Here is a 115,343-nt window from a genome sequence, read left to right as displayed (position 1 = left end):
CAGGCCACGGCGCCCGGGACGTCGTCGGCCTCCAGCGCGTCGCGGGCGGCCTCCCAGCGCTCCCGCACCAGGGTGAAGAGCAGTTCCATGACCTGGGTGGCGATGAGGAAGGCGGACTCGGCCGGCTCGTCGGTACGGGTCCGCTGCAGGCTGAGCAGCGTGTCGATACCGGCGTAGTCGACGTAGGGCGTGTTGCCGCCGAAGGACAGCGTGGGACCACCCTGTTCCGCGCCCGACCCCTGCTCGGGGGCGGCGTCACCGCCCTCACCCCCCGGCATGAACGGGCACTGCTGGGCGGACGTCGTGGTGAGCATGGAGACCTCTCGTGATACTGCGCGGAACCGGTGGGCGCACCCGGCGCGGAGCCCGGAGGACCCGGTGCACGACGCCGTGGACGCGAGTTCACATGATCGGACAAATCATCCGAACAAGGAAGGGACAACGCACACGCAAGTCGGACATCGGGTTAGCATTCGTAACACGTAATGCTCCCCGACTTTGGGACCACAAAGTATGACCTCAGGACTGACCACCCCCTTGGACGGCGTTGACCTGCGGATCCTCTCCGAGCTCCAGCAGGACGGCCGCCTGTCCTTCAACGAGCTGTCCCGGCGCGTCAACCTCTCGGCGCCCGCCGTGGCCGACCGCGTCCGCCGACTGACCGACCGCGGGGTGATCACCGGCTACCACGCGCACGTCGACCCGGCCGCCGCCGGACTGCCCGTCACGGCGCTGGTGCGCATGGAGTGCTTCGGAGCGCACTGCCTGCTGCGGGAACGGGCGTCGCTGGAGCTCCCGGAGATCCTCCAGGTGCACCGGGTCACCGGCGACGCGTGCTGCGTCCTGCTCATCGCCGTGCGCTCCATGGAGCACTTCGAGGAGGTCATCGACCAGCTCGCCGAGCACGGCCGCCCCTCCAGCACCATGGTCCTGTCCAGCCCGGTGCCCTGGCGCGCCGTCACCGCGGCGCGCACCTCATGAGCGTCCTGATCGACACGCCCGTCTGGCCCGGACCGCACGGCTGGCTGTTCTGCCACATGGTCAGCGACCACTCCCACGACGAACTGCACGCGTTCGCGCGCGGCCTCGGCGTGAGCGAGCGCGCCTTCGACCGCGACCACTACGACATCCCCGCCCACCTGCACGAGCGCGCCCTGGCCCTCGGGGCCGAGCACGTGAGCGGGCGCGAGCTGGTCACCCGGCTGCGGGCCGCAGGTCTGCGCCGTCCCAAGAGGGCCCTGCCCCGGCCGGGCACCTGACCCGGGCCGCGGCGCAGCCGACACCTCAGAGCGGTGGGCACTCCTCGCCGGACTCCCACCGGTGGACCTCGGCGAGGAGGTTGGAGCGGGCCCTGGCCTCCCAGTGCGTGCGGCCGTACCGGGTGCGGTACAGGTGCGGCGCCGCCAGGAGGCCGCGCAGGACGCCCAGCCGCCCCTTCCGGAAGGCCTCTTCGGGGACGTGCCCGTACTCCGCGCGGACCGCGGCGGCGTAAGTGAGGTAGGCGTCGGGCGTACCCGCCAGCACCGCCAGATCGGCGTCGCACACCACCGCGCCGTCGGCGTCGCCCTCCCCGGGGCGATGGGTCCTGGTCAACAGCACCAGCCGGGACACCTCCGCCGCCAGCGCCGCCGGCGCCCCCATCAGGGTGAGCAGGCGCCGGGCCAGCGCGGCGCTCTCCTCCTCGTCCTGGCGCGGGCGGCCCTCGTAGACGGCGTCGTGGAACCACAGGGCGTAGCGCACGGCGGCGGGATCGCGGGCCTCCCCCCGCAGGCGCTCGGCGGCGGCGAGCGTGTCCCTCAGGTGCGCGACCGTGTGGTAGCGGCGGTGGGGCTCGCTCCAGCGTTCCAGGAGCTCCGCACCGACCGCCGCGGCCTCGGGTGCCGTGCCGGCCAGTGCGCGCCAGGCATCGACCAGGGCCGGCTCGCGCGGACCGCCGCCGGGGCCCGGATCACCGTTCACTCCGCTGCTCCCCTCACGTGTGCGTGGCCAGTCCGGCCTCATAGGCCAGGATGGCCGCCTGCACCCGGTTGCGCATCCCCAGCCGGCTGAGGATCGTACTCACGTAGCTCTTCACCGTTCCCTCGACGAGGAACAGGCGCGCGGCGATGTCGGCGTTGGACAGCCCGGCGCCGATGAGGGCGAGCACGTCCCGCTCGCGTTCGGTGAGTTCGGCGACCCTGGCCGCGGCGGCCGACCGCCGCGCCGCGCGCCCTCCGCCGAACTGGTCGATCACCTGCCGCGCGACCTTCGGCGACAGGAAGGCGCCTCCGTCGGCGACCGCGTGCACACCGGTGATCAGCTCGCGCGGGTCGCCCGCCTTGAGGAGGAAGCCGCTCGCGCCGTCGCCCAGCGCCTGTGAGACGTACTCGTCCTCACCGAACGTGGTCAGCATGACCACGGCGGTGCCGGACGCCGCACGGTGGATCTCGGCGGCGGCGGCGAGCCCGTCCATCCTCGGCATCCGGATGTCCATCAGCGCGACGTCGGGGCGGTGGGACAGCACCAGGTCCACCGCCTCGCGGCCGTCCGCGGCCTCGGCGACCACCTCGATGCCGGCGTCGCTGTCCAGGATCGCCCGCACACCGGCTCTGATCATCGCCTCGTCGTCGGCGATCAGCACTCTGATCAATGCCGTGTCCTTCCTGGATCCCGGTCCCGGGCGCCGCCGGGCCACCCGTGCGCCGTCACCGTACCGACGCCTCTCCCTTGCTCGACAGCCGCCCCTCCGTGAAGCACAGTTCGTAGATCACGTGGTCGAGATCGAACAGGTCGGCGCCGCCGCGGTAGTGCCGGCACGTCGCGCCCTCGGCCCCGGTGCTCTCCGCGGGCGCGAAGGCATCCGGTTCCACGGTGTCGGGCGGGAGCACCTCCTCCACGTCGGACCGCGCGTCCCCGACGGTGAGGGAGTCGAACACCTCCGGTTCCAGGGTCGAATCGCGCACGATCTCCACGAAGCCCAGTGCCGCGAGGACGAGCAGCACGACCGAGGCCGCCACCGGCAGGGCGACGAGAGCGAGTGTCCAGCCGCGCGCCCGGCGACTGGCGACCCTGTGCAACTGGTCGAGTTCGGTGGCCTCGTCCTCGGCCCCGCCCGGACCGGGTGCCGCCGCACCGGCGAGCGGCAGGGTCGCGCGCACCTCCCAGCCGCCCTCCTTGGCACCCGACGCGAAGGCTCCGCCCGCCAGCCGCACGCGCTCGCGCAACCCGATCAGGCCCCGCCGCCCGCCCTGCGTGCCCGCCGGCAGCGCGCCGCGGGACTCGGCGTTGGTCACGCCCACCTCCAGCCGACCGTCCCCGGCGGAGGTGAGCCACACGGTCACCTCCGCGTCCGGGGCGTACTTGGCGGCGTTGGTGAGCGACTCCTGGACCACCCGGTGCACCGCCCGGTCCACCATCGGCGGCAGGTCCCCGACCGGGCCGTCGCGCACCAGCATGACGCGCATGCCCGAGTCGCGGGCGCGCTCGACCAGGTGGGGGACGCCCTCGTCGGCGGGCACGAGGGGGACGGGCTCGGCGTCGTCGCGCAGCACACCGATGATCTCGCGCAGGCGCTCCGTGGCGCTGACGGCGGTCGCGCGCAGTTCGGCGGCCGCTCGCCGGTGCCGGTCGTCCAGGTCCGCGGCCACCTCCAGACCGCCGGCGCGCAGGGCGATGAGGCTGAGCTCGTGGCCGAGCGAGTCGTGCATGTCCTGGGCGATGCGCGAGCGCTCGCGCAGTCTGGCCTGGTCGGCCACCAGCCTCTGCTCCTGCTGGAGGTGACGGGCGTGCGCCCAGCCCGACTCGGCGAGCTCCTGGTGCTGGCGCCGGTACACCCCGATCAGCCAGGGCAGGGAGAGGTTGACGACCAGGGTGACGACGGTGGCCACCCACACGAAGAGGTCGTCCGCCCACAGGACCAGGATGAGCGCCAGCCACAGGACCAGGCCGAGGCCGAAGGCGACGAGCGCGGGTAGCACCCGGGGCGCCCGGCGCCCCAGCTGGTAGGAGGCGTAGACCAGCAGCAGGGACAGGGTGATCGACTCCGCCGACCCCGGCAGGGCGACGACGACCGCGAGCAGCGGGTGCGTGCGCGTGAGCACGACGGCGAGGAGGCAGGCGGCGAACAGGGACACGGTGACCCAGGCCGGGTCGGGGGCGGTCGGCACCCTCCAGACCAGGGCGGCGTAGGTCTCGCCGACGAGGCCGAGGACCCCGGCCAGGACCAGGAGGGCGTCCCGCGCGAGCGCGCTCCGGGTCGGCCGGCCGCCCAGGGGGCGCAGCGCCCGTCGGACGGCGCGGAACGGCTCGGAGAAGTCCATGGGGCGAATCTACAGACCGGTACGCGGCCCCTGCACTGTCGAAAGTCAGGAGGTCGGACCCCGGATGGTCGTGTGGACGGACCGGCGGCGACCGGAGCCGAGGGCACGAAGTGCCCATATCATGGGATGAATTTTGGTCCCTCTGACGATGCCCCGCGCCCGACCGCCGTGCTGGAATCCAGAGGGCGCGGTACCCGATCGGGACGAGGGCGGATGTCACCACTGCAGACCCTGCGACGCATGCACGAGGTCGCCGGCTGGCCGCTGCTCCTGGCCTCCTTCCTGGCCCGGCTGCCGATCTCCATGGCACTGATCGGGCTGCTGACCCTGGTCACCTCCTCCACCGGCAGCGTCGGCAGCGCCGGGATCGTGGCGGGCGCCTTCGCGCTCGGCGGCGCCGCGGGCGGGCCGGTCATCGCGCGCTTCGCCGACCGCCACGGTCAGCGCCGGCCCGTCCTGGTGATGTCGGTCGTGGACGCGGCCCTGATCGGCGCGCTGGTCGCGGCCGTGGCGGCCGGGACACCCCTGCCGGGCCTGGCCGTCCTGGCCGCCGTCGGCGGTGCGTGCATGCCACAGATCGGCCCGATGGCCCGCACGCGCTGGGTGATGCTGATCAAGCGCGGCCCCTGGCGCGGTGCGGAGCGGGAGCGCTCGGTCGGCGCCGCGATGGCCGTCGAGGGCGTCCTGGACGAGGCCGCGTTCGTGCTGGGCCCCGCTCTGGTCGGCCTGCTCACGGTGGCCGTCTCACCTGCGGCGAGCGTGCTGGGCGCCGGGGCCCTCATCGGGGTGTTCGGCGCGCACTTCGCCCTGCACCCCACCGCACCGCCCGGTGCGGCCCCGGTCCGGGGCGGAGGCGGCCGGATCACCACGCCCGCGCTGCTCCTGCTCACCGTGCCGATGTTCTGCCAGGGACTGTTCTTCGGCGGAATGTCCACGGGCGTGACCGCGTTCGCCGCCGCCTCCGGGCACGCGGACCTGTCGGGGCTGATGTACGCGGTCATGGGAGTCAGCAGCGCGACCGCCGGGCTGATGATGGCCTCCCTCCCGGCGGGGTTCACGCTCACGGCGCGCACGAGGATCGCGGCGGGCGCGCTGTTCCTGTTCACCCTCCCGCTGTACCTGCCGCTGGGCGCGGTGGGACTGGCGGTGGCGATCTTCGTCCTGGGGGCGGCGATCGGACCGCACATCGTGAGCCTGTTCGGACTCATCGAGCGCGCCGCGCCGCCGAGCCGCCTGTCGCAGTCGATGGCGGTCGTCCTGAGCAGCCTCATCCTCGGGCAGTCGCTGGGATCGATGGTGGCGGGAGCGCTCGCCGACGGATTCGGGCACCAGGGGGCGTTCGCGCTGGCCACGGTCGGCGGACTCGTCTCGCTGACGGTGACGGTGCTCGCGCTCAGGGCCCGCTGGTACGAGCGCGCGGAGCCCGCGCGGACCGGTTCCGGTGTCCGGACCGGCACTCCCGAACCGGACATTTCCGGGCGCTGACACGGCCTCGGGGTGAGACCGGGAACATCGGGCGTTAAGCACGCGTTAAAGAGCAGCCCAGGACTCGTCCACGGGCCCTAGGCTCAAGGATCGTGCTCGACCTACTGACCACCATGAACCCGAAGAACTCCCGCCGCCGAAGAGAGGTATCCGTGCCCCAGCTCACCGGGCTCGCGCGCGTCACCCTGTCGGTCCGCGACCGCGACGAAAGCGTCCGCTTCTACAAGACGGTCCTCGGATTCAAGGTACAGAACAAGCGTGACGAGGGCGGCACGCTCCGCACCGAGTGCCAGCACCCCTCCTCGGGGCTGCTGATCGCCCTCATCCAGCACCGCGACCACTTCAAGAACAGGTTCGACCGGCGCCACTGCGGCCTGGACCGACTCACGCTGGGCGTACGGAACCTGGGCGAGTTGGAGGCGTGGGAGGAGCGCTTCGGCGACCTGGACGTGGAGCACTCCCCCGTGATGCACGGCGACCGCGGCTCCAAGATCCTGTTCTACGACCCCGACGGCACCGAGCTGGCCCTCTACGCGCCCGCCGAGGTCGACGGCCGCGAGGACTGACCGCCGCGCGTCGACGCGCCCCTACTCCGCGGCGACGGTCTTCAGACGGATGTCGCGCTCGGCCAGTTCCTCCACAGCGGTACGCGGAAGCCGGTCGTCGGTGATGATGAGGTCGAACTCCTCCAGGCTGGCGACCCGGAACGTACCGAACTTGCCGTACTTGGTGCTGTCGACGGTCAGGACGCTCTTGGAGGCGATCCGCAGCAGCGCCTGCTTGGCGACGACCTTGGCCTCGGACGGGGTGGTCGAACCGCGCTCGGAGTCCCACGAACTGCTCGCGATGAAGGCCAGGTCCACGTTGACCTGCCGCAGGAAGTCGGCGGTGAAGCGTCCCACCGACGAGTGGTCGGAGTGCGACACCACGCCCCCGGTGTGGATCAGCTCGATCCCCGGGTACTCCATCAGGTGGCCCACCACGTTGAAGTCGCTGGTGATGACGGTCAGCCCGACCTTGTCGGTGAGCAGCGGGACCATCTGCAGCGTGGTCGTACCGGCGTCCAGGTAGATGGTGAAGTTCTCGCGCACCAGCTCCGCCGCCGCCCTGGCGATCGCCCGCTTGGCGGGGACCTCCAGCTGGGCCTTGGCGAGGTAGGACGGCTCGCTCTTGAGCCGCGCCGCCAGCCGCACCCCACCCGTGACCGACAGGACCTTGCCATCGTTCTCCAGCGCCTGGATGTCGCGCCGGACCGTCATGTGGGACACGGACAGCATCGACGTGAGCTCGTTGATGCTCAGCACGTGGCGCTCCTGGAGGAGCTTGAGGATGTGCTCTCGTCGCTGGTCCGGGATCATCGTTCGCCTCACGTTCGGGGGCCGGGCTCGGGACACCGTGCTGTCACGACGTCATGTAACAAAGTTTCCCAGCACGGCGCACCTGAGAGGTCGATCTCGCGACGTGAGTCCTCTCGCACTCGCGACATGGCCCCCTCACGCCACACGCACCACGGAGACCACTACCGCCCCACAGGCGCCTCTCGTCTTCACCTTGAGGGCTGTTTTTCCAGTTTGCACCACGTGGGGCGCCCGTTTTTGTCACCCTGGCACCATGACGTTGTCCATCGCGTTGCGCGGCGACACCGCACATCATCCGGGAAACACGCTTCCGGCCCTGCGCTCAGCCTTGCGCGCCGGGGCCGACCTGGTCAAGGTGGACGTCCACCTGACCACCGACGGCTACCCCGTCCTGGCGGACGAGCGGGTGGTGGCCCCGCCGGGTTCGCAGCCGCGCCGCGTGGCGGACCTGACTCTGGCCGAACTCGCCGCCGCCAGGGACGACGTCGATCGGCGCGTGCCGACCCTGATGGAGGTCCTGGCCGAGCACCGGGGCGGGGACGCCCCGCCCCTGCTGCTCGACGCCGGCTCCTCGGAGGCCGCGCTCGCCGCGGACGCACTGCTGCGGGAGCGCGGGCTGGCCGACCGGGTGTTGTTCACCGGGTCGACCGAGACGCTCGCCGCGCTGCGCGAGCGCTCTTCGGTGGCCCCACTACTGCTCGCCTGGGACCAGCCCGGCATGCCGCCCGAGGAGCTGACCCGCACCCTGCGCCCCGCCTTCCTCGGAACTCACTTCACTTTGCTCACGCGGGAGCTCATTACCGAAATGCACCGTCTCGGATATCGCGTCACGGCCTGGACCGTGAACGAGTTCCCCGAGATGGCCCGCCTGATCGGAATGGGTGTCGACGCTCTGGCCACCGAGCGCGTGGACGACCTCGTGTCGCTGACATCGGGACGTGAACTGGGCGACGCGGCGACCGCGGGAGTGCCATGATAGGACCGAGAAACCGCACGTAGTCGGGCACGCGGGACACTCCGGCATCATGCATCACACAACCGCCACATTCTTCAACGAGTTCTGTTGTTCTACGCGTTTCGTCGGCCGCTCAGGGTTAAGCTCGAAAACGATTCTCCGTGAATCGACCTTGCGCCGCCCTCCCCTTCATGGCGGTACCACGAGCGACGAGACACCTTCATATGACGGCCGATATCTCCCCTCACGTGCTGCGCACGACGGCTCCCGTCCTGGACTGCGCAGCGCGCCTGTTCGCCGAGCACGGCTCGCGCGGCATGCCCATGTCCGCCCTGACCCATCGGATCGCCGCCGACACCGGCATCGACACCGCCTCCCTCCGGCGTGCCTTCCCCACGCGGTTCGACCTGGCGTTCGCCGTCGTGCTGCGTTCCACACGGGAACGCGTCAACGGCCAACTGGCCGAGGACGACGTCCGAGCCTGCCCCACCGATCGCATGTCGTTCCTGGTCAGACGGCATGTCCAGACGGGCTGGGAGCACCGGTCGGCCACCGCGCTGCGTGAGGAGATCCTGCCGGTCCTGCGGGCCATCGACCCGCCCCGGCACCGGGACATCACGGCGCTGACGCGCACCTACCGCGAGCACGTCCGGGAGATCATCGTCGGCGGCGTGGCCTCCGGTGCCTTCCAGGTCCGCGACGCCGGCCGAACGGCCGACGACGTCCTGGAGACGCTCGACTCGGTCCTGCACTGGTACGAGCCCGACGGCGGTCTGAGCCTGCCCGACCTGGCGACCGTCTACGTCGACCTGGTGATACACCACCACCTGAAGAGCCCGCGCTGAACCGTCGGCCCGCGCGGACCCTTCCACCGGTACCGCCGGGGCGGGTACCCGGCCGCGGTGCCCGCCCCGGCACCGGTCTCACACGCCGACGAGCTGGTGCAGGTCCACCGACTCCGCCAGGGCCCGCAGGCCCGCGTCACCGGGGTGCAGGTGGTCGCCGGAGTCGTAGTCCGGCCGCAACCGCGAGGGCTCCTGCGGATCGCGGAGTACGGCGTCGAAGTCCCAGACTCCGGTGAAGACACTGGTGGGATCGTCGGCCTGCCCGCGCAGGTAGCCGTTCACCCGCTGGCGGGCCTGCTCTACCTCGGCCGTACAGCGCGCCTCACCACCGCACGGGCCGAGCGTGGCCACGAACACGCGGACGCCGTGCTCGGCGGCCATGCCCGCGATGCCCTCCAGTCCGGCGATCACGTCACGGGGGTCGGTGCCCCAGCGCAGGTCGTTGATTCCGGCGAAGACGACCAGCGTGCCCACGCCCTCACGGGTGAACACGTCCCGCTGGGCACGGTGGGTCATCGACACGCCGTTGGCGTAGGTGGACACCCCCGCACCCGGGTACCCGTCCGTGACCACGTGGTTCCCAGCGACCCCCATGTTGAGCACGCCCAGGTTGGGCAGTCCCGGCTGCGCGGCCAGACGGCGGCTGAGCACGTCGGGCCACCGTGCGTGGGCGTCGCGGGTGGACCGGGTCCCATCGGTGATGGAGTCCCCGAACGCGACCACGGCGCCGGGCCCGTCCAGGACCTCGACCCCGGCCAGGAACGGCCACTGGTCGACACGCCCGGTGAACGGCTCCCCACCGGCGTCGAGGGTGAGGTCCCCGCTGCCGGGAGCGGTGGTGAAGTTGGTGTCCACGGAGGCGTAGTGGACCGGCGCCGCGGTCACGCGGTCGGGCAGGTGGAGACTGATCAGGACGTCGGTGTGCGGAGGGAGGAGGATCTCCACGGGGTCGCTGAAGACCTGTCCGCCGGCGGGGATGACGGTCTCGGACGAGCCGCCGAAGGCGAGCGGGAGCGCCGCCCCCAGGGTGGCCGCGCCCTCGCCGCGCAGGGCCAGCGAGGCGGCGCCCACGCGGACGGGGCGGTCGGCGAAGGTGTTGTCCAGCCGGATACGGACGCGGTGGCCGCCGGTGGTGGAGCGCACCGCCAGCCGCAGGGTCTGGTCCTGCCACGGGCCGACCTCCGTGTAGCCGGAGGTGGCACGCGCCCAGGTGCCGGTCCAGTCCTCGCCCGCGGACCGGCCGCCGACCGAGAACACGTGCATGCGCGCCGACTCCTCCGCCACCTCGGGCAGGACCACGTGGTCGACCTCCCTGACGGGGTCGACCGGCACCGTGCGTGCGTACAGGCGTACCGGCCCGGCGGAGCCGTTCTCGATGGCGCCGGAGGAGTTGGCGTAGGGGAGGGTGAGCACGGCGTCCCCGGCGGATCCGTCGGTCCAGTGGGGGACGCTGAGGGTGTAGTCCTGCTCGGTGCCGTCGGCGTAGACCACCGTGCCGGTGCCCAGGACGTCCTCGCCGCCGCCACCGAGCCGGGAGCCGGTCACCAGGAAGCCCACGGAGCGCACACGCGTGTCCTCCAGCAGCACCGGCTGGCCGTCGGAGAGCAGGTGGTCGGGGCGGCCCCGGGAGTAGGCGGGAAGGCGGAAGGGCGTGCCCAGGAGGACGACGTCGCCGCCGGGGAGCCAGCCCGCGTCCGCGAGCGTGCGCGCGGAGAGGCTGTGGCCGGAGCCGTCGAGGTCGGCGGAGGCCGAGGCGCCGTCGGAGGAGATCCCCGCCCGGTCGACGAACGTGGAGAAGGCCTTGGGGACCGCGCCGGGCGGCCGCTCGATCTGCGAGCGGGCGTCGACGTCGCGCGAGACGGTGCTGTTCACGACGACCAGCAGCACCGCCAGCATCACGACCGCCGCGGCGCCCCGCAACAGGTGTGCCCGCAGCGCGGGACGGCCCCGAGCCCGGCCGGACCTGTGCTTCCCACTCTTGAACACCACACGCCCTTCCCGGGATACATCTGTCCACCGACTGATCGGACGACGCCGGGTGCGCGGTGGTTGTCGAGACGTGTACCACCACGTCCCTCGACCGCCGATCAGTCTAGGGGAACAGGGCCGGCGGCCCGGGTGCGTCGAGGAAAGTCCGGGGTGTCCGTCGGCCCTCCCCTGCCGTTATCGGGGCGCGCCGCCGACCGGGTTCACGGCGCGCTCCACTCCAGTGCCGCCAGCGCACGCGCGCGGTCCGACACGACCGCGGCGCGTGCGGCCCGCTCCCGGACGTCGGTGTGCGCGGCGGCCGCGGTGGCCTGGCCGGGCCACTTGCGGTAGAGCAGGCCCGGCTCCGCCGTGAACCAGCCCGGACTCACCGCGTCCAGCGCCAGGAGCAGCCCGGTGTCCTCGGCGGCGGGCAGGGCCGCCCAACCGCCCAGGGCCAGCAGGAGGTCGCGCCGGACGCACAGCGTGGCGGGGTGGACCGGAGGGAGGAAGCCACGCTCACGCCAGGCGGCCAGGACGGTACCGCGGGCGATCGGCCCCTCGGGCGGACCGTCGTCCACGGCGACCGTCGATCCGTCGGGCAGCAGGTCGAGGGCGCGCGAGACGGTCCAACCCGTGCCGGGTGAGCCCGTGAGCGCGGCGACGTCGCGGGCGAGCGCGCCGGGGGTGAGCCGGTCATCGGCGTCGAGGACGCGCACGAACTCCCCCACGGCACGCGAGAGCCCCAGTGTGCGCGCCATCGCGGCGCGTCCGGGGCGGCCCTGCCCGAAGGAGACGCGGGGGTCGTCCGGCACGTACGGGGCCACATCAGCGGTCTCCCCGTCCTCCTGGACGACCCACTGCCAGTCCCAGCCGTCGGGCAGGCGCTGGTCGGCCAGGGAGGCATGGGCCTCGGGCAGGTACCGGGCCGCGGGGGCGTGCACGGCGGTGACGACGGTGACGGTCCTGGTCATGCCCGCCATCCTGCCGTGGCCGCGCGTCGGCCCGGCCGCCGGGCCCCGGTAGGCCGTTCACCTCCCCGCGCCCACAGCTCGGGCAGGGCCCCGTGGAGCACACGACCGGCGCCCGCCCCAGCCCAGAGGAAGGGCGCCGGACCGCGCTGGGCGACCGCGACGGCGCCTGCTCGCCGACCGATCGACACCGAGGAGGGCTCCTTGGCCATCGTCTCCGGACCGGGCGGTGTGGCGCTGTCGGTGATCGCCCATCGGAACGGACGCACCGGCGAGAACCGCGAGCAGCGCGAGACCGCCACACTGGTCACCGAGCGCTTCACCACCTCCAGCGAGCAGAAGGGGTCCCATGACCTGGCACCTGCGCCCCATGGCCGCGTTCGACATCGAGTCCACCGGCCTGGACCTGGGGCACGACCGCATCGTCACCGCCGCCCTGTGGCGCATCGACCCCGCCAACCGGACGAAGAGCGTCGCGACCTGGCTCATCGACCCGGGCATCGACATCCCCCAGGCCGCCACCGACATCCACGGCATCACCACCGATCACGCCCGCGCACACGGCCGACCCGCATCCGAAGCCGTACCGGAGATCGGTGAGGCCCTGGAGAAGGCGGCCGTCGACGGGTTCCCCGTGGTCATCTACAACGCCCCCTACGACCTCGGCCTGCTCGCCGCCGAGCTCCAGCGCCACCAGACGGGGATGTCCATCTCCGAGCTGCTGCGCGTCATCGACCCCCTCGTCCTGGACAAGCAGGCCGACACCTACCGACGCGGCTCCCGCAAGCTCGCGGACGTGTGCGCCCACCACGGGGTCCGCCTCGACGCCGACCAGGCCCACGGGGCCGCCGCCGACGCTCTGGCCGCCGCACGGCTGGCCTGGAAGCTCGGAGCGGTCCACAGCGAGCTGGCGGAGATGAGCATCGACGACCTGCACACGGCACAGATCGGCTGGAAGGCCGAACAGGCCGCCGGATTCCAGGACTACCTGCGGCGCAAGGACCCCGAAGCGGTCGTGGACGGCTCCTGGCCCCTGGCCGCCCGTACCTGACCCGGGCGGCGCGGTGGGCGCCTCGCAGCGTCGGTGTCCTGCTTCGGGTCCACGCGCGCTGCTCGGACGGCGGCGGGCGGGAATCGCGGTGGAGGGCCGGGGCCGGGGCCGGGTTCGAGGGGTTCCGAGCCCGCAGAATTTCAACGTGCATTCGACACAGGCGACCGGACGCGACCGGCGTCAGCCGTACGCGGCCGGAGAGGACATGAAGAAGCCGCTGGCCTGGATCCGCAGGTCAGCGGCTTTTTGTGCTCAGAGGGGGTAGGCCGGGCAGGACTCGAACCCGCGACCCAGGGATTATGAGTCCCCTGCTCTGACCAACTGAGCTACCGGCCCGCCGTCGTCGGCACACGTCATCCTAACAGGGTGTGTCCGACGTTACCGCGCCGTGAAACCGCCGTCCGGCAAGGGTTGACGTCCTCCTCGGCGGTTCGGTGGCGTGTAGGCCACACCTGGGTCACGGGGCGTGTGCGCCCTCGGTCTAGGGTGGTGAGGTGCGGCGCGCGCCCGGTGGACCCCAGCGCCCGGCACGGACGCCGCTTCTACCCGTTGGTAACATCGCGGGTCGCACATCGTCGTCAGGAGAGTTCACGTCATGGCCCAAGTACCCGTCAACGTCACCGTCACCGGCGCCGCCGGCCAGATCGGCTACGCCCTGCTGTTCCGGATCGCCTCCGGACAGCTGCTCGGCGCCGACACCCCGGTGAAGCTGCGCCTGCTGGAGATCCCGCAGGCCGTCAAGGCCGCCGAGGGCACGGCGATGGAGCTGGACGACTGCGCCTTCCCCCTGCTGCAGGGCATCGACATCTTCGACGACGCCCGCCAGGCGTTCGAGGGCGCCAACGTGGGCCTCCTGGTCGGCGCGCGTCCCCGCGGCAAGGGCATGGAGCGCGGCGACCTCCTCCAGGCCAACGGCGGCATCTTCAAGCCCCAGGGCGAGGCCATCAACGCCGGCGCGGCCGACGACATCCGCGTCCTGGTGGTCGGCAACCCCGCCAACACCAACGCCCTCATCGCGCAGAGCCACGCCCCCGACGTGCCCGCCGAGCGCTTCACCGCGATGACGCGCCTGGACCACAACCGCGCGCTCACCCAGCTCGCCAAGAAGCTCGACGTGTCGATCAACGACATCAAGAAGCTCACGATCTGGGGCAACCACTCGGCCACCCAGTACCCCGACCTGTTCAACGCCGAGGTCAACGGCGCCAACGCCGCCAAGGCCGTCGGCGACCAGGCGTGGCTGGAGAACGACTTCATCCCGACCGTCGCCAAGCGCGGCGCCGCGATCATCGAGGCCCGGGGCGCCTCCTCGGCCGCCTCGGCCGCCAACGCCGCCATCGACCACGTGTACGACTGGGTCAACGGCACCCCCGAGGGCGACTGGACCTCCGCCGCCATCCCCTCCGACGGTTCCTACGGCGTGCCCGAGGGCCTCATCTCGTCCTTCCCCGTCGTGTCCAAGAACGGCACGTGGGAGATCGTCCAGGGCCTGGAGATCGACGACTTCTCGCGCGGCCGCATCGACGCCTCCGTCAAGGAGCTCGTCGAGGAGCGCGACACCGTCAAGGAGCTCGGCCTGGTCTGAGCCCGACGGGCCCGTCCGCCGCACGGCGGACGGGCCGCGGTGCCGAGGGGGTGTTCCCGCGGGGAGCGCCCCCTTCCCCTGTGCGGTGGGCGCACGTCCCGACGGGGGTCGGGGAGCGGGCAGTATAGAACCGTGAGTCTCATCGATGTTCTTCCCGCCGAACCCGAACCCGATTCCCTCTTCGAGGCGTTCGCCTCGTGGTGCGAGGAGCGGGGCCTCACCCTGTACCCGCATCAGGAGGAGGCGCTCATCGAGGTCGTCTCCGGGTCCAACGTCATCCTCAACACCCCCACCGGGTCGGGCAAGAGCATGGTCGCCACCGGCGCCCTCTTCGCCGCGCTGGCCCGTGACGAGTGCGCGTTCTACACCGCGCCCATCAAGGCCCTGGTGTCGGAGAAGTTCTTCGACCTCTGCAAGATCTTCGGCACCGAGAACGTCGGCATGATGACCGGCGACGCCAGCGTCAACTCCGACGCCCCCATCGTGTGCTGCACCGCCGAGGTCCTGGCCCAGATCGCTCTGGTCGAGGGCGAGCACGCGGACATCAACACCGTGGTCATGGACGAGTTCCACTTCTACGCCGAGCCCGACCGCGGCTGGGCCTGGCAGGTCCCCCTGCTGGAGATGCCCCAGGCCCAGTTCCTGCTGATGTCGGCGACCCTGGGCGACGTCAGCCGCTTCGAGGAGGACCTGGAGAAGCGCACCGGGCGCTCCACCGCCGTGGTCGCCTCCGCCGAGCGCCCCGTCCCCCTCTACTACGACTACCGCGTCACCCCCCTCCACGAGACGCTGGAGGAGCTGCTCGGCGACGGCCAGGCGCCGGTGTACATCGTGCACTTCACCCAGGCACAGGCCATCGAGCGCGCACAGTCGCTGACCAGCATCAACATGTGCACCAAGGAGGAGAAGGCGGCGATCGCCGACGAGATCGGCAACTTCCGCTTCACCACCAAGTTCGGCCGCAACCTGTCCCGCTACGTGCGCCACGGCATCGGTGTGCACCACGCCGGGATGCTCCCCAAGTACCGGCGCCTCGTCGAGCGGCTGGCGCAGGCGGGGCTCCTCAAGGTCATCTGCGGTACCGACACGCTCGGCGTGGGCGTCAACGTGCCCATCCGCACGGTCCTGTTCACCGCCCTGAGCAAGTACGACGGCGTGCGCGTGCGCCGCCTGCGCGCCCGCGAGTTCCACCAGATCGCCGGGCGGGCCGGCCGCGCCGGCTTCGACACGGTCGGCCACGTGGTCGCCCAGGCGCCGGAACACGTCATCGAGAACGAGAAGGCCCTGGCCAAGGCCGGCGACGACACCAAGAAGCGGCGCAAGGTCGTACGCAAGAAGGCCCCGGAGGGCTTCGTCGCCTGGGACGAGGCGACGTTCCAGAAGCTCATCGCCGCCGACCCCGAACCGCTCAACTCCCGCTTCCGGGTGAGCAACGCGATGCTGCTGAGCGTGATCTCGCGGCCCGGCAACTGCTTCACCGCCATGAAGCACCTGCTCACGGAGAACCACGACGACCGCCGGACCCAGCGCCGCCACATCCACGAGGCGATCGCCATCTACCGTTCGCTCCTGGACGGCGGCATCGTCGAGACGCTGCCGGAGCCCGACGCCCAGGGCCGCACCGCCCGCCTGACCGTCGACCTGCAGGCCGACTTCGCGCTCAACCAGCCGCTGTCCACGTTCGCGCTGGCCGCGCTGGAGCTCCTCGACAAGGAGTCGCCGACCTATCACCTGGACGCGCTCACCGTCGTGGAGTCCACCCTGGACGACCCGCGGCAGATCCTCGGCGCCCAGCTCAACAAGGCGCGCGGCGAGGCCGTCCAGCAGATGAAGATGGACGGCATCGAGTACGACGAGCGCATGGAGCGGCTGGAGGAGATCGACTACCCCAAGCCGTTGGAGGAGCTGCTCGACCACGCCTACGAGGTCTACCGGACCGGCCACCCGTGGGTGGGCGACCATCCGCTGCAGCCCAAGACGGTGGCGCGTGACATGTACGAGCGCGCGATGACCTTCGTCGAGTACGTGGGCTACTACGAGCTGGCGCGTTCCGAGGGGCTCGTCCTGCGCTACCTCGCCAGCGCCTACAAGGCCCTGAACCAGACGGTGCCCGACGACGCCAAGACCGAGGAGCTGCGCGACCTCACCGAGTGGCTGGGCGAACTGGTCCGCCAGGTGGACTCCAGCCTGCTCGACGAGTGGGAGCAGCTCACCAACCCCGAGGAGGAGGGCCCCGAGGGCGAGGAGCCGGCCGAGGAGAGGGTGCGGCCGGTCACCGCCAACGCCCGCGCCTTCAAGGTGCTGGTGCGCAACGAGATGTTCCGCCGCGTGGAGCTGGCCTCCCGCCGCCGCTACGGCGACCTCGGCAAGCTCTCCCAGGACGGGGAGTGGACCGGCGAGGAGTGGGCGGAGGCGGTCGAGGCGTACTACGCCGAGCACGACCAGATCGGCACCGGTCCGGACGCCCGCGGCCCCCAGATGCTGCTCATCGAGGAGGAGTCCGGCCTGTGGCGGGTCCGGCAGATCCTCGCCGACCCCGCGGGCGACCACGACTGGGGGATCAGCGCGGAGGTGGACCTGGCCGCCTCCGACGCCGAGGGGCGCGCGGTCGTGCACGTGGTGGACGTCGACCGGCTCTGACCCGCGGTCGCGCAGGATCGACCGGTTCCACCGGCGCTGGACCGCGGCGCCGGATCGGTCCGGGCCGTCGCGGAATCGTGCCGGACCGGTGCCCCGGCCCTCCGCCGCGCGGACCTGGGCGGACCGCCGATCAGCCGATCAGGTGGGCGTTGGCCGCCCGGGCCCCGGACGCGAGGTCGGGGCGCTCCACCACGGTCCGGCCCGCCGCGGCCAGCCGTTCGGCTCCGTCGCAGTCCACGAACAGCGCGGGCTCGCGCCAGGCGAACACCACCCGCGGCACGGCGGTGGCCAGGATCAGCCCGCTACAGGCCAGGGGCCGTGAGGCGCGGGAACTGCACGGCTCCAGGGACGAGTACAGGGTGGCACCCGCCAGACGGGGGTCGGCGGGATCCACCTCGCGCAGGGCCACCTCCTCCGCGTGGTCGTGGGGGTCGTCCCGGCGGGAGTAGCCCTCGCCGAGGACGGTCCCGTCGGCGGCCACCACCACGGCGCCCACGGAGAACGCGGTGTGCGAGGCCGGGCACAGGCCGGACAGCTCCACCGCGTGACGCAGCCAGTACGCGTCGCCGTCCCCGTCGGCGGGCGGCGGGCCGGCGGGGCTCACGCGGACTCCCGGTCCGGGGCGGCGACGTAGCGCAGGACGGCGACGTCGCCGAGCGCCCGCGCCTCCGCCAGGCGCAGCGGCGAGGACGGGGTGAAGGGGAAGGGGCCGGGCAGGACGAAGCGCGGCGCGTCCTCCTGTCCCACGAAGAAGGGGGCCACGGCCACGCGGAGTTCGTCGACCAGGCCCTCGGTCAGGAACATCGTGTGGATGTGCCCGCCGCCCTCCACCAGGAGGCGGGCCACACCCCGGGCGGCGAGGTCGTCGAGGACGCCCCTGGCCGTGGGCGGGTCCCCTGCGTCGGCGACCTCGACCGGCGGCGCTCCCTCCGGGTGCCCCTCGAGCGCGCGGCGTGCGGTGTCCAGGCCCGCTCCCCCGGTGTGCACGACCGACCCGGCGTCACCGGTGGTGAAGAACCGGGCGGCGGGGTCGATGTCGCCGGATCGGGTGACCACGCACTTGAGCAGGTTCTCCGGCCGCCCCTCGGCCCGGCGGCGGCCGCGCAGTTCCGGAGAGCGCACGAGCAGTCGGGGGTTGTCGGCGCGCAGCGTGCCCGCGCCGACCAGGATCGCGTCGCAGTCGGCGCGCAGCGCGTCGATCTCGGCGAAGTCCGCGTCGTTGGACAGGCGCAGCCGGTCGGGACCGGTGTCGTCGATGCGGCCGTCGAGCGACATCGCGCAGCTCAGGATGGTGTACGGACGGTCCATGCCTCCAAGGTTAGCCCCGGCCCACCAACCGGAAGGACTTATTGACCACTGGCCTGCGGTCGATGCCTTCTCTCGCTTTACCTCCACGACATCGGCTTGTCGCAGCCCATGAGTGCCGCCGCGTAATTGCACGCGGGAATGGGTGCGGACCTAATTCAGGGGCTCGGTGTCCACTACTCGCGCACCCGCGGATGGCTCTCCGGAGGACCGCGGACCGATCTCACCGATCACTCGTGCACCCTGGGGAAATCCCTCTCCCGCCCAACCAGGGGCTTGTGCCCTCGTGCACCCCTCCAGATTCCTCGCAAAGTGGACATCCGGTATAAATGTGCTAGTCGACCCAAGTCCGACCTAACACGTATCGCCGTTCCCGACAAGAGCACAGTGGCCGATGTTTTTGCGACCTGTGTCGGTGACTCGGTTAACAAGCGCGTCAACAACGAATACAATCCAGAGGTCGGCTCACTTCCCCACCTCACATAGAGGACGGCGATGTCTCGATTCACCTCCCCCGATTTCCTGAGGCAGGCGGGGGGCAAACACGTCCGGGCCAAACCACCGCCCGTCGTCGACCTGGCACGACCCAGTCTGGCGCGGTTCCACTCCTTCCACCTCAAGGGGAAGGACCACTTCGAGGTCGACCGCGATCTGGCCACCCGCGCCGAACAGGCCGCTCCGGGTTTCCAGGACGTCGTCCTCGGTGAACGCGCCTTTCTCCAACGGGCGGTCCGCTTCCTGGCCGCGGACGCGGGCATCCGGCAGTTCATCCAGATCGGCGCCGGCCTGCCCTCACCCGGCGACCCCCACGAGATCGCCCACGAGACCGACCCGGGCGCCCGGGTGGCCTACGCCTCGGACGACCCCATGGTGCTCACACACCACCGCGCCCTGCTCCGGGACGGCCGGACCACCACCGCTGTGCAGGCCGGGCTCACCAGCCCCGACCGCGTGCTGGGCGACGCCGAGACGGCCAGGATCATCGACCTGGACCAGCCGGTGGGCCTCCTGCTCACCGGTGTGGTGGCACACGTGCCGGACGCCGACGATCCGGCCGGGCACATCGCCACCCTGCGTGACTCCCTCGCCCCCGGAAGTCATCTCGTCCTGAGCCACTACTGCCGCCCCGACGCGACCGCCTACCCCAAGGACGCCCAGCGCGCGCAGGTCCTCGAACAGCTCTTCACCGAGCACCTCGGCTCCGGGCGCTGGCGTACGGAGCAGGAGATCGAGGCGTTCTTCGCGGGCTGGCAGTCCGTGCCCCCCGGCATGCTCCAGGCCCAGCGGTGGCGGACCCTGCCGGTGGCGCCGCCCGTCCCCGGCTGCTACCAGATGCCGCAGCGCAACCGGCGGCTCATCGTCGGCGGCGTGGGCCGACTCTGACGGCATCCCCCGCACCCGCGTCTGAGCCCTCGGCCCGGCAGCGGGCGGGGGCAGCCCCATGTCCGTCGCACAGCGCCCCCGCACGGCGACGGGCCGCCCGTGCCCCCGGGGAACGGGCCCGACGCCGCCAGGCGTTCTCTACCGCACCGCCACCGGTCGACGCAGTCCCGGAGGCATGGGGCCACCCCGGCTCGACCACCACAGCGATCCTCGCCGAGATGGCCCACGCCGCCCGGACCGCCCGCATCCGGCCACCCGGATCGCCGCATGCCCGCCGCGCGCGGGAAGCCCCCTACCGGCGCCCCGACCACGGTCAGGCGCGAGTACGGCCTCGGACGCGTTCTGGCGGCCCCTGGCCGGGGCGCGCCCGTCCGGACGCGCGAGTCAGCACCCCGGACACGCGAAAGGGCCCCTTCCCGAAAGGGAAAGGGCCCTCATCTGCTCCCGCGACTGGACTCGAACCAGTAACCTGCCGGTTAACAGCCGGCTGCTCTGCCGATTGAGCTACGCGGGATCGCGTTCCTCCGCGGCTCCGTGAACCGCGACGGCACCCATAGACTAGCGCCCCTCACGGGGTGCTCGCGACGCCATGTACGGCACCGTCGGCTCCCGCGACTGGACTCGAACCAGTAACCTGCCGGTTAACAGCCGGCTGCTCTGCCGATTGAGCTACGCGGGATGGTGCTCGTCCGCGGCTCCGTGAGCCGCGGCGACACCAATAGACTAGCGCCCTTGACGAGTCCTCGTGACAAGTGTCGGCCCGTGTGGCCGGCGCCACGACGAGGTAACGTCGAGACATCGTCTCCAAGGCCTGAAGAGGGACCATGCGCTATCGGATCACGTTCGTCGCCGGACTCGCCATCGGATACGTCCTGGGTGCCAAGGCGGGCCGGGCACGCTATGAGCAGATGTCCCGCACCGCCCGCAAGGTGGCCGACAGCCCCGTCGTCCAAGAGGTCGCCGGGCTCGTGGGTGCCCAGGTCGGCAACGCCGGCCGGACGGTCTACGACAAGGCCGTCGACAAGATGCCCATCACGTCGGTCCGCGACTTCCTGGCGCGGCCCACGGACGAGGAGCTGCGCACCATGGACCGGGAAACCGCGCACGACGGGGCCGGCGGCCGCTAGTGTTCGGCTCCGGAGTGCCGGAGAGCGTTCGCTCCCGCCTGGAGCGGGGCGAACGCGTCCTGGCCCACGCGCCCGTCGTCGGCGACGGCGAGCTCGTCGCCAGCACGGAGGCGCTCTATCTTCCCGGTGGACGCCGGGTGATGTGGCAGGACATCGACCAGGCCCGGTGGAGCACCGACACCTTCACGTTCATGGAGGAGGGCGCGGGCGAGCACAGCGTCGCCCTGCGCCCCCTCGACTACCGGCGCCTGGCCGAGACGGTCGCCGAGCGCGTCACCGCGACGATCCTGGTCAACCGCTTCGTGCCCTTCCCCCGCCCGGACTCCAGCACGGGCTTCCGCCTGGTGGCGCGCCGGACGCCGGGAGGCACCGAGGCGGACTGGAGGGTCCACCTGGGCGAGGGCGTCGACCCGAACGATCCCGCCCTCCCGGACGCCGTCACCGACGCCCTGGCGGTCCTCCACGACCAGATGGGGGTCTGAGCGGCCCAGCCGCTCCGCTCGGCCGCTCAGACGCCTCACGGTCATTCCTTCGCGCTCAGCGCTCCGGCGAGGACCTCGGCCAGGTGCAGTGCCCGGCGGTCCGTGCCCTGTTCGATCTGCGTGCGGCAGCTGTAGCCGTCGGCCAGGACCAGCGTGTCCGGCGCGGCCGCACGCACCCGGGGCAGCAGTTCCTGCTCCCCGATCGCGGTGGACACCTCGTAGTGCCCCTCCGTGAACCCGAAGTCCCCCGCCAGCCCGCAGCAGCCCGAGTCCAGCACCTCGCCGTCGATCCCGGCGCGCGCGATGAGCTTGCGGTCCTCCTCGAAGCCGATCACGGCGTGCTGGTGGCAGTGCACCTGGGCCAGGGCCGAGGCCGCGACACGGGGCGGCTCCCAGTCCGGTGCGTACTCGTTCAGGAAGCCGGACAGCGTGTGCACGGCGCCGGCCACCCGCTCGCTCTCCGGACCGGGCAGCAGCTCCATCAGGTCGTGGCGCAGCGCCGCGGTACAGCTCGGTTCCAGGCCCACCACCTGCAGGCCCTCCTCCACCAGCGGCGACAGCGCGCGCACCGCCCGGCGCATCACCCGGCGCGCCACGTCCAGCTGGCCGGTCGAGACCCACGTGAGCCCGCAGCAGACCTGCCCGCGCGGCAGCACCACCGTGAACCCCGCGTCCTCCAGGACCCGTACGGCCGCCGCCGGTACCCGGGGGTGCAGGAAGTTGCCGAAGGTGTCCGGCCACAGGACCACGCGGCGCCCGCCCGGACGGGGGCCGCGCCGGCGGTAGGCCCGGGTGAAGGTCGTGCGCGCGAACGAGGGCAGGTCACGCTCGACGGCCACACCCGCCATCCGCTTGGCGATCCGGGACACCCCGGGCAGCGCGGCGGCCCGGTTGGCCTCGGCCGGCGCGACACTCGCCAGACGGGCCCACAAGGGCAGCCAGCCCATCGAGTAGTGCGCCGCGGGGCGCACGCGCCCGCGGTAGTGCTGGTGCAGGAACTCGGCCTTGTAGGTGGCCATGTCCACGTCCGCGGGGCAGTCGCTCAGACAACCCTTGCACGACAGGCACAGGTCCAGGCTCTCGCGGACCTCCTCCGACCGCCAGCCGTCGGTGATGACCTCGCCGTTGGCCATCTCGAACAGCAGGTGGGCGCGCCCCCGGGTGGAGTGCTTCTCCTCCCGGGTGACCTGGTAGCTGGGACACATCACCCCCGGGCCGCTCTGGCGCCGGCACTTGCCGATCCCCGAGCACCGCCGCAGCGCCTTGCCGAAGTCCCCGCCGTCCGCGCCGTAGGCCAGGGTCGCCCCCGCCACCAGCGGCAGGCCGACCCGGACGTCGGCGTCCAGCGGCAGCGGATCGACGATGACGCCGGGGTTCATCAGGCCGGCCGGGTCCCAGAGGCGTTTGAACTCTCCGAAGGCCCGGATGAGGCGTTCGGGGTACATGCGCGAGAGCAGCTCCGAGCGGGCCTGCCCGTCGCCGTGTTCGCCCGAGAGCGAGCCGCCGTGCCGGACCACCAGGTCGGCGGCCTCCTCCATGAACGCCCGGTACTCCCGCCGCCCCCGCTCCTCCGTGAGCTCGAAGTCGATGCGCACGTGCAGGCAGCCGTCGCCGAAGTGCCCGTAGACGACCCCGAAGCGGCCGTGGCGCTCCATGAGGGCCTCGAAGTCGCGCAGGTAGTCGCCGAGGTGGTCCGGGGGCACGGCGGCGTCCTCCCAGCCGGACCAGGCCTCCCGGCCGGAGGGGGTGCGCTGGGTGAGCCCGGCCCCCTCCTCCCGGATCCGCCACAGCGCCTTCTGGTGGGCGGCCTCGACGACCACCGCGGCGCCGCTCGGGCGGTCGGACAGGCCCGCCAGCATCGCCTCGGCGGCCCTGGCCGCGTCCTCGGCGTCCTCGCCCGCGATCTCCACGAGCAGCCAGGCGCCGCCCTCCGGCAGCGGCACGCGTGGTCCCCCGTGCTCGTCCAGGGCGGCGACCATGCGGTGGTTGATGCCCTCGACCGTCAGCGGCCGGTGGGTGAGCAGGGAGGGCACGGCGTCGGCGGCCGCGGGTGCGTCCGGGTAGCCGAGCACGGCCAGGACACGTGCGGGCGGGGACTCCACCAGCCGTACCGTGGCCCCGAGGACGAACACGCACGTGCCCTCGCTGCCCACCAGTGCCGCGGCGACGTGGCGGCCCTTCTCCGGCAGCAGCCGGTCCAGGCCGTAGCCCGAGACCCGGCGGCGGAACTCGGGCATCGCGGTGCGCAGTTCCTCGCGGTAGGTGTCGACCAGCCGGTCCAGGGCGGCGTGGATCTCGCCCGCGCGCCCCCCGGCCCGGTCTTCCACCCGACCCGCGCCCACGGTCATCCGGGTGCCGTCGCTGAGCAGGACGTCCAACGAGACGATGTTGTCGGCGGTGGTGCCCCAGGCGACCGAGTGGGAGCCGCAGGCGTTGTTGCCGACCATCCCGCCGATCGTGCAGCGGCTGTGCGTCGAGGGGTCCGGTGCGAAGGTGAGACCGTACTCGGCCGTGGCCTCACGAAGGTCGTCGAGGACGACACCCGGCTGCACGGTCGCGGTCCGGGCCTCGGGGTCGATGTGCTCGATCGTCCGCAGGTGGCGCGAGGTGTCGATGACGACGCCGGTGCCGATGGCGTTCCCGGCGATGGAGGTCCCGCCGCCCCGGGGCACCACGGACACGCCGTGGTCGGCGCACACGCGCACGGCCGCCACGCAGTCCTCGACGGTTCTGGGCACGACCACCGCGAGCGGGACGCGCCGGTAGTTGGAGGCGTCGGAGGTGTAGAGCGCGAGCGTGCCGGCGTCGAAGGCGACCGTGCCCTGGACGGCGCTCTCCAGGTCGTGTCGCAGGCGGGCGGATGCGGTGTCGCTGTGCGGGTCGGCCATGCACCACAGCGTGGCGCGCGGGGTCCCGGCGTGGCAACCGTCACGCGCCCGAATTCGGCCCGGACCTTCGACGGGCACCCGGATGAGGACGCCCGGGGCCCGGGCCCGGACGCGGGTGACGGCCGGGGTCAGCCGCCCAGGGACTCGTCCATGGCGCGGACGAACGCCCCGTCCGGATCCATGTCCAGGTTCCAGACCATGAGCCCGCCCAGACCGTGCTCGGTCACGTAGGCGCCCTTGAGGTCGACCACGTCGGGGTTGTCGTAGGTCCACCACTCGTCGCCGTCGTAGACCCAGAACGCTCCGGCGTCCTCGTCCAGATGGCGCTCGCCCTCCAGTTCCTCCGCGTCCGAGAACGCCTTCGTCGGCCCGTCGTAGTCGTCGTCGGCGGGCCCCTCGGCGGGTTGCCCGCGACCGGCGTCCGCCGGCTCCACGCCCTGCCAGCCGCGCGCGAAGGCGGGCAGGCCCATCACGAGCTTCTCCGCCGGGGCGCCCTGGTCCAGGTAGCGCCGGAGTGCGGCGTCCACGCTGTTGGCCTCGGGGGCGGACTCGGGCGCGTACAGGTTGGAGTGGTGCGCGGTCCGGTCCATCCACGGCCCCGAGAAGTCGTAGCCCTGCACGGTGGCGAAGTCGACGTGGTCGAACACCGCGCCGTCGTAGGACTTGGCGGCCCCGTCCGCGCCCGGCAGCGACACCGACAGGGTGTACTCCCGGCCGGTCTCCTCCTCCAGGGCGTCGAGCTGTCGGCGGAACTCCGCGACCAGCAGAGTGAAGTTGGCCGGATCGTCGGCGTGCTCGGTGTTGTCGGGGTGTCCGCCGCCCGCGGGCCACTCCCAGTCCAGGTCGATGCCGTCGAACACCCCGGCCGCCACGCCTTGGCCGCCCTGGGGCTCGTCCCCCAGCACCGGCAGGTCGCCGCGCAGCCACAGGTCGACGCAGGAGGACACGAAGGCCCGGCGGGATTCCTCGGTCCGGGCCGCCTCGGAGAAGTGCGTGGACCAGTTCCAGCCGCCCAGGGACAGGCTCGCCCCCAGGCCGGGGTTGAGTTCGCGGAGCTGGCGCAGCTGGTTGAGTCCGCCGGCCAGCGGCTGGGTGTAGGGGTCGGCCTCCCCGCTCACGCTCTCGTCGGCGGTGTAGCGCCGCTGGTAGAGCTCCCAGGGCTGGTCGTGGTTGTCCTCGGGGATGTGGCAGAGCCCGTCGGGCGCGATGGCGCCGAAGGCCCACATCAGCCGGGTGAGGCGCTCGGCGGCCCCGTTGTCCTGGAGTTCCGCGATCGTGAAGCCGCGGTTGGCCGCGTTCCAGTCGGCGTAGTACCCGATGCGTTCCAGCCTCTGTCCACCCACGGCCACCAGTACTCCCAGGGTCAGGACGCCGACGGCCGCGGCCGCGCCGATGATGATCAGCGGACGCCGCCCTGCGCGGCCGAGCGGTGAGGTCGAAGAGGTCGGAGGGGAGGCGTTCACCCCTATGACGGTAGGGGGCGTACGGGACGAACGGCGGCGGTTCGGCCCAGGTCGGCCACATCAGGCCGTTCCCGGGGCACGGGGAACCGGCCCGGCCTCCCACACGTTGGTAGCCGAACGTGGGGTGCCCTCAGCTCTCGAGGTAGTCGCGCAGGGTCCCCGCCCTCGACGGATGGCGCAGCTTGGCCAGGGTCTTGGCCTCGATCTGCCGGATCCGCTCCCGGGTGACACCGAACTCCCGGCCGACCTCCTCCAGTGTGCGGGGGTGGCCGTCGGCCATCCCGAAACGCAGCCGGATGATGCGCTGCTCGCGGTCGGAGAGGTCGCCGAGCAGGTCTCTCAGGTGCTCCTGCAGGAGGTTGAAGGCGGCCGCCTCGACCGGCACCACGGCGTCGGAGTCCTCGATGAAGTCGCCGAAGTCGGACTCCTCCTCGCCGATGGGCGCCTGGAGCGACACGGGCTCGCGGGCGATGCGCTGGATCTCCAGGACCCGGCGGCCGCCGAAGCCCGCCGCCGACGAGATCTCCTCCGTCGACGGCTCCCGGCCGAGCTGCTGGTGGAGCTGGTGCCGGACGCGCACGAGCTTGTTGATGGTCTCGACCATGTGCACCGGGATACGGATCGTCCGCGCCTGGTCGGCGATGGCCCGGGTGATGGCCTGCCGGATCCACCACGTGGCGTAGGTGGAGAACTTGAAGCCGCGCGTGTAGTCGAACTTCTCCACCGCCCGGATCAGCCCGAGGTTCCCCTCCTGGATCAGGTCCAGGAAGAGCAGCCCCCGCCCCATGTACCGCTTGGCGATGGACACGACCAGGCGCAGGTTGGATTCGATGAGGCGCCTCTTGGCGAGGGTGCCCTCCTCGACGAGGGCGGCGAGCTCCTCGGCGCGGCACTCCGCCGTGGCGTCGCGGCGCTGCGCGTACAGGCCCGCCTCGATCGCCTTGGCGAGCTCCACCTCCTGCTCGGCGGTGAGCAGGGGAACCCGGCCGATCTCCCGCAGGTAGAGACGGACCAGGTCCGACCCCGAACGGCCGTTCCCGGCTCCCCCCGGCCCGTCACCGCCCCCGGCGGTGTCGACCGGCGGCACGGCCCCGTCGGTCTCGGCGCCGGGATCGTCCACCTCCACCCCGATCCGGGCGAGCTGGTCGACCGTCCGGTCGAGGTCGTCGGCGGGCGCGTCCAACCGTTCCAGCGCCGAGGCCACCTCGACACGGCTGACCGTTCCCCGCCCCGGGTCGGGGAGAAGTCGGGCCACCTGACGAACGAGCGGAATTCCTTTGGTCACAACCATGGGAGCCACCCCACCATTGTGCCCGCAAGGGTACCGAAAGGGGGAGATCCATTATTGTCACCCCAGCGGCACACTCAACCCGCAGTCTCCTCCTGGAGAGCACGTTTTTGCTGGCCAAGCGCCATCAGTTCAGCGAACACCCGGTTGTAATCCTCTGGCTGCGAGCTCTGATCGATCCTGTGCAGCTCAGATTTTAGGTTTAGCTCTCTCCGATTGATGGAATGAGCCATGATTGTGCTCATCAATTCTCTGACGTAATGCTCGTCGAGTTCTCCATAGAACTCGATCTCCTCAACAGCCAATCGCGTGAGGAAATCGCGCTGGGCGTCGTTCGGTGCGGCCTCGCGCAGGTCGATGGCCCAGCTCCCGGGATCGTGCACGGCTCCCACTCCGCCCATGCTGCTGATGAGGCGGAGGACCGCTTTGTGCTGAGGGACAGTGAAGTCCTCTTCTGCGAACTTGTCGAACCCGGTGGCCAGCCCAGGCTGTTGAACAGCGATCTTCAAGGCCTGCCGCTCGCGACGCACGGAGGGGTCGCGCAAGTCGTAGGGCGCTTCCCGAGCGTCCGGCGTAGGTTCAGGCTTGGGGGTTCCAACTGCACGACCAGGGTTGTGGCGATCCCCACCACCACGCTTCATGTGCTGACGCACCCGGCGTAGCACGAAGGCCTCGTCCATCAACCCGAGCCAGCCATCAAGGTTCTTGCCATAGGACCGACGCACTCCTTCGTTCCGGATTGAGGCGACGATGGGTGCGGCGGCGTCCAGGGCGGCGATCCGGCCCTCGGCGGTGGTGAGGTCGTACTCCTCCATGACCTTGCGGATCATGAACTCGTACAGCGGCGCGGCCTGGTGGACCAGGTCGGCGACGGCCTGCGGCCCCTGCTGGATGCGCAGGTCGCAGGGGTCGAGCCCGTCGGGCTGGACGGAGACGAAGGTCTCGGAGGCGAACCCGTGCTCCTCGGCGAAGGCCCGGACGGCGGCCTTCTGTCCGGCGGCGTCGCCGTCGAAGGTGAACACCACCCGGCCGCCGTGGTTGGAGCGGCCCTGGAGCATCCGGCGCAGGATCTTGACGTGGTCCTCCCCGAAGGAGGTCCCGCACGTGGCCACGGCCGTGGGCACGCCGGACAGGTGGCAGGCCATCACGTCGGTGTAGCCCTCGACGATGACCGCCTCGTTGTGGCGTGAGATCTCCCGCTTGGCGAGGTCGAGCCCGTAGAGCAGCCGCCCCTTGTGGAAGATGGGGCTCTCGGGGGAGTTGAGGTACTTCGGCCCGTCCTCCTCGGACGCGAGCTTGCGGGCACCGAAGCCGACCACCTCGCCCGTGACCTCGCGCACCGGCCACAGCAGCCGGTTGCGGAAGCGGTCGTAGGCACCGCGCCGCCCCTGGCTGGCCAGCCCGCCGGTGATGAGCTCCTGGTCGGTGAAGCCCTTGTTGCGCAGGTGTGTGGTGAGGTTCTCCCAGCCGGCGGGTGCGAAGCCCAGTCCGAACTGCTCGGCGTTCTCCCGGTTGAAGCCGCGGTCGGTGAGGAAGCGCCGCGCGGTGACCGCTTCGGGCGACAGCAGCCGTTCGGCGTAGAACTCCGCCGCGGCGCGGTGCGCTTCCAGCAGCCGCTGGCGCTGGCCCTCGTCGCCGCGCCGGGTGCTGCGGCCGCCCTCCTCGTAGCGCAGGGTGATGCCGCTCTGTTTGGCGAGCGACTCCACGGCCTCGGCGAAGCTGAGGTTGTCGATGCGCTGGAGGAAGGAGATCGCGTCCCCGCCCTCGCCGCAGCCGAAGCAGTTGCCTGTGAGGATGTTGTCCTCAAGGACGAAGGCGTGTCCGTCCTCGACGACCGCGCAGAAGACCTCTTCGACGCGGTCGGTCTCCTCGACGGAGCGCACCGTCCACCCCCGACGCGAGTACTTCTTCTCGGCACCGGAGAACCTGGTGCGGTGCTCGTCATGGAGGAAGAAGTCCTCAGTGAGATCGTCGTTGACGAAGTGCACACGGAACAGGGAGGAGTGTTCGCGCCCAGGGAAGCCCTCGCGCACCTGTTCGGTGATGCCATACGTGCCGATGCCCAGCCGCGTGCAGACCATGCGGACGTGTTCCAACACGGAGCGGTCAGCGCAGTTGAGCGAGACTGTTCCGTCCTTGGCGACATGCCCGTCCGCCGCCACATAGCCCGCGAGCCAGCCGTAGAGGTAGGAGTGCGACTCATCCAGGGAGGGCAGGTCCTTGAAGAACCCGGGGAGGTGGTGCACGAGGATCTGCCGCCCGTGCTGAGAGGTCTCGCTGTTGGGGAACCACTTGAGAAGCGCCGAATCCTTCTCCGCGTCGAGTTGGGCCATGCTTCCACGATGGATCCGGGTGCCGTCGCCGAAGGTGATCCCGCGCGCAATGCCGAAGGGAGACGGAGTGGTCTGGGTGACCTTCTTCGCCGGAAAGACGTAGGCGAGTCGGTGATCCGGCTTCAGCTCCTGTGAGGTCACCTCGCGGAGCTTCGAGCTGTCCTTTCCGGCCTGGACGAACCAGCGGTGTTCCGGTGTGGCGTGAATCTCCTTGCGCTGGCCGTTCCTGCTCAGGGTCACGCGCATGAGTCGCTGCACGCCGAAGGAGTAGAACGGCGCCTCCACCCATGTGGCGCCACGGGTGAGGATCGTGTGCTCACCGCCCGCCAGCTCGCGGATCGGCCGCACACCGTCGCGGGTCAGCACCCGCGTCTCCCCCGCCAGGCAGTAGAACAGGTTCTTGGACGGGGTGACGTTGAAGGACGGCGACTTCTCGTCGTGGAAGGGGCACAAGCCCTTCAGCGAGCCGCCGCCGGCGTTGCGCAGCTGCAGGTACTCGCCGATCACGTCCGCGATGGGGGTGCGCTCGCGCACCAGTGCGATGTCTTCGTCCTTGATCCGTCCAGCCACGCGTTCCAGCGTAGTTCGCCGCGGGGACACTCGAACCAGCGTTCGCTCCGGTGCGCACCGGTTCCGTCACACACCGCCAGGCCAGGGTGTGCCGATGCTGAGCCCTCCACCGAGCGCTTCAAGGGGCCCGCACAGGCGGCCTGCAACCGCGCCTGCGGCGCATCCCCTCGCGGGTGGTGGTCTACCTCCTGCTCGCAGGCGCACTGTTCACCGGGCTGGGCTGGAAAGCCGTCTGGTCCCGACTGACCGCCTCCCTGCCCCACCGCTCCCTGCGCCCACGGGTTCATCGATCACGGCCGCGATGCGACGGGTCGGCCCCCAACCACTCAAAGAACTCTTCGACCTCGTCAAAGGCCCCGCAGCGGTGACCGCGACACAGGCCACCACCTTCGCGGTCCGACTGGTGGCCGCGATCGACGGCACCCAGATCGCGCTGGCGGACACACCCGCAACTTCTCAGCCACCGCTTTCGTGGACGCGGTCGCCTCCACGGGCGCGGACTTCCTCATCCGCGCCAAGACCCACCGCACAGCGCTCAAGCTACCGGTCCTGCACTCCTTGCCCGACGGCACGTTCTGGTCCCGCATCGGCGCGACGCCCGTCCGTGTCATCGAGGCCACGATCACTACCGCCTCCGCCGAGGGCACCAACGAGCCCACCACGTACCGGCTCGTGACCAGCTTGCTCGATCCACAGGAGGCACCCGTTGCCGCCCTGGTCAGGCTTCACCACGAACCCTGGGCAATCGAGATCAGCTACTGCGAGCTGAAATCGACCGTCCTGGGCGGCAGGGTTCTGCGCGGCCGCTACCCGGCGGCCGTCATCCAGCAAACCTGGGCGCTTGTGATCACCTATCAGGCACTGCGCACCGCGATGAGCGATGCTGTGCTGCACCGGCCCGACACCGATCCCGATCGTGGCGGGTTCGCCATCGCGCTGAACGCCGCACGTGATCAGGTCATCCGTGCTCAGGGCATTACCGTCCCGGGCCGGGTCGACCTGGTCGGTCGGATCGGGGCCGCTGTCCTGAGCGGCCTCCTGCCCGCCCGCCGAGACCGGTCCCGACCCCGGGTGAGGAAACGAGCGATCAGCTCCAAGTACCGCGCGGTGGGCCGCGGTATCGACCACCGGACCCACAGGAGTGTCGTCCGCATCGAGATCAACGCCTTGCCAAAACCGCCAGATGACCAACCGAACGGCATTGGGACTAGACCTCGTCCTTCGGGCGCGTGCCGGGCCCGGCACGGCCCCGGCGGGAGTCCTCCCCCGCCGGGGCGTCGTCACCGGGACGGTGCCCGTTCCTGTTCGGCCGGTTCCTTCGCCGCCTCCGGCGCGGGTGTCTCGGCCGCCGCGGGGCGGGCCGCCGTGACGCGGCGCTTGTTGTAGATGTCGAAGGCCACCGCCAGCAGCAGCACCAGGCCCTTGATGAGCTGCTGCCAGTCCACGCCGAGGCCGATCAGCGACATGCCGTTGTTGAGCACGCCCATCACCAGAGCGCCGATGACGGCGCCGATGACGGTCCCCACGCCGCCGGAGGCGGAGGCGCCGCCGATGAAGGCGGCCGCGATCGCGTCGAGCTCGAACATGGTTCCGGCGCCCGGGGTCGCCGCGTTCAGGCGCGCGGTGAACACGAGTCCGGCCAGTGCCGAGAGCACGCCCATGTTGACGAACACCCAGAACGTGGTGCGCCGCGTGCCGATGCCGGACAGCGCCGCGGCCTGCTCGCTCCCGCCGACGGCGTACACGCGCCGCCCCATGGTCGTGGAGCGCATGACGAACGAGTACGCGGCGATGAGCACCACCAGCAGCACACCCACGATGGGCAGCCCCTGGTACTGGGCCAGGACGTGGGTGAAGGCCATGATCACCACGACGGTGGCGACCGAGGAGGCCACCGTCACCCCGGCCGGGGGCATCGGCAGGCCGTATCTGATCGCACTGGCGCGGGCGTTCCACTGGATCCACACGATCGCCCCGGCACCGAGCGCGCCCAGCAGCAGGGTCAGGACGTGGAGTCCGAGCGATTCCGGCCCCGGCAGGTACCCGGTGGCGATCTGGCGCAGGGCGGCCGGCAGCGGGGAGATGGACTCCCCGCCGAGCACGGCCAGGGTCGCGCCGCGGAAGATGAGCATGCCCGCGAGCGTGACGATGAACGCGGGCACCCGCACGTAGGCGATCCAGAACCCCTGCCAGGCGCCGATCAGCCCGCCGAGCAGCAGCGCCAGGGGCACCACCACGACCGTGGGCAGCCCCCACGAGGTCAGCATGACCGCCGACACCGCGCCGGTGAAGGCCACCACCGAACCCACCGACAGGTCGATGTGCCCGGTGACGATCACCAGCATCATCCCGATCGCCAGGATCAGGATGTAGGAGTTCTGCATGATCAGGTTGGTGACGTTGAGCGGGGTGAGTAGCAGGCCTCCGGTGAGGACCTGGAAGAGCACGATGATCGCCACCAGGGCGATCGCCATGCCGTACTGGCGGGCGTTGCCGCGCAACAGGTCACCGCCGAGGCGGATCAGGCGGGGCGTCCTTGTCGGTCTGTTCACGGGTGGCCCCCGGTTCGGGTCATCAGTCTCATCAGGGATTCCTGGTCGGCCCCCTCGCCGGGGACCTCACCGGTGATGCGCCCCTCGCACATCGTGTAGATCCGATCGCTCATGCCGAGGATCTCGGGAAGCTCGGAGGAGATCAGCAGCACGCACGCGCCCTCGGCGGCGAGCCTGCGCACGATCAGGTAGATCTCGTACTTGGCGCCCACGTCGATGCCCCGGGTGGGCTCGTCCAGGATGAGCAGGTCGGGTTCGGTGAACATCCACTTGCCGAGGACGACCTTCTGCTGGTTGCCGCCGCTGAGCGTGCGGACCCGCTGGGTCGTACCGTGGCTGCGGACGCGCATCCGGTCGCTCATCGCCAGGGCCTCGACCGCCTCGCGGCCCGGGTCGATGACCCCGCCCGAGGACACCCTGCCGAGCGCGGCCAGGGTGGTGTTGTGGCGGATGTCGTCGTCCAGCACCAGGCCGAGGTTCTTGCGGTCCTCGGGGACGTAGGCGATGCCGCCCCGGATGGCCGCGGCCGTGCTGGAGGTGTCCAGCTCGGCGCCGTCCTTGTACAGGCGCCCCCGCACGTGGCGGCCGTAGGAACGGCCGAAGAGGTTCATCGCGAACTCGGTGCGGCCGGCGCCCATGAGGCCCGCCATGCCCACGACCTCGCCCGCGCGCACCTCCAGGTCGATCCCGTCGACCACGCGCCGTCCCGGCTGGGTGGGATGGTCGACGGTCCAGTCCCGCACCTCGAAGCGCACGGGCCCGATGTCGCCGATCCGCTCGGGGTGCCGGTGGTCCAGGTCGCGGCCCACCATGCCCCGGATGATGCGGTCCTCGTCCACCGAGGGGGTCCCGTCGGCGTCGCGCTCCACGGACATGGTCTCGATGGCGCGCCCGTCGCGCAGCACGGTGATCTCGTCGGAGACGCTGACGACCTCGCCGAGCTTGTGCGAGATGAGGATGCACGTCACCCCCTCGGCCCGCAGGTCCAGCAGCAGGTCGAGCAGCCGGGCGCTCTCCACCTCGTTGAGCGCCGAGGTGGGCTCGTCGAGGATGAGCAGCCGTACCCGCTTGGCCAGGGCCTTGGCGATCTCGACGAGCTGGCGGGCGCCCACGCTCAGCGCCGAGACGGGCGTGGCCGGGTTCGCGTCCAGCCCGACCCGGCTCAGCAGCTCCCGGGCCCGGGCGTGGGTGGCGCCCCAGTCCACGACGCCGAAGCGGGACCGCTCGTGCCCGAGGAACACGTTCTCGCTGATCGACAGCTGTGGGATGAGCGCCAGCTCCTGGTGGATGATGGCGATCCCGGCCCGCTCGCTGTCGGAGACGCCGGAGAACGCGCAGGGCTCGCCGTCGACGAACACCTCGCCGGTGTAGGAGCCGGCCGGGTGCACGCCGCTGAGGACCTTCATCAGGGTCGACTTGCCGGCGCCGTTCTCGCCCATCAGGGCGTGGACGCGGCCGTGGCCCACGCTCAGCGACACCCCGTCCAGGGCACGTACGCCGGGGAACTCCTTGCGGATGTCACGCATCCGCAGGAGTGGCCCGCCGTGGTCGGCGGACCACTCGTGCGCGGTACTCATTCGAGGTCGGACTCCTCGTAGTAGCCGCTCTCGACCAGGACCTCGTGGTAGTTGTCGATGTCCACGTTGACGGGCTCGAGCAGGAAGGCGGGGACGACCTTGACGTCGTTGTCGTAGGTCTCGGTGTCGTTGACGGGGACCTCCTCATCCGCCAGCACGGCCTCGGCCATGTCGACGGTCTGGGCGGCCAGCGCGCGGGTGTCCTTGAAGATCGTCTGGGTCTGTTCGCCCGCGATGATCGACTTGACCGAGGAGACGTCGGCGTCCTGGCCCGTGATCACGGGCAGGGGCCGCTCCTCACTGCCGTAGCCGACCGCGCGCAGGGACTCGATGACGCCCAGGCTGATGCCGTCGAAGGGCGAGAGCACGGCGTGCACGTCCTCGTCGGAGTAGTTCGCGCTGAGCAGGTTGTCCATGCGGGACTGGGCGAGGGCGCCGTCCCAGCGCTGGGTGGAGATCTGCTCCATCGAGGTCTGGCCGCTGCGCACCTCCAGGGTTCCGTCGTCGATGTAGGGCTGGAGCACCGACATCGCCCCGTCGTTGAAGAAGTAGGCGTTGTTGTCGTCGGGCGACCCGCCGAACAGCTCGATGTTGAACGGGCCCTCCTCGTTCTCCAGGTCGAGGGAGTCGACGATGTACTGGCCCTGGAGAACGCCGACCTCGAAGTTGTCGAAGGTCGCGTAGTAGTCGACGTGCTCGGTGCCCATGATCAGCCGGTCGTAGGCGATCACCGGGATGTCGGAGGCGTCGGCCATGTCGAGCACGTCGCCGAGCGCCTGGCCGTCGACGGCGGCGATGACGAGGATGTCGGCGCCCCGGGTGATCATGTTCTCGATCTGGGCGACCTGGTCCTCCACCACGTCCTCGGCGTACTGCAGGTCGGTGCCGAAGCCGCGTTCCTCGAACTCGGCCACCATGTTGGCGCCGTCGTTGATCCACCGCTCCGAGGACTGGGTGGGCATGGAGATGCCGACGGTGCCCGCCTCTCCCTCGGGTTGGGCGGCGTCGCCGACACCGCCGCAGGCGGTGAGCAGCAGGGCCGCGCCGGCGAGGCCGGCGGTGAAGGCTCCTGCTCTGGCGTGTGTGCGCATGTGGGACCTCACTTGTTCTTGTGTTGGGGGATGTGCGGGTGTCACCGGGTCCGGGAGGACAGGGTGACGACGGTCCACGAGACGGGCGGCAGGGTCACGGTCAGGTGCCCGCCGTCCAGCCGGGCCGACTTGTTGGGCTGGGGGGCGACCCGGTCGGGGTCGTCCATGGTGTTGGCGGCGTAGGCGTCGTCGTCGGCGAGGGTGAGCGCCTCGGTCACCTCGGCCGGGGTGAGGCCGCGCAGGTCGACGGTGAGGGCGACCGGCTGGTCGACGGAGCGGTTGACGACGAACACGGCGGTGCGGCCGGTCTCCTCGTCGTGGGTGACGGCGCTGTCCACGACCTCGACCTCGCCGTACTTGGCGGTGTCCTGGACGGGGGCGTCCAGGTCGGCGCGCAGGACGTGGCCGGCGGCGGAGGCCGCGGTGAGGGCGAAGGGGTGGAAGATGGTCTGCCGCCAGGCCGGGCCGCCGGGCTCGGTCACGATCGGCGCGATGACGTTGGCGAGCTGGGCCTGGCTGGCGGCGGTGACGCGGTCGCTGTGGCGGAGCAGGCTGATGAGCATGTTGCCGACCACGACGGCGTCGGCGACGTTGTACTGGTCCTCGATGACGCGGGGCGCCACCTGCCAGTCGTCGGTGGGCTGGACCTCGGCGAGCGCCTGGTGGCGGCTGAGGTACCACACGTTCCACTCGTCGAAGGAGAGCTGGATGCGCTTGCGGTCGCGCAGCTTGGCGCCGACGGCGTCGGCGGTGGAGACCACCGACTCGATGAAGTGGTCCATGTCGGTGACCGCGCCGAGGAAGCTGGCGAGGTCGCCGTCGTGCTCCTCGTAGTAGGCGTGCAGCGAGATGTACTCGACGGCGTCGTAGGTCTCCTCCAGGACGGTGGCCTCCCACGCGCCGAAGGTGGGCATCGACGATCCGGAGCTGCCGCACACGACCAGTTCCAGGTCCCGGTCGGCCATCTTCATGGCCCGGGCGACCTGGGCGGCCTTGCGCCCGTAGGAGCGCGCGTCCAGGTGGCCGATCTGCCAGGGGCCGTCCATCTCGTTGCCCAGGCACCACATGCGGATGTCGTGCGGGTCGGGATGGCCGTTGGCCGCGCGCAGGTCGGACAGCCGGGTGCCGCCGGGGTGGTTGGCGTACTCCAGCAGGTCGAGGGCCTCCTGGAGGCCGCGGGTGCCCAGGTTGACCGCCATCATGGGCTCGATGCCCTGGCGGCGGCACCAGGTCATGAACTCGTCGAGGCCGAACTGGTTGGTCTCCAGGCTGTGCCAGGCCAGGTCCCGGCGGACCGGACGCCGGTCCTTGGGACCGATGCCGTCCTCCCAGCGGTAGCCGGAGACGAAGTTGCCGCCGGGATAGCGGACGGTCGTCACACCGAGTTCGCGGACCAGTGCGGCGACGTCCTGGCGCAGGCCGTCGGCGTCGGCGGTCGGGTGGCCGGGCTCGTAGATGCCGGTGTAGACGCAGCGTCCCATGTGCTCGACGAAGGAGCCGAACGTGCGGCGGTGGACCGGGGCCACGGGGGTCGCGGCGTCGACGCTCAGGGAGGCGTTGATCATGTGGGCTCCTGTCTGAAGGGGTACTGCGGCCGAAGGCCGTCCGTAAGTGGGAGGTACGGCGGCCGAAGGCCGTCCGTTGAGGGTGGTGGTGGGCGGTGGTGGTGGGCGACGGGTGGGCGGTCGGGGCGGTCAGTTGGCGGCGGCTCGGCTGCGTCCGGGCGTTCCGGGCTCCACGTAGGGCCAGCCGTCGGCGGACCAGTGCAGGCGGCGGATCGCCATCCGGAAGTCGAAGTCCGGGCCGAGGCCGGTGTCGTAGTAGGTGTAGGCGAGCAGGCCGCCGGAGACGGACTGGCCGCCCGAACCGGTGATGGTCCCCTCGTCGGCGACGATCACGGTGCCGCCGCCCTCGAGCATCGGGACGCCGTCGGCGTCGAGGTAGGGGCCGGTGGGCTCGGTGGCCCGTCCGACGGCGATCTTGTAGTCGCTGCCGACCCGGCAGCAGTGGTCGAAGGAGACGAAGAGGTAGTAGTAGCCGTCGCGTTCGACGATGTAGGGGGCCTCGACCGCGTTGGGCGGCTCCTGCCGGTCGGCCAGGTGCACGGTGTCGGCGCCCGGGAGGGCCCTGCCGGTGGCCGGGTCGAGTTCGACCATGTGGATACCGGACCAGAAGGACCCGAAGGTCATCCAGCGGCGGCCCTCGGCGTCGTCGACGATGCCGGGGTCGATCGCGTTGTAGGGGTCTCCGGCGAAGGACTCGAACACCTTGCCCTGGTCGGTCCAGGCGTGGTCGGGGTCCTCGGGGTCGAGCGTGGGAGTGGTGGCCAGGCCGATCAGCGAGCGGTTCGAGCCGAACGTCGAGGCGGAGTAGTACAAGTAGTACGTGCCGTCGGCGTGGAAGATCTCCGGGGCCCAGAGGGTCTCCACACCGGGGATCTCCTCGGCGATCCAGGCGGGCTTGGTGTCCCAGACCGTGTCGGTGTAGGTCCAGTGGCGGCCGTTGGGCGAGCTGCGGATCTGGATGTTGCCGTCGCCGATCTCGGGGTTGCCGGTGCCGAAGACGTACCAGTCCTCACCGGCGCCGCCCTTGAGCAGGCCCGGGTCGTGCACCCGCAGTCCCCCGGCGAACGGGTGGATGTCGTCGGGCTGGTAGCCCTGGACCGGCAGTCCGGGGTTGTTGGGGGGCACGTCCCAGTCGTCCCGGGCTGCGGCGGCCGGGACGGCCAGGGTCGCGGTCAGGGCCGTGGCGGCCAGGACCGCCGCGGCCGTGGTGAGAGTGCGTCTCATGGGAGGTCTCCTGAGGGGTCGGGAGGCGCGGGTCAGCCCTTGATGCCCGCTCCGGCGACACCGGTGACGATGTGCCTCTGGAAGAGCAGGAAGACGACGAGCAGGGGGATGGCGCCGAGCACGGCCGAGGCCATGACCTGGGCGTACTGGATGCCGTACTGGCCGACCGCCGTGCCCAGCCCCACCGGCAGTGTCATCATCTCCGGGTCGTTGACCACGATGAACGGCCACAGGAAGTTGTTCCAGGCACCGATGAAGGTGAAGATGCCGACGGCGGTGAGGATGGGCCGCGACAGCGGCAGGATGACGCTCCAGAGCACGCGCAGGGGTCCGGCGCCGTCGAGGCGGGCGGCGTCCTCGTAGTCGCGCGGGATAGCGTCGAAGAAGCGCTTGAGGATGAACACGAACACCGGTGCGACCACCTGGGGCAGCGCGACGCCCCAGTAGGTGTCCACCAGGCCCAGCTGCGTCATCAGCACGAACTGCGGGACGATCAGGGTCTGCGGCGGGATGAGGATGCCGCCGATCACGAGGGCGAACAGCCCCGGCCTGCCGCGGAAGTCGAACCGGGAGAACCCGTAGGCGGCCAGGACGCAGATCACCAGGGTGAGCACGGTGACGATCACCGTGGTGATGAGCGAGTTCATGGTCCAGCGCACGATGTCCCCGCGCCCCAGGACCAGGGCGTAGGCCTCGAAGGTGGCGTTGGCCGACAGCCACGAGGGCGGCATGACGGTGGTCTCGCCCTCGGGCTTGACGGAGGTGGCGAAGGCCCACAGCAGCGGGACGAACCAGATGAGGGCGGCCAGGGTCGCGACGGTGTACAGGGCGACGGAGCCGGCCGACCACCGGCGGCGGCGCGGGGCCGCGGGCCGGGGGGTCGTCGCCGGGCCCTGGGCGGTACGCGGGGCGGGGGGTGTGGAGGTGGCCATCGTCAGCCCTCCTTCCGGGAGAAGAGTCGGAACTGGGCGATGGAGGCGGCGATGATGAGGACCATGAAGACGTAGGCCATCGACGACGCCAGGCCGATGCGCAGCCCGACGAAGCCGGAGTCGTAGATGTACTGGATGACCGTGCGGGTGGCGAAGTTGGGGCCACCGCTGGTCATCAGGTAGATCTGCTCGAACACGCGCAGCGAGCCGATCAGCTGCAGGACGGCGATGAGCGCCGTGGTGCGGGTCAGCATCGGCAGGGTGATCCGCCCGATGCGCTGCCAGGCGCCGGCCCCGTCGATCGCGGCGGCCTCGTAGACGTCCTTGGGGATGGACTGCATGGCGGCCAGGTAGAGCAGGTAGTTGAACCCGACCTGCCACCACGCCGTGGCCACGACCACGGAGAACATCGCGGTGTCCTCGGAGAAGAGCCACTCGGGCCCCTCGATCCCGAAGCGTCCGAGGGTGCCGTTGAACAGGCCCAGGCTCGGGTTGTACATCCAGCCCCAGATGAGCGTCATCACCGTGACCGGCAGGACGAAGGGGGCGAAGAACGACAGCCGCAGGAACCAGCCGAGGCGGCGCGCGTGGTCGGTGAGCAGGGCCAGGCCGAGCGCCAGCAGCACCATGACGGGCACGCTCAGGACCGTGAACCACAGCGTGTTCCACAGCGAGTCGTACATGGCCGAGTCGGTCAGGCTCTCGGTCCAGTTGTCCAGTCCCACGAAGGAGACGTCGCCGCCGGCCAGGCTGCGGTCGGTGAAGGTGTAGCCGAACCCGACGACGGCGGGCCACAGCAGGAAGAGCGCGTAGAAGGCCAGGAAGGGCAGGACGAACCACAGGCCGGTCCAGGAGGACGGGCGGCGGCGCACGTCGACGAGGCCGCGCGGCGCGGCGGCGGGGCCGGGCGCGGTACGGGGCGCGGGAGCGTGGGTGTTCTGGGTCATGGTGGGGCTCCCTACACCGGCGACGGGACGGTCAGCAGTTCACGGATGGTGCCCTTGAGCTGGTCGAGTGACTGCTCCGGGGTCTGGGTGCCCTGGTGGAGGGTGGTCAGGGCACCGGCCGCCTCCTCCTGGAGCCGCCCGGCCGATCCGCTGAACCAGGCCTCGGGCTCGAACTGGACGTTCTCCGCGGCCTCGCGGTACTCGGACTGGGGGTGCAGCGCGTCGTACTCGGCGCTCTCCACGACCGGCTGGTAGGCGGGGATGTGTCCGCCACCGGCCCAGGTCAGGCTGTGGTGCAGCATCCACGCGGCGTACTCCGTGGCGGCCCGGGTGCGTTCGGGGTCGCGGTCGCGCTGGTGCGGGAAGACGTAGCAGTGGGAGTCGCCGCGCGTGCGGTGGTTGCCGAACACGGCGGGGAACTGGGTGGCGGAGAACTCGATCCCGGTGGCCTCCAGGGTGGGGATCTCCCAGTTGCCGTGGATCATCAGCCCGGCGTGGCCGTTCGACAGGTTCGCGGCGGTGTCGGCGTCCCTGGAGTGGCGCGGGGCCAGCCCCTCCTCGGAGAGGCGGAACATGACGTCCATGGCGGCCAGGGCCTTGTCGTCGTCCATCTCGAAGTCGTCCTCACCGAAGACGAGGTCGCCGTCCTGCTGGCGGTAGAGCGCCCAGAAGTTGGACCACGGGTTCCAGGTGTCCATGGAGAGGCCGTACTCGCCGGTCACGCCCTGGATCTCGCGGAGCAGGTCGAAGTAGTCGTCCACTCCGGAGACCTCGACGAGGCGGTCGTCGGCGTCGAGCACGCCCGCCTGCCGGCACACGTCGAGGTTGAGGTACTGGATCAGCACGTGGGTGTCGATGGGGATGGCGTAGAGCTGACCGTCGAAGAAGCACTTCTCCCAGATGTTGGGCAGCACGACGGTGTCGTCGATGCCGAACTCGGCGAGCAGCGCGGGGTCGATCGGGTCCAGCAGGCGGCCGGGGGCCAGGCTCTCCAGACGCGAGATGTGCACGGTGGCGATGTCGGCGCCCCGGCCGCCCGCGGCGCCCATGGCGACCTTGGTGTAGAAGGGCGCGCCCCAGGTGAAGGTGGTGGCGCGGAAGTCGATCTGGGGGTGCTCGGCCTGGTAGGCGTCGTGCATCTCGACCATGCGGTTGCCGTCGCCGCCCGCGAACAGGTTCCACTGCCGCAACCGGGTGTCGCCGCTGATCAGGGTGTCGGGCGGGGCGCAGCCCGCAGCGGCCAGGCCCGCGGTGGCCAGGGCGCCGGCGACGAAGGACCGGCGGCCCGGCCCGGCCGGGGGCGGCGTGTGTGTTGCTCGTGATGCTCTGCGCATGGTGTCTCCTTGCGCCGGGGGGTCGGAGGGCCCGGATGGCCGGGCCCTCCGCGGTGGGGGTCTCGGGTGCGCCCCGCGCGGGGCGCCTCACGACGGGATCAGACCTGGACGTACTCAATGTCGGCGAGTTCGCACAGGACGCGCCAGTCCTGCGCCCGAGCCCCGGTGTTCATGACCATGTGGTGGGTACCGCCGGCCCGGAGCCAGGCATCCATGCAGGCCCGGACGCCTGTTGCGGGTTGGAACTGACCGTAGGGCATCTCCAGGTCGGGCAGTTCGGGGGTGTCGACCACCTCGCCCTCGGCCACGACCAGGCGGAAGCGCTCGCCGCCGAGCGCCACGAGCGAGGCCAGCGTGGCCGGGCCCGGCCGGTACCGGAAGACGATGGTGGGCGGGTCGTCGAGGCCGCCGATGCCCAGGGGGCGCTTGATGAGGCGGATCGGTTCGTCGTCGCGGGCCACCTTCCAGTTGCCCTCCCCCATGTGGCTCATGAGGATGGAGTCGGTGGGGAAGTCCATCGCGTACATCTCGGTGAAGTGGCCGTCCCCGGCGAGCTGGTGCCCGGCGTAGACCACGGAGGCGGCCAGCACGTCTCCCTCGCCGGCGAACCCGTAGCCCTTGGCCATGAGCGTGGAGGCGGCGGCCATGGGCAGGCGGGCGAAGCGGCCGTCCTCGCCGATGGCGTCGAAGTGCGTGGAGTAGGCGCCGCAGCCGGTGGCCTCCAGCAGCCGCTCGATGCCCAGCTGCATCCGGGCGTGGTCCTCGCGCTCCTCCTTGGACAGGCGCTCGTCCACCTCGAAGGCGCCGTCCTCCCACTCCATGAGATCGGTGACCGCCTCGGCGGGCAGTTCGGCCATGGTGCGGTGCAGGGTGCCCGGCGCGATGATCTCGATCTCGGGTCCGAGCTTGCGCAGGAACGCGGTCTCGTCCACGCGGGCGTCGCCCATGCCGTTCATGGGGTAGCCGAACACGCCGACCTTGAGGGAGCGCAGGGCGGTGACGGCGCGGGCGGCGCGCGCCCAGCGGTCCACGCGGGCGGTGAACTCGGCGCTCTGCCACTCCCCCGTGATGACCTCGAAGGGCAGGCCCGCGCGCACCATGGCGTTGGCGGTGTCCTGGGCGCCGTGGATGCCCTGGTTGTAGGTCATGTCGGCCATGTCCCAGGAGGGGCTGACGGCCGGGTCGGGCTGGATGTTGGCCAGCGCGACCGGCAGCCGCATCTGGCTGAACAGCCGGGTGACGCGCAGCGAGGGCCCGTAGGTGAGCATGACGACCATGACACCGTCCAGGCCGGCGGCCTCGAACTCGCGCATGGCCCGCTCGGCGTCGGCGCGGCCGCGCACGGGCGAGCTGACCGTCCACTCGGCGGTCTCCGACAGCGAGGCGGCGACCTGGGCGGCGTAGTCGGCCTGGCGCTCGGTGATGCCGGGGATCATGTCGTCGTAGAGGGGCTGCATGATGCCGAGCAGGCCGATGCGGGGCGGCCGGTTCTGGATGGGTTCGTGGGCCGAGGGTGTCGGTTGGGGGTGGGGCACGGAGGTTGTCCTTACTGGCCGTAGACGTTCTGGTAGCGGTCGTAGAGGGCGTCGATGTGTTCCTGGGGCAGGCGCTCGACGGGCCCGTTCTCGCGGGCGAGGTGGACGGTGCGGGCCACGTCCTCGCACATGACGGCCGCCTTGACGGCCGCACGGGCGGTGTCTCCGACGGTGAATACGCCGTGGCCGCGCATGAGCACGGCCGGGGAGCGCTGTCCCTCGAGGGTGGCGACCAGGCCCTTGCCGATGTCGTCGCCGCCGATGAGGGCGAACGGGCCGACCGGGATGTCGCCGCCGAACTCGTCGGCCATCGCGGTGATGGCGCACGGGACGGGTTCGCCGCGGGCGGCCCAGGCCGTGGCGTAGGGGCTGTGGGTGTGCACCACACCGCCGACGTCCGGGCGGGCCCGGTAGACGTAGGCGTGCGCGGCGGTGTCGCTGGAGGGCTTGTGCCGGCCCTCGACGACGGTGCCGTCGAGGTCGCACACCACCATGTCCTCGGGTGTGAGGTCCTCGTAGGACACTCCGCTGGGCTTGATCACCATCAGGTCGGCGTCGGGGACGCGGGCGGAGATGTTGCCGCTGGTCCAGGTCACCAGGTTCCAGCGCAGGAGTTCGGCGTGCAGGGCGCACACCTGCTCGCGCAGGGCGTCGGTGGTCATCGTGTTCCCTTCCGGGCGGCGTTGCGGAGGGCGCGCAACCGGTGCAGGCTGTCGCTTCCGCCGCGGCCGAAGTGGTCGTGCAGTTCGGTGTAGAGGGCGAAGAGGTCGTCGTAGGCGGCGGCTCGGGAGGGGTCGGGGTCGACGGTGTCCGGGCGGACGCCGCCCATGGCCGCGGAGGCGGCGTGGATGTCGGCGTGGGCCCCGGCCGCGACCGCCGCGTGGATGGCGGCGCCCACGGCACAGCTCTGTTCGGAGGCCACGAGCCGGATCGGGCGGTTGAGCACGTCGGCGTAGACCTGGAGGACGAAGGGGTTGCGGACCATGCCGCCGCCGACGGTGAAGTCGTGGACGGGGACACCGGCGGTCTCGAAGGCCTCGACGATGGTGCGGGTACCGAAGGCGGTGGCCTCGACCAGGGCCCGGTAGACCTCCTCGGGCCGGGTGGCCAGGGTGAGGCCGACCAGGACTCCGGACAGGTCGTGGTCGACCAGGACCGACCGGTTGCCGCTGTGCCAGTCCAGGGCGACGAGGCCGTGGGATCCGACGGGCGCCTCGGCGGCCATGGCCGACAGCAGGTCGTGGACGGACAGGCCGCGTTCGCGGGCCCGCTCGTGGTACTCCGGTGGGACGTAGGAGTCGGCGAACCAGGCGAAGATGTCGCCGACGCCGCTCTGCCCGGCCTCGTAGCCCCACATGCCGGGCGCGATGCCGCCGAGGGCGAGCCCGCACATGCCGGGCACGTCGGCCAGGACGTCGGAGTTCATGACGTGGCAGGTGCTGGTGCCCATGATGGCGAGCATCCGGCCGGTTCCGGTGGTCTGGGCGGTGGCGGCGGTGACGTGGGCGTCGACGTTGCCGACGGCCACCGGCACACCCTCGGGGATCCCCGTCCAGGCGGCGGCGCGGGCGGTGACGCGGCCGGCGCGCTCACCGAGCTGGGAGAGGGGGTGGGCGAGCTTGTCCTCGGCGAAGGAGGCGAAGGCGGGGTCGAGGGCGCCCAGGAAGTCCGTGCTCGGCCAGGCGCCGTCCTGGTGGATGCCCTTGTATCCGGCGGTGCAGACGTTGCGGGTCTCCTGACCGCACAGCTCCCACACGATCCAGTCCGCGGCCTCGATCCACCGGTCGGCGCGGTGGTAGGTCCCGGGGTCCTCGCGCAGGACCTGCAGGCCCTTGGCGAACTGCCACTCGGAGGAGATGCGGCCGCCGTAGCGGGGCAGCCACTTCTCGCCGCGGGAGGCGGCCAGGGCGTTGATGTCGTCGGCCTCGCGCTGGGCGGCGTGGTGCTTCCAGAGCTTGGGCCAGGCGTGCGGCCGGTCGGCCAGGCCGGGCAGCTCGCTGAGCGGGGTGCCCTCGCGGGTGACCGGCATGACCGTGCAGGCGGTGAAGTCGGTGCCGACGCCGATGATGTCGGCCGGGTCGACGCCGGCGGCGGCGATGGCGTCCGGGACGGCGTTGCGCAGGACCTGCCGGTAGTCCTCGGGGGACTGCAGGGCGGTCTCGGGCGCGAGGGGGTCGGTGCCGCCGGGCAGGGTGTCGGAGATGACGCCGTGCTCGTACTCGTGGACGGCGGTGCCCAGCTCGGCCCCGTCGGCCACGCGGACGACGACGGCACGGCCGGAGAGGGTGCCGAAGTCCACCCCGATGACCACGGCGTCGGGACCGCCGGTGTTGTGAGCGTTAACATTCTGGGCCACGCGTGTGCCCTCCTCGGGGTCGGTACGGGTGTCGTGCGGGCGGTGTGGACAGAGGGACGGGGGGACGGGCCGGTTGGTCGGCGACGGGCGGGTCAGCCGTGCGGACCCGGGGAGGGTGCGGGGCCGCTGCTCTGGCGTACCCGCAGCCGCGCGGGCACGATGAGCCTGGGGGCCGGATCGGCCGCGGGACCGGACGCGCCCCCGGCGGCGCGCCGCTCCCCCGCGCCGAGCTCGTCGAGCAGCACCCGCAGGCTCACCCGGCCCACCTGGGCGAAGTCCTGGGCGACGGTCGTCAGGGGCGGAGCGAGGAACTCGGCCTCGGGGACGTCGTCGAACCCGACGACGCTGATGTCGTCCGGCACCCGGAGCCCGGCCTCGGCCAGGGCGCGCAGGAGGCCGATCGCCATCTGGTCGTTGGCCACGAACACCGCGGTGACCGGCTCGCCCGTGGCCAGCCGCTGGACCAGGTGCCGGCCCTTCTCGTAACCGGAGCGCGGACTCCAGTCGCCGACCAGCGGCTCCGGGGCGGTGGCGCCGGCCTCGGCCAGGGCCCGGCGCCAGCCGGCCACGCGGGACTCGGCCTCCAGCCACTCCGGGTCGCCCGAGATGTGGTGCACGGTGCGGTGCCCGAGGTCGATGAGGTGGCGGACGGCGTCGTACGCGCCCTGGGCCTGGTCGACGCACACGACCGGCAGCCCCGACCCCTCGCCGCCCTCGACCGTCACCAGGGGGCGCGGACCGGGCACGGCGACCAGGGCCTCCACCAGCGCCCGCTGCGGGGCGATGGCGATGCAGCCCTCGACGGACTGCTGGATGAGGTAGTCCACGGCCTCGGCGACACCGGCGGGGCTGACGTCGTCCAGGCTGACGATGCTCAGGAAGTACCCGGCCTCGCGGGCGGCCCTCTCGATGCCGGCCAGGGTCTGGGCCGGGCCGAACAGGGTGGTGTCGAAGGCGATGACCCCCAGCACGTTGGTCCGGCGGGTGACCAGGGCGCGCGCGGTCGAGTTGCGGTGGTAGCCGAGCTCGTCGATGGCCCGCTGCACGCGTGCCGTCGTCTCGGCGCGCACGTTGGGGTGGCCGTTGACGACCCGCGACACGGTCTGGTGCGAGACACCGGCCAGACGGGCGACGTCGGCCATGACCGGACTGCGACCACTCTGCAGGGTCACCTGGACGGCACCTCCTCGAAACGCTCAGGAAAGTTCTGTGACGCAGCCAACATTGTTAGCGTTAACAGGAACGGCGTCAAGACTTCTCCGGGAGAAATCTCCCGAACAGTGTCAGCCCAGGAGGCGGGAGTGCAGCACCGTGGCGGAGGTGTCGGAGAGGGAGGCGACCTGGTCGACGACCACCCGCAGGGCCGCGGCGTCGTCCTCGGCGGCGGCGAAGGCCTCGGCGAACTGGGGGTCCAGGTCGCCCGGAGCGCGCTTCCAGAGCGCCTCCACGAGCTCGGTGACGGTACGGCGCTCCTCGACCTGGTAGGCCAGGGCCTCCTCGCGCGACATCACGAAGTGGGCGGCGACCGCCTTGAGCAGAGCGCACTCCAGCAGGGCCCGGCGCGGAACGATGAGGTCGGCGCCGTAGCGGGTCAGACGGCCGGGCCCGTAGGCGGCGCGCGTGGCGCCCTCGGCCGCCCGGCAGAAGCGGCCGATGAACTCACTGGTGAGGTTCTTCAGCGCGGCGAGCGAGGCGAGGTCGCCGGTGAATTCGGCGGGCCACACGGGCGCGGCCAGCAGGTCGGCGAACACCTCGTCCAGCTCCGCGGGCTCGGCGGAGCAGTAGGAGTCGGCGGCCACCCGCACGACCTCGGCGCGCTCGACGGGGCTGCGCAGCGCGGCCATGCGCACGAGCCCGGCGTGCAGGGCGTCCTCGACGTCGTGGACGGAGTAGGCGACGTCGTCGGACCAGTCCATGACCTGGGCCTCGAAGCAGGTGCGGCCCGGGGGCGCGCCCTCGCGCAGCCAGTCGAAGACCTCGGTGTCGTCGGGGTAGCAGTTGAACTTGTGGGTGTCGCCGCCCCCGCCCCGGCACCAGGGGTACTTGACGGTGGCGTCGAGCGTGGCGCGCGTGAGGTTGAGCCCGGCACTGCGCCCGTCGGCGTCGATGACCTTGCCCTCCAGGCGCACGAGCAGGCGCAGGCTCTGGGCGTTGCCCTCGAACCCACCGCAGGCGGCCGCCGCCTCGTCCAGGGCCCGTTCGCCGTTGTGGCCGAACGGGGGGTGGCCGAGGTCGTGCGACAGGCACGCGGCCTCGACCAGGTCGGGGTCGCAGCCCAGCACCTGGCCCAGTTCCCGCCCGATCTGCGCGCACTCCAGGGAGTGCGTGAGCCGGGTGCGCGGGAAGTCGCTCACACCGGGCTGGACGACCTGGGTCTTGGCGGCCAGGCGGCGCAGCGCCGAACTGTGCAGGACCCGGGCGCGGTCGCGCTCGAAGGGGCCCCGGGCACGGTTCTTGCGCCGTTCGCCGGCCATGCGCTCGGTGTCCCGGGCCTGGTAGCCGAGGACGCGCCCTTCGTCTCCGGGACCGCTCGTCATCACTGCGAGCCTACTTCCCGACGGTGACGAAACCGTACGCAGGTCAGGCGGCGTTCACGCGGATATCGCTGCTGTCGTTGAAGATCCAGTAGTACCAGAGGGACGCGGTCTCCCGGGTGATGTACCAGAGCTGCGTGCGGCGCTCGATGACGGCCGGCCCCGAGCGCGCGGGCGAGGCGCCGGCCTCGATACCGAAGTCGTCCGCCATCTGCTGGGACCGCAGGCTGTGCCATGGGTCGGAGACCAGGATGGCGGTCTCCCAGCCGTTGGTGTCGAAGACCTCCGAGACGGCGGACATGCTCTGCAGGGTGTCGCTGCCCTCCTCGACAGCGACGACGGAGTCGGCGGGCACGCCCACCTCCACCAGCCAGTTGCGCCCGGACGCGGCCTCGGTGAAGTTGTCGTCCGGCAGCTTGCCGCCCACCGTGACGATGACCGGTGCCACACCTTCGAGGTAGAGCTCCTGGGCCTGGCGCAGCCGTGCCTCGAAGACCGGAGAGGGCACGCCGTTGTACTGGCTGGCGCCCAGCACCACGATGGCGTCGGAGGGCGTGCGGTCGTCCTGGCGGGCGGTGTACCAGACCCAGCCCCACGTCGCCGGGGGGACCGCCAGGGCCGCCAGCAGCAGCAGGGTGACGATCCAGCGCTTGCGGACGCGGCGGCGCGGGCGTCGGCGCCGGGGCCGCGCGGGTGGGCGGGGGGCGCGCTCCGGCTCGGGATCCGCGCCGGGCCCGGGACCGGGTCCGGGCCCGGCGTCGGGGGCGGTGTCGGGATCGGACAGGGGGTCGGGCCCGGTGCGGGGCGCGCGTCCGCGGGGCGCGGGACGGTCGCGGACGAAGCGTCGGGTGAAGGAGGCCTCCTCGGCGGCCCCCTGTGCTCCGGTGACCGTGTCGTCGGCGCCCGGCCCGCCCGGCCGCGGCGGGAACTCGTCGCGGGAGAACGCGCGGGTGGCACCGGCGGCGGGGTCACGGGGGAAGGCCATGGTGGCCTCTCCACCGGACTCCGGGGCGGGGTGGGGGCCGGCCCCATCGGCTCCGGACGCCCCTGGCTCGTGCGGGAAGGACCGGGTGGCGTCGTCCCCTTCCCCGGCCGCGGCCGGGGCGTACTCGCTCCGGGTGAAGACCCGGGTGGCCTCGTTGTCGGTGGAGGCACCGGCCGGGCCCTCCCACGGCTCGTCGCCGTGACCGTCGCCTGCCACTCGCACCTGCTCACCTCCGCACAATTCGCTGACTGGAGTACTTACCCCCACTGGGACGACTTCCGACCGCCGCTGGTTCTCGGCAGGCCGACCCGTTCGGGGACGAACCTGAGGTGAGGAGGGGATCGGGGAAGACGGCCAGGCCAGCACACGAAAATATATCACGAAAAGGTCACGATGACCCCTGGTGGGCTGTTCCCAGCCGGGCCCGAGTCTAGGGCGTGTGCGGACGGGCGGCATCCGGTCGGCGGCCCACGCACACGACCGCCCCCGCAGGTGTCCGCGGGGGCGGTCCGGGCGCCCGGAAGGCGGAGCCCGCGGTCCGGGCGCAGGGGCGCCCGGACCGATCCGGTCAGCCGCTGGCGCGACCCGCGGCCCGGCCGGCCTCCAGGCGCGCCACCGGTACTCGGAACGGCGAGCAGGACACGTAGTCCAGCCCCGCCTCGTGGAAGAAGTGCACCGAGGCCGGGTCACCGCCGTGCTCGCCGCACACGCCGAGCTTGATGCCGGGACGCGCGGCCCGTCCCTCCTCGACGGCGATGCGGATGAGGCGGCCGACGCCGTCGACGTCCAGCGACTCGAACGGCGAGACGCCGAAGACGCCCTTCTCCAGGTAGGCGGAGAAGAACGAGGCCTCCACGTCGTCGCGGGAGAAGCCCCACACGGTCTGGGTGAGGTCGTTGGTGCCGAAGGAGAAGAAGGCGGCGTGCTCGGCGATCTGCCCGGCGGTGAGCGCCGCGCGGGGCAGCTCGATCATGGTGCCGACCGGGAAGTCCAGTTCGAGGCCGTTCTCCTCCCCCACCTCGCGCAGGACGCGCAGGGCGTCGTCGCGGATGATCTCCAGCTCCTGCACCGTGCCCACCAGCGGGATCATGATCTCCGGGCGGGGCCGGCCGCCCTCCCTGATCCGGTCCACCGCGGCCTGGGCGATGGCGCGTACCTGCATCGTGAACAGGCCGGGGACCACCAGGCCGAGGCGCACACCGCGCAGGCCCAGCATCGGGTTCTGCTCGTGCAGCTTGTGCACGGCCTGGAGCACCCGCAGATCGTTCTCGTGGCTCTCCCCGCGCGCCTCGGCCACGGCCACGCGCACCGACAGCTCGGTGATGTCGGGCAGGAACTCGTGCAGCGGCGGGTCCAGCAGGCGCACGGTGACCGGGAGGCCGTCCATGGCGCCGAGGATGCCGTTGAAGTCCTCGCGCTGCAGGGGCAGCAGCGCGCCGAGCGCCTCGCCCTGCTCCTGCTCGGTGTCGGCGAGGATGAGCCGCTCGACCAGCTGGCGGCGGTCACCGAGGAACATGTGCTCGGTCCGGCACAGCCCGATGCCCTGGGCGCCCATGCGGCGGGCGCGGGCGGCGTCCTCGGGGGTGTCGGCGTTGGCGCGCACGTACATGCGGCGGGCGGCGTCCACGTAGTGCATGAGCCGGTCCACGGCGCGTACGAGGTCGTCGGCCTGGTCCGAGGCGGGGTCGATCTCCCCTTCGAAGTAGCGCACGACCGGGGAGTCGACGACGGGGACCTCTCCGAGGTAGACCTGACCGCTGGTGCCGTCGATGGAGATGACGTCGCCCTCCTCGACCACCTCGCCGCCGGGCGCGGTCATCCGCCGGTTCTTGGTGTCGATGTCGAGTTCCTCGGCACCGCACACGCAGGTCTTGCCCATGCCGCGGGCCACCACGGCGGCGTGCGAGGTCTTGCCGCCGCGGCTGGTGAGGATGCCCTCGGCCGCGATCATGCCCTCCAGGTCGTCGGGGTTGGTCTCCCGACGGCACAGGATGACCTTCTCCCCGCTGCGGGACCACTTGACGGCGGTGTAGGAGTCGAAGACCGCCTTGCCGACCGCGGCTCCGGGCGAGGCGTTCATGCCGCGTCCGAGCCGGCGGAGGTCGGGGTCGGTGGCGGCGCGGTCGTCGAAGCGGGGGAACATCAGCTGGGCGAGCTGGTCGCCGGTGACGCGCTGGACCGCCTCGTCGAGGGTGATCATGCCCTGGTCGACGAGCTGGTCGGCGATGCGGAAGGCAGCGCCCGCGGTCCGCTTGCCCACGCGGGTCTGGAGCATCCACAGCTTGCCGCGCTCGATCGTGAACTCGATGTCGCACAGGTCGCGGTAGTGGTTCTCCAGGGTGTCCATGATGCCCATGAGCTCCTGGTAGCTGCGGGCGTCGATCTTCTCCAGGTCGGCGAGGGGGACGGTGTTGCGGATACCGGCCACCACGTCCTCGCCCTGGGCGTTCTGGAGGTAGTCGCCGTAGACGCCGGGCTGGCCCGAGGCGGGGTCGCGGGTGAAGGCGACGCCGGTGCCCGAGTCCATGCCGAGGTTGCCGAAGACCATCGAGCAGATGTTGACCGCGGTGCCCAGGTCGGAGGGGATGCGCTCCTGGCGGCGGTAGAGCACCGCGCGGGGGGCGTTCCAGGAGTCGAAGACCGCCTTGACGGCGAGGGTCATCTGGTCGCGGGGGTCCGACGGGAAGGGGCGGCCGGTCTGCTCCTGGACGATGTCCTTGAAGCGGGCGACGAGGTCGCGGAAGTCCGCGGCGTCGAGGTCGAGGTCGTCGGTCGTGCCCTTGGCGGCCTTGGCCTCGTCGATGGCGGCCTCGAAGAGTTCTCCGTCGATGTCCAGGACGGTCTTGCCGAACATCTGGATGAGGCGGCGGTAGGAGTCCCAGGCGAAGCGCTCGTCGCCGCCCTGGGCGGCCAGGCCGACGACCGACTCGTCGTTGAGGCCGATGTTGAGGACGGTCTCCATCATGCCGGGCATGGAGAACCTGGCGCCCGACCGCACGCTCACCAGGAGCGGATCGTCGGGCTGGCCGAGCCGGCGGCCCATGGCCTTCTCCAGCTCCTTGAGGTTGGCCTCGATCTCGGCGTCCAGCCCGGCGGGGACGCTGCCGTTCTCCAGGTAGTGCCGGCACGCCTTGGTGGTGATCGTGAAACCGGGGGGCACCGGCAGGCCGAGGTTGGTCATCTCGGCGAGGTTGGCCCCCTTTCCGCCGAGGAGATCCTTCTGGTCCTTGCTGCCCTCGGTGAAGTTGTAGACGTACTTGGCCACGGGGGTGCTCCCTCGTTCTTCTCGACGGCTCCGCGGTGGGACGGCCCCTCGCCCGGATGGGTCCGGACTCTATCCGCACCGCGCGCGACTCCCCTGTCATGAACTCCCCGATTACGATATTTTCGCAGTTCAAGGATGTTGAACAGGTCTATACCAATGGTTCAGCTCGGGTACACCGGTCCCTTGTGTCCAGAATACGACCAGGGAGGCCCCGCGCCACCCGCGACACCGCTGCCGACCTGGGAACTCTGACCGCATGCCGAAGGACGACCGGAGGCGGAACCGCCCCCTGGAGGCACACGACCACCGAGAACCACAGCCGCCACCGGGAGGCGCCGACGAGAGCCCCCGCACCGGCGCGGATTCGGCGATGTGCGGCTCGACACAGCATTACCTGGCAGTAACCTACGGATGCGTAAGTTAGGCTGCCCGTGAGCCCCGTACCGACGCGGGACGAGTGGACGCGAGGAGTGCGACGGTGTCGGAGGAGCAGCAACACCAGGGCGAGACGATGAGGACCAAAGCGCGCGGAGCCGCCGAGGACCTCCTGGAGGCGGTCAAGCCACGACTGCGCGGGTGGCTGCACCTGGGTACGGCGCCGCTCGCCCTGGCGGCGGGCATCGTCCTGGTGTGCCTGTCACCCACGCTGCCGGCGATGGCCGCCAGCGCGGTGTACGCCCTCAGCTCGGTGCTGCTCTTCAGCACCTCGGCCGTCTACCACGTGGGCCGCTGGTCCCCGCCCGCGCAGAGGATCCTGCGCCGCATGGACCACTCCAACATCTACCTCATCATCGCCGGCACCTACACGCCCTTCGTCATCCTGGTCCTGGACGGCGCGCTGCGCACGGCGATGCTCGCGCTGATCTGGGGCGGCGCCACGGCGGGCGTGGCCTTCAAGCTGCTGTGGCTCAACGCCCCCCGGTGGCTGTCGACGGCGCTGTACCTGGCCATCGGCTGGGTCGCGGTGCTGTTCATCCCCGACCTGATCGGCGGGACGCACCCGGCGACGTGGATCCTCATCCTGGTCGGCGGGGTGCTCTACAGCGTGGGTGCGGTGGTCTACGGCCTCAAGCGGCCCAATCCCGCACCACGGTGGTTCGGCTTCCACGAGATCTTCCACTCGCTGACCATCGCGGCGTTCGTCTGCCACTACGTCGCGGTCTCGTTCGTGGTCTACACAGCGAGCTGACCGACACCCGCACCGGGTGACGTCGCCCCGTAGCCCGGGCCGACCGAGAACGCGAGGACCACCCCGAGATCGCGCCAGCGCCCGATGCCGCCGGCACCGTCGTCGGCCTCGGGAACGAGGACCCACGGCTTCCGGAGCCGGTGGGCGTGCTCGCGGACGAACTCCCGTGACACCTCGTCCAGGTGGCCCATGCGCTTGACCGCGACGAGGAGGGCTTCCTCTTCGTCGGGGCCGTTCGACCCCAGGTCCACGATCTGTTCGCGCAGGTGGTCCTCCATATCCTCGACGCCCTGCGGGGAGATGGCCCGGCGGCGCCGCACGAAGCCGCGCCACTGTTCGACCTGGACCTCCAGGACGCCTGGACGTAGCCGTTGCGCTCCAGGCGGTGCAGCAGCCACAGGAGCCGAAGGGGTTGAGTGGATTTCTACACTTCCTTGCGTCACAATGTAGGAAACTGCCGTAGTGCACAACTCAGCATGGAGAGGTGCCAGATGAAGCGCTTGTCCCGAGGGCTGGCCGTTGTCCTCTTCGCCCTGTTGATGGCTTTCTCTGCGAGTGGGACAGCCAGCGCGGCCTCCCTACACACCGCCGGTCCCTACTACTCCGAGCGCGACTGCAAGATCGCGAGGGGCGAGTACGACCGCTACTACGAGATCGAGAGCTACTGCTTTCAGTCGCCGGCCTTCTTCGGCAACTGGTACTTCTACTACTCCAAGTAGAAAACCAAAAGCAGCCGTGGGAGCGTGAGGACCGCTCAACCGTACGGATCAGCGAGTGAACCCGGCGCGGTGTTCCGGCATCTCTCCACGTCCACGAACTGATGCGGAGTAGCGCTGGCCAGGGGTGTCGCATCGAGATAGGCTCTGCTCATCTCGCGGCCCAGGCGGTGGAGCCACGCCCTGGACGGATTCCGGGTGGCTCGCCGTTCAGTCCCCTGACGCGCCCACGTCACGCAGACGGAGCCCCGGTGGCGGAGCAGTAGTTGTCCACCAATTGGAAGAACCTCGTGTAGGAATGATCGGCGCCGTTGAGCATGGCCCGCCCGAAGGCGGCGAGGGCGGGATCACCGCTGGAGGCGAGCGTGACCAGCGTGGACGACCAGCTCTCGTGGGACATGTCCCCGCGCGCGGCCGAGTCGTGGACACCGAGCACCGCCTGGCACGCCTCGTCGCCGTCCGTGCTGCCGGGCACCACCGCCGCCCGCAGTGCCCTGCGTTCCTCCGGTCCGAAGGCGTCGATCGGCTCGCCGACAGGCCCGGCGTGGAAGACCGCGACGAAGGCCGCTGCCGTCGCGACCGCCGCCACCGCGATCGCCTGATGACCGAGTCCCGGCCGCCCGGGCCATGCCCCGGGTCCCCTCCCACGACGCCGGTCGACGCGTGCGCGCACCGCCGATCCCGCCGCAGCTGCAGGCACGCAGACGAGCAGCAGCGCGGACACGGAGAGCGCGGCGAGGCCGCCATTCGAGCCGTAAGCGGTCAGCACGGAGTTCCCCAGGGCGGCCGAGCACGACAGCACCCCTCCCCACCCCAGGCAGGCGGCCCACACTCCTGACTCGAAGGCGGCGGGTTCGAGGAACCCCGCCGTGCACGCCATCGCGCCCGCCGCGCACGCGACGACCCCGGCCCGTCCCCGGCCGCCCCGGCGGACGCCGAGCACTGCGGAGGCGGCAGCGGCCAGCAGCAGCGTCAGTGCCACGATCAACGCGAGCAGAGTGGGCGCGTCACTCGTCGCAGTGGCGGCAAGGGCCACCAGGAGCGTGAAGACGATGGTGACGCCACCGCAGGCCCGGAGCACCCATGCGGCCGCGAGCCGGGCCTCCTGGGCGGGAACGGCGAGGACGCCCACCGCCATGAAACCCGCGGCCAGCGGCAGGGGCCACACGGACCCCACGCTGAACAGGCTCATCGCCACGGAGCTCGGTCCCGGGACCACGAACGTGCCCAGGATCCCGTCGAAGGTCACCCACAGCGCGAACAGGCACCCGAACACCGCACCCGCGCAGCCCAACCCGAGGACGCACGCCAGGCGTGGCGGTGCGGAGGAGGACAGCCAGCGGCGGGCGCACATCGCGCTCCACACCAGGAAGAGCAGGCAGGTCAGCCACAGCGCGAGGACCGAGACGGCGGTGGTGACGACGGGCGCGGCGCTGGTGGAGGACCAGCCCCAGGGAACGTACGGATGCGGCACCGATACGCCCACGGCGATCCCGCCGGCGAGGAGCGCCGCGCACCGCCCCAGGCGCAGTGGGTCACCGGTCGACGCGCAGACCGCGTTCCAGACGATGGCGGCGACCACGACACCGACCACGGCGCCGAGGAGGACCGCGACGGCTAGCATGCCGAGACTCGCCTCGCCCTCGGTCACCAGCCTCCCGGCCGTACCGAGATACGGCTGTCCGGCGCCGAGGATCAGACCGGCGGTCAGCAGGTCGGCCGGGCGGACCCGCGCCAGGCGCCGCGGGTCGCGGAGCGTTTCGGCCCTGTCCCGCGGTCGGGGGTGGTAGGAACGTGCCCGCTGCCAGGCGCTTTCCCGTGGCCGCCCCTCGGCCATGGCGACGAACGCGGACCGGAGCGCGGAGGCGGTGCCCGGGGAGCCGGCGGCGCGGACGTCGGCGTAGTGCTCGCGGGTGCGCAGGACGAGGGCGCGCGCCGGCTGGAGCAGCAGGAGGGGGACGGCCGCCACGGCGAGCGGAAGCAGGGTCACCACGATGAGGGAGAGCGCATCACCCGCGCTCCGCGCCGTCGCGACCACGGCGGCGTGGGCGGCCATGGTGAGGGCCAGCAGCACGAGGAAGCTCCACCAGGCCCCGATGGTCAGGTAGGTGATGTCGATGTCGCGGTTGCGCAGGTGGGCGGCCTCGTGCCGGAGCACCGCCGAGCACTGCCGGTCCAGGTCGGAATCACCACGCGCGGCGAGCAGAGTGCTGTCGACGGCGACCGAGTAACGGCCGAAGGCGCCGAAGGCGCGGGCTCCGTTCGCCGTCCCGAGCGTGACCAGCACCTGGACACGGTCGCGGCCACGGTCACCGAGCACCGCCCGGAGGTCGCCTTCGGCCCTCTGAAGCCGGGGATCGTCGTCGCCGACGGGAATCGGGCGCAGCCGGAGCCGCAGGAGCAGAGGATAGGCAGCGTACACGGCAACGGTGAGGGCGGCCCACACGGGAGCGCCCCCGAGCATGATCGCCACGAGACGCTTCTCCTGCCCTGCCGCACAGGACAAGTAGTCGTCCAGCAGCACCCCGTCCGGAACGGCTCCCGCGTCGGCGCGGGCCCGGGCTGAGCAGGCGGCAGGGTCAAGAATCGATGGGACCCCGGCGAGTTCGAGCAGGGCGACCTGCCAGAGCGTGATGTACATGGCTCCGACCGCCGCGCCGATGATCAGCAGGCCGAAACGCAGGCTGGTGGCGGACGGCAGGACGAACGGGTCGAAGCGCGCGTCAGGCCGCATCCTCCTCCCCGTCGTCCGGCTTCGAGTCCCACCCGCCCTCGGCGAGTTCGGCCACCAGTTCGCGCGTGAGCCGCGCCGCGTCCTCAGGCGAGAGCCCGGAGCGCACGGCGTGCTTGGTAATGGCCGCGGCCACGTCGGGGACGCTCGCCGCCGGGAGAACGGGTAGTTCCGTCTCCGGGGTGAGGCGCTGGGCGGCTCCCCGCCTCAGACGGCGCAGCGCGGCCCGCCACGCCCGGTCCCACCAGGGGCGCAACACGTCGGTCAACGACCCGACGATCAGCTCGTTGAGGACGGTCAGGACGATTCCGGCAACCACACCAACGGCGACCGCGCCGAACCCCAGAGGGTCGTCGCCCGGACGGCGCGGCGCTGCGCCGCGGGCGAAGAACTCGTCTCTGACCACGGGATAGTAGTCGGACTCCGCAGGAGCGCATCGGGAGACGACTCGCGCGGCCATACTGTCGACGGTTCGCGGCCGGGGGTCGTCCGGTGGGACGGCGTTCATCGGTACTCCGTGCTCGGGGGGAGGAGGAGGCGGCCCACATTGTTCGCGTGGCTCCGTAAGGAGCGTAACCGTTTACCGATGCCCTGTGTGGTGATTCGTGCGTATTGGGTGAAATTCTGGCACAGCGCCAGCACACCCAGTGCCCAACGGCCCGCCAGCCTGCCTTCTGGCTCCCCGGAAGAAGCACGAGGCCAGCGCCAAGCGGGCGGGCCGTACTCCGCTTCCGGCACACTCTGACGCCTCCGGAGGGAATCTGGTCGACGCCTGGCGGGCGGTGCACGACGACCCCGGTATCACCGCGGCGGTGATCGTCGCAGATCCTTCCGTGATCACCTCAGCACGCGGCCGCCCGCCCCCTGGCCCGGGGGCGGGCGGCCGTCGCTCGCTCAGGTGCCCTAGCAGCCGGGGAGGCGCTCGACCAGGTACATCTCCACCTGGTCGAGGGAGACGCGCTCCTGGGACATGGTGTCGCGCTCGCGCACGGTCACCGCGTTGTCCTCCAGGGTGTCGAAGTCCACCGTGACGCAGAACGGGGTGCCGATCTCGTCCTGGCGGCGGTAGCGGCGGCCGATGGCGCCGGCGTCGTCGAACTCCACGTTCCAGCGCTTGCGCAGCGCGGCCGCCAGGTCGCGCGCCTTCGGCGACAGGTCGGTGTTGCGCGACAGCGGCAGCACGGCGACCTTGACCGGTGACAGGCGCGGGTCCAGGCGCATCACGGCGCGCTTCTCCAGCTTGCCCTTGGCGTTGGGCGCCTCGTCGACGTTGTAGGCGTCGAGCATGAAGGTGAGGACCGTGCGGTCGACACCGGCCGCGGGCTCGATGACGTACGGGAAGTAGCGCTCGTTCTTCTCCTGGTCGAAGAAGGACAGGTCGGTGCCCGAGGCCTCCGAGTGGGTCCGCAGGTCGTAGTCGGTGCGGTTGGCGATGCCCTCCAGCTCACCCCACTCGCCACCCTGGAAGTTGAACCGGTACTCGATGTCCACGGTTCGGGTGGAGTAGTGGGACAGCTTCTCCTTCGGGTGCTCGTACAGGCGCAGGTTGTCCTTGGCGATACCCAGGTCCAGGTACCACTGGTGACGGGTGTCGATCCAGTACTGGTGCCACTCCTCGTCACTGCCCGGACGGACGAAGAACTCCATCTCCATCTGCTCGAACTCGCGGGTCCGGAAGATGAAGTTGCCGGGCGTGATCTCGTTGCGGAACGACTTGCCGATCTGGCCGATGCCGAACGGGATCTTGCGGCGGGCGCTCTGCTCGACGTTCTTGTAGTTGACGAAGATGCCCTGGGCGGTCTCCGGGCGCAGGTAGGCCAGGCCCTTCTCGTCCTGGACCGGGCCCAGGTGGGTGCGCAGCAGGCCGTTGAACATGCGCGGCTCGGTGAAGGAGTCCTTGGCGCCGCAGTTGGGGCAGGCCAGGGCCTTCAGGCCCTCCTCGGGCTCGCGGCCGTGCTTTTCCTCGTAGGCCTCGATGAGGTGGTCGGCCCGGAAGCGCTTGTGGCAGGACTGGCACTCGGTCAGCGGGTCGACGAACGCCTTGACGTGGCCGGAGGCCTCCCAGACCTCGCGGGCCAGGATGACGCTGGAGTCGAGGCCGACGATGTCGTCGCGCTCCTGCACCATGGAGCGCCACCACTGGCGCTTGACGTTGGCCTTGAGCTCCACGCCCAGGGGGCCGTAGTCCCAGGCGGCGCGCAGGCCACCGTAGATCTCGCTCGAGGGGTAGACCAGGCCTCGGCGCTTGGCGAGGTTGACCAGTGCGTCCATTGCCTCTGACTTGGCGGCCATGGGTGACTCTCCATCCGGCTGGCGGTCGGTGGATCGCGGTGCGCGATACATCGTTGTGGTCGGGGCGCGAAACGCGTGACGAATCAGGGAGTGGCACGTCAGGCGGCCGCGTCCACCCAGGCTAGAGCACGCGGAGACCCTGGTGCGCACGATTTCCACAGTGGCGCGGGGCCTGGTCCGCGCCCGGCCCGCTCAGCGACGGGAACCGGCGCTGGTGAGGAGCTCGAAGGCGGTCGGTTCGTCGATGGCGCGGGAGAGCAGGGGCACGGCGTGGACCTTGACGTCGAAGTCGGAGAGCGCCCGGCGGTAGAACCCGGCACCCTCCCACTCGGTGACCACGGTCCACAGGGAGGGATCATCGGCGGCCCTGCCCAGCCGGTGTCCCAGGAAGCCGGGACGGCGGGAGAGCACCTCGACGGCGACCGCGGCGTCGGACTGGAAGGCCTCGGTGTCGGCCTCGGGCACGGAGTAGCGGGTGATGACGATCACGCCACCATTCTGGCCCATCCTGCGGACCCGCCGCGCCCGAACGGGTCGGTGTGGAGGCCCCGGCCCCGCCGACCTGACCGCGCGCACGGGCACCGACCCGGAAGGGCCCTTCCGGGTCGGTGCCCGTGCGGCGTCGCGCGTGCGGGGCCCGAGGAGCGGTCAGTCCTTGCCGAAGACCCGGTCCACGACGCGCTCCGCGGCGTGGCCGTCGTCCAGCGGGCAGAACTGGTCGACGAACGACCGGTAGCTGCCCTGGTGCTCCTCGGCGACGCGGCCGATGTCCTGGAGGGCCGCGATGACGTCGTCCGACCTGGTCAGCAGCGGGCCCGGCGCGGTCTCCTCGAAGTCGAAGTAGAACCCGCGCAGGTTGTCCCGGTAGCTCTCCAGGTCGTAGGTGAAGAACAGCATGGGCCTGCCGGTGTTGGCGAAGTCGAACATCATCGACGAGTAGTCGGTGATGAGGACGTCGGTGACCAGGAACAGCTCCATGATCTCCGGGTAGAGGGAGACGTCGTAGACGAAGTCCTTCCCCACGATCGGGACGCTGTCCACGACCCTCGGGTGGCGGCGGACCAGGAGGACGTGGTCGTCGCCCAGCTTCTCGTACATCCGCCGCAGGTCCAGGTGCAGGTCCAGCTTGTGCTTGCCGCGCGTGTAGTACTTGTCGTCCCGCCAGGTGGGCGCGTAGAGCACGACCTTCTTGCCCTCGGGCAGGCCGAGGCGGCGCCGCGTGCGCTCGGCGACTTCCTCCCTGTCGGGCGAGAAGAAGATGTCGTTGCGCGGGTAGCCGGTCTCCAGGATCTCGCCCTCGAAACGGAAGGCGCTGCGCAGGATGGGCGTGGCCCAGGGGCTGGGCGAGACGAGGTAGTCCCACTGCCGGGTCTCCCACGCGAGCATCTCGAAGTAGTCGCGGGACTTGCCCCGGATGTTCTCGACGTCGAAGCCGATCCGCTTGAGCATCGACCCGTGCCAGGTCTGCACGACGACCTGGTCGGGCCGTCGGTGGAACCACACCGGCTGGCGGGAGTTGGTCACGAGGTAGCGGCTGCGGGCGAGGGCCTCGTAGTACTCGCGGCCGCGGTGGCGCACCGGGGCCAGGTCCGCCGGCGGGCGCACCTGTCCGTCGGCGATCAGCCAGGACATCGGGTAGTCGGCCCAGCGCTCGCGCCCGCGCAGTTCGGCGTAGATGCTCTGGGGGCTGTCGGAGTACTGGCGGCCGGTGTAGGTGTCGAACAGGACGCCGTCCACGACCGGCTCCAGCCTCTGGGCCGGATAGAAGGTCTCGCGCAGCTCGCGCTGGGCGAAGGAACCGCGCTCGGCGGGGCGCAGGTCGGTGCCGACCCGCAGGATCGGCAGGCCGTGGCCCTTGTAGGAGAGCGTGTAGGTGCGCTCGGAGGTCTGCAGTGCCAGCGGCAGGTGCGAGATGAGGTCCTCGGCGAACTCCACGCCGACGTCGGTGGAGCCCGCCCCGCCGGTGTCGAGCACCTGCCCCCAGAGCTGGTAGCCGCCCGCGGCCAGGGACAGCTCACCGGAGAGGGTGGGGACGTCGGCGGGGGCGAATTCGGCGGTGAAGCGGCTTCCGGAACGCTCCACCTCCAACTGGTGCTCCTCGTCGCGGCCCTGGGCCCTGGCCACGAGCCGCAGGTCGGCGTCGGCGGTGAAGTCGCCGCTGAGGACGAGCCGGCGCCCCTCCCAGGCGGCCCGCTCGACCACGGGGCGCGCGTGCCCGGCGCGCAGGGCCAGATGGCCGGTCGCGGTGCGCTGCACGACCAGCTCCTGGTGGGAGCCCTCGGTGGCGTAGGTGCTCCCGTTGACGGTGTCGGGCAGGACCGGCGCGACGCTCTCCTGGTCGGGGGTGACCAGGTGGACGTCCCACACCTCCTGGCGGATGACGCCGCCGCACTCGGTGACGCTGCGGTCGATCAGGTCGGCCGCGCGCACGCGGGCGCCGATCCGCCCGCCGTGCGCCGTCAGCGGATAGCTGAGCACCGCGGTGCCGGGCCGGCGGGTCAGGCGCAGCTCGGTGGCCCGGGCGGCGGGCGCCGACACCAGTTCGCCCTCCAGTTCGAGCTCTCCGGTGCGGGTGTCGTAGCGGTGGTCGGTGATCCGTGCGCGAGACGGCTCGACGGCGACGACCAGCTGGCGGTCCCTGTTCCAGCGGGGCCGGATCCACAGGTCCTCGTCGATCTGCTGGTAGCCGGGCCGTTCGGGCGGACCGGCGACCGGGTTGCCGATGAGCCTGCGGCGGGCCAGGCCGCGGTTGACCACGACCAGCTCGACCTTCCAGTCGCCGGGCTCCCAGCGCCCGCCCGAGCGCAGACGGCGGGGGTCGAGGACGACCGTGAACCCGCCGTAGTCGTGGCGGGCGGCGTCGACCAGGTCCGGGAGGCGGTACTCGGCGGCCAGGCGCGTGTGCACGGGGAGCCGGACCCGGCGCCGGGTGGAGGTGTTGACGGCGAACGCGACCACGTGCTGCTGCCAGCGCTTGCGGGCGCGCAGGTGCCGGATGCCGACACGGCCGCTGATGTGCAGGCGGCCGTCCTTCCAGTGGACGTCCTCGGTCTTCTGGCGGACCTTGAGCTCGTCGTCGAGCCGGTAGACCTCGCGCGGCACGGCCTTGGCGGGGTCGGTGGCGTCGAAGAAGGGGTAGCGGATGTAGTAGCCGAGCCCGCGACGGACCACGGTCGCCTTCTTGATCTCCACGCTCTTGGCGAAGGTCGCGACCTCCACGACGTCGGCCGCGCGCCGCTTGCGCACCAGGTGGTACAGGAGGCGGTCCAGGACGCCCAGACCGCGCAGCAGGCGCGGGGACACGTGGTCCAGGTAGGTGTTGAGCAGGTCGAGGACGAGCTCGCGGACCTCCTCGTCGGCGTCTTCGAGACGCAGCAGGAGCTGGCGGAGCTCGCCCTGCAGGAGCGGGCGGTCCCAGAGCTGCCGGTCGGCGGTGCTCAGGCTCGCGGCCAGGACGCCCATGGCCTGGAGGCGGCGTGTGAGGGCCTGTGCTTCCAGTGGGACGGGAGTGGCCTCGCGTTGGCGCTTGAGCAGCACCGGCGCGGGCAGGACGTCGACGGCCGCGGCCGCCAGGGTGGCGCGGCGCAGCCCGAGGCCCGCGTCCTCGGGGGCGAGGCCGTGGTCGGTCAGCGAGTTCCAGAACTCCCGGAGCCAGAGCTTGTTGCCCAGAGCGGAGTCCGACACCAGTGCGGGGACGGCGCGGGGGTCCTCCGCTACGTGGTGCTTGCCGCAGAGCTTCCGGTGGAAGCCGGAGGGGGAGGCACCGAGCTCATTGAACCGGTAGACATTGCCCACGACCAGGTCGGAGCGGGTGTCGGCGGCGCTGGCGGCGAGGTAGGACACCGCGTACCCGGTGAGCGCGTCACCGCCGTCGAGGAAGAGCAGGTGGGTGCCCGAAGCCGCGGCGGCACCGCGCACCCGCGCAGCGGGGCGGTCCGGAGCGGGGTCGGTGTCCGGGAGCACCACGGCCAGCCCGGGCGGCGGAGCCGCGGCGAAGGCCCTGGCGACGGCCAGGGCGTCCACGCGGGTGTCCTCGACCGTCTCGTCGCCGTGGTCGGCGTGCTCGCCCCGTTCGGCGGTTTCGCTCTCCTCCGAGCCGTCGTCGTCACCGGACGGGTCGGCGCCCGCCTCCTCGTCGGAGGAGTCGGCGGGGCGGGAGCCGTCCCCGCCGGCGGCGCGGACCGGGACGAGGACGACCTCGAAGCCCGGGGCCGGATCGGGCGCGGTGGCGCCGCCCTCCTCGCGCTGGCGGGCCAGGGAGTCGAGGCAGTACTGCAGGTGGGGCTCGGTGACGTCGAACGTCACGATGACTGTGGGTTCGGGCACGGAAGTTGACACCCTCCGAAGGGTCCGTCGCTACGGGCAACGTGCGGACGCGGCGCGGTCCGCGCTGTCAGTCGAGTACCCACCGAATGTAGAGGATCCCTGACCCCACGTGCGCCGCGAGGGGCTCGTAGCTGGTGGGAGGACCGCGCCCACGCGGTGAACCGGGCCTGATTCCATGCCCGGAGAGGTCCCCTGGAGGGGCGCGGACTCCTAAAATGTCACAGGAACGCGTAGCGGCTCACCCCCCGGCCGCGCCCGGGGGGACGGACCGCTGGACAACCGATCACGAGCCCGGAGGCGGGTCGCGCACCACGGTGCGGGCGACGCCTCGACGGTGGCGGACTGCGGAACGGACGGCATGGCCTCTCCCGAGCACGGCGACGAACAGCGGCCCGTTCCCGGCCGCCCCCTCCCCGACGGCGAAGCGTTCTACACCCCCGGAGCCGGACGGCTGCGCGCGACGGTGGAACGGCGCAGCGCCGTCCCCCTCGTGTGGCTGCACCGCCAGCCGCGCTGGCTGCCGCCGCTGGCACTGGGCGCCCTGTTCATCGCCGGCCTGATGGCACCGGGCCTGGTGGGCGCACTGTGCCTGCTCGCGGTGTCGGTGTTCTTCTCCTGGCTGGCGTTCCTCACCTGGCCCACGCTGGACCGGCAGCAGCGGGTGCCGCGCGTGATCATGGTGGTGGTCGTGCTGGTGCTGACGGTGGCGCGGTTCCTGGGGTTCTGAGGCCCGGCCGGGCGGCGACCCCTACGTCGCGTTTTGACAATCATTTTCGTTTTCGGCATACTGATCAGGTGTCTGACCAGTTCATGGGGGCCGCGGGCCACGATCCCGACGTACCACCCGCCTTCCGGATCACCGACGCCGTCGTGGGCTACGACGGCACGCCGGTGCTCCACGGCGTGGACCTCGACGTCCCCGTGGGGCAGACGATCGCCGTCATGGGCCCCAACGGGTCGGGGAAGTCCACGCTCATGCGCGCGATGCTCGGCATCGCACCGCTCTCCTCCGGCCGGATCCTGGTCCACGGAACACCGCTGCGGCGCTTCCGCGACTGGCACCGGATCGGCTACGTGCCCCAGCGGCTCACCGCCGGCGGCGCGGTCCCCGCCACGGTCCGCGAGATCGTGGCCTCGGGCCAGGTCGCCGCACGCCGACTGCTGTCCCTGCCCACCCGCGCCGACCGCGCGGCCATCGACGAGGCCCTGGAGACCGTCGGCCTGGCCGACCGGGCGCGCGACTCCGTCCGGGAGCTGTCGGGCGGCCAGCAGCAGCGCGTGCTCATCGCCCGCGCGCTGGCCGGGCGACCGGACACCTTCGTCATGGACGAGCCCATGGCCGGCGTCGACGCGGAGAACCAGCGCGAGCTGGCACGCACCATCGAGCACCTGCGCGGGACCGGGGCCACCGTCGTGCTGGTCCTGCACGAGCTGGGCCCTCTGGAGGACGTGATCGAGCGCGCCGTCGTCCTGGACGACGGCCGGATCGCGCACGACGGCCACCGGGCGCCCGCCGCCACCGGGGCGTGCGCGCGCCCGGGGCACGAGCACCAGCACCCCCACCCCGACCCCAACGACCCCGACCCGCGGGCGGCCGGCGCGGAGCCCGCACCCGCGGACCTGATCCGACTCGAGGTACCCGGCAGTGACTGAACTTCTCCAGTACGAGTTCATGCGCCGCGCGCTGCTCGCCGCCGTACTGGTGGGACTCGTCACCCCGGTCATCGGTACCTTCCTCGTCCAGCGCCGCCTCGCGCTGCTGGGCGACGGCATCGGCCACGTCGCACTGACCGGCGTGGCGCTGGGCCTGCTGACCAGCACCTCCCCCGTCCTGACCGCGGCCGCGGTGGCCACCCTGGGCGCCATCCTCATGGAGGCGGTGCGGGTGCGCACGCGGGCCAGCGGGGAGGTCGCCCTGGCTCTGCTGTTCTACGGCGGTATCGCGGGCGGCGTCCTGCTCATCGGTCTGACCCCCGGTGCCAGCAACGCGACACTGACCGCCTACCTGTTCGGCTCGGTGAGCACCGTGGAGGAACAGGACATCTGGGTGGTGGCCGTGCTGGCCGCCGCCGTCGTGGCGGTGGTGGCGGTGTTCGGGCGCCAGCTCTTCGTGCTGTGCCAGGACGAGGACGTCGCCCGCGCGCACGGACTGCCGGTGCGCTTCCTGAGCATCCTGCTGGCGGTCACCGCCGCGCTGACCGTCGTGATCGCGATGCGTGTGGTGGGCCTGCTGATGGTCAGCGCGCTGATGATCGTGCCCGTGGCCGCCGCACAGCAGTTGACCAGGAGTTTCCGGGTGACGATGGGGCTGGCCGTGGCCATCGGCCTGGTGTCCTCGGTCGGCGGGTTGTCCACGGCCTTCTACTCCGACCTGGCGCCCGGCGCCACCATCGTGTTGATCGCGCTGTCGGTGTTCTGCGTCGCCGTCGCCTCCGCCGGGCTCGCCCGTCGGCGGGGCCGGCGCCGCGCGGGAAGCCCCCGGCGACCGGAGGGGCCGTTCGAGGCCGATACGATGCCCCAGACCGCGCGGGGAGGATGACACCATGAGTACACGACGCGAGGCCGTTCGCCAGACACTGTCCGAGTCCTCCGGTTTCCGCAGCGCGCAGGACCTCTACGCGGACCTGCGGGCCGATGGCTCCAAGATCGGCCTGACCACGGTCTACCGCGCCCTGCAGGCGCTGAGCGACTCCGGCGAGATCGACGTACTGCGCAACGACGACGGCGAGGCCGTCTACCGGGCCTGTGGAACGGAGACCCATCACCACCACCTGGTGTGCCGCGTATGCGGCACCGCGGTGGAGATCGAGGGCCCGACGGTCGAGTCCTGGGCGGCAGAGACCGGCGCCAAGCACGGGTTCACCGACGTCACGCACACGGTCGAGGTGTTCGGTACCTGCCCGCGCTGCTCGTCCTGACTCGGCGGCCCCGCCACCGGGCGGGCTCCGTCGGGCCGGGCAGGCCGCCCCGGCCCTCGTGGGCGTAGGCCGCCCGGCGCCGACCGGGCGGGTCGTGGACGGAGCGGTCGGGCCGCACACCCGCCTGGCCGACGTGTTTCCGCGCCGCGTCCCCGCCCTCCGCTTCCGGCCGCACCGCGGCCGCCCGACCCCGGCACCCACGACTCGTCAGCGCGCGGACGCGGCCCTCGGCCGCGCCCGTGGACCGTCAGGCCGCCGTCGGCGAACGGGCCAGGGCGTGCTCTGCCGGTCGAAGGCGCCCGCGTAGGAGGGCTCGGCGCCCACCGCGGCGCGGTCGGCTCACTCGCAGGGCGAGCAGGGCTCCAGGTTGGGGCGCTTGGCGCTCAGACCGTCGCCGGAGGAACGGCCGGTGAGGCGGCGGCCGATCCACGGCACCAGGTACTCGCGGGCCCAGTGCAGGTCCTCCTGGCGGGCCGACCGCCAGTCGCGCGGCTCGGCCGGCGGCCAGGGCGCGCCCCAGTCCTCGTCCACGGGCACACCCAGGACCTCGCACACGCGCAGCGCGATGCGGCGGTGCCCCTCGGTCGAGAAGTGCAGCCGGTCCCAGCTCCACGCACGCGGGTCGGAGAGCACGCGCATGCTCCACATGTCGACGACGTCGCAGTCGTACTTGTCCGCGATGGCGCGCAGGTGCATGTTGTACGTGGACACCTTGCCGCGCAGGTGGCGCATGACCGACAGGGAACCGGTGTCGAAACCGGTGAAGAGCACCAGGCGGGCACCGGTCCCGCTGAGCCGGGCCACCCCGGCCTCGACGAGCTGGGCGGTGGCGTCCGGGTCGCCGCCGGGGCGGATGATGTCGTTGCCGCCCGCGCACAGGGTGATGAGGTCCGGGGAGAGCTCGACCGCCCGGGGTACCTGCTCGGTCATGATGCGGCCGGCGAGCCTGCCGCGCACGGCGAGGTTGGCGTAGCGGACCTCGCCGACGTGGCGCGCCAGGTGCTCGGCGACCCGGTCCGCCCAGCCCCGGTAGCGGCCGTTGGGCACACTGTCGCTGTCGGGGTAGGGGTCGCTCATGCCCTCGGTGAAACTGTCACCGAGGGCGACGTAGGAGATGATGTCCTTCTGCGTCAGATCACTGTTCCCAAAGCCGCTCATAACGCACGATGATGCAACTCCACCATGGGGTTACGCGACAGTAGGTTGATGCTTTCCACCCTTTTGGGCGAGACATCACAGTATGACCGGCGCGTCGCTTTCAGCCGCGCGCACGCCGACGCGGCCGGACCGGTGGCCGCACGCGCGGTTCAGCTCCGGTCCTTGGTGAGCGGGGTGAGCTCCGGGCGCTTGGGGGTCACCGAGTCACCCGAGGAGCGCCCGGTCAGGCGGCGGCCGATCCACGGCCCCAAGGACTCGCGGACCCACGTCAGGTCCTCCTTGCGCGCCTGGGCCCAGCTCACCGGTGTCGTCTCGGGCCAGGGCGCGTCCCAGCGCTCGGCCGTGGGCACGCCCAGCACCTCGGCGACGCGCAGCGCCAGGCGGCGGTGTCCCTCCGGCGACATGTGCAGCCGGTCGTCGTCCCAGGCGCGGGAGTCGGTGAGGACGCCCATCGACCACTGGTCGACGAGGAAGCAGTCGTACTTGTCGGCGATGGCGCGCACGTTCATGTAGTAGCGCGCGAACAGGCCGATGGTTCCGCGCATGTAGCCGGTGGAGACGTTGACCCCGGTGAAGAGCACGACCTGGCTGCCCTGGGCGCGCAGGCGGGCCACCGTGGCGTCCAGCACCTTGGCCATCCGCTCGGGGTCGCCGGCCGGGCGCAGCAGGTCGTTGCCGCCCGCGCACAGGGTGACCAGGTCGGGGGCCATCTCCAGGGCGACCGGGACCTGGTCGGTGACGATCTGGCGCATGAGCTTGCCGCGTACGGCCAGGTTGGCGTAGCGGATCTCGCCGAGGTGGTCGGCGAGGTGCTCGGCGAGACGGTCGGCCCAGCCGCGGAAGACCACGTCCTCGGCCGCTCCCGTGCCGTCCGCGTGCGCGTTCGCGGGGTAGGGGTCGCCCACGCCCTCGGTGAAGCTGTCCCCCACCGACACCACTGACATGCCCGGGCGCAGCAGCCCGGCGTTCTCGGATCCCACGGTCACTTCTCCTCTTCCGGAACGGACTCGCCCACCGGGTCGCCCACCGGGTTGGGCACGGCGCCGCCGTAGCGGCGATCCCGGCTCGCGTAGATCTCACAGGCCCGCCACAGGTGGCGGCGGTCGAAGTCGGGCCAGAGGGTGTCGAGGAACACGAACTCGGCGTAGGCGGACTGCCAGAGCAGGAAGTTGGACGTGCGCTGCTCGCCGGAGGAGCGCACGAACAGGTCCACGTCCGGCATGTCCGGCACGTACATGTGGCGGGCGATGGCGTCCTCGGTGATCTTCTCCGGGGAGATCCGGCCCGCCGCGGCCTGGCGTGCCAGTTCACGGGCGGCGTCGGCGATCTCCGCGCGCCCGCCGTAGTTGACGCAGAACTGCAGGGTCATCCGGGTGTTGTCCTTGGACAGCTCCTCGGCTTCCTTGAGTTCCTTGATGACGCTCTTCCACAGCATTCCGGCGCGCCCGGCCCACCGGATCCGCACGCCGCGGGCGTGCAGTTCGTCGCGCCGGTTGCGGATGGTGTCGCGGTTGAAACCCATCAGGAAGCGCACCTCGTCGGGCGAGCGCTTCCAGTTCTCCGTGGAGAAGGCGTACGCCGACAGGTTGGGGATGCCCATCTCCAGAGCGCCCTCGATCACGTCGAAGAGGGAGGACTCCCCCGCCTTGTGGCCCTCGGTGCGCGGCAGCCCGCGCTCCTTGGCCCAGCGGCCGTTGCCGTCCATGACCACGGCCACGTGCCGGGGCACGAGGTCGGCGGGCAGCTCCGGCGGTCGCGCCCCGCTGGGGTGCGGGACGGGCGCGGCGTACTGCCGCCGCTTGTCGGCGTCGAAGTTGAACAGGCTCAAGAACGCTCCACGTGGCGCAGTGATCGGATTCCGTTCTCCAGGTGCCACTGTAGATAGGCCGCGACCAACCCACTGCACTCGGAGCGGTGCCGGTCCTGACTGGCGTCCGCGCTCTCCCAGTCCCCTCCGAGCAGCGCCGACATCAGTCTCGGCGTCTCGGGCGACGGGTGCACGGAGCCGTGCGGACGGCACACCGAGCAGACCATACCGCCGGCGTGCACCGCGAACGCGCGGTGCTCCCCCCTGCTGCCGCAGCGCGCGCACTCCCCCAGCGCGGGGGTGTACCCCGCCACGGCCAGCGAGCGGAGCAGATAGGCGTCGAGCACCAGGCGGGAGTCGTGGGACCCCTCCCCCAGGGTGCGCAGGGCACCGATGAGCAGGAGGAACTGGCGCAGGGCCGGGTCCTTCTCCACGGCGACGATCTTCTCCGCGGTCTCCAGCATGGCGGTGGCGGCCGTGTAGCGGGAGTAGTCGGAGACCACCGACTCGCCGTAGGGGCGCAGCGTCTCGGCCTGGGTGATGACGTCCAGGGTCCTGCCGGTGTGGAGTTGGACGTCCACGTGGGTGCACGGTTCCAGACGGGCGCCGAAGCGCGACTTGGTACGGCGCACGCCCTTGCCGACGGCCCGGACCAGTCCGGTGCGCCGGGTCAGCAGGGTGACGATGCGGTCGGCCTCGCCCAGTTTCTGGGTACGTAGAACGACGCCCTCGTCGCGGTAGAGACTCACTCCTCCATTGTCGCGGATGGCACCGACCACCCGGGCGTCGTCCCCAGCCCCGCGGCGCTCCGGAGCACCCCTGTCGTGACCTGCTTTGTTACGATTTGGATTTCCTTTTCATCATAATTGCTCTACTCTCACGCGCTAGGGCGCTCCGATCGGTCCCGAGCAGGGGACGAAACCCCACATTGGGAGAGCCCGAAATCCATCCATCCCCACGGAGGTAGAGCGACATGGCGCGTGGCCGCAGAGGCAAGCGCAGGAAGAGCGCTCACGAACGCCGCTCGGGCCGGGACGGACGACACCGTCTCCTGCCCCTGGCGGCGGGCATCGCCGCGGTCCCGGTGGGGGCCGTCCTGGCCGGGGCGCTCCTCGTGACCGACCCGGCCGACCGGCTGAACCCGTTCACGAACACGTCCGACGGATCCGCGGCCTCCGCCGGGTCCGAGGGCACCGGCGACTCCGGCGGCGCGACGGGCGACGCGGTGCGCGCCCCGGACGCCGACGACGGCTCGGACTTCTTCGAGGACCCCACCGGCACGCCCCGCGAGTCCGCTCCCGGGACGGACGGCTCCGTCGCGGCGGAGGTCACGGCCTCGGCCTCGGCCGTCCCCGAGGAGGAGCAGGAGGAGAGCCCCGAGGACACCGGCGGGGAGCGCGCTGAGAGCGGCGGCGGGAGCAGTGGGGGCAGCGGCAGCGGTGGGAGCGCCGACAGCGGTAGCGGCGGCGACTCGGTCACCGCGGCGAGCTCACAGGTCACCCGGGTCGTGGAGCTGGTGAACTCCGAGCGCGCGGACGCGGGCTGCGGCTCGCTGCGGGTGGACGACAGGCTCACCGCCGCCGCCCAGGAGCACAGCGAGGACATGGACGCCCGGGGCTACATGGCCCACGAGAGCCCCGAGGGCGAGGGTCCCGGGGACCGGGCGGCCCGGCACGGCTACGACGCCTGGGGCGCCGAGAACGTCGCCAAGGGACAGCAGAACGCCCAGCAGGTGATGGACGCCTGGATGAACAGCCCGGGCCACCGCGCCAACATCCTCAACTGCGACCTCGTCGCGATCGGTGTCGGCGAGTCGGGCAACGCGTGGACCCAGTTGTTCGGCTGGGAGTAGTAACGGGACGCCGGAGGACCACGAAGGGCGGGCCGCACCCGTGAGGGCGCGGCCCGCCCCCCCATGTGTGAGGAGGCCACCGCCACCGCTCGGGGAGCCGCGACGGCCGTGGGGCCCGCGACCTGTGTCGGTCGCGGGCCCCACGGGTGGGTCGGTGTCGGCTCAGGCGCGGCCGATGGCGCTGCACAGCGCCTTCAGCGAGGCCGTCGTGATGCTGCTGTGGATACCCACGCCCCACACGACGCGGCCGTCGATCTCGGCCTCGACGTAGGCTGCGGCGCGGGCCTCGCCGTCACCGCCCATGGAGTGCTCCACGTAGTCCATGACGCGGACCTTGACGTCGACGTCGGTCAGGGCGTCGCAGAAGGCGGAGATCGGGCCGTTGCCGGTGCCGGTCAGCTCGCGGATCTCGCCGTTGACGCGGGCGTCGGCCTCGATCCGGTAGGTGCCGTCCTCGGCGGTGGTGGAGCGGTGGGCCAGCACCGCGACCGGGCCCTGCTCGGACAGGTAGGTGTCGGAGAAGATCTCCCAGATGCGCCCGGCCGGGAACTCGCCGCCCTCGGCGTCGGTGAAGCCCTGGATGACCTGGGAGAACTCGATCTGCAGGCGACGCGGCAGGTCCAGCGAGTGGTCGCGCTGCATGATGTAGGAGACGCCGCCCTTGCCGGACTGGCTGTTGACGCGGATGACCGCCTCGTAGTTGCGCCCGACGTCCTTGGGGTCGATCGGCAGGTAGGGCACGTCCCAGGTGTACTCGTCGACCGGGGTCCCGGCGGCCTCCGCCGTCTCCTCCAGCGCCGTGAAGCCCTTCTTGATGGCGTCCTGGTGGGAGCCGGAGAAGGCCGTGTAGACCAGGTCGCCGCCGTAGGGGTGGCGCGGGGCGACCGGCAGCTGGGTGCAGTGCTCGACCGTGCGGCGGATCTCGTCGATGTCGGAGAAGTCGATCTCGGGGTCCACGCCCTGGCTGAACAGGTTCATCCCCAGGGTGACCAGGCAGACGTTGCCGGTGCGTTCACCGTGCCCGAACAGGCAGCCCTCGACGCGGTCGGCCCCGCCCATGACCGCCAGTTCGGCGGAGGCCACACCGGTGCCCCGGTCGTTGTGCGGGTGGACGGACAGGACCACGTGCTCGCGACGGGTCAGGTTGCGGCTCATCCACTCGATCTGGTCGGCGTAGACGTTGGGGGTGGCGCGCTCGACCGTGGCGGGCAGGTTCAGGATGATCTCGCGGCCCGGGCCGGGCTGCCAGACGTCCATGACCGCCTCGCAGACCTCCAGGGCGAAGTCCAGTTCGGTGTCGACGAAGATCTCGGGCGAGTACTCGTAGCCGAAGTACTCGGTCTCGCCCAGGTACTGCTCGGCGAACCGCATGACGTGGCGGGTGCCCTCGACGGCGATGTTCTTGCAGGCCTCCCGGTCGACCCGGAAGACGACGCGGCGGAAGGTCGGCGCGGTCGCGTTGTACAGGTGGACGGTGGCGCGCTTGGCGCCGACCAGGCTCTGCACGGTGCGCTCGATCAGGTCCTCGCGGGCCTGGGTCAGTACGGAGATCTGGACGTCGTCGGGGATCAGGTCGTCCTCGATCAGGGACCGTACGAAGTCGAAGTCGGTCTGGCTGGCGGAGGGGAAGCCGACCTCGATCTCCTTGTATCCCATGCGCACCAGCAGCTGGAACATCTCGTGCTTGCGCGCGGAGTCCATCGGCTCGATCAGCGCCTGGTTGCCGTCGCGCAGGTCCGTGGACAGCCAGCGGGGCGCCTCGGTGATGGTCTTCGTCGGCCAGGTGCGGTCCGGCAGGTCCACCGGAGCGAAGGGCTCATAACGGTGGAAGGGCATAGGGCTGGTCTTCTGCTGCGGCACCATGTCGGTGGCTCCTCGGTGAAAGTTCGCGTGGTCAAAGGTCGACCAGGACAAGCCGAAGCCCCGCGGCGAGGGAGCCGACCTTTTAACGACCCCCGCCGCGGCCGCTAAGGAGGAGCAGCTCGCGCAGCATAACGGGATTCACGCTAGCAGACGGATCCGAAACCCTGGTACCCGACGCCCACATTCTGGGACGTCACCCTGTTCGACGGTGGCGGGGGCCCCGCTATTCCCGCGCACGGCGCAAGGGGCGCCGCGGTGGCCCGGCCAAGTGGTCACCGTGACGCCCCTCAACCCCCATGGGGGCCTGGTCGCCGCGGCCCGGGGTGCAGGTCCGGGCCGCGGCGGGCTGTGGCGGCGGTCGCGTGGCTGTCCGACCGCCCGCGGGCGGGTTACGCGCCGGGGACCGGCTCGAACTCCTTGACCGCGTTGATCGCCGGTCCGTGCGGGGTGTTGGCCTCGCGCTCGATCATGATCTCGACCAGGACGGGACGCGAGGTCGCACGCGCCTCCTTGCGGGCCCACTCCAGCGACTCACGGATCTCGGCGGGCTCGAAGACGCGGCGGCCGGAGCAGCCGTAGGCCTCCATGAGCTTGACGTTGTCCGTGCCGTACTCGTCGTAGTGGATGTCCACCTGGTAGTTCATGTCGAACGGGATGGACGCCTGGCGGATCAGGCCCAGGTACTCGTTGTTGAGCATGATGATGACGTAGGGCACGTCGTACTGGGCGGCGACCGCCAGCTCCTCCACCATGTACTGGAAGCCGTAGTCGCCGACGATGCCGACGACCTCCGCGTCCGGTGCGGTGTTCTTGAGGGCCTTCTTCACACCGATGGCCGCGGGGATCTCCCAGCCCAGGGGCCCGGCCTGGCCGCAGATCTGGTAGCGGCGCGGCTTGTAGGCCTTCTGGTGCTGCCCGCCCCAGATCTGGTAGAGGCCGATCGCGGTGACGAAGTAGGTGTCCTCGTCGAAGACCTCGTTGATCTCCTTGTACACGCGCGGCGCCTTGACGGGGACGGTGTCGAAGTCCTCGCGCCGGGTCAGGCCGGCCTTGAGCTCACCGATCCGGTCGATCCACGGCTGCACCGCGGCCTTGGCGTCACGGCGCTTGGCGGCGGCGAGCAGTTCGCGCAGGAACAGCCTGGCGTCGGAGACCACGCCCAGGTCGGGCTCGAAGACCCGCCCGATCTGCGTGGCCTCGATGTCCACGTGGATGAACGTGCGGTCGCCGCGGTAGACGTCGATCTGCCCGGTGTGGCGGTCGGCGAACCGCGCGCCGACGGCCAGGACCAGGTCCGACTCCAGGAACGAGGCGTTGCCGTAGCGCTGGGAGGTCTGCACGCCGGTCATGCCGGAGTAGAGCGGGGAGTCCTCGTCGAAGGACCCCTTGCCCATGAGGGTGACCTGCACCGGCACGTTCAGGTAGGCGGCCAGCTCGCGCAGCTCGTCGGAGGCCTCGGCCAGGATCACGCCGCCGCCCGCGAGGATGAGCGGGCGCTCGGCCTCCAGCAGCAGGTCCAGGGCGCGCTCGACCCGCGGCAGGTGCGGTTCGACGGTGTTGATCTTGAGCGGGGCGTCGATGGAGGGGTCGTAGTCGATCAGCTGCTGGGCGATGTCGACCGGGATGTCCACCAGGACGGGGCCGGGGCGGCCCTCCTGGGCGATCCGGAACGCCTCGCGGAAGATCCACGGGGCGGTCGCCGCCTCCTTGATCTGCACGGCCCACTTGGTGACGGGCTTGGCGATCTCGACGATGTCGACGGCCTGGAAGCCCTCCTTGTCCAGCAGGTCGGTGCGCTGCTGGCCGGTGATGCACACGATCGGCACGGAGTCGGCGATGGCCGTGTACAGGCCGGTGATCATGTTGGTGCCGGCGGGGCCGGAGGTGCCGATGGCCACACCCACCCTGCCGGTGGTGCGCGACCACCCGTCCGCCATGTGGGTGGCGCCCTCCTCGTGGCGGACCGTCAGGTGTTCGATCCCACCGACGTCCTCCATGGCCTTGTAGAGCGGCAGGATCGCCGCACCCGGGCAGCCGAAGGCGGTGTCCACGCCCTCGTCTTTGAGAACCTCGACGACGGCGTTCATCGCGGGCATCTGTACCATTTGAAGCGAACCCTTCAGTGCTAGGGGGGTTGAACGGATTTCCGTCGGCGGGACCCAGGGTGCGGCCAACACCCGAGGCCGCCGCCGGCCACGCGGTTCACACGTCAGCCGTGGTGGCGGACGGCCGGTACCGCCGACGGGAATTCCACTCGTGGCGGTGGTTACGCGCCACGACCCGACAGTTGCAGGACGGTCTTCAGCAGCGCGGAGTGGTCGAGCCCGCCGTCGCCCTGGAGCTTGAGCGCGCCCACGAGCTGCGCCACAGTGGCGCCCACGGGGAGCGCGACCCCGGCCTCGCGGGCCGAGTCGGTGACGATCCGCATGTCCTTGTCGTGCAGCGCGATCCGGAAGCCCGGCTTGAAGTCGCGCTCGCGCATGACCTTGCCCTTGCGCTGGAGGACGGTGCTGCCGGCGAGGCCGCCGCCCAGGACCTCCAGGCCCGCCTCGGTGTCCACGCCGTGCGCCTCGAGGAAGACGAGGGCCTCGGCCAGGAGCTGGATGTTGCCCGCGACGATGAGCTGGTTCGCGGCCTTGACCGTCTGGCCGGAGCCGTGCGGGCCGACCAGCACGGGCGTGGTGCCCAGGACGTCGAAGACGGGGCGCGCGGCGTCGAAGTCGGCCTGCTCGCCGCCGACCATGATGGACAGCTTGGCCTCGATCGCGCCGGCCTCGCCACCGCTGACGGGCGCGTCCAGGACGCGGAAGCCCCGTTCGGTGCCGGCCTGGGCGATCTCGCGGGAGACGTCCGGGCGGATGGTGCTCATGTCGATGATGAGGGTGCCGGGCTTGGCGCTCTCGAAGACCCCGCCCTCACCGAGCATGGCCTCCTTCACGTCCGGGGAGTCCGGGACCATCGTGATGACGATGTCGGCGTCGGCGACCGCTCCGGCGATACTGCCCCCGCGGCGGCCGCCCCGCTCGACGAGCGAGTCGACGCGGTCGGGGGTGAGGTTGTGGCCGGTGACGGTGTAGCCGGCGCGGACGAGGTTGGCGGCCATGGGCAGGCCCATGATCCCCAGTCCGATGAAGGCGACGTTCGTGGCGGGCATGGTGGCCCCTTTCGTGGCTGTACTGGTGTGCGGTGGTGGGTGACGGGCGATGGTCCGCGGCCGGAGGCCGCCCGTCGGGGGCGGCAGTTCTCCCTAGCGGAGCCAGCCGAAGCTCTCGTGGCTCGGGACGGTGGGCTTGTACTCCAGACCGACCAGCCCGCGGTAGCCGTGCGCCTCGGCCGAGGCGAGCAGCTCGTGGACGGGCAGTGCACCGGTGCCCGGCTCGCCCCGCCCGGGGGCGTCGGCGATCTGGATGTGGCCGAACTCGGCGGCGTGGGCGCGGACCACCGCGGCCACGTCGTCCCCGTTGACCGCCAGGTGGAAGAAGTCGGCCAGGAGGGCGACGTTGTCGGCCCCGGCCTCCTTCACCTTCGTCACGAAGGCCAGGCCGTCCGCGGCGGTCTTGAGCGGGTAGTCGTCGGCGCCGCTGAGCGGCTCGATGAGAACGGTGCCGCCGACCTTGGCGACCGCCTCGGCGGCGGCGACGGTGTTCTCCAGGGCGAGGCGGTCCTGTTCCGCGGGGTCGACGCCCGGCTGGCGGCGGCCGTAGAGCGCGTTGAAGCCGGTCGTTCCGGTGCGCTCGGCGATGCGGGCGACCACGTCGAGATTGGCCAGGAACTCGGCGCTGCGCGAGGGCTGGGAGAGCACGCCGCGGTCGGGGCCGGGCAGGGCACCGGCGAAGAAGTTGAGCCCGCTCAGCCGGACCCCGGCGGCGTCGATGGCCGCGATGAACGCGTCGACCTCGTCCTGGGGCGGGGTGGCCTCGTCGAACGGCCACCAGAACTCCACGGCGTGGAACCCGGCGTCCCGTGCGGCCTGCGGGCGCTCGTTCAGGGGGAGCTCGGTGAACAGCAGCGAGCAGTTCACCGTGTAGCCCAGAGCGTGGCTCATGCCTTGCCTCCGTCACCTTGGATTCCGCTTTGTGGAATCTGTTTTTCACTTGAAGGAATAACCAGAGTGTGCGGGGCGCCACCCCGGCTTGTCAACCTCCCCGAACGAGGCGAGGGCGGGCACTCACCCCCCAACAGGCCCCACGCCGCCTCCACCCCCCTTGCACCGGAACTCCCCCCGGACCCCCTCACCCCCGCACTCCGCACGGGACCCCCCACTCCAGATCAGGCAACTTCGTCGGTAGTTCACTACGCGGAATGAAGGTCGGAGTTTTTGGACGCAGCCCCCTAGCCAGTGTTGACAAGGTCACACCCACACGGGTTAGAGTCCGTCTACTCCGTCATACGGAAACATCCATCTGCACTACGAAAACGGCTGGCCGGGCGGGACGAGATCACCCGCATCCTCCACACGAGCGCGGGTACAGGACCTCCGCAGCACAACGACCGGCCGTACAACGGGAGCCCACATGCCCGAGACCACCGCGAGCCCGCCGGGCCGCGCCTCCGATCCCGGACTGGAGCGCCTCAACGCGCTCTCCCCCGCGGAGCTGCGCACCGAGCTCGCGCAGTGCCTCGACATCGAACGCTGGGTCGAGGCCGTCGCGTCGGCCGCCCCCTTCGCCGACCGGCGGGACCTGCTGGCACACGCCGACAAGCACGCCCGCGCGGTGAGCGCCGACGAGGTCGCCGCCGCGCTCGCGCGGCACCCGCGCATCGGCGACAAGGCCGAGGGGAAGAGCACCGAGGCGGCCTGGTCCCGCGGGGAGCAGTCCGCGTTCGCCGCCGACACCGACGACGCCTCACTGCGCGTCCAGCGGATCTTCGAGTTCGCCCAGGGCGAGTACGAGGGCCGGTTCGGGCAGATCTACCTCGTGTGCGCCAGCGGCCGCTCCAGCCGCGCACTCCTCGCGGACCTGATCGGCCGGCTGGAGAACGACCAGGACACCGAACTGGCCGTGGTCGGGAACGAACTCCGCAAGATCGCCGGACTCCGGCTCGAGAAACTCCTGGACGCCGCATGAGCCACGTGACCACGCACATCCTCGACGCCGCGCTGGGCCGCCCCGCGCGCGAGGTCCCCGTCCGGCTGGAGGCGGCGGCCGACTCCGCGCGCACCTCCTGGAAGCCCGTGGCCGAGGGCCGCACCAACGCCGACGGGCGCGTCCCCGACTTCGGCCCCGACCAACTGCCGTCCGGGTTCTACCGGGTCGTCTTCGACACCCAGGCCTACTTCGACGCGACCGGGCAGAGCGGCTTCTACCCCGAGGTCACCATCGTCTTCCACCTGACCGACGAGGACGCGCACTACCACGTGCCTCTGCTGTTGAGCCCGTTCGCCTACTCGACCTACCGCGGCTCCTAGGGCGTGGCCCTCCGGCCGCCCGCCGCACGACCCCCGGAAAGGAGCCGCCGGACGGTTCCCACCGCGAACACACCCACCCTCTTCGAGTGCGCGACAGGTCCTTCCGCATGACCACAGCGGTCCTCCCTCGTACGCACGGCGCGACAGCGCGAACGATGACGACTTCGGTTCATGAACGAAAGCGAACGGAGTTCACCCTGATGGGCATCCGACTCGGAGACAACCAGTACGGCAAGGCCGAGGTACGCCTCGTCCACATCGACCGCGACACCGACGTCCACCAGATCAAGGACGTCAACGTCACCTCACAGCTCCGCGGGGACCTGGAGACCGTGCACACCGTCGGCGACAACAGCACGTGTCTGCCGACCGACACCCAGAAGAACACCGTCTACGCCAAGGCCCGCGAGTGGGGCGGCGTCGGCGCCATCGAGACCTTCGCCCTCCGCCTCGCCCGACACTTCGTGGACGAGCACGACTACGTGCACGGCGCGCGGCAGGAGATCCAGGAGTACTCCTGGGACCGCATCACCACCTCCGGCGGCCCGCACGACCACGCCTTCTCCAGGCGCGGCGCCGAGACCCGCACCACGGTGGTCCAGAAGGACGGCGACCGGGAGTGGGTCGTGTCCGGCTTCGAGGGCCTGACGGTCCTGAAGTCCACCGGGTCGGAGTTCCACGGCTACCCGAAGACCAAGTACACGACGCTCGCCGAGACCACCGACCGGATCCTGGCGACCGACGTGACCGCGCGCTGGCGCTACACGGGCACCGACCACGACTTCGACAAGGCCTACGCCTCCATCCGGGCGCTGTGCCTGGAGGCCTTCGCCGAGACGCACAGCCTGGCCCTCCAGCAGACGCTGTACGAGATGGGCCGGGCCGTGCTGGAGGCCCACCCCGAGGTGGCGGAGATCCGCTTCTCCATGCCCAACAACCACCACTTCCTGGTGGACCTGTCGCCGTTCGACCTGGAGAACCCCGGCGAGGTGTTCTTCGCCGCCGACCGCCCCTACGGCAAGATCGAGGCCACCGTCGAACGTGACGACGCGCCCGACGCCGGTGACGCCTGGAAGCACGTGCCCGGCTTCGTCTAGACCGGACCAGGCCGCCTCCACCGGGGCCCGGCGCCGCGCCGCGCGCGGCGTGGCCGGGTCCCGGCTCCCCTCCACCCCTTGACGGGGTTCCACCGCGCGAGGTCGCACCTCACCGGCTCGCGTTCCGGCGCAGCCGCCGACCCGCCGCCCGCCACCCGCCATCGCCCTCGGGCGCTGCGCGGGAGTAGGGCTACCACCCTCAACCGACGGCCTTCGGCCGCAGCCCCACCCGCGGCGTGCCCGAGAACAGCCGTCGAACAGGGTCGACGCCACCGGGTCCCACACCCGAGAGACCGGTCACCCCCCACCGGATGACCGCCGACAGCGAAGGCTGGACACTGGCCATGAACGACAGTCCGTCCCCGAAGGACTCGGCCACAACGACGCCCCACCCGTCACCCACCACCCCCCGTCCCGAGGACGAGCGACCGCCGTTCCGGCTCCAGCTCGTCTACGGACTCCAGCACATCCTCACCATGTACGCCGGCGCCGTGGCCCCCGCACTGGTCATCGGCGCCGCCGCCGGACTCGCGGACGACCCCGCCGCCATCGGCATCCTCGTCAGCGGAGCGCTCCTGGTCGCCGGTATCGCCACCCTCCTGCAGACCGTCGGGCCCCGGCGCGTGGGTTCGCAGATGCCCATCGTGGTGGCGTGCTCGTTCGTCCCCGTCAGCGCGATCACGGCCCTGGCCGCCGGTGAGAACGGGGAGAACCTGCCCGTGGCCTTCGGCGCGTCGATCGCGGCGGGACTCTTCGCCCTGCTCCTCACGCCGTTCTTCGGGCAGCTCATCCGCTTCTTCCCCCCGATCGTCACCGGCACGATCATCACGGTGATCGGGCTGAGCCTGATGCCGGTGGCCGCCCGATGGATCATGGACGGCGCGACCGTGGTCCGGGAGGACGGCTCGGCCGCCCCCGCCGCTCCCCTGGCCAACCTGGCGCTGGCCGGGGTCACCCTCGCGCTGATCCTGCTCTGCTCCCGCGTGCTGCCGGGCATCTGGGGCCGCCTGTCGGTCCTCATCGGACTCGTCGCCGGGGTCCTGGTCTCGCTCCCCTTCGGGATGGCCGACTTCAGCCGGGTCGGCGAGGCCGACCTCGTGTTCGACCCGACATCGGTGTTCTACTTCGGGCTCCCCCGATTCGAGCTCACCGCCATCATCACGATGTGCATCATCATGCTGGTGGTGCTCACCGAGGGCGCGTCGCACATCATCGCGGTCGGCGAGATCACGGGGACCGCGGTGGACGCCAAGCGCATCTCCGCCGGCCTGCGCGCCGACGTCAGCGGATCGATCATCGGCCCGATCTTCAGCGCGACCCCGACCAGTTCGTTCGCCCAGAACATCGGACTGCTGGCCCTGACCGGGATCCGCAGCCGGTTCGTCGTCGCCACCGGCGCGGGCATCCTGCTGGTGCTGGGACTGTTCCCCGTCCTGGGCGGTGTCATGGCCGCCATCCCCACCCCGGTGCTCGGCGGCGCGGGACTGGTGCTCTTCGGCAGCGTGGCCGCGAGCGGCATCAAGACCCTGGCCAAGGTCGACTTCACCCACAACCTCAACCTGGTCCTGGTGGCCGCGGCCTTCGGCATCGCGATCATCCCGCTGGCCTACCCGACCTTCTACGCGTTCCTGCCGGAGCCGGTCGAGATGGTCGTGCACTCGGGCATCATCGGCGCCGCCGTCGTCGCCATCGTGCTCAACATCTGCTTCAACGTCATCGGCCGGGCGCGCGGAGGCGGTGCCCCGGACGAGATCGACTCCGAGGAGATCGGTACCGCCGGTCCCGGCGAGGCCAAGTACACCAGCCACGCCGACGCGGCCTACCAGGACCGCCCGGAGGAGCCGCAGGGCTGACGGCGGTGGAGATCGCGTCTCCGTCCGGCCCGGGAGCCGGACGGAGACGTAGAATCCGGCGGGCACCGTCCCCTCCAGACAGAGGTCCACGTGTCCCGCTCCCCCTCGCGCTCCCTGTCCGTTCTCCTGGCCTCCCTGACCCTGCTCGCCCCGCTGTCGGCCGTGCCCGCCGCGGCCGCGCCGACCACCGCGGCCCCGACCGGCCCCGTCGGGTCCGCCTCACCCGCCGCCGACGCCGCCTCGGGGACCTTCTCCGTGCTGACGTACAACGTCGCGGGCCTGCCGGAGCTCATCACCGACCCCGACGAACAGCGCCCGAGTGTCAACACCCCGGTCATCGGGCGGCGGATCGCCCCCTACGACGTGGTCCACGTCCAGGAGGACTTCAACTACCACGCCGACCTGTACGCGAACGACGACCACCCGTACCGGACTCCCACCAGCGGTGGCGTGCCCTTCGGTGACGGGCTCAACACCCTGTCCCACCTGGCCTACAGCGACTTCCACCGGGTCGGGTGGGACGAGTGCAACGGCACCGACTGCCTCACGCCCAAGGGCTTCACGGCCTCGCGTGTCCGTCTCGCCCGGGGCGTGTACGTCGACATGTACAACGTGCACACCAACGCCGGGGTCGCCGACGCCGACCTCGCGGCCCGCCGCGCCAACATCGGACAGCTGACCCGGTTCATCGAGCGGCACTCGGCCGGGAACGCCGTCGTCGTGGCGGGCGACACCAACACCCGCTACACGCGTACCGGCGACAACATCCGCGAACTCGCCGACACGCTCGGCCTCGCCGACGCCTGGGTCGAGCACGCGCGCGGCGGCGACCGCCCCGCCGCGGGCGCACCCGCCCTGGTCTGCGAGACCAACGCCCCCACCGACGGCTGCGAGGTCGTCGACAAGATCCTGTTCCGCTCCAGCGCCTTCGTCGACCTGCGCTTGGCCGACTACCGCAACGACCACACGGACTTCCTGGACGACGACGGTCGGATGCTCTCCGACCACTACCCGCACACCGCCGAGTTCTCCTGGTCGCTCCCGCCCGGCGTCCGGATGAGCGACCTCGCGGGCGGTCCGCACGGCACCCCGTTCACCGATGTGGAGCGGGTCGCCCGCGGGACCGAACCCCTGACCCTGTCCCTTCGCTCGGGGGCGCGCCTGGACCGGGTGGCGCTGGACTACGCCGACGGAGGGCGTGTCTCCCACGGAGGGACGGGCGGCACCGAGCGGTCGCTCACGCTCGACCCCGGCGAGCACCTGGTCTCGGTCGCCCTGTCGACCGGGCGGCGCGACGGGCGCACGCGGGTGTTCCGCGCCGCGTTCACGACCGACCGGGGGCGGACGCTCTCGGGCGGCACGCCCACGTCCGACACGGTGACCTTCACCGCGCCCTCCGGGTGGCGCGTCGCCGGCTTCCACGGTCGGGCCGGGGACGAGGTCGACAAGCTCGGGGTCATCTACACCCCGATCCCCTGACCAGGGGCGCCGGAGGCTGCCGGAGGAGCCGAGCCGGAGCAGGAAGGACTGCGCCGTAGGCGTCCGCCGAGGTAGAGGCGGGCGACGGCGTCGGCACGAGCGCAGGCGACGAAGACCCCGGATTCCAGGGCCCCGAGCCCGGCCCCACGCGAGGGCCGGGCTCGGGTGCGCGGATCAGGACCGGTCGAGGACGGGGTAGTCGGTGTAGCCGCGGTGGTCGCCACCGTAGAAAGTGGCGGAGTCGGGATCGTTGAAGGGCCCGTCGGCCCGGACGCGGTCCAGCAGGTCGGGGTTGGCGAGCCAGGCGCTGCCGAGGGCGACCGCGTCGACCAGGTCGTCCTCCAGCGCGGAGACGGCGGGGGTGAGGTCCAGTCCGGCGGCGGGGTTGTGGACCAGGGCGCCCTGCCACTCCTTGCGGAAGAGCTCGGCGGTCTCGCGGGAGGCCATTGCCAGGTGCAGGAAGGCCAGGTCCGAACGGTCCTTCAGTCCGTCGATCAGGGCGAGGTACTGGGCGCGGGTGTCGCTCTCGGTGATGCCGTTGAAGGGGTTGCCCGGGGACAGGCGCAGGGCCGTGCGCTCGGCACCGATGGTGTCGGCGACCGCGTCGACGACCTGGACGGCGAAGCGGGCCCGGTTCTGGGGGCTGCCGCCGTACTCGTCGGTGCGCTGGTTGGCTCCGTCGGCGAGGAACTGGTGGATGAGGTAGCCGTTGGCTCCGTGCAGCTCGACGCCGTCGAAGCCGGCGGTGATCGCGTTGCGAGCGGCCGAGGCGAAGTCGTCGAGGGCCTCGGCGATGTCGGCGTGGGTCAGCTCGCGCGGGACCGGGTGCTCGACCATGCCGGAGCCGTCGAACAGGGACTGGCCCGAGGCGATCGGCGAGGGGGCGACGGGCAGGCCGCCGTCGGGGTACAGGCTCGGGTGGCCGATCCGGCCGGTGTGCATGATCTGGGCGAAGATGCGGCCGCCGCGCTCGTGGACGGCGCCGGTGACGCGCTTCCACGCTTCCACCTGCTCGGCGGTGTGCAGGCCGGGCGTGTTGATGTAGCCCTGTCCCCGCACGCTGGGCTGGGTGCCCTCGGTGATGATGAGCCCGGCGGAGGCGCGCTGGGCGTAGTACTGGGCGACGAGGCCGTCGACCTGGCCGTCGACGTAGGCGCGCGAGCGGGTCATCGGCGCCATGAAGAGGCGGTTGGGCAGCTCCAGGCCGCCGAGGGTGATGGGGTCGAACAGGGTGCTCATCGTGGTGTCTCCACACTCTCGCGGGGCGGTGCCCCTGGCTGATGTCCTCAACCTAGGCAGGGGCGCTCACCGTCTCCTTGCCATCCGCTGTCCGCCCTTCGCCGACCGCTGTCCGCCCGCTGTCCGTCCGTTGTCGGCCCGACCGGAGTCCGCCGCGAACCGGCGGCATACCCTGGTCCCCATGCGATTCGGCGTTCTGGGACAGCTCGCGGTGTGGACCGGCGGGGACGAGCCGGTCCGTGTACCCGGCGCCAAGGTCAGGGCGCTCCTGGCCCACCTGCTCGTGCACCGCGGGACGTCGGTGTCGGCGGACCGGCTCGCGGCCGAACTGTGGGACCAGCCCGAGCACGACACCTCGGCGGCACTGCAGACCGCGGTCTCACGCCTGCGCGGCGCGCTCGAGCGGGCCGAGGCCGGCGCGCGCGGCCGGGTGGAGTCCGGCCCCTCGGGCTACCGGCTGCGGGTGGACCCCGGCCAGGTCGACGCCGACCGCTTCGAGGACCTGGTCGCACGGGCCCGCGGCGCCGACCCGGCCGAGGCCGCCGCCCTGCTCGGGCAGGCCCTGGACCTGTGGCGCGGACCGGCCCTGGCCGACCACGCCGACGCGCCCTTCGCCGCGCCCGCCATCGGCCGGTGGGAGGAGATGCGCCTGACCGCGCTCGAGGACCGGGCCCGGGCCCGTCTCGACCTGGGGGAGGACGCCGCGCTCGTCGCCGAGCTCGACGAGCTCCTGGGCGCCGAACCGCTGCGGGAGCGCCTGCGCGCCGCGCACATGCTCGCCCTGTACCGCTCCGGCCGCCAGACCGAGGCCCTGGAGAGCTATCGGCGGGGCCGCGAGCTGCTGGCGGGGGAGATCGGAGTGGAGCCCGGCCCGGAGCTGGTCCGCCTGCACGAACGGATCCTGGCGCAGTCCCCCGACCTCGACCGCACGGCCGCACTTGTTCCCGCATCCGCACCCGCCACGGCACCCACCACCGCGCCCGGAGGCTCCGCCGCGCCGGCGTCCGCGGCCTCGGGCGCGGTCGGCCTGCCGGTCCCGCTGACCGACGTGGTCGGCCGCCAGGAGTCGGCCCGACGGCTTCTGGAGGACCTCAGGCGCTTCCGCCTGGTCACCCTGGTGGGCCCCGGCGGCGTCGGCAAGACCACGCTCGCCCTGAGCGCGCTCTCCGCGGGCTCGGCGGAGTCCCCCGTCTGGTTCGTCGAACTGGTCGGCCGCGCACCGGAGGCCACCACCCCCGACGACGTGGCCGACGCGGTCGCCGAGGCCATGGGACTGCACGACGAGGGCGACGGGAGCGGCGCCGGCGGCCAGGCCCCGGGGCGCTCCTCGGCCGAGCGCCTGGCGGCCTCGCTGGGCACGCAGCCCGCCCTGCTGGTCCTGGACAACTGCGAGCACGTGACCGCACCGGTCGCTGCCCTGGCCGTACGCCTGCTGCGCGCCGCGCCGGGCCTGCGGATGCTGGCGACCAGCCGCGAACCGCTGGGTGTGCCCGGCGAGCGCCTGCACCAGGTCCGTCCGCTCCGGGCGCCCTGTGACCACTCCCCCGCCGAGATGGCCGGGTCCGACGCCGTCGAGCTCTTCACGCGGCGGGTGGCGGCGTCCCTGCCGTCGTTCACGCTGGACGAGGACAACGCCGAGGCCGTGGCCACGATCTGCCGGCGCCTGGACGGGCTGCCGCTGGCCCTGGAGCTGGCCGCCGCCCGGGTGCGCTCGCTCGGCGTCCGCGAACTCGCCACCCGGCTGGGCGACCGCTTCCAACTCCTGGGTGGCGGGGGCGCGGGTCTGCACGAGCGCCAGCAGACCCTGCGCGCGATGGTCGACTGGAGCTGGCGGCTGCTGACCGAGGCCGAGCGCGCCGTGCTGGGCCGGCTGTCGGTCCAGGTCGGATCGTTCTCGCTGGAGGCGGCCGAGGCCGTGGCGGTCGGGCCCCTGCCCGGCGGGGGGCGGGTGGAGACCGCCGACGCGGCCGGTGTGCTGGCCGCACTCGTCGACCGGTCCCTGGTCGTGGCCCAGCAGAACCGCGAGGGCACCTGCTTCCGGCTGCTGGAGACGATCCGCGTCTTCGCGCGCCAGAAGCTGGCCGAGTCCGGGGCCGAGCCCGAGGCCCGGCGCCGCCACGCCCACCACACCGCCGATCGGCTGACACGATGCGACCCGCTCGCCCTCACCGCGGACATCGGCCGGTCCCTGGACCACATGGAGCGGGACGCGGCCAACGTCCGGGCCGCCGCGGAGTGGGCGGCCGACAGCGGGGACGCGGGCCTGGCGCTGCGCATCACCGGTTCCCTGGGCTGGTCCTGGTTCCTGCGCGGCCGCTACCGCGAGGGCGGCCGGCTGCTGGCACGGGCCCTGGCGGCGCCCGGCCCGGCCACCGACGCCGAACGCGCCGTCGCCCTGCTCTGGCGGTTCTCGCTCGCCTTCACCGAAAGCCCCCACACCGCTCTCCAGGACCTCGCGCACCAGGCGGTCGCCCTCGCGGAGCGCTCCGGCGACCCGCTCCTGCCGTCCAGGGTCCGCACCGTCCTCGTGTGCATGACGTCGGCCGTGGACGGCCCCTCGGCACCCGTGCGCTCACCGAGGAAGGTCGTGGAGGAGGCCTCCCGCGTCTTCGAGTCGTCCGGTGAGCTGTGGTGGCAGGCCTTCGCGCAGAACCTGTGCGGTTGGTGGGCGATGCGGCACAGCGAACTGGCCGAGGCGCGCCGGTACGGCCGGGAGAGCCTGGAGCACTTCGTCGCGCTGGCGGAGCCGTGGGGCCAGGTCCGCTCGTGCGGACTGCTCGGAATCCTGGCCGAGATCGAGGGCTCCTACGAGGAGGCCGCCGACCTGCACCGCGCGGCGCTGGACCACGCCGAACGGATCGGACTGTGGACCGTGGTCGTGGAGGAGCTGACCCGCCTGGCGCGTGTGCACATGCTCACCGGCGACTTCGCGCTGGCCGACGAGTACAACCACCGCGCGCTGCGCGTATCCGGAGAGCAGGCCTTCAACAGCAAGGTGCTGTTCGTGCGCGGTGGTCTGGCGATGACAGCGCGGCGGCGCGGCCGACCGGAGGAGGCCGAGCGGTACCTGCGCGAGATCCTGGCCGCCCACCGCCGGGAAGGCTACCGGCCGGGGCAGGCCTTCGCCCTCGCCGAGCTGGGCATGTGCGCCGAGGCGCGCGGCGACGCGACCGGAGCCCGGAAGCTGCACGAGCAGGGCCTGGAGTGCGCCCGGCTCGCCCGCGACCCGCGCGCGGTCGCCATGGCGTTGGAGGGTCTGGCGGGGGCGGACGCCCTGGTCGGCGAGGGGGTGCGCGCGGCCCGGCTGCTGGGCGCCGCCGCCCGGGCCCGGGAGGAGACGGGTGCCCCCCTGCCCGCGGCCGAGCGCTTCGACGTCGATCGGATCACCACCGCCGTGCGCGGACTGCTGGGGGACGCGGCCCTGGAGCACGAGTGGTCCCACGGGCACGAGTGGATGCTCTCGGAGGCGGTCCACCGGGCGCTCGGCGAGCCGTCGGTCCCCGAGCGCGCCTGAGCGGTGCGCGGCCGGGACCGGGCCGACGACCGACCGTGATCACGCTGTGGCCACATCCGGCCACAGCGTGTTCACGTTGACCCGCGAGTCAAGCGGGCTTCACCTGCGCGGCTCCGCAAACAAGGCATTCCGCCACGTGAGTCACGCATAGTCATACACATTGACAATGTGTAGGGCGCTCTCTTCCAATGACCGTCAGGTATTCGACGCCTCGACCCCGCTCCCCCGGAGGCCTCGTGAGAGCCACGCTCGTCCGACGAACCCTTCTTCCCCTCACCCTCGCCGCGCTGACGCTGGGGCTCCTCGGCCCCACGGGCGCCGGCGCCGCCACAGACCCCGGACTGTTCGAGGTCCACGGGCCGAACACGCCCGAGGAACGCACGGCGGTCGCCGCGACCGGCGCCGCCATCGACGAGGTCCGCGACGACTCCGTCGTCGTCACCGCCACACGCTCCGAAGCGGAGGCCCTCGCCGACCTCGGCCACGAACTGACGGAGATCACCCCCTCGCCGGTGCGCCCGCTCGCACCGGACGAGGGCTACACCACCTTCGACGAACTGCGCGAGACCATCGACGGGGTGGCCGCCGCCCACCCCGGTATCGTGGAGCAGTCCGTCGTCGGGCAGTCGTACGAGGGCCGGGACCTGGTCGCGGTCAAGATCAGCGACAACGCCGGCGTGGACGAGGACGAGCCCGAGGTCCTGTTCACACACTCCCAGCACGCCCGCGAGCACCTGACCGTGGAGATGGCCGTCTACCTGATGCGGCTGCTGACCGACGAGTACGGCAGCGACGCGCGGATCACGGACCTGGTGGACTCCCGGGAGATCTGGATCCTGCCCAACGTCAACCCCGACGGCTCCGAGTACGACATGGCGGGCTCCAACTGGCGCAACTGGCGCAAGAACCGCCAGCCCAACCAGGGGTCCTCCGCCGTGGGCACCGACATGAACCGCAACTGGGACTACCTGTGGGGCTGCTGCAACGGCTCCTCCGGCAGCCCGTCCAGCAGCACCTACCGCGGCCCTGCCCCGGAGTCGGCGCCCGAGGTGTCGGCGGTCGCGGACTTCGTGCGCGGCCGGGTGGTCGGCGGCGAACAGCAGATCACCGCCGCCATCGACTTCCACACCTACAGCGAGCTCATCCTGTGGCCCTACGGCTACACCTACGACGAGACCGCCAACGGCATGACGCGGGAGGAATACGACACCCACGCCGCCCTGGGCACCCACATGGCCGACGCCAACGGGTACACGCCGCAGCAGTCCAGCGACCTGTACATCACCGACGGGACGATCAACGACTGGCTCTGGGGCGACCAGCGCATCGTGAACTTCACCTACGAGATGTATCCCAGCAGTTGGTGGGGCGGCGGCTTCTACCCGCCCTCGTCCGTGATCGACCGCGAGACCTCCCGCAACCGGGAGGCCGTCCTGCGGCTGCTCGACTACGCCGACTGCCCCTACCGCATCATCGGCGAGGAGGAGGCGTACTGCTCCTGACCGAGCGCCCCCCCTGCGGCCCCGGACACCCCACGGTGCCCGGGGCCGCGGCCAACTCAAGCACACCCCGGGCCTTCGTATATACTACTCATAGAGACCTATATACAGGAGGCAGTCATGACGAAGGTCCTGATCGACATCGACGACAAGGCTCTGAACAGAGCCGCTGAGCTTCTGGGCACCAAGACCAAGAAGGACACGGTGAACACCGCTCTCAGGGAGACCGTGGAGAGGCTGGACCGCGCCGTGGCCTTGGCGGAGATGCGCGATCTCGTAGCCGACGGTGCCCTCGACCTCGACCTCCTCTCGAACATGTCGGGACGTCAGACGTGACCCCTGCCCACTACCTCATCGATACGAGCGCTCTTGTGCGCATCTTCGCGCGTCCCGAGGAAAACCGGAGGTGGGACCAGGCCCTGGTGCAGGGTCTGGTCGCCGTGTGCCCACTGACTGAACTGGAGATCCTGTACACGGCGCGATCGGCCAAGGATCGGGAACGGGCAGTATCTCTCCTCAACCGGCTTCTATTCCCCATCGATCCAGATGACCGCGACTACCGGCGGGCTTGGGAGGTTCAGAAGGAACTCACTTCCCGAGGTGAACACCGTAGTGCTGGACCGGTCGACCTCGTGGTGGCCGCCTGCGCGGAGCTCAAAGGGCTCACCCTCGTCCACAACGACAAGGACTTCGAAACCATCGCCAGGGTGACCGGACAGAACGAATTGCGTGTAGCGGATTGACCACTTTGGGCGAACCCCCGGACACCCCTTCGGTGCCCGGGGCCGGGTCCTCGGAGTCAGTCGCGGGCGAGCAGGTGGCCCCTCGGCTGCGCGAGGTCGATCTCCTCGCCGCGCAGCAGGGTGCGGCGCACCCGCCCCTGGAGCTCGGCACCGTCGTAGGCGCTCACGGGGTTCTTGTGCGCGAGCTCGCGCACGTCCACCCGGATCGTCTCGTCCGGCGCCACGATCGCGAAGTCCGCGTCGTTGCCCTCCGCGATGGCGCCCTTGCCCCGTAGCCCCGCGACCCGGGTCGGGCCCTCCGCCATCCAGCGCACCATGTCGACGAGGGTCGCCCCCCGACGGCGCGCCTCGGACCAGACCGCGGAGAAGCCCACCTGGAGTCCGGACACACCGCCCCAGGCGGTCCCGAAGTCGCCGGTGTCCAGGTCCTTCAGATCCGCGGTGCTGGGCGAGTGGTCGCTGACCACGCAGTCGATCAGGCCGTCCATCAGCGCCCGCCACAGCAGGTCGCGGTTGGCCGAGGAACGGATGGGCGGGCAGCACTTGTACTGCGTGGCCCCGTCCGGGATCGTCTCCGCCGCGAGCGTCAGGTAGTGCGGGCAGGTCTCCACGGTCAGCGGCACGCCGTCGGCCCTGGCCTGGGAGATCAGCGGCAGCGCCGACGCGCTGGACAGGTGGAGCACGTGCGCGCGCGTCCCCGTGCGCCGCGCGGTCTCGATCACCAGCGCGATGGCCGCGTGCTCGGCCTCGTCCGGGCGCGAGGCCAGGAAGTCCGCGTAGTCGCGGCCGTGCGCGGCCGGGGCGCCGTCCAGAACCCCGGGATCCTCGGCGTGCACGATGATCTGGCCACCGAAGTCCCCGATGGCCTCCATCGCGGTCGCCAGCTCCGCGGCGGACAGGTGCCCGAACTCGTCCACGCCGGACGGGGACAGGAACGCCTTGAACCCGTACACGCCCTGCTCGTGCAGGGCGGCGAGCTCCTTGGTCTCCCCCGGCTGGGAGTTCTCCGGGACGGCGCCGCCCCAGAAGCCGACGTCGACACTGACGCGCTCGCGCGCCACCGCGCGCTTGGCTGCCAGCCCCTCGACCGTGGTGGTCGGCGGCACGCTGTTGAGCGGCATGTCCACGATGGTGGTCACCCCGCCCAGTGCGGCGGCACGCGTGGCGCTCGCGAAGCCCTCCCACTCGGTGCGGCCGGGCTCGTTGACGTGCACGTGGGAGTCGACCAGCCCGGGCAGCAGGACCTCGTCCTCGGACAGGACGATCTCCCGGGCTCCGGAGGCGGACGCGTCGGCGCCGGGCAGGACCGCGGCGGTCCGGCCCCCGGAGACGGCCACGGTCACCGCACGCTCACCGTCGGGGGTGACGGCGCGCGCGGCGCGAATGAGGAGGTCGTAGTGGGTCATGCGTTCTCCTGTCCGATACGGCGCGTGGCCAGGGCCACCAGTGTGGCGGTGTCCGTCCCCGTGCGCTCAGCGATCTCGGTCTCGTCCAGCGCACCGCAGCGCAGACCGTTGACCAGAGCCGACGCCAGCGCCTGCGCGGTGGCGGGCTCGTCCATCACACCACCGGCGACGGCTCCGAAGTAGGCCTTGAGCCGGTCGGCGGCGGGCACGAAGGCCTGGCGGTAGAAGGCGTAGGTGGCCAGGAAGCGCATGGGGAGCTGGTGGGGGTGCACGTCCCAGCCCTGGTAGAAGCCGCGCTCCAGCGAACGGCGGACCAGTGCGGCGTGCAGGTCCCACGCGTCGTGGACCTCCTGGCGGCTGCCCACCGGTAGGACGTTGCTACCGCCGTCGGACAGCCACACGCCGGTCCCGGCGGCGGCCACCTGCATGACCGCCTTGGCGTGGTCGGCGACCGGGTGCGCCAGGCTCTGGTGGGCGGCGGTGATCCCGCAGGCGGCGCTGTAGTCGTAGGTGCCGTAGTGCAGGGCGCTGACCCGTCCCTGCCCGGCGCGGATCATGTGCGGCACGGCCGCGGTGCCGTCGGGCAGCAGGACCGACTGCGGCGTCTCGATCTGCAGCTCGAAGCGCAGCCGCCCCTCGGGCAGGCCGAAGCGCCGCTCCAGGCGCTCGGCCACCCACACCATCGCCTCGACGTGCTCGACCGAGGTGATCTTGGGGAGTGTGAGGAGCAGGTTGTCGGGGAGCGAGCCGTGGCGGTCCAGGAGGGTCTGGAGGAAGAGCGTGAGGCTGCGGACGCCGCGGTGCCGACCGGCCGCCTCCATCCCCTTCATCCGGATGCCGAAGTAGGGGGTGGCGCGGCCCTGGGCGAGGTCGGCGGTGAACGCCTCGGCGACGGCGATCACGTGGGCGTCCTCGGCTTCGTCGCCGTGGTCGCCGTAGCCGTCCTCCAGGTCGGCGCGCAGGTCCTCGATCGGCTCACGGGCCAGCTTGTCCTGGACGCGGGACAGCAGGTCGGACAGGTCCGCCCCGCTCATCCTCCTGGTCTCGTCGAGGTCGTCGGGCTTGGGCGCGAACTCCGTGAGCGCCTCCGACGCGCGCCGGCCCCAGTCGGCGGCCAGACCGGGGTGGACGCGGTCGGCCGGGACGTAGACGGTGTGGACCGGCTGGCGGGCCGCGTTCGCTCCCGGGTAGTCGCGGGCCAGGCGCGCGTCGGCGTCGGCCAGGCGCGCGTCCAGCGCGGCCGTGAGCTCGCCGATGTCCAGAGGGCTGTCCGATGCCACGTGTTCAGTGTCCTCTCCGTAGGCCGGAGCCCGGCGGCGGTCTCCCGCACCCGGACTCCGGATTTCTATATGCGGATACTAACTTCTGCTATTCGGAACAACAAGGGATGCCCTGGGGGAAAGCCACCCCTCACGCCCGGACCTGTGACGCGGCCGCGACCCCCACCCTGACATCGAGATGGCGGGAAGTACTTTTCGTATTGCAGAATAGAACCGATGACTTCAGCGGCCCACAACCCGGGAGCATGACCTTTGTCAGACTCGCTGCCCCCCATCGACGCCCCGCGCCCGGAAGCCTCCGGCAAGCGCGCCGGCGGCGTGCAGTCCCTCGACCGTGCCTTCGCCCTGCTGGAGATCATGGCCGAGGCAGGCGGTGAGGCCTCGCTCAGCCAGTTGGCCGACGCCTCCGGGCTGCCCCTGCCCACCATCCACCGCATCATCCGCACCCTGGTCGGCAACGGCTACGTGCGCCAGCTGCCCTCCCGGCGCTACGCGCTCGGCCCACGGCTGATCGGACTGGGCGACAAGGCCTCGCAGATGATGAGCACCTGGGCCCGTCCCCACCTGGCGCAACTGGTGGAGGACCTCGGGGAGACCGCCAACCTCGCCATGCTGGACGGCGACAAGGTCATCTACGTCGCGCAGGTCCCCTCCCCGCACGCCATGCGCATGTTCACCGAGGTCGGCCGCCGTGTCCTGCCGCACTCGGCCGGAGTCGGCAAGGCACTGCTGTCCCAGCTCACCGACGAGGAGGCGCTGGCCACGGTCCACCGCACGGGCATGCCCGCCGCCACCGACCGCACCATCGTCGACCCGGACGCGTTCGTCGCCGAGCTCCACCGCATCCGCAAGGACGGCTACGCCATCGACGACGGTGAGCAGGAGATCGGCGTCCGCTGTGTCGCGGTGCCCGTCGACGGCGCGCCCTCGGGCATGGCGGTGTCCGTCTCCGGCCCCGAGGCCCGCGTGCACTGGGACTTCGTCGACCGCGCCGCCCCCATCGTGCAGCGCTGCGCCACCGCCCTGGCCGCCGACCTCAACAACCAGGGCTGACCCGCCACGCCGCACGATCGCGACACCCGGGGGCCGACCCAGGCACCCACCAGGCGCGCCTCGCTGGGGTGAACCAGGACGAAACGGCCTACCTCCACCCCAGGGGGTGAGAAGTAGGCCGTTCGGCTCGCGCGGGCACCGAGGTGTTGGAGGTGGTCCGTTCAACCCGCCCCGCCCCCAGGGGGTGTATCCGGGCCAAAGCGAGGAACGAGCGGCGGCCCGAAGAAAGCACGGCGAGGGCGCCGACGGGTCCTGGAGGGCCTGGAGGTGGGTCCGTGAGGAACGAGCGGACACACCAGAAGGCGCGAAGGCCCCGTCTTCAGGGCGCCCGAGCAACCCGCCCCGCCCCGCCCCCAGGGGGTGTATCCGGGCCAAAGCGAGGAACGAGCGGCGGCCCGAAGAAAGCACGGCGAGGGCGCCGACGGGTCCTGGAGGGCCTGGAGGTGGGTCCGTGAGGAACGAGCGGACACACCAGAAGGCGCGAAGGCCCCGTCTTCAGGGCGCCCGAGTCAGGTCTGCTGGTCGAATCCCAGCTTCCGCAGCTGTTTGGGGTCGCGCTGCCAGTCCTTGGCCACACGCACCCGCAGGTCCAGGAAGACCCGCCGACCCAGCAGGGCCTCGATCTGTTTGCGCGCCCGCGACCCCACGTCGCGCAGGCGCGAGCCCTTGGAGCCGATCACGATGGCCTTCTGGCTGGGGCGCTCCACGTACAGCGACGCGTAGATGTCCACCAGCTCCTTGCCGGGCCGGGTGTTCTCCCGCTCGTACATCTCGTCCACGACCACCGCGATGGAGTGCGGAAGCTCGTCGCGCACACCCTCCAGGGCGGCCTCGCGGACCAGCTCCGCCACGAGCATCTCGTCGGGCTCGTCGGTGAGGTCGCCGTCGGGGTACAGCGGCGGTCCCTCGGGCAGGTGCGAGCACAGCACACCCGTGACCGTGTCCAGCTGGAATCCGCTCTGGGCCGAGACCGGCACGATGTCGGCCCAGTCGCCCAGCTCGTCCACGGCCATCAGGTGCCGGCCCACGGCCTCCTTGTCGACCTTGTCGGTCTTGGTGACCAGGGCGACCACCGGGGTGTTGGTCTGCTCCGCCAACTCCTTGGCGATGTAGGTGTCACCCCGGCCGATCGGTTCGTCCGCGGGCAGGCAGAAGACGATGACGTCCACCTCGACCAGCGTGGACCGCACCAGCGAGTCCAGCCGCTCCCCCAGCAGGGTCCGCGGCTTGTGCAGGCCCGGCGTGTCCACGATGATCAGCTGCGCGTCCGGACGGTGGACGATGCCCCGCACGGTACGCCGGGTGGTCTGGGGCCGGTTGCTGGTGATCGCCACCTTCTGCCCGACCAGCGCGTTCATCAGAGTGGACTTGCCCACGTTGGGGCGGCCGACGAAACAGGCGAACCCGCTGCGGAAGCCCTCCGGGAAGGAGGGCATCTCCAGCGGTACGCGCAGTTTCTCCAGGTCGAGGTCGTTCATCGTTCCTACTCAGCGCCGGGTGATGCTCGCGGGCACCCCGTCGGGGGCGGCGATCACCACCACCTGGGTCTTCAGGTCGTCCGCCAGCGCGCGGTCGCCCTCGGTCAGTTCCTTCGCCTGGGTGACGACCACGGCGGCCTCCAGCGCGGAGGCCTCACTGGACACGGCCGCGGCCACGGCCGCCTGCAGGGCCGTCAGCGACAGGGACGGCAGGGACACCGTCGTGGCCACATAGGTGCGCCCGGTCTCGTCCCGTACGGCCGCGCCCTCCGGCGCGGCGTTGCGGGCGCGCGAGGCGCGCGCGAGGGTGATGAGCTTGCCGTCCTCGGGGTTGAGCCCCGTCGTGTCCGTCACTGCTCCGTGCTCCTTACGTCGTCGTTCCTGCCACGGTCGCCGTGGTCGGAGTCCTCGGGCAGGCGCTCCACCAGCACCGTGGTCATCCGGTTGCGGCGGCTGCTCTTGCCCTCGAGAGTGAGTCTGAGACCAGCGTATTCGGCCTGTGCCCCACCGACGGGCACGCGACCCAGGACGAACGCCACGAGACCGCCCACCGTCTCCACGTCGACCACGTCGAGGTCGCGTTCGGGGAAGATCTCGTCGAGCTCGCCCAGCGGCAGACGGGCCGTGACCCGGACCCTGTCGTCGTCCAGCCAGGCCACCGGCGGGATCTCGTGGTCGTACTCGTCGGTGATCTCACCGACGATCTCCTCCACGATGTCCTCCAGGGTCACCAGGCCCGCGGTACCCCCGTACTCGTCGATGGCCATGGCGACGTGGTTGCGCTGCTGCTGCATCTCGCGCAGCAGTTCGTCGATGGGCTTGGTGTCGGGGACGTAGGTCGCCGAGCGCATCACGTCGGCCGCGGTCAGCGGCACCGGGGCCCCGTTCGCGCCAGAGGCGGCCGCCCAGCGGTCGCGCAGCCGCTCGACCAGGTCCTTGAGGTAGACGATGCCGACCACGTCGTCCTCGTCCTCGCCCGTCACCGGGATCCGGGAGTAGCCGCTGGCCAGCGCCAGCGACAGCACGGCGTCGGCGTCGGCGTCGCGGCTGGTGAAGACGATGTCGGGGCGCGGCACCATCACCTCGCGCACGGACGTGTCGTCGAGCTTGAACACCGAGTGGATCATCTCGCGTTCCTCGGGGTCGATGACCTCCCCCCGCTCGGCGAGGTCGACGAGCCGGCGCAGCTCCACCTCCGTGCTGAAGGGTCCCTCGCGGTCGCCCTTCTCGCGCGGGGTGAGCGTTCGGCCCGCCCACACCAGCAACCGGACGAACGGTTGCACGACGACCTGGAACGGGTAGACGACGACCGCCCCGGCCCGGGCGACGGGCTCAGCGAACTGGCGGCCCAGGATGCGCGGTGCGATCGCGATGAGGACCGACTCCGCGACCACCATGGCCGCCGCGGCCAGCAGCAGCGGGAGCCAGCCGAAGCCCAGCAGGAACACCGTGCCCAGGGCCGCGGCCAGGACCGCGCACACCTCGCACACCACGCGCAGGAACAGCAGCGCGTTCAGGTGGCTCGCGGGGTCGGCCGCCACGCGGTCCCAGGCCGAGGTCCTCGGCGCGTCGCGGCCGGTGCCCACGGTCGGCATACCGACCGACATCACCCTGGTCACCGCGACCTCCGCCGCGACCAGGAAGCCCGCCGCGGCGGTCAGGACGAGGGCGGCCGCGAACGCGGTGAGCCACGCGACGGGATCGCCCGTGGTCGCCGCGCCGGCCCACACCGACGGAATCATGACCCGCTCTCGTCCTCGTCGCGGTCGACGGCCTCGCGCTCGCGCCACGCCGCCAGGATCTCGCCCTGCAGGCCGAACATCTCCTTGTGCTCGTCCGGCTCAGCGTGGTCGTAGCCCAGCAGGTGCAGGATGCCGTGCGTGCACAGCAGGTCGATCTCGTCGGTCGAGCTGTGCCCGGCCTTCTCCGCCTGGCGCTCGGCCACCTGCGGGCAGATGATCACGTCACCGAGGACGCCCGGCTCACTCGTGCGGCCGGGGCCGCCGGGGCGCAGCTCGTCCATGGGGAAGGACAGCACGTCGGTGGGACCGGGCTCGTCCATCCACCGCACGTGCAGGTCGGTCATCGGCCCCTCGTCCACCAGGACGACGGACAGCTCCGCCAGGGGGTGGACACGCATGGCGTCGAGCACGTGCCGGGCCAGCCGGGAGAGTCGTGCCTCGTCCACGGTGGTGACGCCGGACTCGTTGGCGACGTCGATACTCATCTGATTCGGATGCCTCACTTGGAATCGTCATGGGCGGATGACCCGGTCGACCGGGCACCCCACACCGGTGGGCCCGCACCCGGCGGGCCCACCAGCTCGAACGCTGTACTGGTTCAGTCTGCCGCGTCTTCGGGGTGCCCGGACCGGGACCGGGCCTCCTTCGGGGTGTCGGTGGCACCGCGCCGCGGGTTGGGCCCGCGCCCGCGCGGCTCGTTCGAGCCGTGCCGGTCGCCCTGGGCCTCGTCGTAGCGGCCGTAGGCGTCCACGATCTTGCCCACCAGCTTGTGCCGGACCACGTCCTCGCTGCTCAGTCGGCAGAACGCGATGTCGTCGATGTCACGCAGGATCTTCTCGATGGTCCGCAGTCCGCTGGACTGTCCACCGGGCAGGTCGACCTGGGTGACGTCACCGGTCACCACGATCTTGGAGCCGAAGCCGAGCCGGGTCAGGAACATCTTCATCTGCTCCGGCGAGGTGTTCTGGGCCTCGTCCAGGATGATGAAGGAGTCGTTCAGGGTGTTGTGGGTCAGCAGGAAGTCCTCGGTGACGTAGAGCGAGTCCTGCGCCGCCACCTGGATGCAGACGCACTCCTCGGTCCCCGCCGGTTCGATGCTCTCGATGAACCGCGTGGGCCGACCGCCGCCGGTCGTCCTGTACGCGTCCCTCTTGCGCCCGAGGCGGAAGGGCTCCACGCCCTCTGGGAGCCGTAGGTCGAGGAGGGAGGCGTCCTGTCCATGCAGGACCTCCCTTCCCCGGGCCCGGCCCTCCGCGGGCCGCGTACGGTCGTACGCGACGCCTCCGAGGGACTGCACCAGGAACCGCACCGCGGAGGCCAGCCGTGGCGAGGCGGAACCGTACTGGACACGGCAGGCCCGGCCCTCCTGCGTGACCGGTCCACCGTCGGCGTCCAGGAGTCCCTGCAGTACGGCGAGCCGGACGTCGGCCGTGTTGTACAGGTAGGCCTCCGGCACGAACTTCGTGCCCGAGTTCGTGCCGAAGAGCCCCAGTTCGCGCATGACCGCCGTCACCGGGTCGGCGATGGTGGTCACGTCGCCCGGCTGCCTCTCGCGGTTCAGGGCGTAGTCGGGACCGGACTTCCGGTTCACCCGGACGCCGGGCAGGAGGCGTTCGAGGCTCTCCGCGAGTTCCTGGTCCTCCGTGGTGAGACCCGCAGTGGCGCGGCCCGTCAGGCACCCGTCCCCCAGCAGCAGCCCGAGTGCGTACGGGTCCATGGGGACGTCCTGCTCCGGAAACTCGACCGGCGCGCTCAGCAACGGGAGCTCGTACTTGCGGTCGTGCGCCGTACCGAGGCCGCTCTCCACGATCTCCTTCGCGGTGAGCACGCGGTAGGGCTTGTTCCGCCTCGTGTCGGCCCGTGTCCGGACGGACCAGAGGTGGTCCTCCGAGCACAGCGTCGACGCGCCGTCCTGCGACGTCACCCGGTAGGTGGCCTTCGGCCCCTGCGGGTAGACGCCCAGCACCGGGGTCGGTTCACCGTTCGAGCCGACGACGAGGTCACCGACCTCCAACTCGCCGATCGGGCGGAAACCGCCCGGGGTCAGAACGTTGGTGCGCACCGGCTGCGCGCGTCCGCGCATGTACGCCAGGGGTGCGACCTCGATGGTCCCGGCCGCCATCAGCTTGGGGATGGAGTCGGGGTCGAGCATGTCGTGCAGGGCGTCGTAGAGCGGCCGCAGGTAGGGGTCGATCTTGTCGTAGAGGGTGCCCGGCAGGAATCCCAGCCGCTCGCCGGCCTCGACGGCGGGACGGGTGAGGATGATCCGGTTGACCTCTTTGTCCTGCAGCGCCTTGACCGCCTTGGCCATGGCCAGGTACGTCTTGCCCGTACCGGCGGGACCGATCCCGAAGACCACCGTGTGCCGGTCGATGATGTCGACGTAGCGCTTCTGGTTCACCGTCTTGGGGCGGATGGTCCTGCCCCTGTTGGACAGGATGTTGGTCGTCAGCACGTCGGCCGGACGGTCCTGGCCAGGGGTGGTCAGCATGTGGACCATGCGCTCGATGGTGTCCGGGGTGACGTGGGTGCCGCTCTTGGCGAGCTCGATGAGCTCTTCGACCAGCCGGACGACCACCGCGGTCTCATCCGGAGCGCCGGTGATGGTGAACTCGTTGCCGCGAACGTGGATATCGCTGGCGAAGGCCCGCTCCAGTGCCCTCAGGAGCTCGTCCCTGGAGCCCAGCAGGCTGATCATCGTGTGCTCGTCCGGCACCACGACCTTGACCTGGGTGTCCTGTCGCGACTGCGTATGCGTTGTCTCGGCCATGGTGTGGCCTTGCGGCCGCTGTCCCTACCCTTCGGTTCCGGCTCGCGGCCTGGGCGGCCGACGTGCGTGGTGAACGTTCGGAGCGCCGCCCAGGCGCCCCGCGGCCCTCGACCACCGGTGTCCCGTTGGTACCACCGGTTCGCTTCGGGCCCACGAACCGAGTCTACCAAGGTGGCCACGGCGCCCTCGATCGAATTTCCTCCGCTGTGGACGGACGCCGGAGGCCCCTGGAGCACCGCCGGGCCACACCCGTGCGCGGACGCGTGGACGCCCCCGCTCGAACCGCACCGTGAGGGGCCCCGAGGAGTGCGGCGTGGCCGAGGACCGGGCGCGGGACCGCCCCGGGCCGGGCGCGGCCTACCCGGGAGGCCAGTTGAGCCCGCGGCCGCCGAGCAGGTGTGCGTGCAGGTGGAACACCGTCTGTCCGGCTCCGCTGCCCGTGTTGAACACCAGCCGGTACCCGGTCTCGGCCACGCCCTCCGACTCGGCCACCGCGCGGGCCTCGCGCACGATCTCGTCGACCAGGCCCGTGTCGGCGGCGGCCGCGGAGGCCGCGTCCCGGACGTGCTCACGCGGGATGACGAGGACGTGCGTCGGTGCCTGGGGGTTGATGTCGCGGAACGCCAGGGTGCGTTTCCCCTCACGGACGATCTCGGCCGGGACCTCCCCCTTCACGATCTTGCAGAAAAGGCAGTCGTCCTGGGCCATCACGCACCTCCGTACGGGGGCCGCGGCCGTCTGCGCGGCCGCGGTCTCGGGGCTGTCGACACCCATGATGCCGCAGCCGGCCACCGGTTCGCTCTGGACAGAGCACTCCGGTCCGCGGAACGGGGGCCCTGGTCCTGCCGGTGGGGCTCGTGGGCACGGTACTCTTTCCCCCCGTACGCCGTGTCGCCGACCATGTCCGACACCGGCCGACCTTGTGCGTGTTCGAATTGAAACGCGTGTCTACCTGGAAAAGAAGAGGTATGCCCTTTCGTAAACCCCGCGACAAGGGTGTGCGTCGAACTGATGTGACGACTGAAACCATCGTGGCTGGAGCCGCCACAGCTCCGCTCTCCGTGGAGTGGGACGCCGACCACGCGGTCACGGAGCTCTATCGGGAGCACTACCGTCCGCTGGTCCGACTCGCCGCGCTGCTGGTGCGCGACCACGCGACCGCGGAAGAGGTCGTCCAGGACGCGTTCGTGGCCATGCACGGCGCGTGGCGCCGCCTTCGCGACCCGAACAAGGCCCTGTCGTACCTGCGCCAGGCCGTGGTCAACAAGGCCCGGTCCGTTCTTCGGCACCGTGCGGTCGTCGAGAAGCACGCACCCAAAGCCCTGCCCGACGCACCCAGCGCCGAACACGGCGCCATGAACCTTTTGGAGCGTGAGGCGGTGATCCGGGCCCTGCGTAAACTACCCACCCGTCAGCGAGAGGCGATCGTGCTCCGGTACTACGGCGACCTGTCCGAGGCTCAGATCGCTGACGCCATGGGCATCAGCAAGGGCGCGGTGAAGAGCCACACCTCCCGTGGAATCTCCGCGCTGCGCTCTGTTCTGGAGCAGACGACATGACCAGCCCCACCGATCCCGCGAACTCCGAGTTCGAGGACCAGCTCCGGCAGATCCTCAAGGCCGAGGCCGACACCGTCGCGCCCGGCGCCGAGGCCCTGCAACTGATCCGTGACCGCACCGACCGCCACCGCGACACGTCCTGGTTCGGTCTTCCATGGCTGCGCCCGGCGTTGGCCGTGGCCGGTGCCGGACTGATCGCCGCGTCCGTCGTCATGTCCACTCCGCAGGTGCGCGACCAGGTCCTGGACATCGTCCCCGCGGGCGCCAACCGCGAGGGCGCCCCGCCCGAGGACGACGTCGACGGACCCGGCATCGCGGCCCCGGGGCCCACCAGGGACTCCGACACCGCGCCCGCCGAGGCTCCTGACGACCCCGTCGAAGAGCCGGCCCCCTCCCCCACCGAGGAGGAGACCGACCCAGCCGACGACGGCGTCGACACCACGGCGACGTGCGCCCCGTCCCGCGAGGACCCGCCCTCGTCCGCCACGACGGACGCCGAGGAGGAGACGGACGCGCCGGCGGAGGAGGAACAGCAGCAGGAGTGCGAACCCAGCGAGGAGCCCAGTCCGGGCGACGGTGACGGCACCGACCCCGGCACCGAACCGGGCACCGACCCGGGGACCGGGGACCAGGAGCCCGGTTCCGACGACGGCTCGACCGAGAGCGGCGACGGCGGTTCGACGCCCTCCACCGGCGACAGCACCACGAGCAGCAAGAGCACGGAGGAGTGAGCGGGGCGGCGTCGCGCCGCCGCCCCCGCTTCCCGCGCACGACGACGCCCACGGGATCGGACCCCGTGGGCGTCGTCGTGTGCGGTGGAGCCGCGCTCCGGCTGTCGGTGCGCCGATGCGTCACCGCGATCGCTCTCAGGTGCGCCGCCGCCTCCACCGGCGCGCGACGCCCGGTCGTTCGCCCCCTACCAGCGGCCGGACCGCGCCTGCAGGATCGACAGCGCGGCCACCCCCGCGGTGGAGGTGCGCAGGACGGTCGGCCCGAGCAGGGCCGGTTCCGCCCCGGCCGCGGTGAAGATGTCGAGCTCCGTGTCGGAGAAGCCGCCCTCGGGACCCACCACCAGGACGACTCCGCCCTCGGGACCCCGGTCACCGTCGGGAACGGCGATGTCGCTCAGCCTGGCCGTCGCGTCCTCGTGCAGCACGACGGCCGCGTCGGCCCCTGACAGCAGGGCCGCCACGTCGTCGCGCCCGGCGAGTCCGGTGACCTCCGGCAGGCGGCCCCTGCGCGCCTGCTTGGCCGCCTCACGGGCGGTGGCGCGCCACTTGGCCAGCGACTTGGCAGCCCGGTCGCCCTTCCAACGGGTGACACAGCGCTCGGCCGCCCAGGGGACGATCACATCGACCCCGGCCTCGGTCATCATCTCCACGGCCAGTTCGCCGCGGTCGCCCTTGGGCAGCGCCTGCACGACGGTCAGCCGGGGTCGCGGCGCCGGCTCGTGCCAGCGCTCGCCGACCTCGCACACCACGCCGTCCTTGCCGACCTCGACGACCGTGCAGCGAGCACGCTCGCCACGGCCGTCGGAGAGGTCGACGGTCTCACCGGCGCGGATGCGCCGCACCACGGCGGCGTGGCGCCCCTCGGCGCCGGTGAGGACCACCGTGGCGGCGGCCAGGTCGGCGGCGTCGTCGACCAGGAAGACCGGTGGGGTCACTTGGCACCGAAGGCGTCACGGAGCTTGGCGAACAGGCCGCCGTGCCCGGGGCTGAAGCGGCCCGGGTTCTGGTCCTCCCCGCGCAGCTCGGCGAACTTGCGCAGCAGGGCCTCCTGCTCCTCGTCCAGCTTGTTCGGGGTCTCCACGTCCACGCGGATGCGCAGGTCGCCCCGGCCGCCCCCGTCGAGATGGGTCACGCCCTTGTTGGGCAGTGTGATGACGTGGCCGGAGTTGGTCCCCGGGCGCAGGTCGATGTTCTCCGTGCCGTCCAGCGTGTCGAACGCGAACGAGGCGCCCAGCGCGGCGGCGGTCATGGGCACGGTGACCGTGCAGTGCAGGTCGTCGCCGCGCCGCTCGAAGGTCGGGTGCGCCTTCTGGATGATCTCCAGGATGATGTCGCCGCGCGGCCCGCCGTTGGGGCCGACCTCGCCCTCGCCTGCGAGCTGGATGCGGGTGCCGTCGTCGACGCCCGCGGGGATCTTCACCGTGCGGGTGACCTTCTCGCGCACCCGGCCCTCGCCGGCGCAGTCACCGCAGGGGTTGGTGATGACCGTGCCCTGGCCGGAGCACTGCGGGCAGGGGCGGGACGTCATGACCTGGCCGAGGAAGGAGCGGGTGACCTGGGAGACCTCGCCCTGGCCGTGGCACATCTCGCAGGTGGTGCGGTGCGATCCCGCCGCCGTCCCCTCGCCCTGGCACGTCTCGCACAGGATGGCGGTGGGGAACGTGATGTCCTTGCTCACGCCGAACGCCGTCTCGACGAGGTCGAGTTCGATGCGGATCTTGATGCTGCGTCCGCGCCGGACGCGCTCGCGCGGGGACCGCCCGCCGGGCTGGCCGCCGCCGAAGAACGCGTTCATGATGTCGTCGAAGGCGAAACCCCCGGCGCCGCCGAATCCACCCGCGCCGCCACCGCCGCCGCCTGGAGCGAAGGGGTCGTGACCCATGTCGAACATCCGACGCTTGTTCTCGTCGGAGAGGACCTCGTAGGCCTGGGTCACCTCCTTGAAGCGCTCCTGCGTGGCGGGGTCCGGGTTGATGTCCGGGTGGAGCTCGCGTGCGAGCCTCCGGTACGCCTTCTTGATCTCGTCCTTGGACGCGTCGCGACGCACCCCGAGAACCTGGTAATAGTCTCTGGCCACTGAGTTACTGTCCTGCCAAAATCTGTCCGACATACCGAGCCACCGCGCGTACCGCTCCCATCGTCCCTGGGTAGTCCATCCGGGTCGGACCCACCACACCGATCTTGGCCAGCGACTGGTTTCCCACGCCGTAGTCGGCCGACACGATGGAGGCGGTCCGCAGACCCTCGTGGAGGTTCTCCTCGCCGATGCGCACTGTCAGCATCGACGGATCCTTCGCCTCACCCAGCAAACGGATGAGGACCATGTTCTCTTCCAGCGCCTCCAGAACCTCACGCAGACTCGCGGCGAAGTCCACGGCGGCGAGGTTGGCCGTCCCCGCGAGGACGATCTTCTCCTCGTGCCGTTCGACGAGGCTGTCCAGCAGGACCGACAGGACCGCCACGGCGACGCGCCGGTGTTCCGGATCGACCTGCGCGGGCAGGTCCTGAACCGCGTCGGGCACGTCGGCCAGGTGGCGTCCGGCGATGGCCCGGTTGAGCATCTCCCGCAGATCGCCGACGATCGCCGCGTCGACGTCGCCGAGCCCGTCGATGACGCGCTGCTCGACCCGGCCCGTGTTGGTGATCACGACCATCATGATCCGTTGGCCCCCCAGGGGGACCAGCTCCACGTGCTGGACGGAGGAGCGTGTCAACGACGGGTACTGCACGATCGCGACCTGGCGGGTGAGCTGGGCGAGCAGCCGCACCGTTCGGGCGACGATCTCGTCCAGGTCCACGGCGCCCGTGAGGAAGGACTCGATGGCCCGTCGCTCGGCGACCGAGAGCGGTTTGACCGACGACAGGCGGTCGACGAAGAGCCGGTAGCCCTTGTCCGTGGGGACCCTGCCCGCACTGGTGTGCGGCTGGGTGATGTATCCGTCCTCTTCGAGGGCGACCATGTCATTGCGGATCGTCGCCGGGGAGACGCCGAGCGGGTGCCGGTCCGCCAGAGCGCGGGAACCCACCGGTTCGTTGGTGTTGACGAAGTCCTCGACGACGGCACGCAGGACCGCGAGCTTGCGCTCATCCAGCAACTCGCCACCTCCTGGCACTCCATGGTCCTCAGTGCTAATTCTATGCGCGCGCGCAAACCCCGTTGTCTACCAACCGGTAGGAACGCGGCGCCCCCACTAGACTGCACGACCGTGGCTACCAAGGGAACCAAGCGCTACGGCCGCGACGTGCTGGCGGGTGACTGGCGACGGCCCAGGAAGGGCGCTGTGCCGGATGTGCCGCTCAGCCGCGACCTGGTCGTGGAGGACGCCGACGAGACATTCTGCGGTGCCGTCGTCGGCTGGGACAAGGCGACCGTGACGCTGGAGGACCGCGCCGGGCGCCGCCGGGTGTTCGACCTCGGACCGGCCGCGTTCCTGATCGACGGCGCCCCGGCCACGCTCGTGCGCCCCGCCGCGGCGCCGCGCGGGCCGCTGCGCAGTGCCTCGGGTTCGGTCGCGGTGCCGGGCACGCGGGCGCGCACGGCCCGGGAGAGCCGGATCTACGTCGAGGGCCTGCACGACGCCGAGCTCGTGGAACGGGTCTGGGGCCACGACCTGCGCGTGGAGGGCGTGGCCGTGGAGTTCCTGGAGGGTGTGGACGATCTGCCCGCGATCGTGGCGGATTTCTCACCCGGCCCGGGACGGCGCCTCGGTGTCCTCGTGGACCACCTGGTCCCCGGATCCAAGGAGTCGCGCATCGCCGCGCGGGTGGAGGGCGAGCACGTGCTCGTGGCGGGTCACCCCTACGTCGACGTGTGGCAGGCGGTCCGCCCGAGCGCGCTGGGAATCGACCGCTGGCCGGAGGTGCCGCGCGGCCGCCCCTGGAAGGAGGGCGTCGTCAGCGGCCTGGGTTGGCGGATGGAGACCGGCGAGGCCTGGCGGCGGATCCTGGGCTCGGTGCGCAGCTACGCCGATCTGGAGCCGTCGCTCCTGGGGCGGGTGGAGGAACTGATCGACTTCGTCACCGGCCCCCACCCGGACGAGTGAGGTGCGACCGCCGACCGCGCCGCGCGGCGGCGACTTCGCGGTGTGAGGCGTACAGGATCTAGGATTCTGGCAGGCGACGGTTTCGGAGCCCGGCATCCGACCGCCGTGGTCGCCACCTCGCGGCCCGCGCGGTCGTCGGTACTGCCGGGAAGTACAGAAGCCGCCCCACACCAGCGGAGCCGAGGAAGAGCATGAGCGAGAACCCGACGAATCCCCCTGCCCCGGATGATCCCGAGGAGGGTCGCCCCCCGCAGTACGGGCAGGCGGACCCTGGGCGGCAGCCGTCGGGTGAACAGTCCCCGTACGCGCCGCAGCCCGGCGACGGACGGCAGCCGACCGGCGGCCGGCCCGCCTATGGCCAGCAGGCGGAGTACGGTCAGCAGCCCTCGGGTGGCCAGGCCGCCCACGGGCAGCAGTACCAGCAGCAGGGCTACGCCCAGCAGCCCCCACAGCCGTCGGGTGAACAGCCCCCGTACGCGCCGCAACCCGGCTACGGCCAACAGCCCGCGAGCGGCCCTGAGGGCTACGCCCAGCAGCCCCAGCCCGGCTACGCGCCTCCGCAGCCCTACGGGCAACCCCAGGAGCAGCAGGGTTACGCCCAGCAGCCCCCACAGCCCCCGGGTGAACAGTCCCCGTACGCGGCCCAGCCCGGGTACGGACAGCAGCCGACCGGCGGCCAGCCCGCCTACGGGCAGCAGTACCAGCAGCAGGGCTACGCCCAGCAGCCCGCGGGCGGCCCTGAGGGCTACGGGCAGCAGCCCCAGCCCGGCTACGCGCCTCCGCAGCCCTACGGGCAACCCCAGGAGCAGCAGGGTTACGCCCAGCAGCCCCCACAGCCCCCGGGTGAACAGTCCCCGTACGCGGCCCAGCCCGGGTACGGCCAACAGCCCGCGTTCGCGCCCCCGCCTCCACAGCAGCCGACGGGCGGCCAGCCCGCCTACGGCGCACCCCAGGCGGCACAGACCCCGTACGGGCAGCAGCCCTACGGTCAACCCCGACAACAGCCCCAGCACCCGGCTGAACAGGCCGTCCACGGCGGGCCCGGCGGATATCAGCAGCAGGCCCCCCATGGCGGCGAGAACGATACGCTCGTGGCGATGCTCGCGCACCTGTCCGGATTCATCATCGCGTGCCTCGGTTGGATCCCGCCGCTGGCGATCTACTTCGCCAAGCGGCACCAGTCGCCCTTCGTGCGCCACCACGCCTCGGAGGCGGCCAACTTCCAGATCACGCTGCTGCTCGGCTACATCTTCGCCTGGGTGATCCTCATCGTGCTGGGCATCACCTTCCCGGCGCTTTCGTGGATCGGCTCCCTGCTGGTCGGCCTGGTCTGGATCTTCGCGATCGTCTTCGGCGTCATCGGCGCCAGCGGCGCGAACAAGGGCACGTGGTACCGCTACCCGCTGAGCATCCGCCTGCTGAAATAAGACGGCACCCCCGATCACCCCCGTCAGAAGGAGCCACATGTCCTACCCGAACACGCCACCACCAGAGGACCCCCACGGTCAGGGGCACCCCGGCCACCAGGAGGGCACCGGGGGCTACTCCCAGCCGCCCGGTCCCCCCAGCGGCGGCTACCCCGCGCAGGGGCAGCCCGGCGGCTACCCCCAGCAGGGCGGCTACCCGCCGCACCCGGACCAGTCCGGCGGCTACCCCGCGCAGGGGCAGCCCGGCGGATATCCCCCGCCCCCCGGCCAGGGCCAGGGGTACGGCGAGCAGCCGGGCGGGTACCCGCCCGGACAGCCCGGCTACGGCGGGCAGCCCGGTTACGGGGGCCAGCCCGGCTACGGCGGGCAGCCCGGTTACGGAGGTCAGCAGGGCTACGGAGGGCAGCCCAGCCCGGACGAGAAGCAGATGGCGTTCTTCGCCCACCTGGGCGGCGGCATCCTCGGCTGGCTCGTCCCGCTGATCATCTGGCTCATCAAGAAGGACGAGTCCCCGTTCGTCCGCCAGCAGGCGGTCGCCGCACTGAACTTCCAGCTGGTCCTGTTGATCGCCTACGTGGCCGTGAGCGTGATCGGGGCCATCCCCTTCATCGGGCTCATCAGCGTCCTCGCCTGGCCCGCCGCCTGGATCTTCTCCATCATCATGGGTGTCCAGGCCGCGCAGGCCGCCAACCGGGGCGAACTGTTCAAGTACCCGATCACCGTCGACTGGGTGAAGTAGCCGGACCGCGCGACAGCGAACCCGACCTGACCCGAGAGGGGCCCGGCACGTGTGCCGGGCCCCTCGTCGTCGCCGTGCCCGCCCCGGGTCGGCCTCAGGTGAGGTCGCGCACCACCGCGTCGGCGAGCAGGCGGCCGCGCCGGGTCAGGACGGCCCGACCGGCGGCGTGCGCCTCGGGGTGCAGCAGGCCGTCGGCGACCGCCCGCACCGCCGCCGCGCGCCCGTGCGGCTCCAGCAGCTCCAGCGGGCACCCCTCCTCGATCCGCAGCTCCAGCAGGACCCGCTCGAAGCGCCGCTCCTGCTCCGTGAGGACCTCGCGGGCTTGCCCCGGGCTGTTCCCCGCGGCCAGCCGGGCGGCGTAGGCGGCGGGATGCTTGACGTTCCACCACCGCGTGCCGCCGATGTGGCCGTGCGCGCCCGGGCCCACACCCCACCAGTGGCCGCCGGTCCAGTACAGGAGGTTGTGGGCACTGCGACCCTCGGGCGTGCGGGCCCAGTTGGACACCTCGTAGGGGGTGAACCCGGCTGCCGCCAGGGCCTCGTCGGCCATCACGTAGCGGTCGGCCATCGCGTCGTCGTCGGGTTCGGTGAGCTCGCCGCGCCGGACGCGGTTCGACAGGCGGGTGCCCTCCTCGACGATCAGCGAGTAGGCGGAGACGTGGTCGGGCCCGGCGGAGACGGCGGCCGCCAGGGACGCCGCCCAGTCGTCGTCGCTCTCTCCGGGCGTGCCGTAGATGAGGTCGAGGTTGACGTGCTCGAAGCCCGCCCGGCGGGCCCATTCCACACACTGCTCGGGCCTGCCGGGGGTGTGCCCCCGCTCCAGGATCCGCAGCACGTGCGAGCGGGCGCTCTGCATGCCGAAGGAGACACGGGTGAACCCCGCCTCGCGCAGTCGGGCGAGGTATCCGGGGTCGACGGTCTCGGGGTTGGCCTCGGTGGTCACCTCGGCGTCGGGGGTCAGGCCGAAGCGCTCTCGTACGGCCGTGACCAGGCGCCCCAGGTCCTCGGCCGGCAGCAGGGTGGGCGTGCCACCGCCCACGAACACGGTGCTGACCCGCGGCCGGTCGCCGACCAGGACCCGGTCGGCCAGCTCGATCTCGGCGATCGCCTGGTCGGCGTAGGTCTCCCGCGAGGCGGTGGCGGTGCCGTCCCGCGAGACGAGTTCGTCGGCGGTGTAGGTGTTGAAGTCGCAGTACCCGCAGCGAGTGACGCAGAAGGGCACGTGGACGTAGAACCCGAGGGGCCGTGCGGCCAGCTCCGCGAGGGAGTGCTCGGGCAGGTCCCCGGTGCGCGGTACGGGATCGCCGTCGAGGGCAACGGAAGGCATGCCTCCAGTGTCGCCGACGCGGCGGCGTGCCCTGGTCGGAGCCGGAGGGCACAGACCGGCCGGTCGGCGGTCGGAGGAGCGGGGTCGGGGTCGGGGTCGGGGGCCGGAGGGAGGAGGGTCCGCCCGGCGGGTGTGCGGAGTGGTGCCACGGGGGCGGATCGGGGGCGGGGGTGTCAGACGCGCTGACCGGCGACCGGGTCGGCGCCGGGGTGCGCGGAGCCGTCCTGGACGGCGGCGGAAGGCGTGGAGGCCTCCTGCGCGGCGTGTCGGCTACCGGGGAGGGAGGCCGGGACGGTGTACCCGGTCGGGGCGGCGGCCGTGGAGGCGCGTACCACGAGCTCGGGGTCGAAGACGTACTCGGTGTGCGAGACGGCGTGCCCGGCGATCTCGTCGCACAGGGCCCGGACGGCGGCCAGGGCCATCGCGTTGACCGGCTGGCGCACGGTCGTCAACGGCGGATCGGTGAACGCGATGAGCTGGGAGTCGTCGTAGCCGACCACGGAGAAGTCCTCCGGCACGCGCAGTCCGCGCTGCCGGGCGGCCCGGATGGCGCCCAGCGCCATCATGTCCGAGCCGCAGACCATGGCCGTGACCCCGCGCTCGATGAGCCGCGTGGCCGCGGCGTGCCCGCCCTCCACTCCGAACAGCGAGAGCTCGACCAGGTCGCGCCCGCTCAGTCCGTGCGCCGCCAGGGCCGCGTGGTACCCCTCCAGCTTGCGCCGGACCGGAACGTAGCGGTCGGGGCCGCTGGTGAATCCGATGCGGGTGTGGCCGAGGGCGATGAGGTGGTTGACCGCCAGCCGGCCGGCCTCGCGGTCGTCACAGGAGATGAACGCGGCGGGGATGGCCTCGGTGAACCCGTTGACCAGCACGATGGGGAGCCGCCGCGAGACGAGCGTGTTGTACCGGTCGTAGGAGGCTGAGGTGTCGGCGTGGCGGCCGGACACGAAGAGGATGCCGGAGACGTTGCGCTCCAGGAGCAGCTCCACGTACTCGTCCTCGGTTATCCCACCGGGGGTCTGGGTGCACAGCACCGGCGTGTAGCCGCGCTGGGCCAACGCCCCCTCCGCCGCCTGGGCGAACATCGGGAAGACCGGGTTCTCCAGTTCGGGGATGACCATGCCGACCAGCCCGGCGGAGCGCTGCCGGAGCCGGGCGGGCCTTTCGTATCCGAGGACGTCCAGCGCGGTCAGAACGGCCTTGCGCGTGTCGCTGCCGACGCCGGGTTTGTCGTTGAGCACCCTCGAGACCGTCGCCTCGCTGACGCCTGCGTGCCGCGCGATGTCGGCAAGTCGTGGACCCATGCCGATGATTCTAGTCGAGATGGTCGTCACATGGACGTAAGTTGGCGGTAATCTTGCGCAAGAACTTGCAGACGCTCTAGGGAAGGACCCCCGCACATGGCGCTTAAGTCGCAGTGGTGGCGCGACGCGGCCATCTACCAGATCTACGTCCGCAGTTTCGCCGACGCCGACGGGGACGGCGAGGGCGACCTCGCCGGCATCCGCGAGCGCCTGCCGCACCTGGCCGAACTCGGCGTGGACGCGGTCTGGCTGACCCCGTTCTACGTGTCTCCCCTCGCCGACGGAGGATACGACGTCGCCGACTACCGTGACGTCGACCCCCGCTTCGGCACCCTGGCGGACTTCGACGCGCTCCTGGCCACCGCGCACGAGCTGGACCTGCGCGTGATCATCGACGTGGTGCCCAACCACTCCTCGTCGGCGCACCGGTGGTTCCGCGAGGCCGTGGCGGCCGAGCCGGGCAGCCCCGCGCGCTCGCGCTACATCTTCCGCGACGGCAGGGGCCCCGACGGCGAGCAGCCGCCGAACAACTGGAACTCGATCTTCGGCGGACCGGCCTGGACCCGGCTCAAGCGCCCCGACGGCACCCCCGAGCAGTGGTACCTGCACCTGTTCGACGCCGAGCAGCCGGACTTCGACTGGACCAGCCAGGAGGTCCACGACGAGTTCGACGACGTCCTGCGGTTCTGGCTGGACCGCGGTGTGGACGGCTTCCGCATCGACGTCGCGCACGGCATGGTCAAGGACCCGGCCCTGCCCGACATCGAGGACGGCGCCAAGGCCGACCTTTTGGACGGCAGCACGACCCTGCCCTACTTCGACCAGGACGGCGTGCACGACATCTACCGCCGCTGGGCGGCCATCGCCGCGAGCTACCCCGGCGACCGCACCATGGTCGCCGAGGCGTGGGTGGAGGACGCCGAACGGGTGGCCCGCTACCTGCGCCCGGACGAGCTGCACCAGGCCTTCAACTTCGAGTACTTGACCTCGCCCTGGGACGCGGGACACCTGCGCTCGGTGATCGACTCGTCCCTGACCGCCAACGGCGCGGTCGGCGCGACCACGAGCTGGGTGCTGTCCAACCACGACGTCACCCGCCACGTGACCCGCTTCGGCGGCGGCGAGCAGGGCCTGCGCCGCGCGCGTGCGGCCACGCTGCTGATGCTGGCCCTGCCGGGCTCCGTGTACCTGTACCAGGGCGAGGAACTGGGCCTGCCAGAGGTCACCGACCTGCCCGAGGACGCCCTCCAGGACCCGACGTGGGAGCGCTCGGGCCGCACCGAGCGCGGTCGTGACGGCTGCCGGGTGCCCCTTCCGTGGGAGGACGGGGCGGCGCCCTACGGGTTCGGCGCCGAGGGCAGCACGCCCTGGCTGCCGCAGCCGGAGGGCTGGGGCCGGCTCTCCCGTGCCGCCCAGCGCGGCGTGGAGGGTTCGACCCTGGAGATGTACACCAGCGCGCTGCGCCTGCGCCGTGAGCTCGACGCGCTCGGCGACGGGGCGATGACCTGGCTGGACGCTCCCGAGGGCGTGCTGTACTTCGAGCGCGAGCCCGGCGTGCGCTGCGCGGTGAACCTCACCGGCGAGTCCGCCGACATCTCGCTCGGAGAGGGAACCGCGCCGGAGACGCTGCTCTCCAGCGGTCCCGTGGCCGCCCCGGCCGAGGGCACCCTGTCCCTGCCCGCCGAGACGGCGGTGTGGCTGCGCGTGTGACGCGCCCGAGCGCCGGGGCGGGGGCGGGCCCGTCCCGCCCCGGCGCCACCCCTCCCCGCGGCACAGGTCGCCCCGGGCCCTCCTCTCGCGCGCCGGACTCCGTCCACCGTTCGGCTCGCGCCCCTCACCCCACCGACACCAGCGGTGCCCTGACCGGTCATGGCCCGGGCCCCGCCCATCCCCCCTGGAGGACGCCATGAGGCCCCTGACACCGACGGGCACGCGCCTCGCGTGCGCCGCCGCCGGACTGGCACTCGCCCTCACCGCCTGCGGTTCGGACACCGCCGCCGACACCGCCGGACCGGACCGGATCCTGACGATCTGGGCCGACGACGAGCGCGCCCTGGCGCTGATGACGTTCGCCGAGGCCTACTCGCGCACGTCCGACGCGCAGGTGGAGGTGATCGTCGTCGAGCACGAGGAGCTGCGCGCCAGCTTCGTGAGCGCCCACGCCAGCGGGCTCGGCCCGGACATCATGGTCGGTCCGCACGACTGGACCGGGGAGCTGGTCGAGTCCGACGCGGTCGCGCCGGTGAGCCTGGACGCGCGGGCGGCCGAGGCCTTCACGCCCGGAGCCCTGGACGCGGTGACCTACGACGGCGCGGTCTACGGCGTCCCCTACGCCACCGAGAACCTGGCACTGATCCGCAACACCGACATGGCTCCGTCGGCACCGCGGACCCTGGAGGAGCTGATCGAGACCGGCTCCGAACTGGTCGACGCCGACCGGGCCTCACGGGTGCTCGGCCTGCAGGTGGGCGAGGAGGGCGACGCCTACCACGTGCACCCCCTGTTCACCTCCGCCGGCGGCTACCTCTTCGGCGAGGACGGCGCTGGCGACCCCGACCCCACGGATCTGGGCGTGGCGGCGCCGGAGTCGGTGGCCGCCTTCGAGCGGCTCGCCGAGCTGGGTGAGGCCGGTTCGGGCGTGCTGACGCGCGACACGACGGCGAGCCGCGCCACGGAGCTGTTCACCGAGGGTGAGACGCCGTACTTCGTCACCGGCCCGTGGAGCCTGTCGGCGATCAAGGAGGCGGGGGTTCCCTACGAGATCAGCCCCGTGCCGCCGTTCGCGGACGGTGCTCCGGCCCGCCCGCTGATCGGTGTGCAGACCTTCTTCGTGGCGGCGGGCGCCTCCGATCCGGACCTGGCGCGCACGTTCGCGGCCGACTTCGTCTCCGACCCGGAGTTCTCGGTGATCCTGTACGAGGCCGACCCCCGGGTGCCCGCGCTCGTGGACGCCCTGGAGACGCTGTCCGAGCAGGACCCGGATCTGCAAGCCTTTCAGAATGCCGGTGAAAACGGCGTACCGATGCCCGCGATCCCGGAGATGGACGCGGTGTGGGGGCCGTTCAGTCAGGCGAGTGCGGACATCATCGCAGGTGCGGACCCCGCGGCGGAGCTCGCCGAGGCCGAGGAGCTGATCACCGCGGGCTTCGCGGAGTGATCCGAACGTGTGAGGCGAGACCAGATTGATCACCTCGCGTCACATGACGACCACGTTCGGCCCATCATCACCCATCCGTTTCCTGGGTGTTTCCACATCTTTATCCCGAGAGTCTGCAAAGACTTTCAATGCTTGCAAGTTATTGCTAACGTCACATCACATCGCATGCTCGAGACGGACCGGGGGCCACCGGCCAGCCGCATGCGCACCTCTCCACACCGGCCTCCCGGAAGGAAGACACCATGAGATTCCGCAGCGCACCGGCGATCACGGGGATCGCCGCCATCGCCCTGATGGCGACCGCCTGCACCGGCGGCGGCGACACTGACAGCGAGGGAGGGTCGGCCGAGGGCGGCCTGACCATCTGGACCGACGCCGAGCGCGCCGACGCCGTCGAGGCGGCCGCCGACGAGTTCGCCGAGGCCAACGGCATCAGCGTCAGCGTCGACACCGTGGCCTTCGAGGACATGCAGGGCGACGTCCTCAACGCCCACCAGGCGGGCAACGCCCCCGACATCTTCATCGGCGCGCACGACTGGACCGGCAACCTCGTCCGCAACGGGGCCGTGCAGCCCATCGAGCTCCCCCAGGACCAGGCCGCCCTGCTGGACGAGACCTCCCTCGAGGCCATGTCCTTCGACGGACAGCTCTTCGGCGTTCCGTACTCGCAGGAGAACCTCTTCCTGATGCGCAACACCGAGCTGGCCCCTGACGCCCCCGAGACCTTCGAGGAACTCGTCGAGACCGGGACCGAGCTCAAGGACGGCGGCGACGTCGAAGAGGTCCTGTCCATGGCGGTCACCCAGGAGGGCGACCCCTACCGGATGAACCTGCTGTTCACCTCCGGCGGCGGCTACCTCTTCGGCCAGGACGACACCGGCACGTGGGACCCCTCCGACCTGGGTGTGGGCACCGACGAGTCGGTCGAGGCCATGGAGAAGATCGCGGAGTACGGCGAGGACGGCGAGGGCGTCCTGCGCCGCTCCATCGGCCTGGAGAACGACGCGGCCCTGTTCTACGACGGTGACGCGGCCTTCTTCGTCGCCGGCCCGTGGAACCTGGCCGACGCCCAGGAGGCCGGCGTCGACTACGAGATCAGCCCCTTCCCCGGCTTCGAGGGCGGCGACCCCGCCAGCCCCTACATCGGCTACCAGTCGTTCTTCGTGACCGAGGGCAGCGCGAACTCCGCCCTGGCCGAGGAGTTCGTGACCAACTACGTCACCGACACCGAGTTCATCCTCAGCCTGTACGAGATCGACCCCCGCACGCCCGTCCAGACCGAGGCCCTGGAGAGCGTCTCGGCCGAGAACCCCGACATCGCCGCGATCGCCGAGGCCGGTGCCGACGGTATCCCGATGCCCTCCATCCCGGAGATGGGCGAGACCTGGCAGCCGCTGGGCGTCGCCCAGGCCGACATCATCGGCGGAGCGGACCCCCGTGAGGCCATGGAGGCCGCCGCCGAGACCATCTCCGAGCAGATCGGCGAGTAGGCGTGGCGGCTTCCGATTCCGACAACGCGGGCGCCCCGGAGGGGGCGCCCGCCCCACCGCTCCCCGGCGGGCGCTTCGCCCGGGACGGGTCCATGGTCGGCCGGATCGTCAAGATCGGCCTGCTGGGACTGTTCACGGCCCTGGGCGTGTGGGCCGTACTCCCGCTCTACCTCGGGGGCAACTGGCTCGGCATCGGGCTCGTCGTCGCCGTGGTGGGCCTGGTCTACTACGTCTACCTGTCCAAGCGCACCGTGCCCGCCAA

The 115,343-nt window shown here is 71.5% G+C and carries 95 protein-coding genes, 3 tRNA genes and 3 pseudogenes (2 of these 101 only partly in view); 40 read left to right on the top strand and 61 right to left on the bottom strand.

Annotation, left to right across the window (positions count from 1 at the left end):
- Positions 1–314 carry the 5' end (the start) of a tryptophan 2,3-dioxygenase gene (locus M1P99_RS20130; RefSeq protein WP_304454148.1) on the bottom strand. Its footprint begins 589 nt before the window's first position, so the window shows 314 of its 903 coding nt (coding positions 1–314); its start codon is at positions 312–314; its stop codon lies off the left edge, out of view.
- Positions 315–513: 199 nt separating this feature from the next.
- On the opposite strand from M1P99_RS20130, the gene M1P99_RS20125 reads away from it, so the two are divergent.
- Entirely contained in the window at positions 514–981 is a 468-nt protein-coding gene (locus M1P99_RS20125; protein WP_304454147.1) for an Lrp/AsnC family transcriptional regulator, read from the top strand.
- Entirely contained in the window at positions 978–1,259 is a 282-nt protein-coding gene (locus M1P99_RS20120) for a DUF4031 domain-containing protein (RefSeq protein ID WP_304454146.1), read from the top strand. The genes M1P99_RS20125 and M1P99_RS20120 overlap by 4 nt, the downstream gene beginning before the upstream one ends.
- Before the next feature lie 25 nt (positions 1,260–1,284).
- Here M1P99_RS20120 and M1P99_RS20115 read toward each other — a convergent pair whose 3' ends face one another.
- The 3 genes from M1P99_RS20115 to M1P99_RS20105 are packed head-to-tail and all read right to left on the bottom strand — an operon-like array spanning position 1,285 to position 4,298.
- Positions 1,285–1,959, bottom strand: coding sequence for a metal-dependent phosphohydrolase (locus M1P99_RS20115; protein ID WP_304454145.1), 675 nt, complete (start codon positions 1,957–1,959; stop codon positions 1,285–1,287).
- A gap of 13 nt (positions 1,960–1,972) precedes the next feature.
- Positions 1,973–2,629 carry a response regulator transcription factor gene (locus M1P99_RS20110; RefSeq protein ID WP_304454144.1) on the bottom strand — a complete coding sequence of 219 codons (657 nt, stop codon included), beginning with the start codon at positions 2,627–2,629 and terminating at the stop codon, positions 1,973–1,975.
- Between the two features lie 55 nt (positions 2,630–2,684).
- The gene (locus M1P99_RS20105) at positions 2,685–4,298 is read right to left on the bottom strand and encodes a sensor histidine kinase (RefSeq protein ID WP_304454143.1); all 1,614 of its coding nucleotides are present in this window, start codon (positions 4,296–4,298) and stop codon (positions 2,685–2,687) included.
- A gap of 213 nt (positions 4,299–4,511) precedes the next feature.
- Here M1P99_RS20105 and M1P99_RS20100 point away from each other — a divergent pair, with 213 nt between their 5' ends.
- Both M1P99_RS20100 and M1P99_RS20095 read left to right on the top strand, forming a co-directional pair.
- Positions 4,512–5,783 (top strand): MFS transporter, encoded by a 1,272-nt coding sequence (locus tag M1P99_RS20100; RefSeq protein WP_304454142.1) that lies wholly within the window; start codon positions 4,512–4,514, stop codon positions 5,781–5,783.
- Positions 5,784–5,896: 113 nt separating this feature from the next.
- Positions 5,897–6,349 (top strand): VOC family protein, encoded by a 453-nt coding sequence (locus tag M1P99_RS20095; RefSeq protein WP_304455765.1) that lies wholly within the window; start codon positions 5,897–5,899, stop codon positions 6,347–6,349.
- A gap of 21 nt (positions 6,350–6,370) precedes the next feature.
- Here M1P99_RS20095 and M1P99_RS20090 read toward each other — a convergent pair whose 3' ends face one another.
- A complete protein-coding gene (locus M1P99_RS20090) occupies positions 6,371–7,141 on the bottom strand; it encodes a DeoR/GlpR family DNA-binding transcription regulator (protein WP_304454141.1) in 771 nt (256 codons plus the stop codon).
- Positions 7,142–7,394: 253 nt separating this feature from the next.
- Between M1P99_RS20090 and M1P99_RS20085 the strand changes: the two genes are divergently transcribed.
- Together M1P99_RS20085 and M1P99_RS20080 are read left to right on the top strand one after the other, a co-directional pair.
- Positions 7,395–8,117 (top strand): glycerophosphodiester phosphodiesterase, encoded by a 723-nt coding sequence (locus tag M1P99_RS20085; RefSeq protein ID WP_304454140.1) that lies wholly within the window; start codon positions 7,395–7,397, stop codon positions 8,115–8,117.
- A gap of 203 nt (positions 8,118–8,320) precedes the next feature.
- Positions 8,321–8,941 (top strand): TetR/AcrR family transcriptional regulator, encoded by a 621-nt coding sequence (locus M1P99_RS20080; RefSeq protein ID WP_304454139.1) that lies wholly within the window; start codon positions 8,321–8,323, stop codon positions 8,939–8,941.
- 78 nt (positions 8,942–9,019) lie between these two features.
- Here M1P99_RS20080 and M1P99_RS20075 read toward each other — a convergent pair whose 3' ends face one another.
- Both M1P99_RS20075 and M1P99_RS20070 read right to left on the bottom strand, forming a co-directional pair.
- Entirely contained in the window at positions 9,020–10,837 is a 1,818-nt protein-coding gene (locus tag M1P99_RS20075; protein WP_304455764.1) for a GDSL-type esterase/lipase family protein, read from the bottom strand.
- A gap of 293 nt (positions 10,838–11,130) precedes the next feature.
- On the bottom strand, positions 11,131–11,880 hold the full coding sequence (locus M1P99_RS20070) for a glycosyltransferase (protein ID WP_304454138.1): 750 nt from the start codon (positions 11,878–11,880) through the stop codon (positions 11,131–11,133).
- A gap of 346 nt (positions 11,881–12,226) precedes the next feature.
- Between M1P99_RS20070 and M1P99_RS20065 the strand changes: the two genes are divergently transcribed.
- Positions 12,227–12,928, top strand: a complete 702-nt coding sequence (locus tag M1P99_RS20065; protein ID WP_304454137.1) for an exonuclease domain-containing protein — start codon at positions 12,227–12,229, stop codon at positions 12,926–12,928.
- A gap of 262 nt (positions 12,929–13,190) precedes the next feature.
- Here M1P99_RS20065 and M1P99_RS20060 read toward each other — a convergent pair.
- A tRNA-Ile gene (locus M1P99_RS20060) sits at positions 13,191–13,264 on the bottom strand.
- A 259-nt stretch (positions 13,265–13,523) separates the two neighbouring features.
- Between M1P99_RS20060 and M1P99_RS20055 the strand changes: the two genes are divergently transcribed.
- Both M1P99_RS20055 and M1P99_RS20050 read left to right on the top strand, forming a co-directional pair.
- The gene (locus tag M1P99_RS20055) at positions 13,524–14,513 is read left to right on the top strand and encodes a malate dehydrogenase (protein WP_304454136.1); all 990 of its coding nucleotides are present in this window, start codon (positions 13,524–13,526) and stop codon (positions 14,511–14,513) included.
- A 132-nt stretch (positions 14,514–14,645) separates the two neighbouring features.
- Positions 14,646–17,153, top strand: a complete 2,508-nt coding sequence (locus M1P99_RS20050; RefSeq protein WP_304454135.1) for an RNA helicase — start codon at positions 14,646–14,648, stop codon at positions 17,151–17,153.
- A gap of 130 nt (positions 17,154–17,283) precedes the next feature.
- Here the strand turns inward: M1P99_RS20050 and M1P99_RS20045 are convergent, their stop codons facing one another.
- A complete protein-coding gene (locus tag M1P99_RS20045; protein WP_304454134.1) occupies positions 17,284–17,757 on the bottom strand; it encodes a deaminase in 474 nt (157 codons plus the stop codon).
- Positions 17,754–18,461 (bottom strand): dihydrofolate reductase family protein, encoded by a 708-nt coding sequence (locus M1P99_RS20040; protein WP_304454133.1) that lies wholly within the window; start codon positions 18,459–18,461, stop codon positions 17,754–17,756. Before M1P99_RS20040 ends, M1P99_RS20045 begins: the two co-directional genes overlap by 4 nt.
- Positions 18,462–18,953: 492 nt before the next feature.
- Here M1P99_RS20040 and M1P99_RS20035 point away from each other — a divergent pair, with 492 nt between their 5' ends.
- On the top strand, positions 18,954–19,841 hold the full coding sequence (locus M1P99_RS20035) for an SAM-dependent methyltransferase (RefSeq protein ID WP_304454132.1): 888 nt from the start codon (positions 18,954–18,956) through the stop codon (positions 19,839–19,841).
- Positions 19,842–20,282: 441 nt separating this feature from the next.
- Here the strand turns inward: M1P99_RS20035 and M1P99_RS20030 are convergent.
- Both M1P99_RS20030 and M1P99_RS20025 read right to left on the bottom strand, forming a co-directional pair.
- Positions 20,283–20,355, bottom strand: a tRNA-Asn gene (locus M1P99_RS20030).
- Between the two features lie 92 nt (positions 20,356–20,447).
- Positions 20,448–20,520, bottom strand: a tRNA-Asn gene (locus tag M1P99_RS20025).
- A gap of 145 nt (positions 20,521–20,665) precedes the next feature.
- Here M1P99_RS20025 and M1P99_RS20020 point away from each other — a divergent pair.
- Together M1P99_RS20020 and M1P99_RS20015 are read left to right on the top strand one after the other, a co-directional pair.
- Positions 20,666–20,968: a hypothetical protein gene (locus M1P99_RS20020; protein ID WP_304454131.1), complete on the top strand. Its 303-nt coding sequence runs from the start codon at positions 20,666–20,668 to the stop codon at positions 20,966–20,968.
- Positions 20,969–20,982: 14 nt separating this feature from the next.
- Positions 20,983–21,450: a hypothetical protein gene (locus M1P99_RS20015; RefSeq protein WP_304454130.1), complete on the top strand. Its 468-nt coding sequence runs from the start codon at positions 20,983–20,985 to the stop codon at positions 21,448–21,450.
- 41 nt (positions 21,451–21,491) lie between these two features.
- Here the strand turns inward: M1P99_RS20015 and M1P99_RS20010 are convergent, their stop codons facing one another.
- The 4 genes from M1P99_RS20010 to dnaG all read right to left on the bottom strand — a co-directional run bounded on the left by M1P99_RS20010 (position 21,492) and on the right by dnaG (position 29,992).
- Positions 21,492–24,338: an FAD-binding and (Fe-S)-binding domain-containing protein gene (locus M1P99_RS20010; protein WP_304454129.1), complete on the bottom strand. Its 2,847-nt coding sequence runs from the start codon at positions 24,336–24,338 to the stop codon at positions 21,492–21,494.
- A 128-nt stretch (positions 24,339–24,466) separates the two neighbouring features.
- A complete protein-coding gene (locus tag M1P99_RS20005; protein WP_304454128.1) occupies positions 24,467–25,801 on the bottom strand; it encodes a glycoside hydrolase family 18 protein in 1,335 nt (444 codons plus the stop codon).
- Between the two features lie 130 nt (positions 25,802–25,931).
- Positions 25,932–27,056: an RNA polymerase sigma factor RpoD gene (gene rpoD, locus M1P99_RS20000; RefSeq protein ID WP_304454127.1), complete on the bottom strand. Its 1,125-nt coding sequence runs from the start codon at positions 27,054–27,056 to the stop codon at positions 25,932–25,934.
- 110 nt (positions 27,057–27,166) lie between these two features.
- The gene (gene dnaG, locus M1P99_RS28675; protein ID WP_369696566.1) at positions 27,167–29,992 is read right to left on the bottom strand and encodes a DNA primase; all 2,826 of its coding nucleotides are present in this window, start codon (positions 29,990–29,992) and stop codon (positions 27,167–27,169) included.
- A 140-nt stretch (positions 29,993–30,132) separates the two neighbouring features.
- Between dnaG and M1P99_RS28670 the strand changes: the two genes are divergently transcribed.
- Together M1P99_RS28670 and M1P99_RS19985 are read left to right on the top strand one after the other, a co-directional pair.
- Positions 30,133–30,360 (top strand): transposase domain-containing protein, encoded by a 228-nt coding sequence (locus M1P99_RS28670; protein ID WP_369696586.1) that lies wholly within the window; start codon positions 30,133–30,135, stop codon positions 30,358–30,360.
- A 103-nt stretch (positions 30,361–30,463) separates the two neighbouring features.
- Positions 30,464–31,378: a hypothetical protein gene (locus tag M1P99_RS19985; RefSeq protein WP_304454126.1), complete on the top strand. Its 915-nt coding sequence runs from the start codon at positions 30,464–30,466 to the stop codon at positions 31,376–31,378.
- Here M1P99_RS19985 and mmsB read toward each other — a convergent pair.
- The 15 genes from mmsB to ppdK all read right to left on the bottom strand — a co-directional run bounded on the left by mmsB (position 31,273) and on the right by ppdK (position 51,889).
- The gene (mmsB, locus tag M1P99_RS19980) at positions 31,273–32,544 is read right to left on the bottom strand and encodes a multiple monosaccharide ABC transporter permease (RefSeq protein ID WP_304454125.1); all 1,272 of its coding nucleotides are present in this window, start codon (positions 32,542–32,544) and stop codon (positions 31,273–31,275) included. The two genes, M1P99_RS19985 and mmsB, sit on opposite strands and share 106 nt — an antisense overlap.
- On the bottom strand, positions 32,541–34,121 hold the full coding sequence (locus M1P99_RS19975) for a sugar ABC transporter ATP-binding protein (RefSeq protein WP_304454124.1): 1,581 nt from the start codon (positions 34,119–34,121) through the stop codon (positions 32,541–32,543). The genes mmsB and M1P99_RS19975 overlap by 4 nt, the downstream gene beginning before the upstream one ends.
- Positions 34,118–35,212 carry a multiple monosaccharide ABC transporter substrate-binding protein gene (gene chvE / locus M1P99_RS19970; protein ID WP_304454123.1) on the bottom strand — a complete coding sequence of 365 codons (1,095 nt, stop codon included), beginning with the start codon at positions 35,210–35,212 and terminating at the stop codon, positions 34,118–34,120. The genes M1P99_RS19975 and chvE overlap by 4 nt, the downstream gene beginning before the upstream one ends.
- Before the next feature lie 41 nt (positions 35,213–35,253).
- Positions 35,254–36,777 (bottom strand): alpha-N-arabinofuranosidase, encoded by a 1,524-nt coding sequence (locus M1P99_RS19965; protein WP_304454122.1) that lies wholly within the window; start codon positions 36,775–36,777, stop codon positions 35,254–35,256.
- Between the two features lie 129 nt (positions 36,778–36,906).
- Positions 36,907–38,001: an arabinan endo-1,5-alpha-L-arabinosidase gene (locus M1P99_RS19960; RefSeq protein WP_304454121.1), complete on the bottom strand. Its 1,095-nt coding sequence runs from the start codon at positions 37,999–38,001 to the stop codon at positions 36,907–36,909.
- A gap of 32 nt (positions 38,002–38,033) precedes the next feature.
- Entirely contained in the window at positions 38,034–38,933 is a 900-nt protein-coding gene (locus M1P99_RS19955) for a carbohydrate ABC transporter permease (protein ID WP_304454120.1), read from the bottom strand.
- A gap of 2 nt (positions 38,934–38,935) precedes the next feature.
- Positions 38,936–39,880 (bottom strand): carbohydrate ABC transporter permease, encoded by a 945-nt coding sequence (locus M1P99_RS19950; protein WP_304454119.1) that lies wholly within the window; start codon positions 39,878–39,880, stop codon positions 38,936–38,938.
- Positions 39,881–39,891: 11 nt separating this feature from the next.
- Entirely contained in the window at positions 39,892–41,214 is a 1,323-nt protein-coding gene (locus M1P99_RS19945) for an extracellular solute-binding protein (protein WP_304454118.1), read from the bottom strand.
- A gap of 98 nt (positions 41,215–41,312) precedes the next feature.
- Positions 41,313–42,749, bottom strand: coding sequence for an L-fucose/L-arabinose isomerase family protein (locus M1P99_RS19940; protein ID WP_304454117.1), 1,437 nt, complete (start codon positions 42,747–42,749; stop codon positions 41,313–41,315).
- Positions 42,750–42,760: 11 nt separating this feature from the next.
- Complete coding sequence (locus M1P99_RS19935) at positions 42,761–43,411, bottom strand: L-ribulose-5-phosphate 4-epimerase (RefSeq protein ID WP_304454116.1); 651 nt, start codon at positions 43,409–43,411, stop codon at positions 42,761–42,763.
- Positions 43,408–45,060, bottom strand: a complete 1,653-nt coding sequence (gene araB / locus M1P99_RS19930) for a ribulokinase (protein ID WP_304455763.1) — start codon at positions 45,058–45,060, stop codon at positions 43,408–43,410. The genes M1P99_RS19935 and araB overlap by 4 nt, the downstream gene beginning before the upstream one ends.
- A gap of 137 nt (positions 45,061–45,197) precedes the next feature.
- On the bottom strand, positions 45,198–46,247 hold the full coding sequence (locus M1P99_RS19925; RefSeq protein ID WP_304455762.1) for a LacI family DNA-binding transcriptional regulator: 1,050 nt from the start codon (positions 46,245–46,247) through the stop codon (positions 45,198–45,200).
- A gap of 141 nt (positions 46,248–46,388) precedes the next feature.
- On the bottom strand, positions 46,389–47,642 hold the full coding sequence (locus M1P99_RS19920; protein WP_304454115.1) for a deoxyguanosinetriphosphate triphosphohydrolase: 1,254 nt from the start codon (positions 47,640–47,642) through the stop codon (positions 46,389–46,391).
- Positions 47,643–47,685: 43 nt separating this feature from the next.
- Positions 47,686–48,846, bottom strand: a complete 1,161-nt coding sequence (locus tag M1P99_RS19915) for a YdcF family protein (protein WP_304454114.1) — start codon at positions 48,844–48,846, stop codon at positions 47,686–47,688.
- Between the two features lie 346 nt (positions 48,847–49,192).
- Positions 49,193–51,889 (bottom strand): pyruvate, phosphate dikinase, encoded by a 2,697-nt coding sequence (ppdK, locus tag M1P99_RS19910; protein ID WP_304454113.1) that lies wholly within the window; start codon positions 51,887–51,889, stop codon positions 49,193–49,195.
- A 511-nt stretch (positions 51,890–52,400) separates the two neighbouring features.
- Here ppdK and M1P99_RS19905 point away from each other — a divergent pair.
- Positions 52,401–53,078, top strand: a complete 678-nt coding sequence (locus tag M1P99_RS19905) for a hemolysin III family protein (RefSeq protein WP_304454112.1) — start codon at positions 52,401–52,403, stop codon at positions 53,076–53,078.
- Here M1P99_RS19905 and M1P99_RS19900 read toward each other — a convergent pair.
- Positions 53,063–53,476 (bottom strand): permease prefix domain 1-containing protein, encoded by a 414-nt coding sequence (locus tag M1P99_RS19900; RefSeq protein WP_304454111.1) that lies wholly within the window; start codon positions 53,474–53,476, stop codon positions 53,063–53,065. The genes M1P99_RS19905 and M1P99_RS19900 overlap by 16 nt on opposite strands.
- A gap of 141 nt (positions 53,477–53,617) precedes the next feature.
- On the opposite strand from M1P99_RS19900, the gene M1P99_RS19895 reads away from it, so the two are divergent.
- The gene (locus M1P99_RS19895) at positions 53,618–53,797 is read left to right on the top strand and encodes a hypothetical protein (RefSeq protein WP_304454110.1); all 180 of its coding nucleotides are present in this window, start codon (positions 53,618–53,620) and stop codon (positions 53,795–53,797) included.
- A gap of 229 nt (positions 53,798–54,026) precedes the next feature.
- On the opposite strand, the gene M1P99_RS19890 is transcribed toward M1P99_RS19895, so the two are convergent.
- The 5 genes from M1P99_RS19890 to M1P99_RS19870 all read right to left on the bottom strand — a co-directional run bounded on the left by M1P99_RS19890 (position 54,027) and on the right by M1P99_RS19870 (position 63,143).
- Complete coding sequence (locus M1P99_RS19890) at positions 54,027–56,528, bottom strand: M48 family metalloprotease (protein WP_304454109.1); 2,502 nt, start codon at positions 56,526–56,528, stop codon at positions 54,027–54,029.
- Positions 56,518–56,985 (bottom strand): hypothetical protein, encoded by a 468-nt coding sequence (locus M1P99_RS19885; RefSeq protein WP_304454108.1) that lies wholly within the window; start codon positions 56,983–56,985, stop codon positions 56,518–56,520. Before M1P99_RS19885 ends, M1P99_RS19890 begins: the two co-directional genes overlap by 11 nt.
- Before the next feature lie 443 nt (positions 56,986–57,428).
- Positions 57,429–58,817, bottom strand: coding sequence for a glycine--tRNA ligase (locus M1P99_RS19880; RefSeq protein WP_304454107.1), 1,389 nt, complete (start codon positions 58,815–58,817; stop codon positions 57,429–57,431).
- 192 nt (positions 58,818–59,009) lie between these two features.
- The gene (locus M1P99_RS19875) at positions 59,010–59,306 is read right to left on the bottom strand and encodes an antibiotic biosynthesis monooxygenase (RefSeq protein WP_304454106.1); all 297 of its coding nucleotides are present in this window, start codon (positions 59,304–59,306) and stop codon (positions 59,010–59,012) included.
- Between the two features lie 159 nt (positions 59,307–59,465).
- Complete coding sequence (locus M1P99_RS19870) at positions 59,466–63,143, bottom strand: CDP-glycerol glycerophosphotransferase family protein (protein WP_304454105.1); 3,678 nt, start codon at positions 63,141–63,143, stop codon at positions 59,466–59,468.
- 358 nt (positions 63,144–63,501) lie between these two features.
- Between M1P99_RS19870 and M1P99_RS19865 the strand changes: the two genes are divergently transcribed.
- From M1P99_RS19865 to M1P99_RS19850, 4 genes are all read left to right on the top strand, one after another.
- Positions 63,502–63,870 (top strand): DUF6703 family protein, encoded by a 369-nt coding sequence (locus M1P99_RS19865; protein WP_304454104.1) that lies wholly within the window; start codon positions 63,502–63,504, stop codon positions 63,868–63,870.
- Between the two features lie 83 nt (positions 63,871–63,953).
- Positions 63,954–64,796 carry a metal ABC transporter ATP-binding protein gene (locus tag M1P99_RS19860; protein ID WP_304455761.1) on the top strand — a complete coding sequence of 281 codons (843 nt, stop codon included), beginning with the start codon at positions 63,954–63,956 and terminating at the stop codon, positions 64,794–64,796.
- The gene (locus M1P99_RS19855) at positions 64,789–65,682 is read left to right on the top strand and encodes a metal ABC transporter permease (protein ID WP_304454103.1); all 894 of its coding nucleotides are present in this window, start codon (positions 64,789–64,791) and stop codon (positions 65,680–65,682) included. Before M1P99_RS19860 ends, M1P99_RS19855 begins: the two co-directional genes overlap by 8 nt.
- 4 nt (positions 65,683–65,686) lie before the next feature.
- Positions 65,687–66,061, top strand: a complete 375-nt coding sequence (locus M1P99_RS19850) for a Fur family transcriptional regulator (RefSeq protein WP_179821728.1) — start codon at positions 65,687–65,689, stop codon at positions 66,059–66,061.
- 339 nt (positions 66,062–66,400) lie between these two features.
- Here the strand turns inward: M1P99_RS19850 and M1P99_RS19845 are convergent, their stop codons facing one another.
- The 4 genes from M1P99_RS19845 to recO form a co-directional block, all read right to left on the bottom strand.
- Positions 66,401–67,219 carry an SGNH/GDSL hydrolase family protein gene (locus M1P99_RS19845; RefSeq protein ID WP_304454102.1) on the bottom strand — a complete coding sequence of 273 codons (819 nt, stop codon included), beginning with the start codon at positions 67,217–67,219 and terminating at the stop codon, positions 66,401–66,403.
- Positions 67,220–67,368: 149 nt separating this feature from the next.
- Positions 67,369–68,163, bottom strand: coding sequence for an SGNH/GDSL hydrolase family protein (locus M1P99_RS19840; protein WP_304455760.1), 795 nt, complete (start codon positions 68,161–68,163; stop codon positions 67,369–67,371).
- Positions 68,164–68,201: 38 nt separating this feature from the next.
- On the bottom strand, positions 68,202–69,047 hold the full coding sequence (locus tag M1P99_RS19835; protein ID WP_304454101.1) for an isoprenyl transferase: 846 nt from the start codon (positions 69,045–69,047) through the stop codon (positions 68,202–68,204).
- Complete coding sequence (gene recO, locus M1P99_RS19830) at positions 69,044–69,775, bottom strand: DNA repair protein RecO (protein ID WP_304454100.1); 732 nt, start codon at positions 69,773–69,775, stop codon at positions 69,044–69,046. The genes M1P99_RS19835 and recO overlap by 4 nt, the downstream gene beginning before the upstream one ends.
- A 224-nt stretch (positions 69,776–69,999) precedes the next feature.
- On the opposite strand from recO, the gene M1P99_RS19825 reads away from it, so the two are divergent.
- A complete protein-coding gene (locus M1P99_RS19825; RefSeq protein ID WP_304454099.1) occupies positions 70,000–70,878 on the top strand; it encodes a CAP domain-containing protein in 879 nt (292 codons plus the stop codon).
- A 162-nt stretch (positions 70,879–71,040) separates the two neighbouring features.
- On the opposite strand, the gene leuA is transcribed toward M1P99_RS19825, so the two are convergent.
- The 4 genes from leuA to M1P99_RS19805 all read right to left on the bottom strand — a co-directional run bounded on the left by leuA (position 71,041) and on the right by M1P99_RS19805 (position 76,786).
- Positions 71,041–72,741, bottom strand: coding sequence for a 2-isopropylmalate synthase (leuA, locus tag M1P99_RS19820; RefSeq protein WP_304454098.1), 1,701 nt, complete (start codon positions 72,739–72,741; stop codon positions 71,041–71,043).
- A gap of 389 nt (positions 72,742–73,130) precedes the next feature.
- A complete protein-coding gene (gcl, locus tag M1P99_RS19815; RefSeq protein WP_304454097.1) occupies positions 73,131–74,846 on the bottom strand; it encodes a glyoxylate carboligase in 1,716 nt (571 codons plus the stop codon).
- Positions 74,847–75,007: 161 nt separating this feature from the next.
- Entirely contained in the window at positions 75,008–75,895 is an 888-nt protein-coding gene (locus M1P99_RS19810) for a 2-hydroxy-3-oxopropionate reductase (protein ID WP_304454096.1), read from the bottom strand.
- Between the two features lie 93 nt (positions 75,896–75,988).
- Complete coding sequence (locus tag M1P99_RS19805) at positions 75,989–76,786, bottom strand: hydroxypyruvate isomerase family protein (protein ID WP_304454095.1); 798 nt, start codon at positions 76,784–76,786, stop codon at positions 75,989–75,991.
- A 469-nt stretch (positions 76,787–77,255) separates the two neighbouring features.
- On the opposite strand from M1P99_RS19805, the gene uraD reads away from it, so the two are divergent.
- The 5 genes from uraD (at position 77,256) to M1P99_RS19780 (ending at position 82,580) form a co-directional block, all read left to right on the top strand.
- Positions 77,256–77,810 (top strand): 2-oxo-4-hydroxy-4-carboxy-5-ureidoimidazoline decarboxylase, encoded by a 555-nt coding sequence (uraD, locus tag M1P99_RS19800; RefSeq protein WP_304454094.1) that lies wholly within the window; start codon positions 77,256–77,258, stop codon positions 77,808–77,810.
- The gene (uraH, locus tag M1P99_RS19795; protein WP_304454093.1) at positions 77,807–78,151 is read left to right on the top strand and encodes a hydroxyisourate hydrolase; all 345 of its coding nucleotides are present in this window, start codon (positions 77,807–77,809) and stop codon (positions 78,149–78,151) included. Before uraD ends, uraH begins: the two co-directional genes overlap by 4 nt.
- A 200-nt stretch (positions 78,152–78,351) precedes the next feature.
- A complete protein-coding gene (gene pucL, locus M1P99_RS19790; RefSeq protein ID WP_304454092.1) occupies positions 78,352–79,248 on the top strand; it encodes a factor-independent urate hydroxylase in 897 nt (298 codons plus the stop codon).
- Between the two features lie 344 nt (positions 79,249–79,592).
- The gene (locus M1P99_RS19785) at positions 79,593–81,101 is read left to right on the top strand and encodes a nucleobase:cation symporter-2 family protein (RefSeq protein ID WP_304454091.1); all 1,509 of its coding nucleotides are present in this window, start codon (positions 79,593–79,595) and stop codon (positions 81,099–81,101) included.
- 90 nt (positions 81,102–81,191) lie between these two features.
- Entirely contained in the window at positions 81,192–82,580 is a 1,389-nt protein-coding gene (locus tag M1P99_RS19780; RefSeq protein ID WP_304454090.1) for a jacalin-like lectin, read from the top strand.
- Positions 82,581–82,754: 174 nt separating this feature from the next.
- Here the strand turns inward: M1P99_RS19780 and M1P99_RS19775 are convergent, their stop codons facing one another.
- Positions 82,755–83,819 (bottom strand): alkene reductase, encoded by a 1,065-nt coding sequence (locus M1P99_RS19775; RefSeq protein WP_304454089.1) that lies wholly within the window; start codon positions 83,817–83,819, stop codon positions 82,755–82,757.
- 181 nt (positions 83,820–84,000) lie between these two features.
- On the opposite strand from M1P99_RS19775, the gene M1P99_RS19770 reads away from it, so the two are divergent.
- From M1P99_RS19770 to M1P99_RS19755, 4 genes are all read left to right on the top strand, one after another.
- Entirely contained in the window at positions 84,001–87,333 is a 3,333-nt protein-coding gene (locus tag M1P99_RS19770; protein ID WP_304454088.1) for a BTAD domain-containing putative transcriptional regulator, read from the top strand.
- A 236-nt stretch (positions 87,334–87,569) separates the two neighbouring features.
- The gene (locus tag M1P99_RS19765; RefSeq protein WP_304454087.1) at positions 87,570–88,835 is read left to right on the top strand and encodes a M14 family metallopeptidase; all 1,266 of its coding nucleotides are present in this window, start codon (positions 87,570–87,572) and stop codon (positions 88,833–88,835) included.
- A gap of 117 nt (positions 88,836–88,952) precedes the next feature.
- Positions 88,953–89,168 (top strand): type II toxin-antitoxin system VapB family antitoxin, encoded by a 216-nt coding sequence (locus M1P99_RS19760; RefSeq protein WP_304454086.1) that lies wholly within the window; start codon positions 88,953–88,955, stop codon positions 89,166–89,168.
- Entirely contained in the window at positions 89,165–89,575 is a 411-nt protein-coding gene (locus M1P99_RS19755; RefSeq protein ID WP_304454085.1) for a PIN domain nuclease, read from the top strand. Before M1P99_RS19760 ends, M1P99_RS19755 begins: the two co-directional genes overlap by 4 nt.
- A gap of 56 nt (positions 89,576–89,631) precedes the next feature.
- Here the strand turns inward: M1P99_RS19755 and allB are convergent, their stop codons facing one another.
- Both allB and M1P99_RS19745 read right to left on the bottom strand, forming a co-directional pair.
- The gene (allB, locus tag M1P99_RS19750; protein ID WP_304454084.1) at positions 89,632–90,981 is read right to left on the bottom strand and encodes an allantoinase AllB; all 1,350 of its coding nucleotides are present in this window, start codon (positions 90,979–90,981) and stop codon (positions 89,632–89,634) included.
- Positions 90,978–92,261 carry an aldolase gene (locus M1P99_RS19745; protein ID WP_304454083.1) on the bottom strand — a complete coding sequence of 428 codons (1,284 nt, stop codon included), beginning with the start codon at positions 92,259–92,261 and terminating at the stop codon, positions 90,978–90,980. Before M1P99_RS19745 ends, allB begins: the two co-directional genes overlap by 4 nt.
- A 318-nt stretch (positions 92,262–92,579) precedes the next feature.
- Here M1P99_RS19745 and M1P99_RS19740 point away from each other — a divergent pair, with 318 nt between their 5' ends.
- Entirely contained in the window at positions 92,580–93,314 is a 735-nt protein-coding gene (locus M1P99_RS19740; RefSeq protein WP_304455759.1) for an IclR family transcriptional regulator, read from the top strand.
- A gap of 509 nt (positions 93,315–93,823) precedes the next feature.
- Here M1P99_RS19740 and era read toward each other — a convergent pair.
- The 8 genes and pseudogenes from era to M1P99_RS19710 all read right to left on the bottom strand — a co-directional run bounded on the left by era (position 93,824) and on the right by M1P99_RS19710 (position 100,012).
- Entirely contained in the window at positions 93,824–94,792 is a 969-nt protein-coding gene (gene era / locus M1P99_RS19735; RefSeq protein WP_304454082.1) for a GTPase Era, read from the bottom strand.
- Between the two features lie 9 nt (positions 94,793–94,801).
- Positions 94,802–95,146: a cytidine deaminase gene (locus tag M1P99_RS19730; RefSeq protein WP_304454081.1), complete on the bottom strand. Its 345-nt coding sequence runs from the start codon at positions 95,144–95,146 to the stop codon at positions 94,802–94,804.
- The gene (locus M1P99_RS19725) at positions 95,143–96,534 is read right to left on the bottom strand and encodes a hemolysin family protein (protein WP_304454080.1); all 1,392 of its coding nucleotides are present in this window, start codon (positions 96,532–96,534) and stop codon (positions 95,143–95,145) included. The genes M1P99_RS19730 and M1P99_RS19725 overlap by 4 nt, the downstream gene beginning before the upstream one ends.
- Positions 96,531–97,019 (bottom strand): rRNA maturation RNase YbeY, encoded by a 489-nt coding sequence (ybeY, locus tag M1P99_RS19720; protein WP_304454079.1) that lies wholly within the window; start codon positions 97,017–97,019, stop codon positions 96,531–96,533. The genes M1P99_RS19725 and ybeY overlap by 4 nt, the downstream gene beginning before the upstream one ends.
- Positions 97,020–97,132: 113 nt before the next feature.
- Positions 97,133–97,537 (bottom strand): annotated as a pseudogene (locus tag M1P99_RS28665) (PhoH family protein); the annotation flags it as partial.
- A 246-nt stretch (positions 97,538–97,783) separates the two neighbouring features.
- Positions 97,784–98,035: pseudogene (locus M1P99_RS28660) on the bottom strand (LAGLIDADG family homing endonuclease); the annotation flags it as partial.
- A gap of 570 nt (positions 98,036–98,605) precedes the next feature.
- Positions 98,606–99,304: pseudogene (locus M1P99_RS28655) on the bottom strand (PhoH family protein); the annotation flags it as partial.
- A gap of 357 nt (positions 99,305–99,661) precedes the next feature.
- Positions 99,662–100,012, bottom strand: a complete 351-nt coding sequence (locus tag M1P99_RS19710) for a histidine triad nucleotide-binding protein (protein ID WP_304455758.1) — start codon at positions 100,010–100,012, stop codon at positions 99,662–99,664.
- A 320-nt stretch (positions 100,013–100,332) separates the two neighbouring features.
- Here M1P99_RS19710 and M1P99_RS19705 point away from each other — a divergent pair, with 320 nt between their 5' ends.
- Positions 100,333–100,863, top strand: coding sequence for a SigE family RNA polymerase sigma factor (locus M1P99_RS19705; protein WP_121188602.1), 531 nt, complete (start codon positions 100,333–100,335; stop codon positions 100,861–100,863).
- On the top strand, positions 100,860–101,594 hold the full coding sequence (locus M1P99_RS19700; RefSeq protein ID WP_304454077.1) for a hypothetical protein: 735 nt from the start codon (positions 100,860–100,862) through the stop codon (positions 101,592–101,594). Before M1P99_RS19705 ends, M1P99_RS19700 begins: the two co-directional genes overlap by 4 nt.
- 185 nt (positions 101,595–101,779) lie before the next feature.
- Here the strand turns inward: M1P99_RS19700 and M1P99_RS19695 are convergent, their stop codons facing one another.
- The 3 genes from M1P99_RS19695 to hrcA are packed head-to-tail and all read right to left on the bottom strand — an operon-like array spanning position 101,780 to position 104,689.
- A complete protein-coding gene (locus M1P99_RS19695) occupies positions 101,780–102,529 on the bottom strand; it encodes a 16S rRNA (uracil(1498)-N(3))-methyltransferase (RefSeq protein ID WP_304454076.1) in 750 nt (249 codons plus the stop codon).
- A complete protein-coding gene (gene dnaJ, locus M1P99_RS19690) occupies positions 102,526–103,671 on the bottom strand; it encodes a molecular chaperone DnaJ (RefSeq protein WP_304454075.1) in 1,146 nt (381 codons plus the stop codon). The genes M1P99_RS19695 and dnaJ overlap by 4 nt, the downstream gene beginning before the upstream one ends.
- 4 nt (positions 103,672–103,675) lie before the next feature.
- Positions 103,676–104,689 (bottom strand): heat-inducible transcriptional repressor HrcA, encoded by a 1,014-nt coding sequence (gene hrcA / locus M1P99_RS19685; RefSeq protein WP_304454074.1) that lies wholly within the window; start codon positions 104,687–104,689, stop codon positions 103,676–103,678.
- A 111-nt stretch (positions 104,690–104,800) separates the two neighbouring features.
- Here hrcA and M1P99_RS19680 point away from each other — a divergent pair, with 111 nt between their 5' ends.
- The 3 genes from M1P99_RS19680 to M1P99_RS19670 all read left to right on the top strand — a co-directional run bounded on the left by M1P99_RS19680 (position 104,801) and on the right by M1P99_RS19670 (position 107,803).
- Positions 104,801–105,637 carry a DUF3097 domain-containing protein gene (locus tag M1P99_RS19680; RefSeq protein ID WP_304454073.1) on the top strand — a complete coding sequence of 279 codons (837 nt, stop codon included), beginning with the start codon at positions 104,801–104,803 and terminating at the stop codon, positions 105,635–105,637.
- Between the two features lie 191 nt (positions 105,638–105,828).
- Positions 105,829–107,064, top strand: coding sequence for a DUF4870 domain-containing protein (locus M1P99_RS19675; protein ID WP_304454072.1), 1,236 nt, complete (start codon positions 105,829–105,831; stop codon positions 107,062–107,064).
- A 37-nt stretch (positions 107,065–107,101) separates the two neighbouring features.
- Positions 107,102–107,803, top strand: a complete 702-nt coding sequence (locus M1P99_RS19670; RefSeq protein WP_304454071.1) for a DUF4870 domain-containing protein — start codon at positions 107,102–107,104, stop codon at positions 107,801–107,803.
- Positions 107,804–107,897: 94 nt separating this feature from the next.
- On the opposite strand, the gene hemW is transcribed toward M1P99_RS19670, so the two are convergent.
- Together hemW and M1P99_RS19660 are read right to left on the bottom strand one after the other, a co-directional pair.
- Entirely contained in the window at positions 107,898–109,130 is a 1,233-nt protein-coding gene (gene hemW, locus M1P99_RS19665) for a radical SAM family heme chaperone HemW (RefSeq protein WP_304454070.1), read from the bottom strand.
- A gap of 173 nt (positions 109,131–109,303) precedes the next feature.
- Positions 109,304–110,434 carry a LacI family DNA-binding transcriptional regulator gene (locus M1P99_RS19660; RefSeq protein ID WP_304454069.1) on the bottom strand — a complete coding sequence of 377 codons (1,131 nt, stop codon included), beginning with the start codon at positions 110,432–110,434 and terminating at the stop codon, positions 109,304–109,306.
- A gap of 96 nt (positions 110,435–110,530) precedes the next feature.
- Here M1P99_RS19660 and M1P99_RS19655 point away from each other — a divergent pair, with 96 nt between their 5' ends.
- The 4 genes from M1P99_RS19655 to M1P99_RS19640 form a co-directional block, all read left to right on the top strand.
- The gene (locus tag M1P99_RS19655; RefSeq protein WP_304454068.1) at positions 110,531–112,144 is read left to right on the top strand and encodes a glycoside hydrolase family 13 protein; all 1,614 of its coding nucleotides are present in this window, start codon (positions 110,531–110,533) and stop codon (positions 112,142–112,144) included.
- Positions 112,145–112,340: 196 nt separating this feature from the next.
- Complete coding sequence (locus M1P99_RS19650; protein ID WP_304454067.1) at positions 112,341–113,591, top strand: maltose ABC transporter substrate-binding protein; 1,251 nt, start codon at positions 112,341–112,343, stop codon at positions 113,589–113,591.
- Positions 113,592–113,833: 242 nt separating this feature from the next.
- Positions 113,834–115,081: an extracellular solute-binding protein gene (locus M1P99_RS19645; RefSeq protein WP_304454066.1), complete on the top strand. Its 1,248-nt coding sequence runs from the start codon at positions 113,834–113,836 to the stop codon at positions 115,079–115,081.
- 2 nt (positions 115,082–115,083) lie between these two features.
- Positions 115,084–115,343, top strand: the start of a protein-coding gene (locus M1P99_RS19640) for an ABC transporter permease subunit (protein WP_304454065.1). The gene runs 1,348 nt beyond the window's last position; the window shows 260 of its 1,608 coding nt (coding positions 1–260); its start codon is at positions 115,084–115,086; its stop codon lies beyond the right edge, outside the window.

The organism is Nocardiopsis sp. YSL2 (assembly GCF_030555055.1).
Taxonomy (GTDB): Bacteria; Actinomycetota; Actinomycetes; order Streptosporangiales; family Streptosporangiaceae; genus Nocardiopsis.
The sequence above is the reverse complement of the archived record's forward strand: the minus strand, read 5'-3'. Positions and strand labels throughout refer to the sequence as shown.

Coding starts and splice junctions, on each gene's coding strand:
- M1P99_RS20125 (WP_304454147.1), top strand. CDS start 514: ATGACCTCAGGACTGACCACCCCCTTGGACGGCGTTGACCTGCGGATC.
- M1P99_RS20120 (WP_304454146.1), top strand. CDS start 978: ATGAGCGTCCTGATCGACACGCCCGTCTGGCCCGGACCGCACGGCTGG.
- M1P99_RS20105 (WP_304454143.1), bottom strand. CDS start 4,298: ATGGACTTCTCCGAGCCGTTCCGCGCCGTCCGACGGGCGCTGCGCCCC.
- M1P99_RS20100 (WP_304454142.1), top strand. CDS start 4,512: ATGTCACCACTGCAGACCCTGCGACGCATGCACGAGGTCGCCGGCTGG.
- M1P99_RS20095 (WP_304455765.1), top strand. CDS start 5,897: ATGAACCCGAAGAACTCCCGCCGCCGAAGAGAGGTATCCGTGCCCCAG.
- M1P99_RS20090 (WP_304454141.1), bottom strand. CDS start 7,141: ATGATCCCGGACCAGCGACGAGAGCACATCCTCAAGCTCCTCCAGGAG.
- M1P99_RS20085 (WP_304454140.1), top strand. CDS start 7,395: ATGACGTTGTCCATCGCGTTGCGCGGCGACACCGCACATCATCCGGGA.
- M1P99_RS20080 (WP_304454139.1), top strand. CDS start 8,321: ATGACGGCCGATATCTCCCCTCACGTGCTGCGCACGACGGCTCCCGTC.
- M1P99_RS20075 (WP_304455764.1), bottom strand. CDS start 10,837: ATGCTGGCGGTGCTGCTGGTCGTCGTGAACAGCACCGTCTCGCGCGAC.
- M1P99_RS20070 (WP_304454138.1), bottom strand. CDS start 11,880: ATGACCAGGACCGTCACCGTCGTCACCGCCGTGCACGCCCCCGCGGCC.
- M1P99_RS20065 (WP_304454137.1), top strand. CDS start 12,227: ATGACCTGGCACCTGCGCCCCATGGCCGCGTTCGACATCGAGTCCACC.
- M1P99_RS20055 (WP_304454136.1), top strand. CDS start 13,524: ATGGCCCAAGTACCCGTCAACGTCACCGTCACCGGCGCCGCCGGCCAG.
- M1P99_RS20040 (WP_304454133.1), bottom strand. CDS start 18,461: ATGGACCGTCCGTACACCATCCTGAGCTGCGCGATGTCGCTCGACGGC.
- M1P99_RS20035 (WP_304454132.1), top strand. CDS start 18,954: ATGTCTCGATTCACCTCCCCCGATTTCCTGAGGCAGGCGGGGGGCAAA.
- M1P99_RS20020 (WP_304454131.1), top strand. CDS start 20,666: ATGCGCTATCGGATCACGTTCGTCGCCGGACTCGCCATCGGATACGTC.
- M1P99_RS20010 (WP_304454129.1), bottom strand. CDS start 24,338: ATGGCCGACCCGCACAGCGACACCGCATCCGCCCGCCTGCGACACGAC.
- M1P99_RS19975 (WP_304454124.1), bottom strand. CDS start 34,121: ATGAGTACCGCGCACGAGTGGTCCGCCGACCACGGCGGGCCACTCCTG.
- chvE (WP_304454123.1), bottom strand. CDS start 35,212: ATGCGCACACACGCCAGAGCAGGAGCCTTCACCGCCGGCCTCGCCGGC.
- M1P99_RS19965 (WP_304454122.1), bottom strand. CDS start 36,777: ATGATCAACGCCTCCCTGAGCGTCGACGCCGCGACCCCCGTGGCCCCG.
- M1P99_RS19960 (WP_304454121.1), bottom strand. CDS start 38,001: ATGAGACGCACTCTCACCACGGCCGCGGCGGTCCTGGCCGCCACGGCC.
- M1P99_RS19955 (WP_304454120.1), bottom strand. CDS start 38,933: ATGGCCACCTCCACACCCCCCGCCCCGCGTACCGCCCAGGGCCCGGCG.
- M1P99_RS19950 (WP_304454119.1), bottom strand. CDS start 39,880: ATGACCCAGAACACCCACGCTCCCGCGCCCCGTACCGCGCCCGGCCCC.
- M1P99_RS19945 (WP_304454118.1), bottom strand. CDS start 41,214: ATGCGCAGAGCATCACGAGCAACACACACGCCGCCCCCGGCCGGGCCG.
- M1P99_RS19935 (WP_304454116.1), bottom strand. CDS start 43,411: ATGACCACCGACGCCCTGCGCGAGCAGGTGTGCGCCCTGCACGCCGAA.
- M1P99_RS19925 (WP_304455762.1), bottom strand. CDS start 46,247: ATGGCCGACGTCGCCCGTCTGGCCGGTGTCTCGCACCAGACCGTGTCG.
- M1P99_RS19920 (WP_304454115.1), bottom strand. CDS start 47,642: ATGACGAGCGGTCCCGGAGACGAAGGGCGCGTCCTCGGCTACCAGGCC.
- M1P99_RS19905 (WP_304454112.1), top strand. CDS start 52,401: ATGAGGACCAAAGCGCGCGGAGCCGCCGAGGACCTCCTGGAGGCGGTC.
- M1P99_RS19895 (WP_304454110.1), top strand. CDS start 53,618: ATGGCTTTCTCTGCGAGTGGGACAGCCAGCGCGGCCTCCCTACACACC.
- M1P99_RS19890 (WP_304454109.1), bottom strand. CDS start 56,528: ATGCGGCCTGACGCGCGCTTCGACCCGTTCGTCCTGCCGTCCGCCACC.
- M1P99_RS19885 (WP_304454108.1), bottom strand. CDS start 56,985: ATGGCCGCGCGAGTCGTCTCCCGATGCGCTCCTGCGGAGTCCGACTAC.
- M1P99_RS19880 (WP_304454107.1), bottom strand. CDS start 58,817: ATGGCCGCCAAGTCAGAGGCAATGGACGCACTGGTCAACCTCGCCAAG.
- M1P99_RS19865 (WP_304454104.1), top strand. CDS start 63,502: ATGGCCTCTCCCGAGCACGGCGACGAACAGCGGCCCGTTCCCGGCCGC.
- M1P99_RS19860 (WP_304455761.1), top strand. CDS start 63,954: ATGGGGGCCGCGGGCCACGATCCCGACGTACCACCCGCCTTCCGGATC.
- M1P99_RS19850 (WP_179821728.1), top strand. CDS start 65,687: ATGAGTACACGACGCGAGGCCGTTCGCCAGACACTGTCCGAGTCCTCC.
- M1P99_RS19845 (WP_304454102.1), bottom strand. CDS start 67,219: ATGAGCGGCTTTGGGAACAGTGATCTGACGCAGAAGGACATCATCTCC.
- M1P99_RS19840 (WP_304455760.1), bottom strand. CDS start 68,163: ATGTCAGTGGTGTCGGTGGGGGACAGCTTCACCGAGGGCGTGGGCGAC.
- M1P99_RS19825 (WP_304454099.1), top strand. CDS start 70,000: ATGGCGCGTGGCCGCAGAGGCAAGCGCAGGAAGAGCGCTCACGAACGC.
- leuA (WP_304454098.1), bottom strand. CDS start 72,741: ATGGTGCCGCAGCAGAAGACCAGCCCTATGCCCTTCCACCGTTATGAG.
- gcl (WP_304454097.1), bottom strand. CDS start 74,846: ATGGTACAGATGCCCGCGATGAACGCCGTCGTCGAGGTTCTCAAAGAC.
- M1P99_RS19810 (WP_304454096.1), bottom strand. CDS start 75,895: ATGCCCGCCACGAACGTCGCCTTCATCGGACTGGGGATCATGGGCCTG.
- M1P99_RS19805 (WP_304454095.1), bottom strand. CDS start 76,786: ATGAGCCACGCTCTGGGCTACACGGTGAACTGCTCGCTGCTGTTCACC.
- uraD (WP_304454094.1), top strand. CDS start 77,256: ATGCCCGAGACCACCGCGAGCCCGCCGGGCCGCGCCTCCGATCCCGGA.
- uraH (WP_304454093.1), top strand. CDS start 77,807: ATGAGCCACGTGACCACGCACATCCTCGACGCCGCGCTGGGCCGCCCC.
- pucL (WP_304454092.1), top strand. CDS start 78,352: ATGGGCATCCGACTCGGAGACAACCAGTACGGCAAGGCCGAGGTACGC.
- M1P99_RS19785 (WP_304454091.1), top strand. CDS start 79,593: ATGAACGACAGTCCGTCCCCGAAGGACTCGGCCACAACGACGCCCCAC.
- M1P99_RS19775 (WP_304454089.1), bottom strand. CDS start 83,819: ATGAGCACCCTGTTCGACCCCATCACCCTCGGCGGCCTGGAGCTGCCC.
- M1P99_RS19770 (WP_304454088.1), top strand. CDS start 84,001: ATGCGATTCGGCGTTCTGGGACAGCTCGCGGTGTGGACCGGCGGGGAC.
- M1P99_RS19760 (WP_304454086.1), top strand. CDS start 88,953: ATGACGAAGGTCCTGATCGACATCGACGACAAGGCTCTGAACAGAGCC.
- allB (WP_304454084.1), bottom strand. CDS start 90,981: ATGACCCACTACGACCTCCTCATTCGCGCCGCGCGCGCCGTCACCCCC.
- era (WP_304454082.1), bottom strand. CDS start 94,792: ATGAACGACCTCGACCTGGAGAAACTGCGCGTACCGCTGGAGATGCCC.
- M1P99_RS19725 (WP_304454080.1), bottom strand. CDS start 96,534: ATGATTCCGTCGGTGTGGGCCGGCGCGGCGACCACGGGCGATCCCGTC.
- ybeY (WP_304454079.1), bottom strand. CDS start 97,019: ATGAGTATCGACGTCGCCAACGAGTCCGGCGTCACCACCGTGGACGAG.
- M1P99_RS19710 (WP_304455758.1), bottom strand. CDS start 100,012: ATGGCCCAGGACGACTGCCTTTTCTGCAAGATCGTGAAGGGGGAGGTC.
- M1P99_RS19700 (WP_304454077.1), top strand. CDS start 100,860: ATGACCAGCCCCACCGATCCCGCGAACTCCGAGTTCGAGGACCAGCTC.
- M1P99_RS19675 (WP_304454072.1), top strand. CDS start 105,829: ATGAGCGAGAACCCGACGAATCCCCCTGCCCCGGATGATCCCGAGGAG.
- M1P99_RS19670 (WP_304454071.1), top strand. CDS start 107,102: ATGTCCTACCCGAACACGCCACCACCAGAGGACCCCCACGGTCAGGGG.
- hemW (WP_304454070.1), bottom strand. CDS start 109,130: ATGCCTTCCGTTGCCCTCGACGGCGATCCCGTACCGCGCACCGGGGAC.
- M1P99_RS19660 (WP_304454069.1), bottom strand. CDS start 110,434: ATGGGTCCACGACTTGCCGACATCGCGCGGCACGCAGGCGTCAGCGAG.
- M1P99_RS19655 (WP_304454068.1), top strand. CDS start 110,531: ATGGCGCTTAAGTCGCAGTGGTGGCGCGACGCGGCCATCTACCAGATC.
- M1P99_RS19650 (WP_304454067.1), top strand. CDS start 112,341: ATGAGGCCCCTGACACCGACGGGCACGCGCCTCGCGTGCGCCGCCGCC.
- M1P99_RS19645 (WP_304454066.1), top strand. CDS start 113,834: ATGAGATTCCGCAGCGCACCGGCGATCACGGGGATCGCCGCCATCGCC.